This is a genomic window from Mycobacterium sp. 20KCMC460 (assembly GCF_022179425.1).
GTDB lineage: Bacteria > Actinomycetota > Actinomycetes > Mycobacteriales > Mycobacteriaceae > Mycobacterium > Mycobacterium kiyosense.
Map to the genome: position 1 here is coordinate 6,116,190 of NZ_AP025524.1, position 111,059 is coordinate 6,227,248.

The 111,059-nt window shown below is 67.9% G+C and carries 117 protein-coding genes, 2 tRNA genes and 4 pseudogenes (2 of these 123 cut by a window edge); 46 read left to right on the forward strand and 77 right to left on the reverse strand.

Annotated features, from left to right (window positions below; translation table 11 throughout):
* The 16 genes from MKCMC460_RS28235 to MKCMC460_RS28310 form a co-directional block, all read right to left on the reverse strand.
* Nucleotides 1–14, reverse strand: the start of a protein-coding gene (locus tag MKCMC460_RS28235; RefSeq protein WP_236978539.1) for a CbtB-domain containing protein. 202 nt of this gene lie to the left of the window's left edge; 14 of the gene's 216 nt are visible here — the first part of the coding sequence; it begins with the start codon at nt 12–14; its stop codon lies off the left edge, out of view.
* A gap of 200 nt (nt 15–214) precedes the next feature.
* Complete coding sequence (clpC1, locus tag MKCMC460_RS28240; protein ID WP_236978546.1) at nt 215–2,740, reverse strand: ATP-dependent protease ATP-binding subunit ClpC; 2,526 nt, start codon at nt 2,738–2,740, stop codon at nt 215–217.
* A gap of 281 nt (nt 2,741–3,021) precedes the next feature.
* Entirely contained in the window at nt 3,022–3,360 is a 339-nt protein-coding gene (gene lsr2, locus MKCMC460_RS28245) for a histone-like nucleoid-structuring protein Lsr2 (RefSeq protein ID WP_236978550.1), read from the reverse strand.
* 115 nt (nt 3,361–3,475) lie between these two features.
* The gene (gene lysS, locus MKCMC460_RS28250; RefSeq protein ID WP_236978554.1) at nt 3,476–4,987 is read right to left on the reverse strand and encodes a lysine--tRNA ligase; all 1,512 of its coding nucleotides are present in this window, start codon (nt 4,985–4,987) and stop codon (nt 3,476–3,478) included.
* Nucleotides 4,988–5,019: 32 nt separating this feature from the next.
* A complete protein-coding gene (locus MKCMC460_RS28255; RefSeq protein ID WP_238305121.1) occupies nt 5,020–5,838 on the reverse strand; it encodes a type III pantothenate kinase in 819 nt (272 codons plus the stop codon).
* Between the two features lie 2 nt (nt 5,839–5,840).
* Entirely contained in the window at nt 5,841–6,260 is a 420-nt protein-coding gene (gene panD, locus MKCMC460_RS28260) for an aspartate 1-decarboxylase (protein ID WP_238305122.1), read from the reverse strand.
* Nucleotides 6,260–7,183 (reverse strand): pantoate--beta-alanine ligase, encoded by a 924-nt coding sequence (panC, locus tag MKCMC460_RS28265; RefSeq protein ID WP_236978555.1) that lies wholly within the window; start codon nt 7,181–7,183, stop codon nt 6,260–6,262. Before panC ends, panD begins: the two co-directional genes overlap by 1 nt.
* Nucleotides 7,180–8,091, reverse strand: a complete 912-nt coding sequence (locus MKCMC460_RS28270) for a Rossmann-like and DUF2520 domain-containing protein (protein WP_236978556.1) — start codon at nt 8,089–8,091, stop codon at nt 7,180–7,182. Before MKCMC460_RS28270 ends, panC begins: the two co-directional genes overlap by 4 nt.
* Before the next feature lie 102 nt (nt 8,092–8,193).
* A complete protein-coding gene (locus MKCMC460_RS28275) occupies nt 8,194–9,630 on the reverse strand; it encodes a DUF6779 domain-containing protein (protein ID WP_238305123.1) in 1,437 nt (478 codons plus the stop codon).
* Between the two features lie 75 nt (nt 9,631–9,705).
* The gene (locus tag MKCMC460_RS28280) at nt 9,706–10,179 is read right to left on the reverse strand and encodes a DUF3180 domain-containing protein (RefSeq protein WP_236978559.1); all 474 of its coding nucleotides are present in this window, start codon (nt 10,177–10,179) and stop codon (nt 9,706–9,708) included.
* A complete protein-coding gene (gene folK, locus MKCMC460_RS28285) occupies nt 10,179–10,694 on the reverse strand; it encodes a 2-amino-4-hydroxy-6-hydroxymethyldihydropteridine diphosphokinase (protein WP_236978560.1) in 516 nt (171 codons plus the stop codon). The genes MKCMC460_RS28280 and folK overlap by 1 nt, the downstream gene beginning before the upstream one ends.
* The gene (folB, locus tag MKCMC460_RS28290; RefSeq protein WP_236978562.1) at nt 10,691–11,086 is read right to left on the reverse strand and encodes a dihydroneopterin aldolase; all 396 of its coding nucleotides are present in this window, start codon (nt 11,084–11,086) and stop codon (nt 10,691–10,693) included. Before folB ends, folK begins: the two co-directional genes overlap by 4 nt.
* On the reverse strand, nt 11,079–11,915 hold the full coding sequence (gene folP, locus MKCMC460_RS28295) for a dihydropteroate synthase (RefSeq protein ID WP_236978563.1): 837 nt from the start codon (nt 11,913–11,915) through the stop codon (nt 11,079–11,081). Before folP ends, folB begins: the two co-directional genes overlap by 8 nt.
* Complete coding sequence (folE, locus tag MKCMC460_RS28300; protein WP_236978564.1) at nt 11,912–12,514, reverse strand: GTP cyclohydrolase I FolE; 603 nt, start codon at nt 12,512–12,514, stop codon at nt 11,912–11,914. The genes folP and folE overlap by 4 nt, the downstream gene beginning before the upstream one ends.
* 15 nt (nt 12,515–12,529) lie before the next feature.
* Nucleotides 12,530–14,773, reverse strand: coding sequence for an ATP-dependent zinc metalloprotease FtsH (gene ftsH, locus MKCMC460_RS28305; protein ID WP_236978566.1), 2,244 nt, complete (start codon nt 14,771–14,773; stop codon nt 12,530–12,532).
* A gap of 170 nt (nt 14,774–14,943) precedes the next feature.
* Nucleotides 14,944–15,357, reverse strand: coding sequence for a VOC family protein (locus MKCMC460_RS28310; RefSeq protein WP_238305125.1), 414 nt, complete (start codon nt 15,355–15,357; stop codon nt 14,944–14,946).
* Between the two features lie 81 nt (nt 15,358–15,438).
* Between MKCMC460_RS28310 and MKCMC460_RS28315 the strand changes: the two genes are divergently transcribed.
* Genes MKCMC460_RS28315 through MKCMC460_RS28325 form a run of 3 tightly spaced genes read left to right on the forward strand, consistent with a single transcriptional unit; the run spans nt 15,439 to nt 18,601 of the window.
* Entirely contained in the window at nt 15,439–16,404 is a 966-nt protein-coding gene (locus MKCMC460_RS28315; protein WP_236978567.1) for an alpha/beta fold hydrolase, read from the forward strand.
* Nucleotides 16,401–17,588, forward strand: a complete 1,188-nt coding sequence (locus tag MKCMC460_RS28320) for an LLM class flavin-dependent oxidoreductase (protein WP_236978568.1) — start codon at nt 16,401–16,403, stop codon at nt 17,586–17,588. Before MKCMC460_RS28315 ends, MKCMC460_RS28320 begins: the two co-directional genes overlap by 4 nt.
* Complete coding sequence (locus tag MKCMC460_RS28325) at nt 17,588–18,601, forward strand: zinc-binding dehydrogenase (RefSeq protein ID WP_236978569.1); 1,014 nt, start codon at nt 17,588–17,590, stop codon at nt 18,599–18,601. Before MKCMC460_RS28320 ends, MKCMC460_RS28325 begins: the two co-directional genes overlap by 1 nt.
* A gap of 20 nt (nt 18,602–18,621) precedes the next feature.
* On the opposite strand, the gene MKCMC460_RS28330 is transcribed toward MKCMC460_RS28325, so the two are convergent.
* Nucleotides 18,622–18,870: a hypothetical protein gene (locus MKCMC460_RS28330; RefSeq protein WP_236978570.1), complete on the reverse strand. Its 249-nt coding sequence runs from the start codon at nt 18,868–18,870 to the stop codon at nt 18,622–18,624.
* A 113-nt stretch (nt 18,871–18,983) separates the two neighbouring features.
* On the opposite strand from MKCMC460_RS28330, the gene MKCMC460_RS28335 reads away from it, so the two are divergent.
* Entirely contained in the window at nt 18,984–19,196 is a 213-nt protein-coding gene (locus MKCMC460_RS28335; protein WP_236978571.1) for a three-helix bundle dimerization domain-containing protein, read from the forward strand.
* Between the two features lie 58 nt (nt 19,197–19,254).
* Here the strand turns inward: MKCMC460_RS28335 and MKCMC460_RS28340 are convergent.
* Nucleotides 19,255–20,503 (reverse strand): annotated as a pseudogene (locus MKCMC460_RS28340) (PPE family protein).
* Nucleotides 20,504–20,516: 13 nt separating this feature from the next.
* Nucleotides 20,517–20,816: a PE family protein gene (locus tag MKCMC460_RS28345; RefSeq protein ID WP_236978572.1), complete on the reverse strand. Its 300-nt coding sequence runs from the start codon at nt 20,814–20,816 to the stop codon at nt 20,517–20,519.
* 819 nt (nt 20,817–21,635) lie between these two features.
* Here MKCMC460_RS28345 and MKCMC460_RS28350 point away from each other — a divergent pair.
* Nucleotides 21,636–22,376: an SIMPL domain-containing protein gene (locus tag MKCMC460_RS28350; RefSeq protein ID WP_236978574.1), complete on the forward strand. Its 741-nt coding sequence runs from the start codon at nt 21,636–21,638 to the stop codon at nt 22,374–22,376.
* Nucleotide 22,377: 1 nt separating this feature from the next.
* On the opposite strand, the pseudogene hpt reads toward MKCMC460_RS28350, so the two are convergent.
* The 4 genes and pseudogenes from hpt to dacB all read right to left on the reverse strand — a co-directional run bounded on the left by hpt (nt 22,378) and on the right by dacB (nt 26,371).
* Nucleotides 22,378–22,996: pseudogene (gene hpt, locus MKCMC460_RS28355) on the reverse strand (hypoxanthine phosphoribosyltransferase).
* Nucleotides 22,993–23,958, reverse strand: a complete 966-nt coding sequence (gene tilS, locus MKCMC460_RS28360) for a tRNA lysidine(34) synthetase TilS (RefSeq protein ID WP_236978577.1) — start codon at nt 23,956–23,958, stop codon at nt 22,993–22,995. The pseudogene hpt and the gene tilS overlap by 4 nt, the downstream one beginning before the upstream one ends.
* Nucleotides 23,937–24,986: a zinc-dependent metalloprotease gene (locus MKCMC460_RS28365; RefSeq protein ID WP_236978579.1), complete on the reverse strand. Its 1,050-nt coding sequence runs from the start codon at nt 24,984–24,986 to the stop codon at nt 23,937–23,939. Before MKCMC460_RS28365 ends, tilS begins: the two co-directional genes overlap by 22 nt.
* A complete protein-coding gene (gene dacB, locus MKCMC460_RS28370) occupies nt 24,983–26,371 on the reverse strand; it encodes a D-alanyl-D-alanine carboxypeptidase/D-alanyl-D-alanine-endopeptidase (RefSeq protein WP_236978585.1) in 1,389 nt (462 codons plus the stop codon). Before dacB ends, MKCMC460_RS28365 begins: the two co-directional genes overlap by 4 nt.
* Nucleotides 26,372–26,458: 87 nt before the next feature.
* Between dacB and MKCMC460_RS28375 the strand changes: the two genes are divergently transcribed.
* Genes MKCMC460_RS28375 through MKCMC460_RS28390 form a run of 4 tightly spaced genes read left to right on the forward strand, consistent with a single transcriptional unit; the run spans nt 26,459 to nt 29,346 of the window.
* Complete coding sequence (locus MKCMC460_RS28375) at nt 26,459–26,947, forward strand: inorganic diphosphatase (protein ID WP_236978586.1); 489 nt, start codon at nt 26,459–26,461, stop codon at nt 26,945–26,947.
* A 10-nt stretch (nt 26,948–26,957) separates the two neighbouring features.
* On the forward strand, nt 26,958–28,220 hold the full coding sequence (locus MKCMC460_RS28380; protein ID WP_236978587.1) for a hypothetical protein: 1,263 nt from the start codon (nt 26,958–26,960) through the stop codon (nt 28,218–28,220).
* Nucleotides 28,221–28,273: 53 nt separating this feature from the next.
* A complete protein-coding gene (locus tag MKCMC460_RS28385; protein WP_370653205.1) occupies nt 28,274–28,975 on the forward strand; it encodes a glycosyltransferase family 2 protein in 702 nt (233 codons plus the stop codon).
* Complete coding sequence (locus tag MKCMC460_RS28390; RefSeq protein ID WP_238305126.1) at nt 28,972–29,346, forward strand: DUF2304 domain-containing protein; 375 nt, start codon at nt 28,972–28,974, stop codon at nt 29,344–29,346. The genes MKCMC460_RS28385 and MKCMC460_RS28390 overlap by 4 nt, the downstream gene beginning before the upstream one ends.
* A 70-nt stretch (nt 29,347–29,416) precedes the next feature.
* On the opposite strand, the gene MKCMC460_RS28395 is transcribed toward MKCMC460_RS28390, so the two are convergent.
* On the reverse strand, nt 29,417–30,361 hold the full coding sequence (locus MKCMC460_RS28395) for an NAD-dependent epimerase/dehydratase family protein (protein ID WP_236978591.1): 945 nt from the start codon (nt 30,359–30,361) through the stop codon (nt 29,417–29,419).
* Here MKCMC460_RS28395 and MKCMC460_RS28400 point away from each other — a divergent pair.
* The 5 genes from MKCMC460_RS28400 (at nt 30,327) to MKCMC460_RS28420 (ending at nt 33,676) form a co-directional block, all read left to right on the forward strand.
* The gene (locus MKCMC460_RS28400) at nt 30,327–32,138 is read left to right on the forward strand and encodes a hypothetical protein (protein WP_236978592.1); all 1,812 of its coding nucleotides are present in this window, start codon (nt 30,327–30,329) and stop codon (nt 32,136–32,138) included. The two genes, MKCMC460_RS28395 and MKCMC460_RS28400, sit on opposite strands and share 35 nt — an antisense overlap.
* Before the next feature lie 237 nt (nt 32,139–32,375).
* Nucleotides 32,376–32,588 (forward strand): hypothetical protein, encoded by a 213-nt coding sequence (locus tag MKCMC460_RS28405; protein WP_236978593.1) that lies wholly within the window; start codon nt 32,376–32,378, stop codon nt 32,586–32,588.
* Nucleotides 32,585–32,815, forward strand: a complete 231-nt coding sequence (locus MKCMC460_RS28410) for a hypothetical protein (RefSeq protein ID WP_236978594.1) — start codon at nt 32,585–32,587, stop codon at nt 32,813–32,815. Before MKCMC460_RS28405 ends, MKCMC460_RS28410 begins: the two co-directional genes overlap by 4 nt.
* A gap of 162 nt (nt 32,816–32,977) precedes the next feature.
* Nucleotides 32,978–33,295, forward strand: coding sequence for a hypothetical protein (locus tag MKCMC460_RS28415; RefSeq protein WP_236978595.1), 318 nt, complete (start codon nt 32,978–32,980; stop codon nt 33,293–33,295).
* Nucleotides 33,296–33,337: 42 nt separating this feature from the next.
* On the forward strand, nt 33,338–33,676 hold the full coding sequence (locus MKCMC460_RS28420) for a type II toxin-antitoxin system PemK/MazF family toxin (protein ID WP_236978596.1): 339 nt from the start codon (nt 33,338–33,340) through the stop codon (nt 33,674–33,676).
* Between the two features lie 348 nt (nt 33,677–34,024).
* Here MKCMC460_RS28420 and MKCMC460_RS28425 read toward each other — a convergent pair whose 3' ends face one another.
* The 4 genes from MKCMC460_RS28425 to MKCMC460_RS28440 all read right to left on the reverse strand — a co-directional run bounded on the left by MKCMC460_RS28425 (nt 34,025) and on the right by MKCMC460_RS28440 (nt 36,259).
* Nucleotides 34,025–34,861, reverse strand: a complete 837-nt coding sequence (locus tag MKCMC460_RS28425; RefSeq protein WP_236978597.1) for a phage major capsid protein — start codon at nt 34,859–34,861, stop codon at nt 34,025–34,027.
* Between the two features lie 170 nt (nt 34,862–35,031).
* Nucleotides 35,032–35,508, reverse strand: a complete 477-nt coding sequence (locus MKCMC460_RS28430) for a hypothetical protein (RefSeq protein ID WP_236978599.1) — start codon at nt 35,506–35,508, stop codon at nt 35,032–35,034.
* On the reverse strand, nt 35,505–35,918 hold the full coding sequence (locus MKCMC460_RS28435) for a hypothetical protein (protein ID WP_236978601.1): 414 nt from the start codon (nt 35,916–35,918) through the stop codon (nt 35,505–35,507). The genes MKCMC460_RS28430 and MKCMC460_RS28435 overlap by 4 nt, the downstream gene beginning before the upstream one ends.
* Nucleotides 35,915–36,259: a hypothetical protein gene (locus MKCMC460_RS28440; protein ID WP_238305127.1), complete on the reverse strand. Its 345-nt coding sequence runs from the start codon at nt 36,257–36,259 to the stop codon at nt 35,915–35,917. The genes MKCMC460_RS28435 and MKCMC460_RS28440 overlap by 4 nt, the downstream gene beginning before the upstream one ends.
* Before the next feature lie 299 nt (nt 36,260–36,558).
* Between MKCMC460_RS28440 and istA the strand changes: the two are divergent.
* Nucleotides 36,559–38,234: pseudogene (gene istA, locus MKCMC460_RS28445) on the forward strand (IS21 family transposase).
* A complete protein-coding gene (gene istB, locus MKCMC460_RS28450; RefSeq protein ID WP_082275278.1) occupies nt 38,231–39,121 on the forward strand; it encodes an IS21-like element helper ATPase IstB in 891 nt (296 codons plus the stop codon). The pseudogene istA and the gene istB overlap by 4 nt, the downstream one beginning before the upstream one ends.
* A 167-nt stretch (nt 39,122–39,288) precedes the next feature.
* On the opposite strand, the gene MKCMC460_RS28455 is transcribed toward istB, so the two are convergent.
* The 5 genes from MKCMC460_RS28455 to MKCMC460_RS28475 form a co-directional block, all read right to left on the reverse strand.
* Nucleotides 39,289–41,073, reverse strand: coding sequence for an AAA family ATPase (locus tag MKCMC460_RS28455; RefSeq protein WP_236978604.1), 1,785 nt, complete (start codon nt 41,071–41,073; stop codon nt 39,289–39,291).
* Nucleotides 41,070–41,417, reverse strand: a complete 348-nt coding sequence (locus tag MKCMC460_RS28460; protein WP_236978605.1) for a DUF2742 domain-containing protein — start codon at nt 41,415–41,417, stop codon at nt 41,070–41,072. The genes MKCMC460_RS28455 and MKCMC460_RS28460 overlap by 4 nt, the downstream gene beginning before the upstream one ends.
* Nucleotides 41,414–41,902: a hypothetical protein gene (locus MKCMC460_RS28465; RefSeq protein ID WP_236978606.1), complete on the reverse strand. Its 489-nt coding sequence runs from the start codon at nt 41,900–41,902 to the stop codon at nt 41,414–41,416. Before MKCMC460_RS28465 ends, MKCMC460_RS28460 begins: the two co-directional genes overlap by 4 nt.
* Entirely contained in the window at nt 41,899–42,396 is a 498-nt protein-coding gene (locus MKCMC460_RS28470; RefSeq protein WP_236978607.1) for a hypothetical protein, read from the reverse strand. The genes MKCMC460_RS28465 and MKCMC460_RS28470 overlap by 4 nt, the downstream gene beginning before the upstream one ends.
* Nucleotides 42,397–42,503: 107 nt before the next feature.
* A complete protein-coding gene (locus MKCMC460_RS28475; protein WP_236978608.1) occupies nt 42,504–42,692 on the reverse strand; it encodes a hypothetical protein in 189 nt (62 codons plus the stop codon).
* 98 nt (nt 42,693–42,790) lie between these two features.
* Between MKCMC460_RS28475 and MKCMC460_RS28480 the strand changes: the two genes are divergently transcribed.
* Nucleotides 42,791–43,369, forward strand: coding sequence for a hypothetical protein (locus tag MKCMC460_RS28480; RefSeq protein WP_236978611.1), 579 nt, complete (start codon nt 42,791–42,793; stop codon nt 43,367–43,369).
* Nucleotides 43,362–44,597 (forward strand): tyrosine-type recombinase/integrase, encoded by a 1,236-nt coding sequence (locus MKCMC460_RS28485; RefSeq protein ID WP_236978613.1) that lies wholly within the window; start codon nt 43,362–43,364, stop codon nt 44,595–44,597. Before MKCMC460_RS28480 ends, MKCMC460_RS28485 begins: the two co-directional genes overlap by 8 nt.
* A 19-nt stretch (nt 44,598–44,616) precedes the next feature.
* Here the strand turns inward: MKCMC460_RS28485 and MKCMC460_RS28490 are convergent.
* Together MKCMC460_RS28490 and MKCMC460_RS28495 are read right to left on the reverse strand one after the other, a co-directional pair.
* A tRNA-Thr gene (locus MKCMC460_RS28490) sits at nt 44,617–44,692 on the reverse strand.
* A 62-nt stretch (nt 44,693–44,754) separates the two neighbouring features.
* Nucleotides 44,755–45,972, reverse strand: coding sequence for a DNA polymerase III subunit delta' (locus MKCMC460_RS28495; protein ID WP_238305128.1), 1,218 nt, complete (start codon nt 45,970–45,972; stop codon nt 44,755–44,757).
* A 101-nt stretch (nt 45,973–46,073) separates the two neighbouring features.
* On the opposite strand from MKCMC460_RS28495, the pseudogene MKCMC460_RS28500 reads away from it, so the two are divergent.
* Nucleotides 46,074–47,754: pseudogene (locus MKCMC460_RS28500) on the forward strand (adenylate/guanylate cyclase domain-containing protein); the annotation flags it as partial.
* A 37-nt stretch (nt 47,755–47,791) separates the two neighbouring features.
* Here MKCMC460_RS28500 and topA read toward each other — a convergent pair.
* The 3 genes from topA to cspA all read right to left on the reverse strand — a co-directional run bounded on the left by topA (nt 47,792) and on the right by cspA (nt 51,688).
* Nucleotides 47,792–50,599 carry a type I DNA topoisomerase gene (gene topA / locus MKCMC460_RS28505; protein WP_236978614.1) on the reverse strand — a complete coding sequence of 936 codons (2,808 nt, stop codon included), beginning with the start codon at nt 50,597–50,599 and terminating at the stop codon, nt 47,792–47,794.
* 162 nt (nt 50,600–50,761) lie between these two features.
* Nucleotides 50,762–51,340 (reverse strand): hypothetical protein, encoded by a 579-nt coding sequence (locus tag MKCMC460_RS28510; RefSeq protein ID WP_236978616.1) that lies wholly within the window; start codon nt 51,338–51,340, stop codon nt 50,762–50,764.
* A gap of 144 nt (nt 51,341–51,484) precedes the next feature.
* Entirely contained in the window at nt 51,485–51,688 is a 204-nt protein-coding gene (cspA, locus tag MKCMC460_RS28515; RefSeq protein WP_003419650.1) for a cold shock protein CspA, read from the reverse strand.
* A 301-nt stretch (nt 51,689–51,989) separates the two neighbouring features.
* Between cspA and MKCMC460_RS28520 the strand changes: the two genes are divergently transcribed.
* The 4 genes from MKCMC460_RS28520 to MKCMC460_RS28535 all read left to right on the forward strand — a co-directional run bounded on the left by MKCMC460_RS28520 (nt 51,990) and on the right by MKCMC460_RS28535 (nt 59,593).
* Nucleotides 51,990–54,296, forward strand: a complete 2,307-nt coding sequence (locus MKCMC460_RS28520; RefSeq protein ID WP_236978617.1) for a DEAD/DEAH box helicase — start codon at nt 51,990–51,992, stop codon at nt 54,294–54,296.
* Between the two features lie 160 nt (nt 54,297–54,456).
* Entirely contained in the window at nt 54,457–56,733 is a 2,277-nt protein-coding gene (locus MKCMC460_RS28525; protein WP_238305129.1) for a PE family protein, read from the forward strand.
* A gap of 449 nt (nt 56,734–57,182) precedes the next feature.
* Nucleotides 57,183–57,923 (forward strand): PE family protein, encoded by a 741-nt coding sequence (locus tag MKCMC460_RS31950; RefSeq protein WP_370653043.1) that lies wholly within the window; start codon nt 57,183–57,185, stop codon nt 57,921–57,923.
* A 626-nt stretch (nt 57,924–58,549) separates the two neighbouring features.
* Nucleotides 58,550–59,593: a PAS domain-containing protein gene (locus MKCMC460_RS28535; RefSeq protein WP_236978618.1), complete on the forward strand. Its 1,044-nt coding sequence runs from the start codon at nt 58,550–58,552 to the stop codon at nt 59,591–59,593.
* A gap of 76 nt (nt 59,594–59,669) precedes the next feature.
* Here the strand turns inward: MKCMC460_RS28535 and MKCMC460_RS28540 are convergent, their stop codons facing one another.
* From MKCMC460_RS28540 to ssd, 7 genes are read right to left on the reverse strand one after another with little or no spacing between them, the layout of a single operon-like run.
* Nucleotides 59,670–60,002, reverse strand: a complete 333-nt coding sequence (locus tag MKCMC460_RS28540; RefSeq protein WP_236978619.1) for an Rv3654c family TadE-like protein — start codon at nt 60,000–60,002, stop codon at nt 59,670–59,672.
* Between the two features lie 16 nt (nt 60,003–60,018).
* Nucleotides 60,019–60,306, reverse strand: a complete 288-nt coding sequence (locus MKCMC460_RS28545; protein ID WP_370653044.1) for a TadE family type IV pilus minor pilin — start codon at nt 60,304–60,306, stop codon at nt 60,019–60,021.
* Between the two features lie 35 nt (nt 60,307–60,341).
* Nucleotides 60,342–60,542, reverse strand: coding sequence for a DUF4244 domain-containing protein (locus MKCMC460_RS28550; RefSeq protein ID WP_236978620.1), 201 nt, complete (start codon nt 60,540–60,542; stop codon nt 60,342–60,344).
* A 15-nt stretch (nt 60,543–60,557) separates the two neighbouring features.
* Entirely contained in the window at nt 60,558–61,148 is a 591-nt protein-coding gene (locus MKCMC460_RS28555) for a type II secretion system F family protein (RefSeq protein WP_236978623.1), read from the reverse strand.
* Nucleotides 61,149–61,170: 22 nt separating this feature from the next.
* Nucleotides 61,171–61,962 (reverse strand): type II secretion system F family protein, encoded by a 792-nt coding sequence (locus MKCMC460_RS28560; protein ID WP_238305130.1) that lies wholly within the window; start codon nt 61,960–61,962, stop codon nt 61,171–61,173.
* The gene (locus MKCMC460_RS28565; RefSeq protein ID WP_238305131.1) at nt 61,959–63,125 is read right to left on the reverse strand and encodes a TadA family conjugal transfer-associated ATPase; all 1,167 of its coding nucleotides are present in this window, start codon (nt 63,123–63,125) and stop codon (nt 61,959–61,961) included. The genes MKCMC460_RS28560 and MKCMC460_RS28565 overlap by 4 nt, the downstream gene beginning before the upstream one ends.
* Nucleotides 63,122–64,171, reverse strand: a complete 1,050-nt coding sequence (gene ssd / locus MKCMC460_RS28570) for a septum site-determining protein Ssd (protein ID WP_236984455.1) — start codon at nt 64,169–64,171, stop codon at nt 63,122–63,124. The genes MKCMC460_RS28565 and ssd overlap by 4 nt, the downstream gene beginning before the upstream one ends.
* 510 nt (nt 64,172–64,681) lie before the next feature.
* Between ssd and MKCMC460_RS28575 the strand changes: the two genes are divergently transcribed.
* A complete protein-coding gene (locus MKCMC460_RS28575) occupies nt 64,682–65,539 on the forward strand; it encodes an HAD-IB family hydrolase (RefSeq protein WP_236978629.1) in 858 nt (285 codons plus the stop codon).
* Nucleotides 65,540–65,989: 450 nt separating this feature from the next.
* On the opposite strand, the gene MKCMC460_RS28580 is transcribed toward MKCMC460_RS28575, so the two are convergent.
* Genes MKCMC460_RS28580 through MKCMC460_RS28600 form a run of 5 tightly spaced genes read right to left on the reverse strand, consistent with a single transcriptional unit; the run spans nt 65,990 to nt 71,727 of the window.
* Nucleotides 65,990–66,730 (reverse strand): oxidoreductase, encoded by a 741-nt coding sequence (locus tag MKCMC460_RS28580; RefSeq protein WP_236984457.1) that lies wholly within the window; start codon nt 66,728–66,730, stop codon nt 65,990–65,992.
* 34 nt (nt 66,731–66,764) lie between these two features.
* Nucleotides 66,765–68,372 carry an ABC transporter ATP-binding protein gene (locus MKCMC460_RS28585; protein ID WP_236984459.1) on the reverse strand — a complete coding sequence of 536 codons (1,608 nt, stop codon included), beginning with the start codon at nt 68,370–68,372 and terminating at the stop codon, nt 66,765–66,767.
* Nucleotides 68,369–69,190, reverse strand: a complete 822-nt coding sequence (locus MKCMC460_RS28590) for an ABC transporter permease (protein WP_236978630.1) — start codon at nt 69,188–69,190, stop codon at nt 68,369–68,371. Before MKCMC460_RS28590 ends, MKCMC460_RS28585 begins: the two co-directional genes overlap by 4 nt.
* Complete coding sequence (locus MKCMC460_RS28595) at nt 69,183–70,109, reverse strand: ABC transporter permease (RefSeq protein WP_236978631.1); 927 nt, start codon at nt 70,107–70,109, stop codon at nt 69,183–69,185. Before MKCMC460_RS28595 ends, MKCMC460_RS28590 begins: the two co-directional genes overlap by 8 nt.
* A 1-nt stretch (nt 70,110) precedes the next feature.
* A complete protein-coding gene (locus tag MKCMC460_RS28600) occupies nt 70,111–71,727 on the reverse strand; it encodes an ABC transporter substrate-binding protein (RefSeq protein WP_238305133.1) in 1,617 nt (538 codons plus the stop codon).
* Between the two features lie 78 nt (nt 71,728–71,805).
* Here MKCMC460_RS28600 and acs point away from each other — a divergent pair, with 78 nt between their 5' ends.
* The gene (acs, locus tag MKCMC460_RS28605; RefSeq protein ID WP_370653045.1) at nt 71,806–73,797 is read left to right on the forward strand and encodes an acetate--CoA ligase; all 1,992 of its coding nucleotides are present in this window, start codon (nt 71,806–71,808) and stop codon (nt 73,795–73,797) included.
* A gap of 5 nt (nt 73,798–73,802) precedes the next feature.
* Here the strand turns inward: acs and MKCMC460_RS28610 are convergent, their stop codons facing one another.
* Nucleotides 73,803–74,474: a S1 family peptidase gene (locus tag MKCMC460_RS28610; RefSeq protein WP_236984461.1), complete on the reverse strand. Its 672-nt coding sequence runs from the start codon at nt 74,472–74,474 to the stop codon at nt 73,803–73,805.
* A 280-nt stretch (nt 74,475–74,754) separates the two neighbouring features.
* Here MKCMC460_RS28610 and MKCMC460_RS28615 point away from each other — a divergent pair, with 280 nt between their 5' ends.
* Both MKCMC460_RS28615 and MKCMC460_RS28620 read left to right on the forward strand, forming a co-directional pair.
* Nucleotides 74,755–75,273, forward strand: coding sequence for a phage holin family protein (locus MKCMC460_RS28615; RefSeq protein ID WP_236978634.1), 519 nt, complete (start codon nt 74,755–74,757; stop codon nt 75,271–75,273).
* Complete coding sequence (locus MKCMC460_RS28620; RefSeq protein ID WP_236978636.1) at nt 75,274–76,230, forward strand: alpha/beta fold hydrolase; 957 nt, start codon at nt 75,274–75,276, stop codon at nt 76,228–76,230.
* Here the strand turns inward: MKCMC460_RS28620 and marP are convergent.
* The 4 genes from marP to nth are packed head-to-tail and all read right to left on the reverse strand — an operon-like array spanning nt 76,223 to nt 79,503.
* Nucleotides 76,223–77,416 carry an acid resistance serine protease MarP gene (gene marP / locus MKCMC460_RS28625; RefSeq protein WP_236984464.1) on the reverse strand — a complete coding sequence of 398 codons (1,194 nt, stop codon included), beginning with the start codon at nt 77,414–77,416 and terminating at the stop codon, nt 76,223–76,225. The two genes, MKCMC460_RS28620 and marP, sit on opposite strands and share 8 nt — an antisense overlap.
* A 5-nt stretch (nt 77,417–77,421) precedes the next feature.
* Nucleotides 77,422–78,204 carry a CoA pyrophosphatase gene (locus MKCMC460_RS28630; RefSeq protein WP_236978637.1) on the reverse strand — a complete coding sequence of 261 codons (783 nt, stop codon included), beginning with the start codon at nt 78,202–78,204 and terminating at the stop codon, nt 77,422–77,424.
* Nucleotides 78,191–78,775, reverse strand: coding sequence for a TlpA disulfide reductase family protein (locus tag MKCMC460_RS28635; protein WP_236984466.1), 585 nt, complete (start codon nt 78,773–78,775; stop codon nt 78,191–78,193). Before MKCMC460_RS28635 ends, MKCMC460_RS28630 begins: the two co-directional genes overlap by 14 nt.
* A gap of 47 nt (nt 78,776–78,822) precedes the next feature.
* On the reverse strand, nt 78,823–79,503 hold the full coding sequence (gene nth, locus MKCMC460_RS28640) for an endonuclease III (protein WP_236984468.1): 681 nt from the start codon (nt 79,501–79,503) through the stop codon (nt 78,823–78,825).
* A gap of 161 nt (nt 79,504–79,664) precedes the next feature.
* On the opposite strand from nth, the gene MKCMC460_RS28645 reads away from it, so the two are divergent.
* Together MKCMC460_RS28645 and crp are read left to right on the forward strand one after the other, a co-directional pair.
* Nucleotides 79,665–80,072: a hypothetical protein gene (locus MKCMC460_RS28645; protein WP_236978638.1), complete on the forward strand. Its 408-nt coding sequence runs from the start codon at nt 79,665–79,667 to the stop codon at nt 80,070–80,072.
* Between the two features lie 108 nt (nt 80,073–80,180).
* A complete protein-coding gene (crp, locus tag MKCMC460_RS28650; RefSeq protein WP_036362963.1) occupies nt 80,181–80,855 on the forward strand; it encodes a cAMP-activated global transcriptional regulator CRP in 675 nt (224 codons plus the stop codon).
* Between the two features lie 15 nt (nt 80,856–80,870).
* Here crp and MKCMC460_RS28655 read toward each other — a convergent pair whose 3' ends face one another.
* The 3 genes from MKCMC460_RS28655 to MKCMC460_RS28665 are packed head-to-tail and all read right to left on the reverse strand — an operon-like array spanning nt 80,871 to nt 82,279.
* Nucleotides 80,871–81,659 carry an MBL fold metallo-hydrolase gene (locus tag MKCMC460_RS28655; RefSeq protein ID WP_236978639.1) on the reverse strand — a complete coding sequence of 263 codons (789 nt, stop codon included), beginning with the start codon at nt 81,657–81,659 and terminating at the stop codon, nt 80,871–80,873.
* Between the two features lie 6 nt (nt 81,660–81,665).
* On the reverse strand, nt 81,666–82,121 hold the full coding sequence (locus MKCMC460_RS28660; protein ID WP_236978640.1) for a RidA family protein: 456 nt from the start codon (nt 82,119–82,121) through the stop codon (nt 81,666–81,668).
* Entirely contained in the window at nt 82,118–82,279 is a 162-nt protein-coding gene (locus tag MKCMC460_RS28665; RefSeq protein ID WP_099051178.1) for a DUF4177 domain-containing protein, read from the reverse strand. The genes MKCMC460_RS28660 and MKCMC460_RS28665 overlap by 4 nt, the downstream gene beginning before the upstream one ends.
* 40 nt (nt 82,280–82,319) lie before the next feature.
* Between MKCMC460_RS28665 and MKCMC460_RS28670 the strand changes: the two genes are divergently transcribed.
* Together MKCMC460_RS28670 and MKCMC460_RS28675 are read left to right on the forward strand one after the other, a co-directional pair.
* A complete protein-coding gene (locus MKCMC460_RS28670; protein WP_236978641.1) occupies nt 82,320–83,342 on the forward strand; it encodes an ArsA family ATPase in 1,023 nt (340 codons plus the stop codon).
* A 2-nt stretch (nt 83,343–83,344) separates the two neighbouring features.
* Complete coding sequence (locus MKCMC460_RS28675) at nt 83,345–84,478, forward strand: ArsA family ATPase (protein ID WP_370653046.1); 1,134 nt, start codon at nt 83,345–83,347, stop codon at nt 84,476–84,478.
* Between the two features lie 510 nt (nt 84,479–84,988).
* On the opposite strand, the gene MKCMC460_RS28680 is transcribed toward MKCMC460_RS28675, so the two are convergent.
* On the reverse strand, nt 84,989–85,339 hold the full coding sequence (locus MKCMC460_RS28680) for a WhiB family transcriptional regulator (protein WP_236978643.1): 351 nt from the start codon (nt 85,337–85,339) through the stop codon (nt 84,989–84,991).
* A 359-nt stretch (nt 85,340–85,698) separates the two neighbouring features.
* On the opposite strand from MKCMC460_RS28680, the gene ponA2 reads away from it, so the two are divergent.
* From ponA2 to MKCMC460_RS28700, 4 genes are all read left to right on the forward strand, one after another.
* Nucleotides 85,699–88,125, forward strand: a complete 2,427-nt coding sequence (ponA2, locus tag MKCMC460_RS28685; RefSeq protein WP_236978654.1) for a transglycosylase/D,D-transpeptidase PonA2 — start codon at nt 85,699–85,701, stop codon at nt 88,123–88,125.
* A 141-nt stretch (nt 88,126–88,266) separates the two neighbouring features.
* A complete protein-coding gene (locus MKCMC460_RS28690; RefSeq protein ID WP_370653206.1) occupies nt 88,267–89,142 on the forward strand; it encodes a metallophosphoesterase in 876 nt (291 codons plus the stop codon).
* Entirely contained in the window at nt 89,139–90,245 is a 1,107-nt protein-coding gene (locus tag MKCMC460_RS28695; protein WP_236978658.1) for a PLP-dependent cysteine synthase family protein, read from the forward strand. Before MKCMC460_RS28690 ends, MKCMC460_RS28695 begins: the two co-directional genes overlap by 4 nt.
* Nucleotides 90,246–90,323: 78 nt before the next feature.
* Nucleotides 90,324–90,397 (forward strand) — tRNA-Pro (locus tag MKCMC460_RS28700).
* A gap of 17 nt (nt 90,398–90,414) precedes the next feature.
* Here MKCMC460_RS28700 and MKCMC460_RS28705 read toward each other — a convergent pair.
* The 5 genes from MKCMC460_RS28705 to MKCMC460_RS28725 form a co-directional block, all read right to left on the reverse strand.
* Nucleotides 90,415–90,666 carry a hypothetical protein gene (locus MKCMC460_RS28705; RefSeq protein WP_236978660.1) on the reverse strand — a complete coding sequence of 84 codons (252 nt, stop codon included), beginning with the start codon at nt 90,664–90,666 and terminating at the stop codon, nt 90,415–90,417.
* Nucleotides 90,667–90,811: 145 nt separating this feature from the next.
* Nucleotides 90,812–90,967 carry a hypothetical protein gene (locus tag MKCMC460_RS28710; RefSeq protein ID WP_180915734.1) on the reverse strand — a complete coding sequence of 52 codons (156 nt, stop codon included), beginning with the start codon at nt 90,965–90,967 and terminating at the stop codon, nt 90,812–90,814.
* Nucleotides 90,968–91,085: 118 nt separating this feature from the next.
* Nucleotides 91,086–92,423 (reverse strand): cytochrome P450, encoded by a 1,338-nt coding sequence (locus tag MKCMC460_RS28715; protein WP_238305135.1) that lies wholly within the window; start codon nt 92,421–92,423, stop codon nt 91,086–91,088.
* 61 nt (nt 92,424–92,484) lie between these two features.
* Entirely contained in the window at nt 92,485–92,784 is a 300-nt protein-coding gene (locus MKCMC460_RS28720) for a DUF4193 domain-containing protein (RefSeq protein WP_236978662.1), read from the reverse strand.
* Nucleotides 92,785–92,895: 111 nt separating this feature from the next.
* Nucleotides 92,896–93,171: a hypothetical protein gene (locus MKCMC460_RS28725; protein ID WP_236978665.1), complete on the reverse strand. Its 276-nt coding sequence runs from the start codon at nt 93,169–93,171 to the stop codon at nt 92,896–92,898.
* A gap of 165 nt (nt 93,172–93,336) precedes the next feature.
* Here MKCMC460_RS28725 and MKCMC460_RS28730 point away from each other — a divergent pair, with 165 nt between their 5' ends.
* Both MKCMC460_RS28730 and MKCMC460_RS28735 read left to right on the forward strand, forming a co-directional pair.
* Nucleotides 93,337–93,897, forward strand: a complete 561-nt coding sequence (locus tag MKCMC460_RS28730) for an isochorismatase family cysteine hydrolase (protein ID WP_236978667.1) — start codon at nt 93,337–93,339, stop codon at nt 93,895–93,897.
* Nucleotides 93,894–94,058, forward strand: a complete 165-nt coding sequence (locus MKCMC460_RS28735; RefSeq protein WP_236978668.1) for a hypothetical protein — start codon at nt 93,894–93,896, stop codon at nt 94,056–94,058. The genes MKCMC460_RS28730 and MKCMC460_RS28735 overlap by 4 nt, the downstream gene beginning before the upstream one ends.
* A 15-nt stretch (nt 94,059–94,073) precedes the next feature.
* On the opposite strand, the gene MKCMC460_RS28740 is transcribed toward MKCMC460_RS28735, so the two are convergent.
* Genes MKCMC460_RS28740 through MKCMC460_RS28760 form a run of 5 tightly spaced genes read right to left on the reverse strand, consistent with a single transcriptional unit; the run spans nt 94,074 to nt 97,900 of the window.
* Complete coding sequence (locus MKCMC460_RS28740; protein WP_236978670.1) at nt 94,074–94,835, reverse strand: endonuclease/exonuclease/phosphatase family protein; 762 nt, start codon at nt 94,833–94,835, stop codon at nt 94,074–94,076.
* A gap of 2 nt (nt 94,836–94,837) precedes the next feature.
* Nucleotides 94,838–95,431, reverse strand: coding sequence for an SAM-dependent methyltransferase (locus MKCMC460_RS28745; protein WP_236984470.1), 594 nt, complete (start codon nt 95,429–95,431; stop codon nt 94,838–94,840).
* 41 nt (nt 95,432–95,472) lie between these two features.
* A complete protein-coding gene (locus MKCMC460_RS28750) occupies nt 95,473–96,219 on the reverse strand; it encodes a PIG-L deacetylase family protein (RefSeq protein ID WP_238305137.1) in 747 nt (248 codons plus the stop codon).
* A complete protein-coding gene (locus MKCMC460_RS28755; RefSeq protein WP_236978674.1) occupies nt 96,216–97,163 on the reverse strand; it encodes an acyl-CoA dehydrogenase family protein in 948 nt (315 codons plus the stop codon). Before MKCMC460_RS28755 ends, MKCMC460_RS28750 begins: the two co-directional genes overlap by 4 nt.
* A complete protein-coding gene (locus MKCMC460_RS28760) occupies nt 97,160–97,900 on the reverse strand; it encodes a glycosyltransferase family 2 protein (RefSeq protein WP_236978676.1) in 741 nt (246 codons plus the stop codon). Before MKCMC460_RS28760 ends, MKCMC460_RS28755 begins: the two co-directional genes overlap by 4 nt.
* 92 nt (nt 97,901–97,992) lie before the next feature.
* Between MKCMC460_RS28760 and MKCMC460_RS28765 the strand changes: the two genes are divergently transcribed.
* Nucleotides 97,993–98,550 (forward strand): nucleotidyltransferase family protein, encoded by a 558-nt coding sequence (locus MKCMC460_RS28765; RefSeq protein WP_236978684.1) that lies wholly within the window; start codon nt 97,993–97,995, stop codon nt 98,548–98,550.
* Nucleotides 98,551–98,570: 20 nt separating this feature from the next.
* Here MKCMC460_RS28765 and MKCMC460_RS28770 read toward each other — a convergent pair whose 3' ends face one another.
* Entirely contained in the window at nt 98,571–98,828 is a 258-nt protein-coding gene (locus MKCMC460_RS28770) for a Rho termination factor N-terminal domain-containing protein (RefSeq protein ID WP_236978686.1), read from the reverse strand.
* A 220-nt stretch (nt 98,829–99,048) separates the two neighbouring features.
* Here MKCMC460_RS28770 and MKCMC460_RS28775 point away from each other — a divergent pair, with 220 nt between their 5' ends.
* Nucleotides 99,049–100,152, forward strand: coding sequence for a glycosyltransferase (locus tag MKCMC460_RS28775; RefSeq protein ID WP_236978687.1), 1,104 nt, complete (start codon nt 99,049–99,051; stop codon nt 100,150–100,152).
* 12 nt (nt 100,153–100,164) lie between these two features.
* Nucleotides 100,165–101,130, forward strand: coding sequence for a helix-turn-helix transcriptional regulator (locus MKCMC460_RS28780; RefSeq protein ID WP_236978689.1), 966 nt, complete (start codon nt 100,165–100,167; stop codon nt 101,128–101,130).
* On the opposite strand, the gene MKCMC460_RS28785 is transcribed toward MKCMC460_RS28780, so the two are convergent.
* The 5 genes from MKCMC460_RS28785 to MKCMC460_RS28805 all read right to left on the reverse strand — a co-directional run bounded on the left by MKCMC460_RS28785 (nt 101,131) and on the right by MKCMC460_RS28805 (nt 104,608).
* A complete protein-coding gene (locus MKCMC460_RS28785) occupies nt 101,131–101,772 on the reverse strand; it encodes a PAS and ANTAR domain-containing protein (protein ID WP_309297873.1) in 642 nt (213 codons plus the stop codon).
* 77 nt (nt 101,773–101,849) lie between these two features.
* Nucleotides 101,850–102,905 carry a DNA topoisomerase IB gene (locus tag MKCMC460_RS28790; RefSeq protein ID WP_236978693.1) on the reverse strand — a complete coding sequence of 352 codons (1,056 nt, stop codon included), beginning with the start codon at nt 102,903–102,905 and terminating at the stop codon, nt 101,850–101,852.
* Nucleotides 102,906–102,969: 64 nt separating this feature from the next.
* Nucleotides 102,970–103,494, reverse strand: coding sequence for a DUF6328 family protein (locus MKCMC460_RS28795; RefSeq protein WP_236978695.1), 525 nt, complete (start codon nt 103,492–103,494; stop codon nt 102,970–102,972).
* Between the two features lie 66 nt (nt 103,495–103,560).
* Nucleotides 103,561–103,959 carry a heme-binding protein gene (locus MKCMC460_RS28800; RefSeq protein WP_236978701.1) on the reverse strand — a complete coding sequence of 133 codons (399 nt, stop codon included), beginning with the start codon at nt 103,957–103,959 and terminating at the stop codon, nt 103,561–103,563.
* Between the two features lie 280 nt (nt 103,960–104,239).
* On the reverse strand, nt 104,240–104,608 hold the full coding sequence (locus tag MKCMC460_RS28805) for an STAS domain-containing protein (RefSeq protein ID WP_236978702.1): 369 nt from the start codon (nt 104,606–104,608) through the stop codon (nt 104,240–104,242).
* 168 nt (nt 104,609–104,776) lie between these two features.
* On the opposite strand from MKCMC460_RS28805, the gene MKCMC460_RS28810 reads away from it, so the two are divergent.
* The 6 genes from MKCMC460_RS28810 to MKCMC460_RS28835 are packed head-to-tail and all read left to right on the forward strand — an operon-like array spanning nt 104,777 to nt 110,383.
* Nucleotides 104,777–105,661 carry an STAS domain-containing protein gene (locus MKCMC460_RS28810; RefSeq protein WP_238305139.1) on the forward strand — a complete coding sequence of 295 codons (885 nt, stop codon included), beginning with the start codon at nt 104,777–104,779 and terminating at the stop codon, nt 105,659–105,661.
* Between the two features lie 18 nt (nt 105,662–105,679).
* Complete coding sequence (locus MKCMC460_RS28815) at nt 105,680–106,069, forward strand: STAS domain-containing protein (RefSeq protein ID WP_180915757.1); 390 nt, start codon at nt 105,680–105,682, stop codon at nt 106,067–106,069.
* Nucleotides 106,059–106,469: an anti-sigma regulatory factor gene (locus tag MKCMC460_RS28820; protein ID WP_236978703.1), complete on the forward strand. Its 411-nt coding sequence runs from the start codon at nt 106,059–106,061 to the stop codon at nt 106,467–106,469. The genes MKCMC460_RS28815 and MKCMC460_RS28820 overlap by 11 nt, the downstream gene beginning before the upstream one ends.
* A gap of 31 nt (nt 106,470–106,500) precedes the next feature.
* Nucleotides 106,501–107,130 carry a SpoIIE family protein phosphatase gene (locus MKCMC460_RS28825; protein WP_370653207.1) on the forward strand — a complete coding sequence of 210 codons (630 nt, stop codon included), beginning with the start codon at nt 106,501–106,503 and terminating at the stop codon, nt 107,128–107,130.
* Nucleotides 107,127–109,361, forward strand: coding sequence for a SpoIIE family protein phosphatase (locus tag MKCMC460_RS28830; protein WP_236978712.1), 2,235 nt, complete (start codon nt 107,127–107,129; stop codon nt 109,359–109,361). Before MKCMC460_RS28825 ends, MKCMC460_RS28830 begins: the two co-directional genes overlap by 4 nt.
* Nucleotides 109,358–110,383 (forward strand): iron-containing redox enzyme family protein, encoded by a 1,026-nt coding sequence (locus tag MKCMC460_RS28835; RefSeq protein WP_236978713.1) that lies wholly within the window; start codon nt 109,358–109,360, stop codon nt 110,381–110,383. Before MKCMC460_RS28830 ends, MKCMC460_RS28835 begins: the two co-directional genes overlap by 4 nt.
* Here MKCMC460_RS28835 and MKCMC460_RS28840 read toward each other — a convergent pair.
* On the reverse strand, nt 110,376–110,582 hold the full coding sequence (locus MKCMC460_RS28840; protein WP_236978714.1) for a CDGSH iron-sulfur domain-containing protein: 207 nt from the start codon (nt 110,580–110,582) through the stop codon (nt 110,376–110,378). The genes MKCMC460_RS28835 and MKCMC460_RS28840 overlap by 8 nt on opposite strands.
* Nucleotides 110,579–111,059, reverse strand: the 3' portion of a protein-coding gene (locus MKCMC460_RS28845; RefSeq protein WP_236978715.1) for a HemK2/MTQ2 family protein methyltransferase. It continues 212 nt past the right edge of the window; only the last 481 of its 693 coding nucleotides appear in the window; its start codon lies beyond the right edge, outside the window; it ends in the stop codon at nt 110,579–110,581. Before MKCMC460_RS28845 ends, MKCMC460_RS28840 begins: the two co-directional genes overlap by 4 nt.

The following is a 111,059-nucleotide window of genomic DNA, read 5'->3' on the forward strand; positions in this document are numbered from 1 at the left end:
GTGGCCACAATCATCTCCTTCTGGGATCTCGCGTCCCACGGTCAATGCTCCCGCGTGCCGGGACCAGGTCTGACTATCGACAGTGGCGCGACCGTTCTGGAGTTTCACCAGATTCCGGTACCCGACAACAGTGGCCAGTGTAGACCCGCTGCCCAATGCAGCATCGGAGTAAGCCCCGGGTGGGGCTTACTCCGATGCGGTCAGGCTGTTGCGGCTACTGGGCTTCGTGCGCTCCGGCCTTGGCCAGATCCACGTCGACCGGCGGCTTGCGGGTGCCGACGAAGGTGAACTTCGCGTCCTCGCCGGCGCTTTCGCCGTCCCAATCCGCCACGTCGACGGTGACGACCTGCCCCGGACCGACCTCGTCGAACAGGATCTTCTCCGAGAGCTGGTCTTCGATCTCGCGCTGGATGGTGCGCCGCAGCGGACGGGCACCCAGCACGGGGTCGAAGCCGCGCTTGGCCAGCAACGCCTTGGCCTTGTCGGTCAGCTCGAGCGCCATGTCCTTGCTCTTGAGCTGGTTGGCGACGCGCCCGATCATCAGGTCGACCATCTGGATGATCTCGTCCTTGGTCAGCTGGTGGAAGACGATGATGTCGTCGATGCGGTTGAGGAACTCCGGGCGGAAGTGCTTCTTCAGCTCGTCGTTGACCTTCTGCTTCATCCGCTCGTAGTCGTTCGCACCGCCCCCCTGGGTGAAACCGAGGCCGACGGGCTTGGAGATGTCGGACGTGCCCAGGTTCGAGGTGAAGATCAGCACGGTGTTCTTGAAGTCGACCGTGCGGCCCTGACCGTCGGTGAGCCGGCCGTCCTCGAGCACCTGCAACAGGCTGTTGTAGATCTCCTGGTGGGCCTTCTCGATCTCGTCGAACAAAACGACGGAGAACGGCTTGCGTCTGACCTTCTCGGTGAGCTGACCGCCCTCCTCGTAGCCGACATAGCCCGGCGGTGCGCCGAACAGCCGCGAGGCGGTGAAGCGATCGTGGAACTCGCCCATGTCGATCTGGATCAGCGCGTCGTCATCGCCGAACAGGAAGTTCGCCAGCGCCTTGGACAGCTCGGTCTTACCGACACCGGACGGCCCGGCGAAGATGAACGATCCCGACGGCCGCTTCGGGTCCTTCAACCCGGCGCGGGTACGACGGATCGCCTTGGAGACCGCCTTGACGGCGTCCACCTGGCCGATGATCCGCTTGTGCAGCTCGTCCTCCATGCGCAGCAGACGAGTGGTCTCGGCCTCGGTGAGCTTGAACACCGGGATGCCCGTCCAGTTGCCCAGCACCTCGGCGATCTGCTCGTCGTCCACCTCGGCGACGACATCGAGGTCGCCGGAACGCCACTGCTTCTCCCGCTCGGCACGCTGCGCGACCAGCTGCTTCTCCCGGTCGCGCAGGCTGGCGGCCTTTTCGAAGTCCTGGGCGTCGATCGCCGACTCCTTCTCCCGGCGCGCCTCGGCGATCTTCTCGTCGAACTCGCGCAGGTCTGGCGGCGCGGTCATGCGGCGGATCCGCATCCGGGCGCCGGCCTCGTCGATCAGGTCGATCGCCTTGTCCGGCAGGAACCGGTCGTTGATGTAGCGGTCGGCCAGGGTGGCCGCGGCCACCAGGGCACCGTCGGTGATCGACACCCGGTGGTGCGCCTCATAGCGGTCGCGCAGACCCTTGAGGATCTCGATGGTGTGCTCCACCGTCGGCTCGCCCACCTGGACCGGCTGGAAACGACGCTCCAGCGCGGCGTCCTTCTCGATGTACTTGCGGTACTCGTCGAGCGTGGTGGCGCCGATGGTCTGCAGCTCGCCGCGGGCCAGCTTCGGCTTCAAGATGCTGGCGGCGTCGATCGCGCCCTCGGCGGCGCCCGCTCCGACCAGCGTGTGCAGCTCGTCGATGAACAGGATGATGTCGCCGCGGGTGTTGATCTCCTTGAGCACCTTCTTGAGGCGTTCCTCGAAGTCACCGCGATAGCGGCTGCCGGCGACCAGCGAACCCAGGTCCAGGGTGTAGAGCTGCTTGTCCTTGAGCGTCTCGGGCACCTCACCGTGCACGATCGCCTGGGCCAGACCCTCCACGACGGCGGTCTTGCCGACGCCGGGCTCGCCGATCAGCACCGGGTTGTTCTTGGTGCGCCGGCTGAGCACCTGCATCACCCGCTCGATTTCCTTCTCGCGGCCGATGACGGGGTCCAGCTTGCCTTCCATGGCGGCCGCGGTGAGGTTGCGACCGAACTGGTCGAGCACCAGCGACGTGGACGGGCTGCCGGACTCGCCGCCGCGACCACCGGTGCCGGCCTCGGCGGCCTCCTTGCCCTGGTAGCCGCTCAGCAGCTGGATCACCTGCTGACGCACCCGGGTCAGCTCGGCGCCCAGTTTGACCAGCACCTGGGCCGCCACGCCTTCACCCTCGCGGATCAGGCCCAGCAGAATATGTTCGGTGCCGATGTAGTTGTGGCCGAGTTGCAGCGCTTCGCGCAGGCTCAGCTCGAGGACCTTCTTGGCGCGCGGCGTGAACGGAATGTGGCCGGACGGCGCCTGCTGGCCCTGGCCGATGATCTCCTCGACCTGGCTGCGGACGCCCTCCAACGAGATCCCCAGCGACTCCAGCGACTTGGCCGCCACGCCTTCACCCTCGTGGATCAACCCCAACAGGATGTGCTCGGTGCCGATGTAGTTGTGGTTGAGCATCCGGGCCTCTTCCTGGGCCAGGACGACCACCCTGCGGGCACGATCGGTAAAACGTTCGAACATTGGTGGTTACCTGCTCTCCATCACCATGGGTACTCCGTGTCGCCAAGACTCTGTCGGCACAGGGGCCGACACCGCGTACCTGCCGTCCACTCTAATGGTCGGCCCGCGAGGGTTCATAACCTCACCGTGCGCAGCGGCGCCGAAGCACAAGAGACTAACGGCGCAAAGCCGCGGCGTGTTTCCCGGGCACGGCATTATTGCGTTCGCCGCAAGCGAAACAAATAAAAATCCGGCGCCCGGGCTGCGGTGAGCACGGGCGCCGGAAATTGCTTGTCTGGCTGCTACGTCGCGGCGTGGAAAGCGTCGATGACGTCGGCTGGGATGCGGCCGCGGGTCGACACGTTGTGCCCGTTGCGACGCGCCCATTCCCGGATCGCGGCACTCTGCTCGCGGTCGATGGCGCCCCGGCCCCGGCCCGAACCCGACCGCCCACGCCGCCTGCCGCCGACGCGCCGCCCAGCGGCCACCCAGCCTTTCAGGTCGTTGCGCAGTTTCGCCGCATTTTTACTGGAAAGGTCGATTTCATAGGTCACCCCGTCAAGCCCGAATTCGACCGTTTCGTCGGCTGCGCCGGCACCGTCGAAATCATCGACCAGGGTGACGGTCACTTTCTTCGCCATTGGCTTACCCTCACGTTTCTTCCCGAGCGGTTACAGAACCAGTTTAGATAGACTCCCCGGGAACCAATGTGCCATAAGAACGAAAAATGCACAATCCGACACAACTCCGAGCAGTTCAGTTCGAGTGCGGCCGAACAATCGGGAACAAAACTGTCTCCCTAATTGACAGGCCGGTCAAACACATCAACAGCCGGTCGATTCCCATTCCCGTTCCCGTGCACGGCGGCATACCGAACTCCAGCGCCGCGAGAAAATCCTCGTCGAGTTGCATCGCCTCGTCATCGCCGGCCGCCGCGGCCCGCGCCTGATCGGCAAATCTTTCACGCTGGACTACCGGGTCGTTCAATTCCGAGTATCCGGTGGCCAGTTCGACTCCGTGCAGGTAAAGGTCCCACTTCTCGGTCACTCCGACGATACTCCGGTGTTGTCGCGTCAACGGCGTGGTTTCAACTGGGAAATCCCTGACAAATGTCGGAGCGGTCAACCGCTTACCCACGACATGCTCCCAAAGTTCTTCGACGAGTTTGCCGTGACCGAAGCCGCGGTCGTCGCGAATCTCCACATCGAGTCGGGCCGCGATACGTCGCAGGCTTTCGACCGACGTCTGCGGGGTGATCTCTTCGCCGAGTCCATCGGACAGCGAGGAATACATCTCAAGAGTTGCCCATTCGCCGTCGATGTTGTAGACGGTGCCGTCCGGCATCGGGAGTTCTCGAGTGCCGATCGCCTCGTCGGCTACCTCTTGAATAAGCTCTCTGGTGACGATGGCGGAATCGTCATAGGTGCCGTAGGTCTGGTACGTCTCCAGCATGGAAAATTCCGGGGAATGGGTGGAATCGGTTCCCTCGTTTCGAAACACTCGATTAACTTCGAAGACCTTGTCGAAACCGCCGACGATGCAGCGCTTGAGGAACAGCTCGGGCGCGATCCGCAGGTAAAGGTCGATGTCGAGCGCATTGGAATGCGTGACGAAGGGCCGCGCAGCCGCGCCACCGGCCAGCGTCTGCAACATCGGCGTCTCGACTTCCAGGAACCCACGCCGCTCCAACGAATTCCTTATGGCGCGGATCACCGCGATGCGCTGCCGGGCCACCGAGCGAGCCTGCGGACGCACGATCAGGTCGACATAGCGCTGCCGCACCCGGGCTTCCTCGCTCATCTCCTTGTGGGCCACCGGTAACGGCCGCAGCGCCTTGGCGGCCATCCGCCAGGAATCGGCGAGGACGGACAATTCGCCGCGCCGCGAGCTGATCACCGTGCCGTGCACATAGACGATGTCGCCCAGGTCGACGTCGGCCTTCCACGCGTCCAGCGCCTGCCGGCCCACCTTGTCCAGGCTGATCATCGCCTGCAACTGGGTGCCGTCCCCGTCCTGCAATGTCGCGAAGCACAGTTTGCCGGTGTTACGCGCGAAGACGACCCGGCCGGCGATGCCGACCACGTCCTCGGTGGCGGTATCGGTCGGCAGATCGGGGTAAGCGGCGCGGACCTGCGCCAGCGTGTGGGTTCGTTCGATGGCCACCGGGTAGGGGTCACGACCCTCCGCCAGCAGCCGGGCACGCTTGTCCCGACGGATCCGGAACTGTTCGGGAAGGTCCTCGACGGGGTCTTGATCGGCGGCACTCACGACGTGCCAGCTTAATTGCAGTCGGGCGGTGCTCAGCGTGCGGTCTTGAGCCGGCCGCGCTGGGCGTCGCGGTTGCGCTCGAAGACCAGCCGAAGACCGTGCAGCGTCAGGTGCTGGTCGTAGTGCTCGACGCTGTGCAGTTCGGGCAGCAACAACGGCGCGGTGTGCCCGGTGGCGACCACCGCGACGTCGTCGGAGGCGGAGAAACCCTGGACGTCGTCGCGGATCCGGCCGACCAGCCCGTCGACCAGCCCGGCGAACCCGAACACGGCGCCGGCCTGCATGCATTCCACGGTGTTCTTGCCGACCACGGAGCGGGGCCGGGACAGCTCGACGCGGCGCAGCGCCGCCGAACGTGCGGCCGCGGCGTCCGAGGACACCTGCACCCCGGGGGCGATGGCGCCGCCGAGGAACTCCCCTTTGGCCGAGACCACGTCCACGCAGATCGACGATCCGAAATCGACGACGATCGCGGCCTTACCGAACCTGCTGAATGCCGCCAGACAGTTGACGATCCGGTCGGCACCGACCTCTTTGGGGTTGTCGACCAGCAGCGGGATGCCGGTACGCACTCCGGGTTCGATCAGCACCTGCGGCACCGACGGCCAGTACTGCTCGAGCATGATCCGCACCTCGTGCAACACCGACGGGACCGTGGACAGCGCCGCGGCGCCGGTGAGCTGTTCGGAATCCTCACCGATCAGGCCGTCGATGGTGAGCGCCAGCTCGTCGGCGGTGACTTCGGGTTCGGTGCGAATCCGCCACTGCTGCAGAACTTTTGCGTGGTCCTTGATTCCGGACAGCAGGCCGACGACGGTGTGGGTGTTGCGGACGTCGATCGCCAGTAGCACGGCTACCGCACACCGATCCGGGGGTCGAGCAACTCGTCCACGCCGTCCGGCACGAACGCCGGGTCGCTTCCCAGGTCGATCTGCTTGTTCGCTGCGTCCACGAAAACGATCCGAGGCTGGTAGGCGCGCGCCTCGGCGTCCTCCATGACGCCATAGGCGATCAGAATCACCAGGTCGCCGGGATGCACGAGATGCGCTGCGGCGCCATTGATCCCGATGATCCCACTGCCGCGCTCGCCGGTGATCGCGTAGGTGACCAGCCGAGCTCCGTTGTCGATGTCGACGATGGTGACCTGCTCACCCTCGAGCAGGTCGGCGGCATCCATCAGGTCGGCGTCGATGGTCACCGATCCCACGTAGTGCAGATCGGCCTGCGTGACGGTGGCACGGTGGATCTTCGACTTGAGCATCGTCCGTAACATCAGTTCCTCCATTGTGATTCGACGTCCGGCCCAGTGGTGCCGGCGAGATTCCCGATTTGGATTGCGACATTGTCCAGCAACCTGGTGGTGCCCAGCCGGGCCGCGACCACCAGCCGGCCCGAACCGCCGGTGGGTTCGGGGCCCAGGTCGGTGTCACGCAGCTGCAGGTAGTCGACCACCACGCCAGGGGTGGCGTCGAGCACCGCACGGGCTGCGTCCAGCGCGGCCTGCACCCCGTGCGACGCGGCATGCGCGCCGGCGGTGAGGGCCGCCGAAAGTGCCACTGCCGCTTCACGTTGCACCGGGTCGAGGTACCGGTTGCGCGACGAGCGGGCCAGACCGTCGGCTTCGCGTACCGTCGGCACCCCGACGATCTGGGTGTCGATGTTCAGATCGGCCACCATCTGCCTGATCAGCACCAGCTGCTGGTAGTCCTTCTCGCCGAAGAACGCCCGGTCCGGGCGCACGATCTGCAGCAGTTTGAGCACGACCGTCAGCACTCCGGCGAAATGCGTTGGGCGAACGGCTCCTTCGAGCTCGGCAGCCAGCGGGCCGGGCTGCACGGTGGTGCGCAGGCCGTCGGGATACATCGCCGCCGCGGTCGGGGCGAACACGATCTCGACACCTTCGGCCCGCAGCAACTCGAGATCTTCCTGCAGAGTACGGGGGTAGGCGTCGAGATCCTCGTTGGCGCCGAACTGCAGCGGGTTGACGAAAATCGACACCACCACCACCGAGCCGGGCACCCGCTTGGCGGCACGCACCAGCGTCAGGTGACCCTCGTGCAGCGCTCCCATGGTGGGCACCAACATGATCCGGCGACCGGTTTGTCGCAGGGCGCGGGCGACATCGGAGACCTCCCGGGGCGTGGTGTAGACGTTGAGTTGATCCCGCTCGAACGTCGGGGTCTTGGCCGGTCTCATCGGGCCAGCACCTCGACGACCTCCTCGGGGGCGTGCGCACGCGCCGCGGTGCGCAGCGCGTTGACCCGATACGCCTGAGCCAGTTGCGGATCCGCCTCGTGCAGCGCTCGCAGATGCCCGGCGACGGCGGCCGCGTCACCGCGGGCCACGGGTCCGGTCAGCGCGGCCTGGCCACGTTGCAGGGTGTTCTCCAGCGCGGCGCGGGCCAGCGGTCCGACGATGCGTTCGGCGATCCCGCCCGGCTGGTTGTCCACCCGCTGCTGCCCCAGCAATTCGTCGCCGCGCACCGCCACCCGCAACGCCTCCAGCGCATCCGCAAGCACCGTCACCAGGTGATTGGAGGCGTGCGCCAGCGCGGCGTGATAGAGCACGCGCGCCTCCTCGCGCACACAGAACGGTTCGCCGCCCATTTCCAGCACCAGCGACGCGGCGATGGCATAGCCCACCTCGTCGGCGGCGGTGACACCGAAGCAGGTGTCGGGCAACCGGGCGATGTCCTCGTCGGAGCCGGTGAACGTCATCGCCGGGTGAATCGCCAGCGGAATGCAGCCCAACTCGGTCAGCGGCGCCAGGACGGCGATACCGTTGGCGCCGGAAGTGTGCGCCACGATCGTGCCCGGCCGTACCGCCGAGGTGGCGGCCAATCCGGACACCAGGCCGGCGAGTTCGCTGTCGGGGACCGCCAGCAACAGCAGCTCAGCTCCGGCTGCGACGTCGGGGGGACCCAGCACCGGGGTGTCGGGCAGTCGGCGCGCGGCCCGCTGCCGGGACGCGTGCGAAACGGCGCTGCAGGCGACCACGACATGGTCGGCGCGCTCCAGCGCGACGCCCAGCGCGGTGCCCACCCGGCCCGCGGAGATGATTCCGACCTTGAGCCTGGCCGGCCGCAAACCGTCGAACTGCTCCATCGCAGACGACCTCACAGTGATCTTCGTTCGTTCCAGTCCCGCTGCTGGGGTACCGGACGGTCACTAAGACTGTAGTCGATGCGCCGAAGGCAGCACAGCGTGTCAACCGTCACGCCGGCGCCGGCGGCCACCGCCGCCGGGCTGCACCTGCAGCCGCGCCATCAGGTCCGCGACCGTCTGGCCACCGGATTCCTGGTCGGCCTGGTCCGGCGTGTTCTCGATCTCCTCGGCGCTGCGATGCCGGGGAGCCGGCGGCGGGGCCAGTCGGGGCGGCACCGGCTCGGGTGCCGGAGACTCCGGCGGCGGCGGCGGCTCGTCGGCGCGGGGCCCCGACTCGGCCTCGGGCGGGCGGCCGAAATTGCCGACCCCGTACTGGCGGTATTCCGCCGAGTGGCGGGATCGCGAACGGCGACCGCCGTATTCGGGTCCGGTGTCGGCCGGCGGGCCGATGCCTGCGCCGGGCGGGACGTCGGCGGCGGGAGCAACGGGAGGGATATAGCCGCCCGGCGGCACATTGACGCCACCGAACGGCGTCGCGCCGTCCTGGGGTTCCGAGTGCCGGGCGCGCCGGCGCCGTCCGGACGGCTCCGGGGCCCCGGGGGCTTCGCCGGATGCCCAGTGGCTGCCCGGCGCACCGGGCGGCAACCACTGGCCCTCGGCGGCGACCGGCTGCCACGGCGAGGGCTGCGGCGGTGGGGGCGCTGGTGGCGGGACCGGCGGCGGCCGATGACGCGGCGCGAACCCCGGTTCCGGCTGCGGGAAGGACGGCTGAGGCTGCGAGAAAGCCGGCTCGGGCTGCTGGAACGGCGGTTCGGGCTGCTGGAAAGGCGGTTCGGGCTGCTGGAACGGGGGCTGGGGTGCCGGCGGCGGCGTGTACTCCCGTGGGGGTGCCGGCGGCCGGGGCGGCACCAGTGGCTCCTCGGGCACGTCGATGATGGCGGAGTCGTCGGCGCGGGTGGGCCGGTCGTCGCGGCGAACCGCGGTGACCCGGTCGCTGGTGACCCAGTCAGCCGGTGGGATCTCACCGTTCTGGGCGCCGCGGCTGGCTCGATCGGTCAACGCCCGGGCGGATTCCCGGTCCAGGGTCTCCAGCGCCGGACGCTGCTCGAGATCGGTGTCGAACAGGATCTCCAGACTGGTCCGAAGCGAAGATAACTCGGCGCGCAGTGCCGCGATCTCGTCGGCGGCCTGCGCGTGTATCTCGGCGGCCAGCTCACGACGCAACTGGGACTCCACAGTCAGCTCGTACTCGCGACGCGCCGAGATCTCCCGATCCAGCTGCAGGTCGTACACCAGTTTCATGTCCCGGGCCCGCGCTTGGTCGGCTTCGGCCTGCCGCCGGTACAGCACCGACACGAAAGCACCGGCGACGGCGGCCCACAGCGCCAGGATCACAGCCAGCTTGAGAAGTTCCACGCGATCGGTGAAAACCAGCGCGGAACTCGCCCCGATCGCGAGGACCAGCAACGTCGTCAAGAGCACCCACCCCGGCCTGCGGCCGCCGCGCCGGACCCGGGCGCCGCGGGACAGAACGGTCATGGGCTGACTGTACCCGGGCGAGGTCATTCCGCGTGTCGCGCCAGTCCGGCGATTCTCAGGCTGGACGGCCCGCGCTCAACTCTCTGCGCCTTCCCCGTGTTCGGGTGGATCCGGCGGTGACTTGCAGCAATGCTGCAGCCACAGGGCGGCGACCACCAGGGCCAAAGCGCTGGCCGCGGCGACCACGGCTCCGGAGGTGTCCTGCGCGACCACCCGCAATGACCTGCGTGGCAGGAAATACACCAGTACCCCCAGCCACCAGCCCAGCACCAGCGCGCCCACCCACGCGGACGCCTTGGCCACCACCAGGCTGCGCGCCACCGCGAGCGGGTGCAGCCGGCCGGCCCCGTCGCCGATCTCGCCGTCGTCGATCTTGGTGCGCACGAAGCGACCCCACCGCCACTCGGCCGCCGCGACGACCAGCAGCGAGATACCGGTCCACAGCGTGATCGGCGGGAACCAGCGGTACAGCACGGTGATGAGCAGGTAACCGACCACTGCGGCGCCGACCGCCACCGCGGTCAGATCGCGTTTGCGGGTCGGTCCCATCAGCGACCCAGATGCACTGCGGCGGGCCGCACGCCGGCCCGGTCGTCGGGGTGCAACCGGGCCAGCAACCCGGCGACCGGATGCGGGCCGTCCGCGAGCGTCAGCACCGCGCCCGGATCGACGTCCAGCCACGGGATCAACACGAACGCCCGCAGGTGGGCCCGCGGGTGCGGCAAAGTCAGGTCCGGGTCGTCGCTGACGATCTCTTCGTGCCCGTCGTAGCAGGCGATCAGGTCTACGTCGAGGGTGCGCGGCCCCCAGCGCAACCCGCGCTCCCGTTGCGCCGCCCGTTCGAAGTCGCCGGCTCGGTGCAGCCAGCCCCGGGCATCGCAGGCCGGGTCGTCGGCGATCAGGACCGCGTTGAGGAACGGGTCCTGCTCCACTCCCCCCCACGGATCGGTCTCGTAGACGGGCGAGACCGCTACAACCGCGCCGGCCAGTCCGGTGATCACCGACTGCAGCCGGGCCCGCCGGTCCCCCAGGTTCGACCCGATGGACAGCACCACCCGAGTCATGTGGCGGCCGGAATCACCGAGCCGCGCCCGCCCCGGCGGGAACGCCGGGTCACGACGGCGACGTCGTCGAACCCCTGGGAGATGGGCGCTTGCGGCTTGTGCACCGTCACCTCGACGGCGTGCACCCGCTCGTCCTTGATCACCTCGTCGGCGATCTCGGCGCCGACCGTCTCGATCAGGTTCCTCGGCGGGCCACCGACGACGTCGGCGGCCAACTGGGCCAGCATGCTGTAGTCGTAGGTGTCGGCCAGGTCGTCGCTGGCCGCCGCGCGGGCCAGGTCGATCCACACGGTCATGTCGACGACGAAGTCCTGGCCGTTTCGCCGTTCGTGTTCGAAGACGCCGTGCCGTCCGCGAACTATCAAGCCGCGCAACTCGATTCGATCAGCCATCGATTGTCGCTCCTCTTTCCCAGGCTCCGACGACCGCGAGCGCGTCGGCCGAGGCGCGCACGTCGTGCACACGGACCCCCCAGGCACCGTGCTGGGCCGCCAGCGCCGAGATCACCGCGGTCGCGGTGTCGCGGCCGTCGGGCGGGCGCGGTGTGCCGTCGGCACCGGCCAGCAACGCGCCGAGAAATCGCTTGCGGGAGGCGCCGACGAGTACCGGCACCCCGGTTCCGATCAACTCGGGCAAGCCGTGCAGCAAGGCCCAATTGTGTTGTGCGGTCTTGGCGAAACCCAGCCCGGGGTCGATCACCAGCATGGCCGGATCGACGCCGGCGGCCACCGCGTCGTCGACGCTGGCGAGCAATTCGGCACGCACCTCGGCCACCACGTCTCGATAGGCCGGCACCTGGTGCGGGCTTCGCGCCGACACCGGCCGCCAGTGCATCAGCACCCACGGCACTTTCGTCTCCGCCAGCAACGGGGCCATCGCCGGGTCGGCCCGGCCGCCGGACACGTCGTTGACCAGCTGCGCGCCGCGGTTCAGCGCGGCGTCGGCCACCCGCGCGTGCATCGTGTCGATGCTGACGGTGATTCCTTGTGCGGCAAGCTGTTCGACGACGGGAAGCACCCGGCGGGCTTCAATGTCCGGATCCACCGGGGTGGCGCCGGGCCGGGTGGAGGCTCCCCCGACGTCGACGATGTCCGCCCCCTGGGCCGCCAGCGCCAGACCATGCTCGACGGCACCGTCGGGATCGAGGTATCGCCCGCCGTCGGAGAACGAGTCGTCGGTGACGTTGAGCACTCCCATCACCTGCACGGACGCCGAATTCACTTGCGCAGTATGAGATCGAGCGCTTCGGCTCGAGAAGCGGCGTCGGTCTTGAACTGACCGCGCACCGCCGACGTCGTGGTGGTGGAACCGGGCTTGCGCACCCCCCGCATCGCCATGCACAGGTGCTCGGCCTCGACCACCACGATCACGCCACGCGGATTGAGCTTCTGCACCAGGGCGTCGGCGATCTGACTGGTGAGACGTTCCTGCACCTGCGGCCGCTTGGCGTAAAGATCGACCAGCCGAGCGATCTTCGACAAACCGGTGACCCGACCGTCCGCACCCGGGATGTAACCGACATGGGCCACACCGTGAAACGACACCAGATGGTGTTCGCAGGTGGAGTACATCGGGATCTCTTTGACGATCACCAATTCGTCGTGGTCTTCGTCGAACATGGTGTTGAGCACCGACGCCGGGTCGGTGTAGAGGCCGGCGAATATCTCCCGATAGGCCCGCACGACGCGAGCGGGCGTGTCCCGCAGCCCATTTCGATCGGGATCCTCACCGATCGCGATCAGCAGTTCGCGAACGGCGGCCTCGGCGCGCGCCTGGTCGAACTCGCGCACCCGGCTATCCCTGGAATCCAGCTGCGTCATCGAAGTCTCCGTCGTTCAGCCGTGGGCCGGCGGGTTGGACCGAGTCACGTCCTTCTCGAGCCGAGGGGGGCGGGACTCGTCGGTGTCCGAGTCGGTATCCGGGCTGGGATAACTGGGGGCTGGTTGGGGACGATTCGGCGACGAGGTGGGCGGCCACCCGGGGGCGCTCCAGCCGGCCGGGGCGCCGTAGTCGGGCTGGGTGGCGCCGTGCGAACCGTTGGGGCCTTGCGAGCTGTTGTCGCCGTTGCCGGTGGATTTGCCCGAGGCTTCTTCGGCGGCCCGGCTGGCCTGCGCGATCGCGGCCTTGAAGGCCGGCTCCGGCACCGGCTGGGGCCACGGCTCACCGCGCTCGATCGCCAGTTCTCCGGGCGTCTTGATGGGCGGTTTGTCCGACGGGATGCGGCCGCCGAAGTCGTCGAACATGGTCAACCTGGGCCGCTTTTCGACGTCGCCGAAGATCGCCTCGAGCTCCGGCCGGTGCAGGGTTTCCTTTTCCAGCAGTTCGCCGGCCAGGGTGTCCAGCACGTCCCGGTATTCGGTGAGGATTTCCCAGGCCTCGGTGTGCGCGGCCTCGATCAGCTTGCGGACCTCTTCGTCGATCTCGCGGGCGACCTCGTGGGAGTAGTCGGACTGCGTTCCCATCGAGCGGCCCAGGAACGGGTCGCCGTGTTCGGTGCCGTATTTGACCGCGCCCAGGCGCGCGCTCATGCCGTATTCGGTCACCATGGCGCGGGCCACCTTGGTGGCCTGCTCGATGTCGGAGACCGCGCCCGTGGTCGGCTCGCGGAACACCAGCTCCTCGGCCGCACGTCCGCCCATCGCGAACACCAGCTGGGCGATCATCTCCGAGCGGGTCCGCAGCCCCTTGTCGTCCTCGGGCACCGCGACCGCGTGCCCGCCGGTGCGGCCGCGGGCCAGGATCGTCACCTTGTACACCGGGTCGATGTCCGGCATCGCCCAGGCGGCCAGGGTGTGGCCGCCCTCGTGGTAGGCGGTGATCTTCTTCTCCAGCTCGCTGATCAGCCTGCCCTTGCGGCGCGGGCCGCCGATGACCCGGTCGACCGCCTCTTCCAGCGCGGCACCGGTGATGACGGTGCCGTTCTCGCGGGCGGTCAGCAGCGCGGCCTCGTTCACGACGTTGGCCAGGTCGGCGCCGGTCATGCCGACGGTGCGTTTGGCCAGGCCGTCCAGGTCGGCGTCCTCGGCGATGGGCTTGCCTTTGGAATGCACCCGCAGCACCGCCCGGCGACCGGCCAGGTCGGGGTTGGACACCGGGATCTGCCGGTCGAAACGACCGGGCCGCAGCAATGCCGGGTCCAGGATGTCGGGACGGTTGGTGGCCGCGATCAGGATGACCCCGGCGCGATCACCGAAGCCGTCCATCTCGACCAGCAACTGGTTGAGCGTCTGCTCGCGCTCGTCGTGTCCGCCGCCCAGGCCGGCGCCGCGTTGGCGGCCCACGGCGTCGATCTCGTCGACGAAGATGATGCACGGGCTGTTCTGCTTGGCCTGCTCGAACAGGTCCCGCACGCGGGACGCGCCGACGCCGACGAACATCTCGACGAAGTCCGAACCGGAGATGGTGAAGAACGGCACCCCCGCTTCGCCGGCCACGGCCCGGGCGAGCAGCGTCTTGCCGGTCCCCGGTGGGCCGTAGAGCAGCACACCCTTGGGGATCTTGGCGCCCAGCGCCTGGTAGCGGCTGGGGTTCTGCAGGAAGTCTTTGATCTCGTAGAGCTCCTCGACCGCCTCGTCGACCCCGGCGACGTCGGCGAAGGTGGTCTTGGGCATGTCCTTGGACAGCTGTTTGGCGCGCGACTTGCCGAAGCCGAAGCCCATCCGTGCGCCGCCCTGCATGCGGGAGAACATCACGAACAGGCCCACCAGCAGCAACAGCGGCAGCGCGTAGACCAGCAGTTCGCCGATCAGGCTGCCTTCGTTGACGACGGTGCCGACCTTGGCGTTCTTGGCGTTGAGCGCGTTGAAGAGTTCGACGCCGTAGCCCGTCGGGTACTTGGTGATGACCTTGTCGGAGTTCTCCGTGTCGCCGTTGCCCTTCTTCAGGGTCAGCCGCACCTGCTGTTCACGGTCGTCGATCTGCGCGCTCTTGACGTTGTCCGCGCTGATCTGAGCCATCGCCACCGAGGTGTCCACGGGTTTGTAACCGCGGGTGTCGTCGCTGAAATAGAAGAACGACCAGCCGAGCAGCACCAGGACGGCGACCGCCGTCAAGGTGCGGATCACGTTTCTACGATTCATCAAGCATCGGCCGCGCCGGCCACGTCCTTCCCGATACACACAGCTGGAAATGTCCAGGTTACCGCTATCGCCTCCAACCAATGGTGGCAGAGCGGAGCTAGGTCCCTGGTGGTAACTCGTGAGAGCCAACCGGGGTTCCCGGCGCCGGCCCCCTGTCCGCTGCCCCGGGGCTATTCGTAGTAGCGGGCTTCCACCACGTTGCCGTCCGGATCGGCGAAGTAATAGCCCTGCGGCGCCCACCCGCGCGCACCGAAGGTGTTGTCGAGTCGCGCGCTGGTGTCCACCCCCTCGGCCTGCAGCCGTCCATCCAGCGCGTCGTATTCGTCCTTCGACATCGCCAGGCAGACGTGGTTCACCCGATGACCCGCACTGCCCGCGACCTTCGTCATCGACTCGGTGAAGACGGCACCCTCGGTCGCCATCAGGTCGATGATGGCGTCGTCGCACACCCGCACACTCGGGAACGGCGCCTGGCCGGCCAGGTATTCGTCGAAACGCACCGGTTGCAGGCCCACCACGCGGGTGTAGAAATCCATCGACGCGCGCGGATCCTGTGTCCAGAGCACGACGTGGTCCAGCCTCATCAATCCCACCTCATGAATCCCAATGGTGCGCGCCGCGACCCGAGCCTTCTCAGCCGGGTGCCGTTGTGATTTGGTGTGACGGTGGGCTCGTCAACTGAGCGGTTAGTCGATACCAACGGTGTGCGGCTGCGGGTGACCGAGGCCGGCGATCCCGGGGCGCCGGTGGTGGTGTTGTGCCACGGATTTCCCGAGCTGGCCTACTCCTGGCGGCACCAGATTCCGGCCCTGGCCGACGCCGGTTACCGGGTGCTGGCCCCTGACCAGCGCGGCTACGGCGGTTCGTCGCGCCCGGAGCCGATCGAGGCCTACGACATCCACCAGTTGACCGGCGACATCGTCGGGTTGCTCGACGACGTCGGCGCGGACCGGGCCGTCTGGGTCGGCCACGACTGGGGTGCCGCCGTGGTGTGGAACGCCCCGCTGCTGCATCCCGACCGGGTGGCCGCCGTCGCCGCGCTCAGTGTGCCGGTCACCCCGCGCCCGAAGGTCGCTCCCACGACGGCGTGGCGGCGCATGTTCGGGGACAACTTCTTCTACATCCTCTACTTTCAGCAGCCCGGTGTCGCCGATGCCGAACTCAACGGCGACCCGGCCCGGACCATGCGCCGGATGATGGGCGGCCTGCGGCTCTCGGAGGACCAGACTGCGGCCTTGCGGATGGTGGCTGCAGGCCCCGAAGGGTTCATCGACCGGCTGCCCGAGCCCGACGGGCTGCCCGACTGGATCACCGAGGCCGAACTCGGCCACTACATAAGCGAATTCACCCGCACCGGATTCACCGGTGGACTGAACTGGTACCGCAACTTCGACCGGAACTGGGAGACCACCCCCGAGCTGGCCGGCGCCACCATCCCGGTGCCCTGCCTGTTCATCGGCGGCACGGCCGACCCGGTGCTGAGCTTCACCCGCACCGACCGGGCCGCAGCAGCGATCACCGGCCCCTACCGCGAGGTGATGATCGACGGCGCCGGCCACTGGATTCAGCAGGAGCGGCCCGAGGAGGTCAACACGACGCTTCTCGAATTCCTCAAAGGAGTGCAATGGTGAGTGCCCCAATGCGTTTCGGTGTTTTCATCACGCCCTTTCACCCCACCGGGCAATCCCCGACGGTGGCACTGGAATACGACATGGACCGGGTCGTTGCGCTGGACCGGCTGGGCTACGACGAAGCGTGGTTCGGCGAACACCATTCCGGCGGTTACGAATTGATCGCCTGCCCGGAGGTGTTCATCGCCGCCGCGGCCGAGCGGACCAAACACATCAGGCTGGGCACCGGCGTGGTGTCGCTGCCCTACCACCATCCGCTGATGGTCGCCGACCGGTGGGTGCTGCTCGATCACCTGACCCGCGGCCGGGTCATGTTCGGCGCCGGCCCCGGGGCGCTGCCGTCCGACGCCTACATGATGGGCATCGACCCGGTCGATCAACGCCGAATGATGCAGGAGTCCCTGGAGGCGATTCTGGCGTTGTTCCGCGCCGCGCCCGAGGAGCGCATCGACCGTCACGCCGAATGGTTCACCCTGCGCGATGCGCAACTGCACATCCGCCCGTATACCTGGCCGTACCCCGAGATCTCCACGGCGGCAATGATTTCCCCGTCGGGTCCGCGGCTGGCCGGAGCGCTGGGCACCTCACTGCTGTCGCTGTCGATGTCGGTGCCCGGCGGTTACGCGGCGCTGGAGAACACCTGGGAGGTGGTGTGCGAGCAGGCCGCCAAGGCGGGCCGGGAGCAACCCGACCGCCGCGACTGGCGGGTGCTGAGCATCATGCACATCGCGGACTCCCGGGACCAGGCGATCGAGGACTGCACGTACGGGTTGCTGGATTTCGCCAAGTACTTCGGCGCCGCCGGGTTCGTCCCACTCGCGAACACGGTCGAGGGCGCGCCGTCTCCCCGCGAGTTCGTCGAAGACTATGCGGCCAAAGGGAATTGCTGCATCGGCACACCCGACGACGCGATCGCCCACATCGAGGATCTACTGGAACGTTCCGGCGGCTTCGGCACCCTGTTGCTGCTCGGCCACGACTGGGCGTCGCCGCAGGCCACCTTTCATTCCTATGATCTGTTCGCCCGCAAGGTGATTCCCTATTTCAAGGGACAACTCGAAGCGCCGCGGGCCTCGCACGAATGGGCCAAGGACAAACGCGAGGAACTCATCGGGCGGGCCGGCCAGGCCGTCGTGCAGGCCATCACCCAGCACGTTGCCGAACACGACGGGGCCGGCAGCTGATGCGGGCTTCGGTGCTGCGGGACGGACGCATGGTCTACCGCGACGACGTACCCGACCCGGTACCCGGACCGGGCCAGGTGCTGGTGGCGGTGCGGGCTTGCGGAATCTGCGGTTCCGACCTGCATTTCGCGGCGCACGGCCAGAAGGTGCTGGAGATGAGCAGCCAGGTGGCCGGTGACGGCGGTGGCATGGCGGTCGACCTGGGCCGCGACATCTTCATGGGCCACGAGTTCAGCGCCGAAGTGCTCGAGGCCGGACCCGACACCGCGACGCATCCGCCGGGCACGTTGGTCACCTCGCTACCGGTGTTGTTGTCCGGCAAGGGCGCCGAGCCGATCGTCTACAGCAACACCACGCTCGGCGGCTATGCCGAGCGGATGTTGCTGTCGGCGCCGCTGCTGCTGCCCGTTCCGAACGGTCTGGACCTCAAACACGCGGCGATGACCGAGCCGATGGCGGTGGGCCTGCACGCCGTGAACAAGTCCGGGATCAAGTCCGACGAGCCGACGCTGGTGCTGGGTTGTGGCCCGATCGGACTGGCGATCATCGCGGCCCTGAAACTGCGCGGTGTGCAGAACATCGCGGCAGCTGATTTCTCACCCAAACGTCGCGAGCTGGCCACCGCCATGGGTGCGCACCAGACGTTCGATCCCGCTCAGGGCTCGCCGTTCGACGCCGTCAAGGCGGCCGTGGTGTTCGAGGCGGTCGGCGTGCCCGGAATCATCGACGACGTGTTGCGCCGGGCCCGGCGCGGGACCCGGCTGGTGGTTGCCGGGGTGTGCATGGAATCCGACATCATCCACCCGTTCTTCGCCACCGCCAACGAGATCAGCATCCAGTTCTCGCTGGCTTACGACATGGCGGAATTCACCGAGTCGCTGCGCGCGATCGCCGAAGGCGACATCGACGTCGGGCCGATGATCACCGGTGAGGTCGGATTGGACGGCGTCGGAGCGGCTTTCGACGATCTGGCCGACCCCGAGCGGCACTGCAAGATCCTGGTCACGCCCTGACGCTGCGGGGCATCGACCTGCTAGGGCAGTGGCGCCGGCGAATGCGGGCGGGTCCGGGGAAACCGGTGCCGCAGGTTGTCCAGCATCTGGTGGGCTTCGTGCAGCTCGCGGCGCAGATCGGCGTCGCGCCGGACGCGGTGGTGTCGATTACGCGAAGCCGACGGGCGGCGACGGTGCGGCGGAGTGTCGAGTTGACCTGAAATCTCGGTGATCGTATCCCGCAACATCCGGGCCAGGATCGCCGCCTGCATTGCGTCAGCATCGTTCACCCCGGTTATTCTGCCGGAGAATCAGTACGGGACGTATCCGGAGAGTGACGATCGAGCGACCGGAATCTGAACACGAGTTGACGGGGAGTCCGTTCTGTCGCAGTCTGTTTCCCGTGATCGAGACCGCTGAGGAGCGACTGATCATCCAGGTGGAGCGGCGACTGACCGCCAGCTACCGACATCTTCGGCGGGAACAGATCGCGGTCGCGGTTCGCAGCGCCCATGCGGCGTTCGACCGGAGTCCGATCCGCGACTTCATTCCGCTACTCGTCGAGCGGCGGGCCCGCGCTGAACTCGCGCAGACCGCGTCTTTGAACCGAACGTAGAAAGCCGCCGGAGCGCTTGGGCCCCGACGGCGTTCCACCCTGATCTTCCGGCCCGCGGTTACCCTCCGGCCGGGGGTTGTGCGATGACCGTCGGCTTGAACCCGTAGCGGGGCGCGGCGAAATTGGCCACGCTGCGACCGGTGCCCGCGCCGGGCACCATCGGCAGCCCACCGAAGGCGGCCGTCGCCGGCTCCGCGGCAGCCGCGCCGGCGGCACCGTTGAGCGCCACCGAGATCGGCGTTGCCGCCGGGGCGGCCGTCCAGCTCGCCGGGACCGACACCGCGCCGACCTTGGACGCGTTACCGACCGCTCCGGTGATCCCGCCCAGCGCGTTGCCAAAGCCACTGCCGAAGGTGGGTGCGGCCGCCGCGGCCGCTCCCTCGGCGGCCTTCGCGGCGCCCTCGGCGGCCTTGCCCAAGGTGGGAAACGCGCTGTGCAACAACCCGTCGATGTCCTTCATCGCCGTGGTGCTGAGCCGGAACGGCGACACCAGCCGGATGTAGGAGTCGAAGCCGGTGCTGGCGTCCAGCGTTGCCGACCCGGTGAGCCCCTCTAGGACGTCACCCACCAAGCCGTTCACCACAATCCCGTCGCCGGTGGCGTTCCAGGTATGTCCGGTCAGGCCGAGCGCTGCCTGCGGATTGGCGAGCCAGGGCGGAGTGTTGGTCAACCCGGCCATCTGGCTGAGCGCCTTGACCACGTCGTGGTACCCGGCGGACGCCAGAGACGAGTTGACCGCGTTGATCTGGGCGTTGAATTGCGCATAGAGACCGCTGAGGTTGGCGGCTACCGACTGCGGTGTCAGCGTCGGCAACTCCGCTGCCGCCGCCGACGCACCCGAGTAGCCGTACATGGCAGCGGCATCCTGCGCCCAGAACTCGAGGTACTGCGCCTCGGTGGCGGCGATGGCCGCGGTGTTCTGGCCCAGGAAATTCGTGGCCAGCAGGCCGGCCAGCAGCGCCCGGTTGGCCTCGATCACCGGGGGCGGCACCGTCGCGAGGAAGGCCGCCTCGTACGCGCTCGCCGCGGCGACGGCCTGCGCGCCGGTCTGCGCGGCCTGCTCGGCGGTGCTGGTCAGCCACGCGATCTGCGGCGTGGCCGCGGCCGCCATGGACGCCGCAGACGGACCCTGGCCACGGCCCGTCGGTCAGGCCCTGAACCACGGCTCCGTAGGAGGCCGCCACGGCTTGCAGGTCACCGGCCAGGCCCTCCCAGGCAGCGGCGGCGGCCAGCATCGGACCCGAGCCGGGTCCGGCATACATCAGCGCGGAGTTGACCTCCGGCGGTAAAGCAGCGAAATCCACCATCGGACTACCCGCCCTAACCGACCGCAGCGGCGTTGGCCGACTCGGTGGTGGCGTACGAATTGCCGCTGATGCCCAGCGTGGCCGCCAACTGCTCCTGCACAGCGGCGGCCTGCGCACTGATCGCCTGGTACAGATTGGCGTGGTTGACGAAATGGTTGGCCATCAGCAGTGACACCAGGTCGGCAGCGGCCGGCACGACCGCCGTAGTGGGGCCCGCGGCGGCTGAGTTGCCGGCGCGCATTGCCGCGTTGATTGACATGAGCTCGCCCGAAGCACCACCCAGCACTTCCGGTTCGGCGAAAACGATCGACATTTGAGTCCTCCCTCAATTTCCCGTGCACAACAGCAATAAGCGACCAATGACGTCACTCGTCACTCGTCGCTGAGCTGGTTCCGCGATCACGCTATGGCAGGCAGGACCGATCAAACAGGCCGCAAGCGCCTTGTTCACTATCGAGTTAGGAATTATTCATTTGCTAATGCAAATTCCCAGGTAAGGTACAAATCATATATGACTCTTATATGACTCCACATATCTTTGAGAATTGTATGAGTTATCCGGATTCGCTTTGATTCGGCGCTATTATGCGCACCGCGCGAGCGGACTCAGGATCCCGGCGCATGTTGTGTGGCGAGCCGAATGCAGCTGCGCAGCCCATGTTTCGGCGCGGTCTTTCAGCCCGGCCAGCAGGTCGTAAATGACGGAATGCGTTGGTGAAATTGAATTTTGGTCGCAGCCCTCGAAGTTTGACGGCTGGTGGCCCTACGACGCGCCGTTAGCGACACCCGTTAGGCAAGCCGCCCCACGGGGTAGCCGCGCACCCCGGCCGAGCCGCCGGAGCCGGCGGCAATTCAAGTGTTCGACAGTCACACATGCGGGCTGCTGCGCAGACGTAGAATTAATGAGGCCGACCTGCAATTTCTAGCTGAAACCGAGAAGCTATCTGGGCATAATCAGGTTTGCTGGAAGTTATCCAGGTCACAATCCCGAGATGTTCTTACGCCAGTTTTGTCCGCCGCTCAGGGGGCGCCTAGCCGCCGTTAGTTTAACAAATGGTGACGGGAAGTCGTCGCTTTGGCGAATGTGCGTACATCCCCGGAGTCGGCGTCTTAACCGCTAGGGTCCCTAGACATGGCGCCCCGAACAAACTCCCCCCTCGCGCGCAGGTTGACGGCAGTGGCCGCCGCCCTGGTGGCGGTCCTCGCCCTGCCGTCCTGCGACTCCCACCCCGCGACGCCCACCCCGGGGATCGCTCCACGCCAGGTGACCGTGTACGGATCGGGGCAGGTCCAGGGCGTCCCGGACACCCTCACCGCCAACCTGGCGATCGAGTTCACCGCCCCCGACGTCTCGACCGCGATGAAACAGACCAACGACCGGCAGCAGGCGGTGATCAACGCACTCGTCGGTGCGGGCCTGGACCGCAAAGACATCCGCACCACCCAGGTGAGCCTGCAGCCGCAGTACAGCACGCCCGAACCCGCCGGCCCGGCCGCCGTCAGCGGCTACCGCGCCACCAACGCCATCGAGATCAAGATCCACCCCACCGACACCGCCTCGACGCTGCTGGCTCTCGTCGTGAGCACTGGCGGTGACGCCACCCGGATCAACTCGGTCAGCTACTCGATCGCCGACGACTCCCAGCTGGTCAAGGACGCCCGGGCGCGCGCCTTCGACGACGCGAAGAACCGCGCCCAGCAGTACGCCCAGCTGGCCGGCCTGAACCTGGGCAAGGTGCTGTCGATCTCGGAGGCAACCGGCTCCACACCGCCGCCGACCGGGGTCCCGGCGCCGCGCGCCGCGATGGCCCCGCTGGAACCCGGTCAGCAGACGGTGAGCTTCTCGGTGACGGCGGTCTGGGAGCTGACCTGAGCTATTGATAGATCCGCGGATCCAGAGTCCCGATGTAGGACAGGTCGCGGTAGCGCTCGTCGTAGTCCAGCCCGTAGCCGACGACGAACTCGTTGGGGATGTCGAAGCCCACGTAGGCGATGTCGACGTTGGCGCCCACCGCCTCCGGCTTGCGCAACAGCGTGCACACCCGCAGCGAGCGTGGATGCCGGCTGGTCAGGTTGCGCAACAGCCACGACAGCGTCAGCCCGGAATCCACCACGTCCTCGACGATCAGCACGTCGCGGTCGTGGATGTCGCGGTCGAGGTCCTTGAGAATCCGCACCACCCCCGACGACGACGTCGAGGAACCGTAGGAGCTGACCGCCATGAACTCGAACTGGGTCGGTAGCGGGATGGCGCGCGCCAGGTCGGTGACGAACAGCACCGCGCCCTTGAGCACCGTGATCAGCAGCAGATCCTGGCCGGTGTCGGCGGCAAGAGTGCGGTAATCCTCGCCGATCTGCCGGCCGAGTTCGGTGATCCGGAGCTGAATCTGCTCCTGGGTGAGCAGCACCGATTTGATGTCCCCCGGATACAGCTCCGCCGTCACGATGCACAGCGTGCCACGCCGAGCCATGAACGACCAACGCAGACCTCAGATTGCCTCCGGCGACAAGGTGAGCCGTCCCGCGCGGCGGCCGGCGACCAGGCGCCGACCGCGCAACTCGGACCCCACCGCCACCCCACCCTGACCGCGCCACGCAGTGACCAGCCGGTCCACCCCGCGGATCTGCTTGTCGGTGAGCCCCACCGCACCGCCGGACTGCAGCCAGGCGCGAATCACCCGTCGCCGCACCGGGTCGGGCAGGGCGGACAACGCCCGAGCGTCGAGGCCCTCACCGGAGGAAACGTCGACCAGCGCGGCGGCGGCCATCGCGTCGAGGAACTCGGTGTCCTCGCGCAGCGCCGTCGCGGTGCGCGCCAACGCCTCGGCGACCCCGCCACCGAGCACGTCTTCCAGCAGCGGCAGCACTTCGCGGCGCAGCCGGACCCGGGTGAAGCGGCGGTCGGCGTTGTGCGGGTCCGCCCACGTCTTAAGGCCCAGCTCCGCACAAGCGGCGTGGGTGACGGCCCGGCGCACCCCCAGCAACGGCCGGCACCACGGTGAGTCGAACGGGCGCATGCCGGCGATGGAGCGGGGACCCGAGCCGCGACCCAGCCCCAGCAGCACTGTCTCGGCCTGGTCGTCGAGGGTATGCGCAAGCAGCACCGGGCCGTCGCGATGGGCCCGCAGGGCTGCGTAGCGGGCGGTGCGCGCCGCCGCCTCCGGCCCTCCGGCGCCCGCCAGGTCGCACTGGACACGCAGCACCCGGGCGTCCACGCATCCTAACGAAAGAGCTTGCGCGCGTGCGGCTTCGGCGACATCGGCCGAATCCGTCTGCAAGCCGTGGTCGACGATCAACGCCACCGTGGGCCGCAACCCCGCGGCAACGGCGGTCAGCGCCAACGAGTCCGGCCCGCCGGACAGACCGACACACCACCTGCCCTGGTCAGCTACATAGATGCGCGCGAATTCGCTTGCCGCCCTGCGTAGCTGGGCTACAGCACCCGGTCGATCCATCGCTGCGGATGTTCGATCTCGTCCGGGAGCGGTAACGTCTCCGGACCCGTCCAGATGGTGTTGAAGCGCGTCATCCCGACCCGGTCCACCACCGCGTCGACGAACACCTTGCCGCGGGTGTACTGGCTCAGCTTGGCGTCCAGACCCAGCAGTGCGCGCAAGATCCGTTGCAGCGGAGGCTGCTTGCGTTGCCGACGTTCGTCGAACCGATTGCGGATGGTGGCCACCGACGGAACCACCATCGGCCCGACCGCGTCCATCACGTGCTCGGCGTGGCCTTCCAGCAACGTTCCCAGCACCAGCAGCTGGTCCAGCGCCTTGCGTTGCGGCTCGGACTGCACGGCCCGCACCAACCCCAGGATGCCCTCGGAACCGAAGTCGTCAGAACCCTTCCCGCGGCTTCGGATGAACCCGGCCAGCCGGCTCGCCACCTCGCCGAGGTCTTCGGCCGGCTCCTGGGTGAGCAGGCCCAGCGAACTCGACATGTAGCCGGCGATCCACGGGTTGGCGGTGAACTGCACGCGATGGGTGACCTCGTGCAGGCACACCCACAGGCGGAAGTCGGACGGCTCGACGTTCAGCTGGCGCTCCACCGCGATCACGTTGGGGTAGACCAGCAACAGGCTGCCGACCTGGGCGTCGTCGAAGGCTCCGAACGGGTCGTACTGGCCCAGGATGCCGGAGGACACGTACGCCAGCACCGCGCCCGTCTGCGCGCCGGTGAGCCGGCCGGTGATCAAACCGCGCGGCTTGTCACCGCCGTTGGTCATCGCGCGCATCGACTCGGTGGCCGCGCGGACCCACTGCGGCCGGTCCACCACGCGGGCCGGCGGCACCGCGCCGTCGGTGATCAGCCCGGTGACGTCGCGGACCGGCGGCTCGGCCTGCTCGGCGGCACTGACCAGCTCGTCGATCACCTGGCGGCGGGTGTAATCGGAGGTGACCGGACCCCCGCGGGTCAGCTTCTCCCCCACGGTGGCGGCGAAGCCCCAGTCGACGGCATTGCCCATCGTCACCGCGTCGCTCATCCGGCACATCCGCAGAACCACAGCCGGGTGGCCAGGGCATCGATCGCGTTGCGGCCGTTGGGGCCGGCGTCGTTGGAGATGAACGCGAAGGTGAGCACCCGTCCGCTCGCGTCGGTAAGCACCCCCACCAGCGAGTTGACCGCGGTCAGCGAGCCGGTCTTGGCGCGCAGCCAGCCGGCCGGACCCTGATCGGTGGACCGGTCCAGGAAGCGTTCACCCAGCGTGCCGGAGCCGCCGGCGATCGGGAGCAGATCCAGCAATGCCCGCAATGACGGCTGATCCGGACCCGCCGCGGCCTGCATCACGCCGTCCAGCGTGCGTGCGGTCAGCCGGTTGTCCGCCGACAGCCCACTGGAATCGACCAGGGCGGCGCCGGCGGTGTCCACATGCGCGGTGTTCAGCCGGTTGGTCACCGCGTCGACCGCGCCGGTGAAACTCCGCGGCCGGTTGATGGCGGCGGCCACCTCACGCGCGATGCACTCGGCCATCACGTTGTCCGAGGCGTTCATCATCTGGGACAGCCGCTGGATCAGCGGCGCGGACTGGACGACGGCCAGCTGGCGGGCGCCCGACGGCGCCGACGCGATGGTTACCGCAGCCGGGTCCAGCCCCAGGGCCTTGGCCAGCTCCCGTCCGGCGTCCAGCGCCGGGGTCCGGGAGCGGCGGGAGTTGACGGTGGTGGGCTGGATGCGGCCGGCATCGATCATCGCCGCCTCCATCGGCGCGACGTCCCCGTTGTCCACGTCGGCCAGATCCCAGCCCGCGGCGATGGTGGGACCGCTGAACGCCGAGATGTCGACCTGCACCGACGTCGGCGTCATACCGCTGCGGTGCACCTGCTCGACCAGGTCGCTGATCCGCGCCGCGCCGCGATACCAGGTGTCGACGCCCGGCGGAGCGGCGGACAGCGTCGGGTCCCCGGCGCCCACCAGCACCACCGGCCCCTGCGAGCTCTGCGCGGCGGCCACCACCCTGGTGCTGATCCGGGCCTGCCGGTCCAGGGTGAGCAGCGCCGCGGCCGCGGTCAGCACCTTGTTGACCGACGCCGGCACCAACGGCACGTCGTCGAGCTGGCGCCACAGCTCCTTGCCGGTCATGGCGTCGGTGATCCGGCCGCCCAATCTGCCCAGATTGGAGTCGGCGGCAGCGGCCGCCAGCGCCGCGGCCACACCGCCGGCCGACGGCGTCTCCGCGCTGTCCGACACCGGACTCACCCCCGCCTTGACGGTGGGCGGTCGCGGCGGGGGCACCGGGGAACGCGTCCCACTGGCGCCGTGTCCACCGGTGGTGAACAGCACGGCCGCCGCAACCACGGCGGCGACGAACGCAACCACCGCCAACCCCACCAACACGTGGGTGGTTCTGCGCCAGCGTTTGGGACCCATCGATCTGCGAACTCCTGTCTTCTGCGCCCCATTCTGCCGAACCGGCCACGGAGCAGCGCCGCGGCACTGCTCGACTACTGTGTATCCGTGCAATTCGACGTGACCATCGAAATCCCGAAGGGCCAGCGCAACAAGTACGAGGTCGACCACGAGACCGGCCGCGTGCGGTTGGACCGCTACCTCTACACCCCGATGGCGTATCCGGCCGACTACGGCTTCATCGAGGAAACCCTCGGCGAGGACGGCGACCCGCTGGACGCGCTGGTGTTGCTGCCGCAGCCGTTGTTCCCCGGGGTGCTGGTGGAGGTACGGCCGGTGGGCATGTTCCGGATGGTCGACGAGGCCGGCGGCGACGACAAGGTGCTGTGCGTGCCGGCCGGCGACAAGCGGTGGGACCACATCCAGGACGTCGGCGACGTGCCGGAGTGGGAACTCGAGGCCATCAAGCACTTCTTCGTGCACTACAAGGACCTGGAGCCGGGCAAGTTCGTCAAGGCCGCCGACTGGGTCGGCCGCGCCGAGGCCGAGGCCGAGGTCCAGCGTTCGGTCGAGCGATTCAAGACCAGCGGCCACTGACGCCTAACCCGTGACGGACGGCGCGAGCACCCACGGCGCGTCGGCGGGACCGATCGCGCGCGCCAGCGTCGCGCGGGTAGGCACCGCGACTGCGGTGACCGCGCTGTGCGGCTACGCCGTGATCTATCTGGCCGCCCGCAACCTCGCGCCGGGCGGCTTCTCCGTATTCGGGGTGTTCTGGGGCGCATTCGGCCTGGTCACCGGCGCCGCCAGCGGCCTGCTGCAGGAGGCGACCCGGGAGATCCGGGCCATGCAGTACCTGGATGCGTTGCCGCCACGCCGGACACATCCGATTCGGGTCGCCGCGCTGGTCGGCCTGGCCTCGGCCGCCGCGATCGCGGGGACCTCGCCGCTGTGGAGCGGGCGGGTGTTCGTCGAGCAGCGCTGGTTGTCGGTAGTGCTGCTCAGCGTCGGGCTGGCCGGGTTCTGCCTGCACTCCACCCTGCAGGGAATGCTGGCCGGCACCAACCGGTGGGGCCAGTACGGGGCGCTGATGGTGACCGACGCCGTCATCCGGGTGACGGTGGCAGCGGCGACCTTCGTACTCGGCTGGGGGCTGGCCGGTTTCCTGTGGGCGACCGTCACCGGCTCGGTGGCCTGGCTGATCATGCTGGCCGGCTCGCCCGCCGCACGGGCGGCGGCGCGCCTGCTGACCCCCGGCAGCACCGCGACGTTCCTGCGCGGCGCCGCGCACTCGATCACCGCGGCCGGCGCCAGCGCAATCCTGGTGATGGGCTTTCCGGTGCTGCTCAAGCTCACCTCGAGTGAGCTGGGCGCCCAGGGCGGCGTAGTCATCCTGGCGGTCACGCTCACCCGGGCGCCGCTGTTGGTGCCGCTGACGGCCATGCAGGGCAACCTGATCGCCCATTTCGTCGACGAGCGCGGCCACCGGCTGCGTGCCCTGCTTGCACCGGCGCTGCTGATCAGCGGTATCGGCGGGGCGGGGGTGCTACTGGCGGGCCTGGTGGGCCCCTGGCTGCTGCGGTTCGCGTTCGGGCCGGACTATCAGGCCAGCAGCGCGCTGCTGGCCTGGCTGACGGCTGCTGCGGTGTCGATCGCGCTGTTGACCCTGACCGGCGCGGCCGCGGTCGCGGCCGCCCTCCATCGGGCGTACGCGCTGGGCTGGGTTTCAGCCACGGTGGCGTCGGGCCTGTTGCTGCTGCTGCCGCTAGCGCTGGAGACCCGCACCGTGGTTGGTTTGCTGTGCGGTCCGCTGGTGGGAATCGGCGTCCATCTGCTCGCCTTGTGGCGTGCCGGACGCGCGCACGGCTGATGACGGCCTGTTCCGGCGTGTAACTTGTGGGCTTGTATATGGGCACTGAAGAAATGGGCACCCAACCGCGTTACCCCGACGCCTGGATCGTCGTTCCCGCCTACAACGAAGCCACTGTGATCGGCGAGGTCGTCGCCGAATTGCGTTCGGTATTCGATCACGTCGTCGTCGTGGACGACGGCAGCAGCGACGGTAGCGGTGAGGTCGCCCGGCAGGCGGGTGCGCACCTGGTGCGTCATCCGATCAACCTCGGCCAGGGTGCGGCCATCCAGACCGGCATCGAGTATGCGCGCAGGCAACCCGGGGCTCAGGTGTTCGCCACCTTCGACGCCGACGGCCAGCACCGGGTCAAAGACGTCGCCAAGATGATCGACCGGCTCAAGCGCGGTGACGTCGACGTCGTGATCGGGACCCGGTTCGGGCAGTCCGTCGCCAGCCGGCCCCCGCTGCTGAAGCGGATCGTGCTGCAGACCGCGGCGCGGTTGAGCCGACGTGGCCGCCGGCTCGGCCTGACCGACACCAACAACGGTCTGCGGGTGTTCAACAAGACGGTGGCCGACGGCCTGAACATCACCATGAGCGGCATGAGCCACGCCACCGAGATCGTCATGATGATCGCCGAAAACCATTGGCGGGTAGCCGAAGAGCCCGTCGAGGTGCTCTACACCGACTACTCCAAGTCCAAGGGGCAGCCGCTGCTCAACGGCGTCAACATCATCTTCGACGGGTTCTTGCGAGGGAGGATACGTCGATGAACTGGATCAAGGTGCTGCTGATCGGCTCGATCATCGCGCTGCTGGTCTTCCTGCTGCGGTCGCGCCGCAGCGCACGCGCCCGAGCCTGGGTCAAGGTGGGCTACGTCCTGTTCGTGGTGCTCGGCATCTACGCCGTGCTGCGCCCCGACGACACCACCGTGGTGGCGCACTGGTTCGGGGTCAACCGCGGCACCGACCTGATGCTGTACGCGCTGATCATGGCGTTCAGCTTCACCACATTGAGCACCTACATGCGATTCAAGGACCTGGAGTTGCGCTACGCGCGGCTGGCGCGGGCGATCGCCTTGGAGGGCGCGCAGGAACCCGATCCGACCCCGGATTTCGCCCCGCCCCTTACCCCGCGAGAGTGAACCCTGCGACGCTCCCCCCGGCGTGTCCGCCGCGAAACTCACAGTGGGCCATGAGTAATGGGCCGGCAGGTCAGCCGGTGTGCTTGTGCCGGAAGTACTCCACCGTGCGCCGCACCCCCTCGTCCAGTTCCACCTGCGGACGCCAGCCCAAAACCTTTGCCGCCAAACCGATGTCGAGGCAGGAGCGCTTCAGGTCACCGAGGCGCGGCGGGTGGAACTCCGGGTCGTCGGGACCACCGACCGCCGCGGCCACCGCCGAATGCAGTTGCCGGTCTGAGGTTTCCACGCCGGTGCCGACGTTGAAGCGCTGCCCGCCGCCCGCCTCCCCGGCGGCCTTGACGAAGGCGTCGACGACGTCGTCGACGAACACGTAGTCGCGGGTGTTGGAGCCGTCGCCGAACACCTTGGTGGGCTTGCCCTCCAGCAGCGCCTGGGCGAAGATCGCCACCACCCCGGCCTCCCCGTGCGGGTCCTGGCGCGGACCGTACACGTTGGCCGGGGCGATGTGCGAGCAGTCCAGTCCATACAGATGCCGGAAGGTGTTCAGGTAGATCTCGCCGGCCACCTTGCCCGCAGCATACGGCGACGCCGGATCGGTGGGCACCGTCTCTGGCGTCGGATACTGCGGCGGCACACCGTAAATGGAGCCTCCTGAGGAGGTGTGCACCACCTTTCGCACCTCGGCCCGGCGGGCCGCCTCGGCCAGCCGGATGGTGCCGATCACGTTGACCGAGGCGTCGAACTGCGGGTTGGCCACCGAATGCCGCACGTCGATCTGGGCGGCCAGGTGGAACACCACCTCGGGCCGGTGCTGGTCGAGGATGCCGTCCAGGTCCGCGGTCACGATGTCGGCCTCGACGAACGCGTACGCCGGGTGGTCGGCAAGGTGCTCGATGTTGGTCGCCCGGCCGGTGGCGAAATTGTCCAGACCCACCACCGTGTGGCCGTCGGCCAGAAGACGGTCGACTAGCGTCGACCCGATGAAACCGGCTGCCCCGGTGACCAGTGCGCGCACCGGCCCACCATACCGAGTGGCCTCGGCGGCGCTGGCGCTGATCGTGTTGCAGCTGGTGATCCGCGGTGTGCTGGCGTTTCGCGGCTATTTCTACTGGGACGACCTGATCCTGGTCGGCCGCGCCGGCACCCAGGGACTGCTGTCGCCGTCGTATCTGTTCGACGACCACGACGGGCACGTGATGCCGGGCGCCTTTCTGGTGGCGGGCGCGATCATCCGGCTGGCGCCGCTGAACTGGACCGGGCCGGCGATCAGCCTGGTGCTCATGCAGCTGCTGGCCTCGGGGGCGTTGCTGCGGGCGTTGCACGCGATCCTCGGTTGGCGACCGGTGCTGCTGATCCCGTTGACGTTCGCATTGTTCACCCCGCTGGGGGTGCCGGGGTTCGCGTGGTGGGCGGCGGCGCTGAACTCGCTGCCGATGCTGGCGGCGCTGGCCTGGGTGTGTGGCGACGCGGTGCTGCTGGCGCGCACCGGGCGGCAGCGGTACGCAGTCACCGGGCTGCTGGCGTATTTCGGTGGCTTGCTGTTCTTCGAGAAGGCCGCGGTGATCCCGTTCGTCGCGTTCGCGGTAGTCGCGCTGCTGAGCTATGTGGCGGGTGACCGGGCGGCGGTGCGGACGGCGTGGCGGGGCAGCATCCGATTGTGGGTGCCGTCGCTGGCGCTGACGGCCGGCTGGGTGGCGCTGTACCTGGCGGTGGTGAATCAGCGGCGGTGGAGCTCGGACCTGTCGATGACGTGGGCGTTGCTGCGGCGCTCGGTCACCCATGGCATCGTGCCGGGTTTGGCCGGGGGGCCGTGGCAGTGGGCGCGGTGGGCACCGGCCTCGCCGTGGGCAACTCCCGGCCCGGTGGTGATGACGCTCGGATGGCTGGTTCTGGCTGCGGTGCTTGCGGTTTCGGTGCTGCGCAAACAGCGCATCGCGCCGGTCTGGTTGACTGCGGCCGGCTATGCCGTGGCGTGCCAGGTGCCGATCTATCTGATGCGCTCGTCCCGGTTCACCGCACTCGAACTGGCCCAGACGCTGCGCTACTTCCCGGATTTGGTGGTGGTGCTGGCGTTGCTGGCCGCGGTCGGATTCACCGCGCCCAATCGTCCATCGGCGGGTTGGCTGGATGCCTCCCGCTCACGGGCTGTGGCGACAAGCATTGCGGTGCTGCTGTTTTCGATCAGCAGCCTGTACTCGACGTCGACCTTCCTGACGTCCTGGCGCGACAACCCGGCCGAGCCCTACCTGAACAATGCCCGCGCCGGTCTGGCGATTACGAATCCGACTGTGCCGCTGCTGGATCAGGAAGTCGACCCGCTGGTGCTGCAGCGGGTGGCCTGGCCGGAGAACCTCGCCAGCCACCTTTTCGCGTTGGTGCGGGATCGGCCCGAATTCGCCTCGGCGACAACCGAACTGCAGATGTTCAACAGCAAGGGACAGCTCGTCCCGGCGCGGGTCACCTGGGTGCGGACCATCAAGCCGGGCCCGGTCGGGAACTGCGGATACTTCACCCAGCCGGATCATCCCGCACGAATGGCGCTGGACGGTCCGCTATTGCCGGCCGACTGGACCGTCGAACTGCACTACCTGGGTAACAGCGACGGCTCGATGACGCTGGCGCTGTCCGAGGGGCCCGAGGTCAAGGTGCCGGTGCATCCGGGGCTCAATACCGTCTACGTCCGACTGCCCGGGGCGGGAGACGCGATCATGGTGCGCGCCAATACGGCCGCGCTCTCGCTGTGCCTGTCCTCCGGGCCGGTCGGTTTCCTGGTCCCGTCGCGGCCTAGTTGACAGCTGACGGGTCCCCTGATGGATGGAGCCGCCTAGGAGAATCGAACTCCTGACCTATTCACATATTGACGTAGAACGATAGCGTTCAAGAGAGTCCGCTAAGATATTGCAGCGCAACGTGATACACGATTCACCGTCCGCTAGCGTGCCCGCGCATCCGGGGTGATTTAGGGGCGTTTGTATCAGGAAAGTGGAGACCCGTCTATTTTGTCGGTGCCTCCTATTACAGTCACCCGCATGAGCACCAACATCAGCGTTCAGACCACTACATTCGGCGGTTCCGGCCAGCCGCCGCACTACCTTCCTGGCCCGCGTCCTGACGACTTGCCGATTTCGGCCGCCGTCTGGGACGTGGCGAAGAACTACGGCAAGCAATCTGAGTCAGTGGTAATCGCGCTATACGAAGCGGTGAAGAAGCTCGAGGCCGCTCAAAAGGGCGTACAGCTGTGAGTGGCCTCGACGAGCACGTGACCAAATGGTGGGGCCGACTCAACGACGATCAGCGATCACGGGTCAAGAAGGCCGCCGAAAACCACCGGCTCGACGCGGACGGCACCAGGGCGTTGATCGACACTCGCTGCCCCATCGGGCCGGTAGGCACCAGGTGGGATGCAGACCCGGAGTACGCGTGGACGTGGCCCGAGTCGCTCCGGCAGTTCGTGCTCGACCAGGAATAGCTTCAAGCGAGTAGAGCGGCCGGGTATCAGTTCAGGAAGTGGAGATTTCAGTGCTTCAGGACTGATATCCCACATCTCACCAGCAGGTCGGGCATACTGGGGTGTGCCCTGTACGTTTCGGTTCTGCGAAGATATGACGACCAACTTGAGCGGAAAGCCGGAATGACCACTCTTCATGACCCGCAGGTAGTGCGGGTGAACAAGAAGTCGCAGCTGGTGGTCCAGGGCGGGCACCCCATGGAAGAGTTTGTTGTGCTCCAAGATGAACATGGCGGAGTGCACCTGCTACCCAGGCACTTCTACGAAGAGATCCAGCAAGCGACGGGCGAGCTCAAGAGCGCCGTCGAAGACCGTCGTGAGTACCTTCGCAAACTGAAAGCAGAGATGCCCGAGCAGAAGAACGAGGGCGACCTGTCCGGTCTGGTGGATGAGGTGCGCAGCTTCGGTTGGCTTCGGCAGCTGGTCAATCGGCTCATCTGAGGCATGGCGAAACCACCGATTGTCAGAGGTGGCGTCTACTTCGTGCCGGACGACATCCTGATCCTGTTACCCAGCCAGCTCCGCAGGGTTATTCACACTGGAAGACGGTATTTCGTAGTCCTCAGTGGTGACGAGACCAATTCAGACGGTGATTGGCCCATTGTCTCGGGGTGCCCGATCTCGAGCCAGACAAAGTGGAAGACGAAGTTCGACGTCGCGCTCGGCTCCGGCGAAGCGGGTGTTCAGAAGAAATGTTGGGTGCGGGTCCCGGCATTGCAATCCATCGAGAAGCAGCACCTTGAGGACTTCACAGGGCACCTCGACCCTGCCCGACTAGATCAAATCGACGTCTCCCTGTTCTCCTACCTCGGACAGGTTTAGCATCAGGGCCGCGGCGGGCCCCGAAATCGTTGCAACAGAAACCCGAAAACCCGTATGGAACCCGAGACGCTATGCCTAGTCGGCGCGGGCGATTCGGGTTTGGGATTGCCCCCCCAGGGGCCCCCCTGCTTCCCCGCCGCCTGATCTGCGTTTGTGCTGATGCCCAGTCTGGTTGCCTGCACTCCATAGTGACAAAGCGCAGGTCAGACGTGGTCTGATCGGCGGAGCGAGGGTGTGGCAGCGGTGGCGCAGGTGCACGCTCGTGGTTAGGAGCCGGGTCGTGGCGTGCCCTTGCCGGTGGCTAACGAATGCGAAAGGGCCGGGTTGACGCCCGCCGCTGCCATGTCTTTACGGGGTGGTGTTGACCTTGATGACTGCGGCTGGGTAGGTGAAGCCGAACCCGATGCGCAGTGTGGACCGCACGGCTACCCGGTCGGAGGTGAAGTAGACGCTGGTGTCGGTGACCACGGTGGCGTCTTGGCGTATGACCATGATGCTGTGGCTCTGCGGGATTCCCCAGACGATGCCGTCGGCGACGGCTGGGGAGGTGTAGAGCGGTAGGCCGGCGATGACGCGACTGGTGGGCTGTGTCGGGTCGGAGGCGAGCAGCGACTTGTTCGAACCGGTCGTCAGTTCTTTCAGTGATGCCAGTGCGAGCGCGGTGGCGGGGCTGGCGACGAACGCCGTGAGTGTGGTGTGCACGGTCTCGGCGGCGGACTTCGCGGCCTCGGCCCAGTCGAGGTTGGTCCAGGTGTCGCCGGCGTCGATGACGGTGGACGACAGGGACAGCAGCCCGGCCGGCCCGTTGGTGGTGGTGTTGCCGAAGTAGGCGGCGTCGAGCTTGCGTTTGAGGTCGCGCACCAGGCCGTCGCCGACAACCTGCAGCGCGGCCGGTGAGGAGTCGGCGGCCAGCTCGTTGCTGATGACGGTCAACCCGGCCAACTTCTTGGGCGTGACCAGGACCTCGGTGATGGTCGGGTCCGAGGCAGTGATTTCAGCGCCTTCAGCGGTCCAGGCCGCAGTGGGGTCCGCGCTGACGATGGGGACGCGGAAGTCATGCGAGTTGGTGGGGACGACGGTCGAAACCTGGGCTGCGACCGAGGTTTCCATCAGTGGTCTGATGACGAGGGCGCCGACTTCCTCGGGGGTGAGGATGGATGCGCCGCTGCTGGTGGTGAGTGCCATTAGTTGAATCTTCCTTGGGTATCAAGCGAACACGGTGAATGAACGTGAGTGGTTGTCACGTAATGATTCGCGGCCTGTCCAGCAGGTTCGCGGTGTTCGCCTCCAAGGGCGGTGTTGGTCGTGGCGGGGCGCTCACCCTTCGGGGTCAACGCCCTACAACCACAGTCAGTTTAGCGTAGCGGGCCGACGCGAGAGCTGATTGCCTCAGACCATGTCGGTTGTGGCTCCGGCGTGTAATCCGAGGGCGTGGCGCCGGGCCGCAGTCCTTCGATGGGCCGGTCACTCGGCGGTGCTGGCGTCGGCTTGTAATTCGTGCCGAGGTGCGGCTTCTCGGTCAGCAGTGTGGTGGCGGCGGTGGCGATCTTCTCGGGGTCCGGCATCCCGTACTCGTCGTAGAAGTCCTTGCCGGTGGTCCAGATGTCGGCCGGGTCGATGAGGTGTTCGGCGGCGACGCGCTGGACCTCGTTCATCTGCATCGCGTCATACCGGGTGACGGCGGCTTCGTAGTCGGACTCGAGGGTACGGAGCCGTTCGCGCAGGTTGCGGTTCTCGCTGCGCAGCCGTTTCGCCGCTTCGAGGTTCTGCGGGAGATCAAGGCTGTCGTCGCCGTGGTCGACGCCTGGGCTGGTGTCGGGTGTGTCGGTCATGCTGATTCCTCCTGGGATTCGAGTTGTGGCCAGCGGCGGTTCCGCGTGCCGGTACTGGGATAGGTGATGGCGGTGAAGAGTTCGGCTGGCAGCTCGTGACCGAGGTGCTCGAGCAGTGTGCGTTCGGCGTCGGTGGCTGGCCGCACGTTGACGCGCCAGCTGCTCATGCCGGCGGCGGTGAGGATGCGGCGGGCGCGGGCCTGGATGGCGGCCAGTCCGGCGGGGTCCGATGTCCCCCACACGGCGGGCAGGTTGAACGCCGAGAACTGTTGCCGTTGGTGGTCTGCGGCCTGGGTGGCGTCCTCGGCGCGCTGCAAATCGTCAGGCAGATGCTCGAAGACAAGCCAGCCGCGGGGGTCGGTGCCGGCGGCGGCGCGATCGTGCTGGGGACCGATCGTGTCTGCGGTCATTGCGCACCGTGCTCTTGCAGGATGTCGTCGCGGGCCGCGGCGAGGTCGCCAGCCAGACGAGCGATGGTCAACTCTTCACCTTGGGCGCCGATGGCGGTGACGGCGAAGTGTTCGAGCAACGCCACGAGCATCTGCGGGCCGCTGTCCTCAGATTTGATGTCGCGGTGGAACAACACAAAGGCGTGGTTGAAATCGTGGCTGCGAGACACGTACAGGCGCAGCAGCTCGATCGCGCGGGCTCGCTGCGCGGCTGTCGGCCGCCAAGGATCCAACCAGTCGCCGAAGCGCGGGTCGTCGGGGTGCGGCGGCTCGGTGCTCCAGTCACCCGGGTAGTCGGTCATTGCATCGTTCCCTTCAGTTGTTCGGTGTTAGCAGTTGGTCTGCCGACGGGTTTGGGTTTGCGGATCTGCCCGGCGATCACGCCGTCTGGGCGCTTCCTGGCTGGTAGCGATTGGAGCCAGTCACCGCAGTGGGCCAGCGCCGGGCAATGTTGGCTGGCTATGACAGTTTGATTCAGGACCGGTGTGACGGCCTGATTCAGGACCACCTTCTTTCAGACCGGTGTGTTGTGACGGTTTGATTCAGGACCACCCTCGACGGTTGGCGTGTCGATTATTGGCTCGCTGTCGGAGGGTTCCGGATGGGAAGTCGTGTGGAGCTGTTCGCCCAGATACGTAGGGACGCCCGGGTCGAGGGTTTGGGTATTCGGGCGCTTGCTCGTAAGTACAAGGTTGGCCGGGATACGGTCCGGCACGCGTTGGCGAATCCGGAGCCGCCGAGGCGGAAGACACCGGTGCGGGAGTCGCCGAAACTGGGCCCGCTCAAACCTGCGATTGATGCGATGCTGCGGACCGATCTGGATGCGCCCCGCAAGCAACGCCACACTGCGACAAGGATTTGCAATCGTCTGGCCGATGAACACGGCGTTGAGGATGTGTCGTATTCGTCGGTGCGTGACTATGTCCGGGTCCGTCGTGCGGAGATCATCGCCGAGTCCGGTAAGCAGGCGCAGGAAGCGTTCGTGCCGCAGGAACACCCGCCCGGCGCTGAAGCTGAGGTTGATTTCGGCGAGGTTCACGTCATCCTCGCTGGTGTCAGAACCCGCTGCTACATGTTCGTTTTCCGAATGTCGATGTCCGGCAAGGCAGTCCATCGGGTGTATGCGACTCAGTCGCAGGAGGCGTTCCTCGAAGGCCACATCGAAGCATTCGACGTGATCGGCGGCATCCCGGTGCGCCATATCCGCTACGACAACTTGAAGTCTGCGGTCACCTCGGTGGTGTTCGGCCGCGGTCGGGGCAGGGTCGAGAACGACCGGTGGGTGCTGTTCAGATCGTTCTACGGGTTCGACCCGTTCTACTGCCAGCCGGGAGTGAAAGGCGCCCACGAGAAAGGCGGAGTCGAGGGCGAGATCGGACGTTTCCGCCGCACCTGGCTCACGCCCATGCCGGAAGTGGACTCGCTGTCAGAGCTCAACGACTACATCCGCCGCTGCGAAGCACGTGAGGATCATCGGCGGGTCACCGGCCGGCTGCACACCGTGGGCCAGGACTTCCAGACCGAACGAGAACATCTCGCCGCTCTGCCTGCCGAGCGGTTCGACCCGGGGCTGGTGCTGCATCCACGGGTGGACCGGTCGGCGCTGATCACGGCGCGGTCGGCGAAGTACTCGGTTCCCGCCCGGTTGATCGGACGCAAAGTCAGGGTGTCGCTGCGGGCCTCGGAGTTGGTCGTCTTCGACGGCCGCACTATCGCCGCACGCCATGAACGCGTCACGACCCGCAACGGGCAATCGATCAACCTCGACCACTATCTGGAGGTGTTGCACTGCAAACCCGGCGCGTTGCCCGGCTCCACCGCGCTTGCTCAGGCCCGCGCCGCCGGCACTTTCACCGCAGCGCACGAGGCGTTCTGGCAGCAGGCCCGCCGCGTCGACGGCGATGCTGGCGGGACTCGCTCGCTAATCGACGTGCTGCTGCTGCACCGCAGCATGCGCGCTACCGATGTGATCGCCGGGATCCACGCCGCCCTGTCGGTCGGTGCCGTTTCAGCGGATGTGGTCGCGGTCGAAGCACGCCTGCATGCCGCCGGTGGTGGTCTCGAATCAGACCGTCACGCCGGTAACCATGCCAATACCGTCGATTACCGGGTCGTCAGTCTGACCCAGCGCCGCCTGGCTGATCCAGCGACCGTGATCGCCGGCCTGCCACCGACACCCGGCCGCTGCCTGACGTCGCGGCCTACGACGAGCTGCTCCAACGCAGACCCCCAACACCGCCACCCGGTGACGGAATGGAAGGAACGACTGGATCATGAGCACGGCCACGAAAGTCACCAACACCCTGCGCCGCCAACGCGGGATGACCCCACAAGCGGCCCAAGCCGCCGTCGATTCCGCATGCCGACGCCTGCGGTTGCCGACCGTGCGTGCGGTGATCGACGAAGCAGTGAAAGTCGCCGAGCGTGAACAGCTCACCTACCACGGCTTCCTCGCCGAACTGCTCCTGGCCGAATGCGATGACCGGGACCGCCGATCCACCTTGCGGCGAGTCGCAGCGGCCGGGTTTCCACGTCAGAAATGGTTGGGCGACTTCGATTTCGACGCCAACCCAAACATCAACGCCGCCACCGTACATACCGTCGCCCAAGGCGATTGGATACGCCGAGGCGACCCGCTCTGCCTGATCGGCGACTCGGGCACCGGCAAGTCCCACCTGCTCATTGGTGTGGGCACCGCCGCCGCCGAGCAAGGCTTCCGCGTCCGCTACACACTGGCGACCAAACTGGTCAACGAACTCGTCGAGGCCGCCGATGAAAAGCAACTCGCCCGCACGATCGCCCGCTACGGCCGCGTCGATCTTTTATGTATCGACGAACTCGGCTACATGGAACTCGACCGCCGGGGCGCGGAGTTGCTGTTCCAAGTACTCACTGAACGCGAGGAAAAGGCGTCAGTAGCCATCGCATCCAACGAGAGTTTCTCCGGCTGGACCAAAACCTTCACCGACCCCCGACTCTGCGCCGCGATCGTCGACCGACTCACCTTCCACGGCACCATCATCGAAACCGGCACCACCTCATACCGGCTCAGCCATACCCGCGGTAGCAGCTCGCGATCACAGCCTACGAAGACGCCTGAGCCACCACCTCCTCGCCGAGGTGGTCCCGAATCAAGCCGTCACAGTGGTCCTGAGTCAGGTTGACATAGAGAGTTGGCAGAGGCCGACAGCCTGGGTGTGGCGCTGGGTGACGACGTCGGGATGCTCACCACGTGCCGCCGCGTCGAAGAGGTGGTGGCGGCCTCGGCAGCGAGCGCCGGGAAGGCTTGGTGCCCCAGCGATTACGTCGAGCAAGTCGGCCAACTGCACGTTCATCCGGCGTTCTCCTCTTCGGCGGGATCCACGATGTGCCAGACCCGCGCATTTTTCGCGTTGCCAACCACGGGGCGGCTGTCGACTCGGTCGCACTTGACCGCGGCGTGCCGAACGGCGTCCCAGCTGTAACCCGCGCCCTGTGCAGCCTGTTGCAGCGCGCCGGGATCGAGAACTTCCGTTCCAGCGGGTAGGGCGTCGATGTAGGCGAGAACCCAGTCCCCGGCGGTCACGTAGCCGTCGCTGTCGCCCGTCAACGACCAGGTGGTGACGCCGGCCTTGACTTCGATAACTCGGACGTCTGGATGGGCGCTCGCCGCTGTGGCGATGCTGCCTTTCTTGAACCCTGCCCGTTCGCCGGCTTCGCGGACAGCAAACGATTCGATGGTGGTGTGACCGGCAGCGCGCAGCTCGGCAATGTAGTTGTCGAACCAGATCCGGCACGACACCTTCGGCTTGGCAGGTTCGTGCGACCTGCGAGAGTCAAGGTCTGTGACCGTGGCCTCGGTAATCCGGCCGCGGGTTTGCTGCTGCTGCCGTCGGCACCCTTCGCAATAGCCACGCTCGACGGAATCGGGAGCGATCAGGCGTTGCCCGCACGCGGCGCAATTGACAGTTGGATCAGCAGTCGGCTCACTCTCCCCGGCGTGAGCTGACTGGGAAATCGGCCCAGTCGGCTCATTGTGTTTGTGCTGGTCGGACCCAGTTGGCTCAGTTGGCTCACGTTTTTGAGAGACGGGGGGTGCGCTGAGCTGACTGGGCAGGTACCACGTCGAGGTCCGTGGGAACCCTGACGAGCGGTCTTCGATGCCGAGTTTCTTCTTTGCTCGTTTGAGGGTGGCCTCGCTGAACCGTTCCTTGGCGGCATCGTTCTTCACCCGCTTCGATGCCGTAGGGCCGTTCGCGGTCAGGTAGTCCTGCAGCCAGTTCTCGGCAGCGGTCCGTTCGTCGCTGTCCTCTTCGGATTCGGGCGTAGCGAGCAAACCCCGTGCGTCGTGGTGAGTGGTGCCGAGCCACTCGACATGGGCTACGCCATGCTCTGGGCTATCGACCAAGCGGTACGCCAGAGATTGCGGCATGACGCCGAGGTTGGACTTCACGCATGCCAGCACCCGCTGCATCGGGTTGTTGGGGTCCGCGGCCACCAGCAGGCCGGCTCGGGCAGCACCGACGATTCCGATTGACCCACCACCGCGATACATCGGGTCACCGCCCTTGGCTTTATTCAGATGCCGCAGCAAGAGCACAGTGCAGCGGTTGCGGTCGGCGGCCGCGCCCAGCGCCGATAGAACCCTGCGAACGTCTTGGTCCTTGTGCGCATCAGTTCCGGCTGGAAGGAACGCCATGAGAACGTCGACGATCAACAACCGGGCGTCGGTGGCGGCCATTGCGGCGTCAAGATCCACAACATCGGCCAACGACAACGGACGCAAGTAGCGTTCGCCGCTCTCGGGATCGATGAGCGTCTTGCCTTCAATTGCATGAACACGACCGACGTCAGCACCGGCGGCATCCAGTCGTGGACGTGTCGTATCCGCCAGGCCGTCCTCGGCTGACAGCAGAAGAACATCACCGGGGTGCTGACAGATATCCCCAGTCGGCCATTGCCCGCCGGTCGTGACCGTGGCGGTCATGTCGAGCGCCAGTGTGGACTTACCCAAGCCGGGGTCTCCGTCAAGGGTGACGGGCTTGCCCAGCGGAAGCCGGTCCTGCCACAACCATTCGACCCGTTCCGCCTGGACGTCGGAGAGGCGCGTGAGCTTGAGACTGTGTTCGATCGTCAAGCCGACCTCCGTATGTAAGCCCCAGCGCGGCTGCGGATCTCGCGGGCGACCGCCGGCCAGTCCGCAGCTGCAGCAACGGCTTTCGATGCATCGGCCGCTGCCTCCTGGGCGGTCTCGACGCGCAGCACGTGGTGCTCGCCGTCGATGGCCACAGCCAGCAGCTTGCGGGGGTCGCCGTCGGCCAGGGCGCACCACGGCGGTGTACCGGCGGCCGGGATGGGGCCGTAGTTCGCCTGCTGTACAACGGCTTCGAGGAATTCGTGGACCGGCCACCAGGCGCGCTGCTGGGATGGTGGAGGACCGGCCCCGAAGGGCCGGCCTCTTACCTCTTGCGAGTCGGTCACTGGGGAGGCCACTTCACGGCGGGGCCAATGATGACGTGGTCGCCGTCGATCCGCTCCGCGAGGAACTCCTGCTCTCCGACGCACTCAGGGCACGGTGCGGTGTAATTCCACCTGCCCGTGGTGAGTCGGACCTCCTTGCTGTCGTTGCAGAACAGACAGATACCGCCAGTGGCGAGGAACCGGCATTCTTCCAACAGCGTGGCCACATTCGCTGACACGGCAGCGAGGTCAGAGAACACATCGGGATGGGTGGCCACGACATCAGCGACGCCGCAGGTGTCCGGCAACCCGTCGATGTAGGCCTCGAACCCGACTTCCATTGGCTTGTTGTCCTTTTCGTCCCAGTACGCGAAGCGGCGCACGACCGCCGTGATTTCCTCAGCGCTCACCTCGGCGTAGGTGTCCCACAGAAAGATCGGGTTATCCCCGGATGTCGGTGTGGGCAGCGTCGGTAGTTCGAACCGCTTGACCTCGAGGCCGGTCATCGCACACCGCCGTCGATCTCATCAGCGACTGCGATCAGGTGAGCGGCGAGCTGGCGCGCCTCGTCCGCGGTCACCTGCAAGTTAATGTCCAGGTCGAGGTATTTGTTCTCACTGGGACGGTAAAGATGCAGATAGACGCAGCTGCGCCAGCCGGGCGTACGGCGGTAGGGATTGACACCGATTCTCGGAGGGTCGAAGTGGCCCTCCAAGCCCGGCAGCGCACCGTGCGGGTAGCCGTCCTCCATGGTCAGATTCACGTAGTAGTCGGCGCCCCAGCACGCTGGGTCACCGGGGTGGTCACCAGGGTCGGTGCACCATGTTTCGCAACACGCGTTGACCTTCTCAATGGCGTCGGCCGCGGCGCGCAGCTGGTCTGACAGCGGGGCTTCTGGGCAGCGGGACGTTTCATGCCAGCCGTATCGGCCGCAGTGGTCACAGCGGACGAGCTCAGGAGCGCCCGCGAACGGGTCGTCGTCGGCAATTGGTTGTGTCATGATGATGGGGCCTTTCTGTTCTCTGGTGGATGGAGGGTTGCAGCGGCTCCCGCCAGGTGTTGGCGCATCTGGGATTACGGGGGCCGCTTCGCTATTGAAGGGGTTCATTAGGCGGCGTCACCGCCGCTAGCCTGTTCAAGGCGAGCCAGATACTCCTCGAGCTGGCGGTCGGTAGAGAAGCGTCGGCGGCCTATCGTCACCGACTCGAGCTCCCCTGATGCCCACAGATTGAAGACCGCGCTGCGGCCCACGCCGAGTCGTTGTCCGACTTGCCTATGGTCGTTGTTCTTGTTCATCGCCTTCCCTTATGTCGTGATCGCGACAAAAACTGTCGTGTCCGCAACACTACACGGACTGACGCGGACGCGACAAGACGACGTGGCAGAATGTCGCCATGTCGACAAATTGGGCCGAGCAGATCGGGCAAGAAATCAAGAGGCAGCGGATACGCGCCCGACTCAAGTTCAACTCCCTGTCGGATCGAACGAGGGAGATCAAGCGGCCGGTCCACCGTGTTGCAATACCGAAGCTCGAATCCGGCGAACGCGATATCACGGTTGGCGAGCTAGTTGGCCTTGCCGGGGCGCTCGGCCTGCCGCCGCTAGCACTGCTGTTCCCGGATATTCGCGAAGACGTCGAGTTGTTCCCCGGCAACGTCGTGGCCGGGGTAGACGCCTTAGGCTGGTTCACGGGAACCGGCGATCACCTCGGGCAAGACGCTTCGGCGATTGAACTTGCACTTGCACTAGTGACGAACGAGGTGGCTCTGAAAGCGCAGCGCCACAACTTGTTTCAAAGTGAGCGTGGACTCGAGCTGGAAGAGGCTGGAAGTCTTTCGATGGTTGCCGGCATGCGGGAGCAAGAGGAGAAGAACGTCAAGCAGACCCGAGAGCGAATCAAGTTTCTCGAGTCTCGACGGGAAGAACTGCTACATACCTACGGCCGACTGGTGAACGGTGAGTTCGATGCCTAGGCAGCGGATGGAACCTGGTGAGCACGGCCGGATCACTGAGAGAGTCAGCGGTGGAAAGTATTTCGCCTCTACCTATGTGCGTGACCCGGATGGTGTACGGCGGCGCGTGGAGCGGTCTAGCGAAAAATCGGTCGAGGATGCTCGGCGGAACCTCCAGCGACACTTGACTAAACGGCGGTCTCCACTGTCGGGGCAGCTCGTTACCGACAGGACGACGCTCGGAGAGTTGTTCGAGGTGTGGATTGAGGGCAAGACATTCGAGGATGGCATTAAGCCGCAGACGGCCGGTCAGTACCGCCAGATCTGGGGGAAGTATGGCGTCGGCCAGTTGGGCGCGCTGCGGGTGACTGAGCTTCCGACGTCGCGGGCCAACGCGCATATTCAGGCCGTTGCCGCGACCACTTCATCTCAGGCCGGCTATCTGCGGATCATTCTGCGCGGCATGTTCTCGTTGGCCGTGCGCTTTGACATCCTGGCGGTGAATCCCATCTTGGAGACCAAGACGGCGAAGTTGCACAGGAAACCAGCCCGCGCGATGACACCCGCCGAGTTCGAGCGAGTGCGGGCCGCTGTCGGCGCGTACGTGAGCCGTGACGGGCATGCCGGCCCGAAGCCCGGTCGACTGCTGCCGGCATTCATCGAAGTGTTGGCCGCGACCGGCGCCCGTCCCAGTGAGGTGCTGGCATTGCGGTGGTCAGATGTCGATCTGCTCGCGGACCCGCCGACTGTGACAATTTCGGGCACCCTGGTCGACCACCAGCGGATCCCTGGCAAGGGGCTGCACCGTCAGGAAGCCCGCAAGGGTGATGCGCCGGAGCACACCGTGGTACTCCCCCGATTCGGCGTCGAGGCGTTCACGGCGCTGCTTGGCGAGACTGGCCCGACGGGGCCGGTGTTCGCCAACCGTGACGGCGGATGGATGTCGCTGTGCAATCTACGACGGGCGCTACGGACCGCATTGCCGGACGATCTTCGATGGGTCACGCCGCACTCGTTTCGCCGCACGGTGGCGACGGTGGTCCGTGATGACTTGGGGCCGGCGTTGGCGCAGCAGCAGCTGAGCCACTCGAAGCTGGCCACTACCGAAGCGCACTATTTGCAGCGTCACACCCGCGGCCCGGATGTACGGAACACGCTAGACAAATTCGCCTCCGGGAAGGTGGCGGCTGAAAGTATCAGGAAAGTATCAAGTGGACCGGATTCCGACGGGTCCAGCACCCCAGTGTGAGTGCATTTGCGCTGGTAGATGGAGCCGCCTAGGAGAATCGAACTCCTGACCTATTCATTACGAGTGAATCGCTCTACCGACTGAGCTAAGGCGGCCTGCCTGCCCTCTTCTCGGGCGGCCCGAGTCTACGGCAGCCCCACCGCCACACCCAAGTCCACTACCGCAGTTCCTGCCCGATGGTGGCCACCATCGCGTCCACGGCGAACTTGGGTTTGACATTGATCGCCAGTGCCTCGCGGCATTCCAGCACCGCCTCCACACAACGCAGCAACCGTTCCGGGCTGGCGTGCGCGGCCAGCGAACCCACCCGCTCGGCCATGTCCGGGTGGTTGGGCCGCACCCCCGCGGCGCCGGAAGACACCAGCACCGCGTCACGGAAATACGAGGCCAGGTCGATCAGCGCGCGGTCCAGGGCATCGCGCGAGGCGCGGGTCTGCCGGGATTTCTGCCGGCGCTCCAGGTCCTTGATGGCACCGGCCGAGCCTCGCACCGCCCCAGCGGCCCCCTTTCCCGTACCACCCGCCCCCAGAGCGGTACGCAGCTCCTCGGTCTCGGCTTCGGCGCGCCCAGCCGTCAGCGCCACGGCTTCGGCCTCAGCTGCGGCGACCAGCTCCTCGGCCGCCAGAAACGCCCGCGACGGCCGCGCGGCATCGCGAACCAGCTCCAGCGCCTGCTGCCGCCGTTGCCGGGCTTCGGCGTCGGTGGCCAGCCGGCGCGCCCGCCCGACATGACCACCGCTGACCGACGCCGCCCAGTGCGCCGTCTCGGCGTCCAGCCCGTCGCCGTCGATCAGCACCTGCGCGATCGCCTCGTTGGACGGCGTCACCAGCGCGACGTGCCGGCACCGGGACCGCAGCGTGATCGCGATGTCCTCGGGGTCCACCGACGGCGCGCAGAGCAGGAAGACCGTCGACGGTGGCGGCTCCTCGACCACCTTCAGCAATGCGTTCGCGGCGCCCTCGGTCAACCGGTCGGCGTCCTCGACGACCACGATCTGGTGCTGGCCGGTGGTCGGGCGCCGCGACGCGATCTGCACGATGCCGCGCATCTCGTCCACACCGATCGACAGGCCTTCGGGAATCACCCGGCGCACGTCGGCGTGGGTGCCGGCCATCGTCGTCGTACAGGCCCGGCAGGTCCCGCAGCCGGGGTCGTCGTCGGAGGTGCACTGCAGGGCCGCCGCAAAGCACAACGCCGCCACCGACCGACCCGACCCCGGCGGCCCGGTGATCAGCCAGGCGTGTGTCATATTCCCGAAGCCCGGGGTGGCGTGAGGCGAATCACTCCCCCCGGCAGCACGGGCCGCCCGGGCTGCAGCAAGCAGCTCGGCCTCCACCACGTGCTGGCCTACCAGCCGCGTAAACACCCCTGTCATCAACGGCAACAGTAGTGAGCACCCCCGACGGAGACCGATCAGCGTCCGATTCGCGACAATTTTGTGATCTTTCCTGCTCATTCGCCCCCGGTGGGCGACTTGCCGAGGCACATTTAAGTTTCCGACGAGTCCCCGCCGACCGATACGGTGGTTTCGATGACCACGGCAGCACCTCTCCCCCGGCGAATCAGCGCATTCGTCCGATGGGTCGTGCGCACTCCCTGGCCCGTCTTCTCGCTGAGCATGCTGCAGGCCGACATCATCGGCGGCCTGTTCGTCCTCGGGTTCCTGCGTTACGGCCTGCCGCCCAACGACCGGATCCTGCTGCAGGACTTGCCGACGGTCAACGTGGTGATCTTCGTCTGCGCGGTGATCCTGCTGTTCCTCGCCGGATTCGCCTGGAACCTCAAACTGCTGGTGCCGGTCTTCCGCTGGCAGCGCCGGGACAACCTGCTGGTCGAAGCCGATCCGTCCACCACCGAGTTGGCCCGCACCCGCGCGCTGCGGATGCCGTTCTACCGGACCGTCACCACGGTCGCGTCCTGGGCGCTCGGCGGCATCGTGTTCCTCATCGCCAGCTGGTCGGTGGCCCGCCACGCCGCTCCGGTGGTGATGGTCGCCAGCGCACTGGGCGCCACCGCTACCGCGATCATCGGCTACCTGCAGTCCGAACGCGTGTTGCGGCCGGTGGCAGTGGCGGCGCTGCGCAGCGGTGTGCCGGAGAACGTGCGCGCCCCCGGCGTCATCCTGCGGCTGATGCTGACCTGGGTGTTGTCCACCGCGGTGCCACTGCTGGCGATCGTGCTGGCCGTGATCTCCGACAAGATCTCCCTGCTGCACACCACGCCGAACGTGCTGTTCAACCCGATCCTGTTGCTGGCATTGGCAGCGCTGGGCATCGGCGCGACCAGCACGTTATTGGTATCGATGTCGATCGCCGACCCGCTGCGCCAGCTGCGCTGGGCGCTCTCGGAGGTGCAGCGCGGCAACTACAACGCCCACATGCAGATCTACGACGCCAGCGAGCTGGGCCTGCTGCAGGCCGGCTTCAACGACATGGTCCGCGAACTGTCCGAGCGGCAGCGCCTGCGCGATCTGTTCGGCCGTTACGTGGGTGAGGACGTGGCCCGCCGCGCGTTGGAGCGAGGCACCGAGCTGGGGGGCCAGGAACGCGACGTCGCGGTGCTGTTCGTGGACCTGGTGGGTTCCACCCAGTTGGCCGCGACCCGACCTCCGGCCGAGGTGGTCCACCTGCTCAACGAGTTCTTCCGGGTCGTGGTGGAGACCGTCGGCCGCTTCGGCGGGTTCGTCAACAAGTTCCAGGGCGACGCCGCGCTGGCCATTTTCGGCGCACCCATCGAACACCCCGACGGCGCGGGCGCGGCGCTGGCAGCGGCACGTGAACTGCACGACGAGCTCATCCCGGTGCTGGGCAACGCCGAATTCGGGATCGGAGTGTCCGCCGGCCGGGCGATCGCCGGCCACATCGGCGCCCAGGCGCGATTCGAGTACACCGTGATCGGCGACCCCGTCAACGAGGCGGCCCGGCTGACCGAGCTGGCCAAGCTGGAAGAGGGCCACGTGCTGGCCTCGGCGATCGCGGTCAGTGGCGCGCTGGACGCCGAAGCGCTGTGCTGGGACGTGGGCGAAGTGGTCGAGCTACGCGGTCGCACCGCACCCACCCAGTTGGCGCGTCCGCTGAATCTGGCCGCTCCCGACGAGAAGCCGTCGAACCAGGAACCCGAGCGCGAGCGTAACGCCCCGGCGAAGAATCTCGCCTGAAATCGCAGCCGCGTCACCCACGCGCGCTCCGCAGAGATCAGCTGCGCTTGGCAGCCTTCTTGGCCGGGGCCTTCTTCGCCGGGGCCTTGCGGGTGGTCTTCTTCGCGGTCCGCTTCACCGGACCACGTGCCCGCCGATCGGCCAGCAGCTCAGAAGCGCGCGCGTCGGTGATCGACAGCACGTCGTCACCCTTGCGCAGGCTGGCGTTGGTCTCACCGTCGGTGACGTAGGGGCCGAACCGGCCGTCCTTGATCACCATCGGCTTACCCGACGCCGGGTCGGTGCCCAGCTCGCGCAGTGGCGGCGCCGAAGCGGCTTGCCGCCCAGAGCGTTTGGGCTCGGAGTAGATCTTCAGCGCCTCATCGAGGGTGATGGTGAACATCTGATCCTCGGTGGCCAGCGACCGAGAGTCGGTGCCGCGCTTGAGGTATGGGCCGTAACGACCGTTCTGCGCGGTGATCTCCTCGCCGCTGGCGGGATCCACCCCGACCACCCGGGGCAGCGACAGCAGCTTCAGCGCGTCCTCCAGCGTGACCGTCTGCAGATCCATGCTGCGCAGCAGCGAGCCGGTGCGCGGCTTGGGACCGGTCGGCTTCTTGCCCTTCTTGGCCGCCGACCCGTCGCCGCCGTCGTCTTCGGGTTTGGGCAGGATCTCGGTCACGTAGGGTCCGTACCGGCCGTCCTTGGCGACGATCTCGTGACCCGTCTCGGGATCCACACCCAACACCCGGCCCTCCTGCGGTGTGGCGAAAAGCTCTTCCGCCACAGCCAAAGTCAGCTCGTCGGGGGTCAGCGAGTCGTTCAGGTTGGCGCGCTGCGGGGTGGGCTCGCCGTCCTCGCCGATCACGGTGCGTTCCAGGTACGGCCCGTTCTTGCCGACCCGCACATAGACCGGGCGGCCCTCGGCGTCGTCGAAAACCTTGATGGAGTTGACTTCTCGGGCGTCGATACCTTCCAGGTTGACGCCGACCAGCTTCTTCAGCCCGCCGGAGCGGGCCACCGAGTCGGGTACCCCGTGGTCGCCGCCGAAGTAGAAGTTGTTGAGCCAGTTGGTACGTCGCTCGTTGCCCGAGGCGATGGCATCGAGCTCGTCCTCCATCGCGGCGGTGAAGTCGTAATCCACCAAACGGCCGAAATGCTGTTCCAGCAAGCCGATTACAGCGAACGCCACCCAGGACGGCACCAGGGCGCTGCCCTTCTTGTACACGTAGCCGCGGTCCTGGATCGTCTTGATGATCGACGAGTACGTCGACGGGCGCCCGATGCCCAACTCCTCCAGCGCCTTGACCAGCGAGGCCTCGGTGTAGCGCGCGGGCGGGTTGGTGGCGTGACCGTCCGGGGTCAGCTCGATGGCATCGAGCCGCTGCCCCTCGGTCAGCTGCGGCAGCCGGCTCTCGGCGTCGTCGGCCTCGCCGCCGGCCAGCTCGTCCACGGTTTCCACATACGCCTTGAGGAACCCGGCAAAAGTGATGGTCCGACCGCTAGCCGAGAACACCACCTGCCGACCGTTCGATTCGCCGGCGATCCGCAGGCTCAGCGTGGTGCCCCGCGCGTCGGCCATCTGCGAGGCCACCGTGCGCTGCCAGATCAGCTCGTAGAGCCGGAACTCGTCACCGTCGAGCTCGCGGCGCACCGCGTCCGGGGTGGCGAACGTCTCGCCCGCGGGCCGGATGGCCTCGTGCGCCTCCTGAGCGTTCTTCACCTTGCGGGTGTACTGGCGCGGCGAGGGTGAGACGTACTCGTCGCCGTAGAGCTGGCGCGCCTGGTTGCGTGCGGCGTTGATGGCCGACTCCGACAGCGTCGTGGAGTCGGTACGCATATAAGTGATGTAGCCGTTCTCGTAGAGCCGCTGGGCGATGCTCATGGTGCGCTCGGAGGAGAACCGCAGTTTGCGTCCCGCCTCCTGCTGCAGCGTCGAGGTCATGAACGGCGGGTACGGCCGCCGGGTGTAGGGCTTCTCCTCCACCGACGCCACGGTCAGCTGCGCGCCCTGCAGGCCGTTGGCCAGCTCGGTGGCGCCGGCCTCGTCCAGGACGGTCACCTCCTCGGCCTTGCGGAGCACGCCGAGCGAGTCGAAGTCCCGGCCGGTGGCCACCCGCAACCCGTCGACGTTGGTCAGCCGGGCATTGAAGGTAGGCGGCGTGGCCTTGGGGTCGGAGACGCTGGCGTCCAGCCTGGCCAGGATGTCCCAGTAGGAGGCACTGCGGAACGCCATCCGGTCGCGTTCGCGCTGCACGATGATGCGGGTCGCGACCGACTGCACCCGGCCGGCCGACAGCTTGGGCGCGACCTTCTTCCACAGCACCGGGCTGACCTCGTAGCCGTACAGCCGGTCCAGGATGCGCCGGGTCTCCTGCGCGTCGACCAGGTCGATGTCCAGGTCGCGGGGGTTCTCGGCGGCTTCCAGGATGGCCGGCTCGGTGATCTCGTGGAACACCATCCGCTTGACCGGCACCCGAGGTTTTAGGGTCTCCATCAGATGCCAGGCGATCGCCTCGCCCTCACGGTCACCATCCGTGGCCAGATAGAGCTCGTCGACGTCCTTGAGCAGGCCTTTGAGCTCGGTGACGGTGCTCTTCTTCTCCGGGCTGATGATGTACAGCGGCTCGAAGTCGTGATCGACGTTGACGCCGAGGCGTGCCCACGGCTCTGATTTGTACTTGGCCGGCACGTCGGCGGCGGCTCGGGGGAGGTCGCGGATGTGGCCGCGGGACGACTCGACGATGTAGTTGGACCCCAGGTAACCGGCGAGTTTGCGCGCCTTGGTGGGCGACTCCACGATCACGAGTCGCCGGGTGCTCCCGTTCCTGCCGCTGCTCGCCCTCTCGGGGCCCCCGTCAGCCACCTGCGCTTACGCTCCATCTCCTACTTCGGCCCCCTGGCGGAGCCGCCCCACAGGGAAAAGACGGTACGCCGCCGTACCTCTCCTCGCGGGCAACTGACAATTTCGCACCAATAGGCGGGCCTGCGCAAACCGGCTGACCCCGGGACGCACGGCGGCGGCCCCTCAGACCCGGGGCCACTGGTCGGCGGCCTCGGGGTCGTCGGGAGCGTCCCCAACGTTCTCTACCAGGCGCGATAGCCTGCGCCGGCCACTGATCCGAAGCGCTGGGCGGGCGCCCCGAGTGCCGATCAGGGTGGGTGCGATTCCGACCCGCATCAGAGCCGACGCCAGCGGCGAATGAGTGTCGGGCGCGTGCGGGTCCAGACCGAGCAGATACCGGTCCGCCTCGACGCTGCCCGCCGCCAGCGTCCACGCCCGCAACTCCCGCGGCCCGGGCAGCCAGCGCGGCGGAACCGTCTTGACCGCGCCGCGCGTCCACTCCTTGGCGATACCACGCAACCGCGGATCCACCGCCGTCCGCACCAACGGGTGATCTTCGTCGGTCCGGGTGATCTCGGGTACCAGACCGGCTTCGGTGATCATCTCGGCCAATGCGGCGGCGCGCCATGACTGCTCCACCACCACCGACAGCCTCGCGCCGGCGCCGACGGTCACGATCTGGCCCGGCGCGGCCAGCAGCCCGCACAGATCCTCGACCGCGGGCGGCACCGATTCCGCGGCGAAGAAGGAAAGCTGGCTCACGCCACAGACAGTAGGCCAGCAAGCCGGTCGGCCGCTGCTCCTTATCCGGCGCGGCGGTGAAAGGCGCCGGAGCGACGAAAACCCCCCGGGCGGTTCCCGCAGAAGCGGAGCGGCGCCGGGGGGTTGCGTCAGAATCTGCCCGGTTTAAAGGGAGCGGACTCCGGTGGCCTGGGGGCCCTTGGGGCTATGGCCGATCTCAAACTCGACCTTCTGGTTCTCTTCGAGGGTGCGGAAGCCCGTTCCCTGGATCTCCGTGTAGTGGACAAACACATCTGCGGAACCGTCCTCGGGGGCGATGAAGCCGAACCCCTTCTCCGCGTTGAACCACTTCACAGTTCCCTGTGGCATTTCTCGATCTTTCCTTTACTTTCTGGGTGCGGGGCGCCGCCTTTCGGTGCCCCGGGCCCGTTGCGACCGCCATACCTAGCGGAGTCGCCGGAACTTCACCCGACAGATAACCTCGCAGGAACCGCGATCGCAACGTCGATCCTGCGAAAGTTTGACACGAACACAGAAGCTACGACCGCAATTAGTCAACCACGTTCGTCGCGTCCGCGACAGCCTTGTTGGCTGCGTAGATCGCCGAACGGAGGCGCAATTTACGTCGGTGTCACCTAGCGGCCCCACCAGCACACCAGGAAGGCAGGCGATGGCCAGTTTCGGCAGCGAGCTACTCGCCGCCGCGCTCGCCGGTACCGCGCCCGGGGAACGGCCGCTGCGCCACGTCGCCGAGCTGCCGCCCAGGTCGGGCCGGCCGGGTGATTGGCCGCACTGGGTTCCGCCCGGGGTCGTTCGCGCGTTCACCGATCGCGGCATCCGAGCCCCCTGGTCCCATCAGCTGCAGGCGGCCGAACTCGGGCACGCCGGCCGCCACGTGGTGATCAGCACCGGCACCGCGTCGGGCAAGTCCCTGGCCTACCAACTGCCGGTGCTGTCCGCGCTGGCAGGCGACCCGCGCGCCCGGGTGCTGTACCTGTCGCCGACCAAGGCGTTGGGCCACGACCAGCTGCGCACGGCACATGCCCTGGTCGCCGGTGCTGAACTCGCCGACGTGGCGCCCACCGCCTATGACGGCGACAGCCCCGCCGAAGTGCGCCGCTTCGCCCGGGAACGGTCGCGGTGGCTGTTTTCCAATCCCGACATGATCCACCTGTCCATCCTGCGCAACCATGCCCGCTGGGCGGTGTTGCTACGCGGGTTGCGCTTCGTAATCGTCGACGAATGCCATTACTACCGCGGTGTTTTCGGCTCCAACGTGGCGATGGTGCTGCGGCGGCTGCTGCGGCTGTGTGCCCGCTACTCCTGCTATCCGACGGTGATCTTCGCCAGCGCCACCACGGACTCCCCCGGCGCGACGGCAACCGAGTTGATCGGGCAGCAGGTCGCCGAAGTGCTCGACGACGGCTCGCCGCAGGGCGGGCGGACCGTCGCGTTGTGGGAGCCGGCGCTGCGCACCGATCTTCTCGGCGAGCACGGCGCCCCGGTGCGGCGATCGGCCGGCGCCGAGGCGGCGCGAATCATGGCCGACCTGATCGTCGAAGGTGCCCAGACGTTGACCTTCGTGCGGTCGCGGCGGGGCGCGGAGCTGACGGCGCTGGCAGCGCGGGCGCGGCTGGACGAGGTGGCGCCGCAGTTGTCGGGGTTGGTGGCGTCGTATCGGGCGGGCTACCTCAGCGAGGACCGCAATGCGCTCGAGCACGCGCTGGCCGAAGGCCGGCTGCGCGGCCTGGCCACCACCAACGCCCTGGAGCTGGGCGTCGACATCGCCGGGTTGGATGCCGTCGTACTGGCCGGGTTCCCGGGCACGGTCGCCTCGTTCTGGCAGCAGGCCGGCCGGGCGGGCCGGCGCGGTCAGGGCGCGCTGGTGGTGCTGGTCGCCCGCGACGATCCGCTGGACACCTACCTGGTCCATCACCCCGCGGCATTGCTGGGCAAGCCCGTGGAACGGGTGGTGATCGACCCGCGCAACCCGTACCTCCTGGGTCCGCAATTGCTTTGCGCAGCAACAGAACTACCGCTGGACGAGGCCGAGGTCCGAGCGCTGGACGCGGTGGACGTCGCGGACGGCTTGGTCGATGACGGTCTGCTGAAACGCCGCGGCGGCAAATACTTTCCCGCCCCCGGTGTGGATCCTCATGGCGCAGTGGATATCCGGGGATCCATCGGAGGCCAGATCGTCATCGTCGAAGCCGACACCGGACGACTGCTGGGCAGTACCGGGGCCGGGCAGGCCCCGGCCTCGATTCATCCTGGAGCGGTATATCTGCATCAGGGCGAAAGCTATGTCGTCGACTCCCTGGACCTCGAGGAGGGCATCGCCTTCGTCCACGCCGAGGATCCCGGATACGCCACGTTCGCGCGGGAGATCACCGACATCGCCGTGTCCGGCGCGGGGGAACGTTCGTCGTTCGGGCCCGTCACGCTGGGTCTGGTCCCGGTGACCGTCACTCACCAGGTGGTGGGCTACCTGCGTCGCCGCACCGACGGTGAAGTGATCGACTTCGTCGAGCTCAGCATGCCGCAGAGTTCCCTGCCCACCGTCGCGGTGATGTACACGATCGATCCGGAAGCACTGGACCGCAACGGAATCGAACCGACCGCCGTTGCGGGTTCGTTGCATGCCGCCGAACATGCGGCTATCGGGTTATTGCCGTTGGTCGCCAGCTGCGACCGCGGCGACATCGGCGGGTTGTCCACCGCGCTCGGGCCCGACGGCCTGCCCACCGTCTTCGTCTACGACGGCCATCCGGGCGGGGCCGGGTTCGCCGAACGCGGATTCCACCAGGCGCGCGTCTGGCTGGGCGCCACGGCCGCGGCCATCGAGGCCTGCGAATGCCCGAGCGGATGCCCGTCCTGTGTGCAGTCTCCCAAGTGCGGCAACGGAAACGATCCGCTGGACAAGGCCGGTGCGGTGCGCGTGCTGCGCCTGGTGCTCGCGGCGCTGGGCCCGCACTGAGGCGAAAGCCATCGTTTCCGCTCCCCCAGCCGGGGGAGGAGATTTCATCCTCCGAATCGCGCGTTCGGGCGAAGGTCCCGCGGACCCATATGGACCACGGTGAAAAAGGGGCGAACCGCCTCGATCACCGAATCCCGCTGACGCGAAGAGGATGCAACCCATGTCGTACTTGATGACCACTCCGGAGGCACTGGTAGCGGCGGCATCGGATGTCGTGGGTATCGGTTCGACGCTGCAGTCGGCCAATGCGGCGGCCGCGCTCCCGACCACGTCCGTGTTGGCCGCGGGTGCCGATCAAGTGTCGGCAGCGATGGCAGCGCTGTTCTCCGCGCACGGGCAGGCTTATCAGCAGCTGAGCGCCCAGGCGCTGGCGTTTCACGACCAGTTCGCCCGGATCCTGGGCTCTGGGGCGGGCGCCTACGCCGCCGCCGAAGCCGCCAACGTCTCGCCGCTGCAGACAGCGCTGGACGCGGTCAACGCGCCCATCCAGGCGGCGACCGGACGGCCGCTGATCGGCAACGGCGCCAACGCCGCCCCTGGTAGCGGCGCTAACGGCGGCGACGGCGGCTGGTTGTTGGGCAACGGCGGGGCGGGCGGCTCCGGGGCCGCGGGCACCGGCCAGCGGGGCGGCAACGGCGGAGCCGCCGGACTGATCGGCTCGGGGGGCGCCGGCGGGGCCGGCGGCACCGCCACCGGTAACGCAGGCGGAGCCGGCGGGACCGGCGGAGCCGGCGGCTGGCTGTGGGGTAGTGGCGGAGCCGGCGGCCTCGGTGCGGCGGGCACCGTCGGTGGCGCCGGCGGGTCCGGTGGATCGGGCGGGCTGTTGGGTTCCGGGGGTATCGGTGGCACCGGCGGCGACGGCACCGACGGCAACATCGGCGTCGGCGGGACAGGCGGTGCGGGTGGCACCGGCGGGCTGCTGTCCGGCCTGGTCGGCGGGGGTGGCGGCAACGGCGGCGGCGGCGGATCCGGCCAGATCAGCGGAGGCACCGGGGGTGCCGGGGGCGGCGGTGGACACTTCGTCGGCGCCGGCGGCGCAGGCGGTGCCGGCGGATACGGCGCCAGCGGTGGTGTCGGCGGAAACGGTGGCAGCGGGGGATCGCTGTACGGCAACGGCGGCGCGGGCGGCACCGGCGGCGCCGCCTTCTACGGCACCGGAGGCGAAGGCGGGGTGGGCGGAAAGGCGGGGCTGCTGTTCTCCAACGGCGGTGGCGGCGGAGCGGGCGGGTTCAGCTACTACGACGATGCCGGCGCCGGCGGAGCGGGCGGCGACGCCGGACTGTTGGGCTTCGGCGGAACCGGCGGCGCCGGTGGATACTGCTCCGGCCCCCATGTCGGTGGTCCCGGCACGGGTGGTGACGGCGGCTCCGGCGGCCGCGGCGGGCTGTTGTTCGGCAACGGCGGCGCCGGTGGCGCCGGCGGCGAGGGTGGACCCAGCTCCGGTGGTGCCGGCGGCAGCGCAGTGCTGGTCGGCAACGGTGGCAACGGCGGGCTGGGTTCGACGATCGGCTCCGGCGGTATCTCGGGGACATTGCTGGGCTTGGACGGGTATAACGCGCCGACCAGCGGAACCAACCCGTTGCACGTTGCCCAGCAACAGTTGCTCAACGCGATCAATGCACCCGTCGAGTCGCTGACCGGACGGCCACTGATCGGCAATGGCGATCCCGGCGCCTTCGGCACGGGCGCAGACGGCAAGGCGGGTGGCTGGCTGCTCGGCGACGGTGGCGCCGGGGCTGCTGCCGAAGGCGGCAGCGGTGGCCACGGCGGCAACGGCGGCGCCGCCGGCCTCTTCGGCACCGGAGGCGGTGGCGGCGCCGGAACGATGCAGGGAACGGGGACCGGCGGTGGCGGCGGCACCGGCGGAAGGGGCGGCTTGCTGGCCGGCGACGGCGGTGGCGGCGGAATGGGCGGCGGCGCTTTGAACGGGGGTGGCGGCGCGGGCGGTGCCGGCGGCAGCGGCGGCTTGTTCGGCGCCGGGGGTGCCGGCGGGGTCGGCGGAACCTCCATCGGTGGGCCGGTCGCGGGGGCCGGCGGTGCGGGCGGATCGGCGGGCCTGTTCGGCATCAGCGGTGGCGCCGGCGGCGACGGCGGGTTCGGCATGGACGGCCGTGGCGGGGCCGGAGGGGTCGGCGGCAACGCCGGACCGCTAGGTGGCTCGGGCGGCGCGGGCGGGTTCGGAGGTGCCGGTGCCAATAACGCCGCCGGCGCCGGTGGCGATGGCGGCAACGCCGGGCTGCTGTTCGGCAGCGGCGGATCCGGTGGTGCCGGCGGATCGACGATCGGTGCGCTCGGCGTGTCCGGGCCCGGTGGCGGCGCCGGCGGCGACGGTGGCAATGGCGCGCGACTGTTCGGCGGCGCCGGCGCCGGGGGCTTCGGCGGAAACGCGTTCACCGCCGCCGGCAGGGCCGGCGGCTCGGCGGAGACGCCGGGCTGATCGGCAGCGGCGGCGCCGGCGCAGCCGGCGGATTCAGCTACCTCGGGGCGGCGGGCGGCGCCGGCGGATCCGGCGGCAACGGCGGCACGCTGGCCTGGCCGGCGGCGCCGGCGGCGCCGGCGGCGCGGCAACCCGAACTACGTCAACGGGCACGGTGGCGACGGAGGGGCCGGCGGCGGCGCGGTCTGGTTCGGCGACGGCGGCAACGGCGGCAACGGCGGGATAGGCGTCACCACCGGGGCCCCCGGCGCGGGCGGCGACGGCGGAAAGCTAGCCGGCCAGGACGGGCACGACGGCCTCTCCTGACCGCAGTCGCACCCGGAGAATTTTGCGGAAAACGGATATTCCCTTCCGGCGGAATTCCGTTTACGGTGCAACGTAGCCGTCCGCGCCGCGCACGGCCATCAGACACTGGCCGAGTCTGTCGAGCATCGATTCGGAGGTGTCGTTTGTCGCTTGTCAGCGCAGTCCCCGGCGCCATCAGTACCGCCGCCGCGAATGTCACCGGCATCGGTGCGACGATCAGCGCTGCCAACGCCCTGGCTGCGGCACCCACCACCGCCGTACTCGCCGCGGCCGGGGACCAGGTGTCCGCCGCCGTAGCAGCCCTGTTCTCCGTTCACGCGCAGACCTATCAGACCCTCAGTGAGCAGGCCGCGAACTTCCACGCCCAATTCGCACGGGCGATCGAGTCGAGCGCGAACGCGTATGCCTCCGCCGAGTCGGCCAACGCCTCGTCGATCGGCAACGTCGACATCGCAAAAACCGGGTCCGCCGCCGGCCCCGCCTGCGAGTACGTCGGGACCTTTCGCTCCGTCGCGGCTGAGCGCAGTGCGCCCGGCCAGACCGCCGCACCTACGGGCACCGATCGGGCCGCATCGGGCGCAGCGTCCGCCGAAACCGGTCCAGTCGTCGCCGGCGGCGGCAGCGGCGGACTGCTGCTCGGCCCCAGCCGAGCCGTGGTGGCGGGTAGCGCAGGCATGGGCAGCGCCGCAGCGGGCGGTTCCGGCGGAATCCTGAGCCGGCTACTCCAAGGCGGCGAACGTCGTGCCCGGGCCGGCGGGAGCGGCCGGGTCAGCGCGGGGACGGGCGTCGGGGTGTTGCTCACTTCACCGCAGACGCAGGACACGCTCCGTATTGCCACTGCGTGTTCGGCACCGGAACGCAGGCGCCTCGATTCACCGGCATGAGATCTCCCCGGACGACTGAATGTGCTGCAGCACAACACATTCAGAGCCGGAAAGATCGCATCCGTAGCGAACCGGGTCACGAGATCCGTGCTGTGATCCGTTGGATGGGCGACCGACCCCTCGAACGGTCGACCTCCACGGACACGCTTGGCGACGGTCGGACGACACACAATCCGTCGCATTCTGCGAATCATCGCGAGTGCAGCAGAAACCTACCCGGCAGTAAGCGCCAATTGCAACACATTGCGCCGCGATTCACGAAAGTCGCCGTGCGCGAATCCGTCTGACGGTATGACAAGCGCCCTCTGAGAAGACTCCGATTGTTGCGCTACCGTTGAAAGCCTACCGCTTCACTTAACTAGCCGACGTCGGCAGACCTTTCCTGCAACGGGGACAACGGATTTGACTCACGGGTCGATCCCGCCGCCGCACATCGCCGCGCACTGCGCTTCCCCGATCGCACCGGCGCCCGGTTAGCCGCCGAATCTGTTTGGTGCACAAGGCGATTCGGCTGTCACCGGCCCCGGCGGGGTTTGTGGCAGCCGGACCACATCAATGCGAAGGGTTGGACCGACCGACGGACCCGCCCCGTCAAGCTACCGACTCGCGATCAGTAAACTGCCGCTATGGGCCACGACTGGTTGCTCGTGGAGACGCTGGGCGACGAACCCGCCGTCGTCGCGCAGGGACGTCAGCTCAAGAATCTCGTACCGATCACCACGTTTTTGCGCCGAAGCCCGTATCTGGCCGCCGTCAAAACGGCGATCGCCGAGTCGGTGCAGACCGGGCAGGCGCTGACCAGCATCACCCCGAAGAGCGACCGCGTAATCCGCACCGAGCCGGTGATCATGTCCGACGGACGCATCCACGGCGTCCACGTGTGGAGTGGCCCGCCGGACGAAGACCCACCCGAACGTCCCGTCCCGGGTCCGCTGAAGTGGGACCTGACCCGCGGGGTGGCCACCGACACTCCCGAGTCGTTGTCCAACAGCGGCAAGAACCCCGCGGTCGAGGTCACCTACGGCCGGGCCTTCGCCGAGGATTTGCCGTCGCGGGAACTCAACCCGAACGAAACCAAGGTGCTGGCCATGGCGGTCCGAGCCGAGCCGGGTCTGACGCTTTGCAGCACTTGGGATATCACCGACTGGCAGGGCAATCCGATCCGCATCGGGTTCACCGCACGAAGCGCGGTGGAGCCCGGGCCCGACGGCCGTGACCATCTGGTCGCCCGAGCGATGAACTGGCGCACGGAGCGCAAGGGGCCGGCGGTGGTCGCCGACGACCTCGCGCAGCGGATCCTCAATGGCCTCGCCCAAGCTGGTGTCCATCGCGCCCTCGTCGACCTGAAGAACTGGACGCTGCTGAAGTGGCTCGATGAGCCGGCCCCGTTCTACGATTGGCGCGGCACCGATTCCGACAGGCAGCGGGTTCACCCCGATGACGAGCAGTTAATGGCTTCCATGACAGCCGAATTCGCCGATGGGGCCACCAGTCGGGTGCTGCGATTGCCCGGAAACGACACCGAGTGGGTTCCGGTGCATGTGACCGCCAACCGGATCGAACTCGAGCCCGACACCTACGCCGGTCTTCTCGCGCTGCGACTGCCCACCGACGAGGAAGTCTCCCGGGCGCGGTCACAGGACGTACCGACCGACTCCGGCCCGAGCTGATGGCATCGGCGCGTAGCTGATCGGCGACGGAAGGAAATGGCGCCGACCGGCACCGGGGATCCCGGTTCGGCCTGGCTCACCGGCGCGGTGCAGTACCCGGCCCCGTCCTGACCGGGCCCGCCCGCGCGGATGCGCGAGCAACACCGGCGAGTACGGCGGGCACTTCGACGGTGACGACGATGTCGAGATCGTCCGCCGCGCACCGGACATCGCCGACCCGCATCTGACGAGCTAGCGATGTCGCGCTTGCGCATGCCGCGGCGTAGCCCTGCGGAAGGCGCTCGGCACCGGCCAGTGCGGCCAGGTCGGCGGCGGCCTGGGCGCGGTGCCGGGCCACCACAGCGGACCCCAGGCACACGCCCGCGGCGGTGAGACACAACAGCCCGGCGACCAGAAAAGCGGCGAACACCGTCGCCGAGCCACGTTCATCGCGGCTCGGCGACCGATACCGCCCTGGCCGCAATATCCAAGGCAGGCAGCAACTTCGAGTGCGCCACCACGGTGGCGATCCACAGATCGCCGTCACGGCGAACGACGACTTGCGCCCCGGCCGGAGCGATACGGCGGGCAACCTGCTCGGCAGCGTCGCCGTCGCCGCGGGCCGACAACCGCGCCGCCTCACGAGCCGCGTCCACGCAGCGCACCTGCATCGACACCGCCGTAATACCGGCCAGGCACAGCACCAGCACCGCCACCAGCGCAGCGATGGCCAACGCGGCCTCGACGGTGCTCGAACCAGCACTGGCGACTAGACCTTGGTGCTGAGCGCGCGCCCGATGATGTGGTTCAACGCCGAAACGACGGAGTCGCCGGTCACCACGGTGTAGAGGATGGCACCGAATGCCGCCGCGGCAATAGTCCCGATGGCGTACTCGACCGTGGACATCCCCGACTCGTCGGTCGCCAGCACTGCCACGCGTGCCGCGAATCCTCGAAACATGTTGAACATCAACCACTTCCCTTCTCACAACAGACCTGACTGCAGGACATGGCCGGCCAATCCGGCCACCACCGGGACGATCCCCAGGCCTACGAAGGCGGGCAGGAAGCAGAGGCCGAGCGGACCGGCGATCAGGACGCCCGCGCGCTCGGCGGCTGCGCCCGCCGCGTGCGCGGACTCCTGCCTGGACTGGACCGCCAGTTCGGCGACGCCGTCGGCAAGCGCGGCCCCCGACGAAGCCGAGCGCCGCGCCAACCTCAGCAGGGCGTCGATCTGCGCATCAGCAGTCCCACCGGCCAGATCGGCCGGCCTGGACCAGGCGACGTCGGCGGGGGCACCCAGCGCCAGCAGATCGGCGGCGCGGCGCAGGACCTGCGCCATGTCCGTCGGCGCCGAACCGGCCGCCGCCGCTGCCGCAGTCGACACCGCCATACCCGCGCCGAGACAGACGGCAAGCACATCCAGGCTCGCTGCCACCGCCAGCCGATCCGGCGGGGCCGATCGGTGCGGCCGCTGTCGGCTCACGCGCGGGTGTGCTCCGGCGCGTGCGCGCACTACCGCCGGACCGGCACCGAACAACAGTGCCGCCGCCAGCAACAATGCCGCGGTGCTCATGTGTGGGCTCCCGCTCGCCGGGTCATCCCGACACCACCCGATCACCGATCCGGTCCGACCACAACAGCCCGCAGCACAGCAGCACCACGCCCGCCACCAGAAACCAACCGCCTACTCCCCCGCCGCACAGGAACCGTAGCGGCTGGGCCCCGATCAGCTGTCCGAGCAACATGCCCAGTACCGGCAGGCCGGCCAGGATGGCGGCGGTGGCGCGGGCGCCGGCCAGCCCCGAGACGACTTTCGCCGAAAACCGCTGCCGCTCGGCGACATCGCGTTGCGCGGCCCGCATCAGCGTGCTGATCGCCAGGCCGTGTTCGCCGGCAAGCTGCCAGAACACGGCGATGCGCTCCCACTGCGCGGGCAGCGCCGACGTCTGCCCGGCGGCGCGTAAACCGGCCGGGACATCGGCCCCCAGCCGGGCGCGCGCGGCGACTGCCCGCATGGCGCGCGAAACCGGGCCGCCGCTCTCGTCGGCGGCGACGTCGAACGCATGGACCGGGTGGGCGCCCACCCGGAGCTCACCGACCAACACCTCGAGCGAGGCTTCCAGCGCCCTGCCCTCCGCTGCGGCACTGCGGCTGCGCCGACGCCGCAGCGCCCGCACAGCCACGGTCGCGGCGGCCATCGCCCCCGCCACCGCGGTCGTTAAGGGCAACACCGCCAGGGCGACCGCGACAACGCCGACACAACCCCAACCGACGGCCCCGGCATCCGCGGCGAGACGCCGTCGCCCGGACCCACCCGCAGCGAGCCGGCCCCGCGGCGAACCGGGTGCCACCAGCAGAGCCACAGCCAGCAACACCAGCCCGGTCATGCCGACCTCCCGGTCGGTAGCAGGGCAAGCAGCTCGCCGGCCTGATCGGTCTTTCCGCCCTCGGCGTGCCACGCCGTGACCGCGTGGACGTGACCGTCCCGGCCGCGGCGCAGCACGGCGATCTGGTCGAGCCGGCGGCGCCCGGCTCCGTCGCGGCAGACATGCAACAGCACCCGTACCGCCGCGGCGAGCTGGCTGTGCAGGGCGGGGCGGTCCAAGCCGCCCAGCGCGCCCAATGCCTCCAGCCGGGCCGGCACCTCGCTCGGGCTGTTGGCGTGCACGGTGCCCGCGCCGCCCTCGTGGCCGGTGTTCAGCGCGGCCAGCAGATCGACTACTTCGGCGCCCCGGACCTCACCCACCACGATCCGATCCGGCCGCATCCGCAGCGCCTGGCGGACGAGTTGGCGCACCGTCACCTCGCCGACGCCCTCGACGTTGGCGCAGCGTGCGACCAGTTTGACTAGATGCGGATGCCGCGGCGCCAGCTCGGCGGCGTCCTCGACACAAACGATCCGCTCGGTCGGCGGGACCGCGCCCAGCATCGCGGCCAGCAGCGTGGTCTTGCCCGCCCCGGTGCCGCCGGTGATCAGGAATGCGAGCCGCGCGGCGATGACGCCGGCCAGCAGTTCACCGGCCTCGGGTGTGATCGCCCCCGCCGCCCTCAGCGCCGCCAGACCTTGAGTCGCCGGGCGCAATACGCGCAACGACAGGCAGGTACCCGCGCTCGCCACGGGCGGGAGCACGGCGTGCAGGCGCACCGTGCTCCCGTTAGCCCCGATTCCGCTCAGCTGCCCGTCCACCCAGGGCTGGGCGTCGTCGAGCCTACGGCCGGCGGCCAATGCCAGCCGTTGCGCCAGCCGTCGCACGGCCGCCTCATCGGTGAATCGAATGTTGCTGCGCCGCAGCCCTTCTCCGTCGTCCACCCACACGGCATCGGGCGCCGTCACTAACACGTCGGTGGTGCCGTCGGCACCCAACAGCGGGTCCAGGATGCCGGCACCGGTCAGTTCGGTCTGCAATAACCGGAGATTGGCCAACACTTCGGTGTCGCCGAGGATGCCACCGGATTCGGCGCGAATCGCCTCGGCCACCAGGCTGGGCTTCAGTGGACCGGCCTCGGTGGCCAGCCGCTCACGGACACGTTCGATCAGCGAGCCGGTCATGCCGCACGACCACCCGAACTCGTTCGGCCACTTGACAATACGCCGAGGACACGACGGGACGCCGAAGCCAGTGCCGAGCGGCGGCCCATCCGCAACCCACCGCGCTCGAGCCGTTCGGCCAATTGCGGTTCGGCCCGCATCGACGCCAACAGCGGCACGGCGGCGATCTCGGCGACCTCCGCGGCACGCAATCCTCCCGGCGACGGCCCGCGCACCACCAGCCCGACATTGGGGTTGATCGCGGCCAGCACGGGAACGATGGTCGCGGTGGCAGCACAGGCCCGGACGTCGCATCGGGTGACCAGCACCACGAGGTCGACGCCGTCCAGCGCGACGTGCGTCGCCTCGGTCAGGCGGCGCGGGAGATCGCAGACCACGGTGACGCCACCGCGGCGACCGGCCTCGACGATCGCATCGACCGGCCCAGCCTCGAGTTCGTAACCACCCCGCCGGGTGCCGGACAGGATGCTCACCCCGCCGTGCCGCGGCAGCACCTCGCGCACGGACGGCCAGCTCAGCCTGCCGCCCTGCAGTGCCAGATCTGGCCAGCGCAGCCCGGGCGCGGTCTCGCCGCCCGTCAGCAGATCGATGCCACCGCCCCACGGATCGAGATCGAGCAGCAGCGCCTCGCCTGCCGTCTGCGCCAGGGCGACCGCGAACAGCGATGCCCCGCCGGCCCCGCAGCCACCGATGACGGCGACAGCCTGACCGCGCAGGCTGTGCTCGCGAGCCGACTCGGCGGCTTCGGCCAATGCGCGGACCAGCGCCTGTTCTTGGGCAGGCACTTGCAGGACGAGTTCCGCGCCGACTGCGACCGCCGCGGCCCAGGTGGCCGTCGCCGGTGCGCCGTCGCTCAATACGCTGACGTGGGTGCGCCGCGGCAGCCCGGCCCGACCGCACAACTCGGCGGCGGGGGCGTCCAGGACCACGGCTGTTGCCGCTGACCAGGTCTTCCTGCTGACCTGCCCGCCGACATGGACCACCCGCACGCCGACGGCCGCGGCGACGCGGTCCAGTTCCGCACGCAGCTCCGGCTCCGCCAGCATTGCCAGCACACCGGCGCCGGCCCGCGCGGGACGAGAAGAGTTGGTCACATCTCTACCGTGCGGGCACTCGGGGAAGCACACCAGTGCCGCGACCGGATTTGTGGAGAAAGAACGGTCTGTGCACAAATCGTTCGCTGGGCGGCCGGGCTGTCCCCGACGATTACGATTCCCGCAACGAACCCCAGGCGGACGCAGGCAAAAGTGACCGGTGGTCAGTCAGAAATTTTTACCCTGGAAAAGGGACGACCCCCGCCAGGGGGGGAGGAGGCGAGGGTCGTCGTGTATCAGCCCCGGGGGGTCGGGCTGATACACCCTCGGCTCAAGGCCGAGTAATGCTTACTATACACATGCCAGCCGGGCTCAACGCAAGTACTCAGCCGAAACGAAAGTGCCGTTTGAGCCGTGAAAACGCCCACGGCAGAAAGACAAGCCGGGAATTAGAAGCCCGTTCTGACACCGATCCGCGCCAAAGATCCCGGCTGCGTCGAATCGCCGACCTATGCTGGATCGGTGACCGTCCCCGACTCGGCCGCGCACGGACAGAGCTCTCCGCAAACACCGGGACCGGCTGTTCCCGGTGTCCGCACCGCGGCGTTCTTCGATTTGGACAAGACCATCATCGCCAAGTCCAGCACGCTGGCTTTCAGCAAACCCTTTTTTGCGCAGGGACTACTTAACCGGCGGGCTGTGCTGAAGTCCAGCTACGCGCAGTTCATCTTCCTGCTCTCCGGGGCCGACCATGACCAGATGGACCGGATGCGCGCTCACCTGGCCAACATGTGCGTCGGGTGGGACGTCGAGCAGGTCAAGTCGATCGTCGCCGAGACGCTGCACGACATCGTGACTCCGCTGGTGTTCGCCGAGGCCGCTGACCTGATCGCGGCCCACAAGCTGTTCGGGCGCGACGTCGTGGTGGTGTCCGCATCGGGCGAAGAGATCGTCGCGCCGATCGCCCGGGCGCTGGGCGCCACGCACGCGATGGCCACCCGGATGGTGGTCGAGGACGGCAAGTACACCGGCGAGATCGCGTTCTACTGCTACGGCGACGGCAAGGTGCAGGCGATCCGCGAGCTGGCCGCCCGCGAGGGTTACCCCTTGGAGCACTGCTACGCCTACTCCGACTCGATCACCGACCTGCCGATGCTGGAAACGGTGGGGCACCCGTCGGTGGTCAACCCCGACCGTGGTCTGCGGCGAGAAGCCCTCGAACGCGGCTGGCCGGTGTTGTCGTTCTCCCGGCCCGTGTCGCTGCGCGACCGAATACCGGCGCCCTCGGGGGCGGCCATCGCGACGACGGCCGCCGTCGGTGTGACCGCGGTGGCGGCCGGCGCCGTCACCTACGCGCTGTTGCGGCGTTACGCGTTCTGACGGCGCCTGCCAGCACTGCCGTCGCAATTTTCCCAACCGTCCCGTCAGCAAACGCACGGACGGGAAATTCGCTGCAATTGCCGAACTTTCACCCGCGACAGGGGTTGCTGTGCCTGTGGTCTAGTAGTACAAAGGAACCACGGCAGCCCGGTGAGGCCAAGGTCGATCCGGAAGAGAAGGTTCGTTCTCCCGACCCGGGCACCCAGCACGGTTCTCGGCACCCACGCGGAGTCATAGCCGCGATAATGGCAGAAGTGTTGCGGGCCTGCGTAATTGCGAATGACGGAATGCCCCGACGGCCCTTTGGGTGGGGTCGCAGCAGGAAGTTTCGCAAACGCGCCGAGGCCACCCACGCAGCCCACATATGCACGCTTGGTACCCGGGAACCGTGTTGGCGGGCGGCGATTCGAATTCATTCGTATCGCCGCCCGCTTCGCATTTTCCGGTGCGCTATCTTTTCGGGCCCCCAGCTACCGAATCGGCAATCGCCACAGCTTCCTGCGCGCCGGCCCGCAACGCCCGGCAACACAGCACCAGCCAGGCCGCCACGCCGTCGGGGGAACCGGACGCGAACTTCAGCGCGGCGTCCCGGTAGGCCGCGGGCTGACGCATCCACATCACCTCCGGCACACCCAGCCCATGCGGATCCAGGCCGCCGGCAATGGTCACCAACCGAGACACCGCACGGGCGACGACACCGTCGGCGCTGCCGAACGGCTCGAGTGTCAGCAACTCCCCGTGCGCCACGGCGGCAACCACCGGCGCCGAAGCCGCAGTGGGTCGGGTGACGACGTCGGCGAGCAACTCCAGCCGCGGGCCGATCTCGGGTGCGGCACGCGGGCGGCCCAGCCGTGCCTCGTCGACCTGGTCGGCGGCCGCCAGCATGTGCAGCCGCGCCAGCGCCTGCAGTGGCGCTTTCCGCCACACGGCGACGAGTGACCCCTCGCCGCCTTCCAGGGCCTGGGCCACCCGCAACGCTCCGCCGAACACCGGGTCGCTGACGCCTGCGGCATCCGCGACGTCGTCGAGCTGCACCGGACCGCCGTCGAGCACCGAGGAGGCCCGGGCCGCTCGCAACGACGCCTCCGCGGCCGTCACCGGCCAGCCGCGCAGGTTGGCCCGGTGCCGATGGGCCCGCCCCAGCGCCTCGCGCGCCCGGTCGCTGGCTTCAGCGACACCCGGCAGGTCCATCAGCGGCGCCAGCGGATCCGTCACAGCTTGAAACCTACTGGCAAGGCGCCGAAGAGGCGCCGGGGATGGCTTCCAGCAGTTGCCGGGTGTATTCGTGCTGAGGTGCGCTGAACACCCGCTCGGTAGGGGCCTGCTCGACCACCTGGCCGGCGCGCATCACCAGCACCCGGTCGGAGATCTGCCGGATCACGGCCAAGTCGTGGCTGATGAACAGATAGGTCAGCCCCAGCTCGGCCTGCAGTTCGGCCAGCAGGTCCAGGATCTGCTGCTGCACCAACACGTCCAATGCCGACACCGCCTCGTCGCACACCAGCACGTCGGGCCGCAGCGCGAGCGCGCGGGCGATCGCGACGCGCTGGCGCTGCCCGCCCGACAGCTCACGCGGCAGCCGGTTCAACACCGAGGACGGCAGCGACACCTGGTCGGCCAGCTCCCGCGCCGCGCGTCGGCGCTGCCCGCGGTCACCGAGCCGGTGGATGCGCAGCGGCTCCTCGATGGCACGTGCCACCGAATACATCGGATCCAGGCTGCTGTACGGGTTCTGGAACACCGGCTGCACCCGACGACGAAAAGCGAGTTCGGCAGCCCGGTCCATGGTGGTGACATCGGCGCCGTCGAACAGCACGGACCCTGACGTCGGCTTGAGCAAGCCGAGCACCATGCGCGCCAAAGTGGATTTGCCCGAACCTGATTCGCCGACCACGGCGAGGGTACTGGCCCGCGGCAGCCGGAACGACACCGCATCGACGGCGCGGAACTCGCTGCGCCGCCACGGTGCGCCGCGGGTTTCCCGATAGGTCTTGGTCAGCTCCGATACCACCAGGATGTCGGCGCCGCCTTGCTCGCCGACCCGGGCGGGGCGTTTGTCCCGGACCCTCAGCGACGGCGCGGCAGCAACCAGCCGGCGCGTGTACTCGTGCTGCGGTTCGCTGAGGATCGACTGCGCCGCACCGGATTCCACTACGACGCCGCGATGAACGACCACCACCGACTCGGCCCGCTCGGCGGCCAGCGCCAGGTCGTGGGTGATCAGCAGCAGCGCCGTTCCCAACTCGTCGGTGAGCTTGCGCAGATGATCGAGCACCTGCCGTTGTACGGTGACGTCCAGCGCCGAGGTCGGCTCGTCGGCGATGAGTAGTCGGGGCCGCCCGGCCAGCCCGATGGCGATCAGCGCACGCTGACACATACCGCCGGACAGCTGGTGCGGGTAGCGGCCCGCCTGCTTGGCCGGATCCCGCATCCCGGCCTCGGCGAGCAGCTCCACCGCCCGTTGCCGCGCCGCGCGACGATCGGTGTTGGCGCGCAACGCTTCCCGAATCTGGAACCCGACCTTCCAGACCGGGTTGAGGTTCGTCATGGGATCCTGTGGCACGTAGCCGATTTGGCGGCCGCGGATGGAGCGCATCGCCCGCTCACCCGCCGAGGTGATGTCGCGCCCGTCGAAAACGATGTGTCCGGCGGTGATTCGGCCTCCCGGGGAGAGTAGGCCGAGAATCGCCGCCGCCGCAGTGGACTTACCCGAGCCCGACTCCCCCACCACCGCGACCGTCTGACCCGGCAGCACCGAGAACGACATGCCGCACACCGCGGGTTGGTCGCCGAAGCTGACTTCCAGGCCCTCGACCGACAACAGCGGGTTCATGCGCGCCACGCCCTCGACGCCGGGTCCAGGCCGTCGCGTAGCGCATCGCCCATCATCATGAACGCCAGCACCGTGATCGCCAGCGCGCCGGCGGGATAGAACAGAATGGGTGATCCCGCCCGCAACCGCATCTGCGCCACGTTGATGTCCCCGCCCCACGAGACCACCGATGTCGGCAGTCCGACACCCAGGTAGGACAGGGTGGCTTCGGTGACGATGAAGGCGCCCAGCACGATCGTGGCGACCGCGATCACCGGCCCGATGGCGTTGGGTATCGCATGCCGCAGCAGAGTCTGAAATCTACCCAGCCCAAGGGCTTTGGCCGCCAGCACATAGTCACTGGAGCGCACCTGCAGCACCGAACTGCGCGCGATCCGGGCCACCTGCGGCCAGCCGAACAGAGCCAGGATGGCGATCACCGTCCACACCGTGCGGTGATGCAGCACCTGCATCAAGACGATCGCGGCCAACAGCAATGGCAGCGCGAAGAACACGTCGGCGACGCGCGACACCAGCGCATCCACCCAACCGCCGTAGAAGCCGGCCAGTGCCCCGAGCGCACCCCCGACCACAAACACCAGCAGCGTCGCGCCCAGTCCGACCGTGACCGATGCCCGCGCCCCGTAGACGGTGCGCGCGTAGATGTCGTGGCCTTGCAGGTCGGTGCCGAACCAGTGCGCCGCCGACGGCGGGAGCAGGCTCTGGCTCGGATCGGCGTAGCCGGGGTCCGCGCCGGTGAACAGCGCCGGGAACGCCGCAACCGCCAGGATCAGCACGATCAGCGCCGCGGAGATGACGAACTTCGGCCGCCTATACATAGCGGATCCGCGGGTCCAGCGCCGCGTACAGCAGGTCTACCAGCAGATTGCTGAGCAGGTAGATCAACACCAGAACCGTCACGATCGACACCACGGTGGGCGCCTCCTGCCGGGTGACGGCCTGGTACAGCACACCCCCGACGCCGTGGATGTTGAAGATCCCTTCTGTCACGATGGCGCCCCCCATCAGCGCTCCCAGGTCCGCGCCGAGGAAGGTCACCACCGGGATCAGCGAGTTGCGCAGGATATGGACCGTCACCACCCGTGGTCGCGACAGCCCCTTGGCGGTGGCGGTGCGGACGTAGTCGGCGTGGGCGTTGGCCGCGACCGCGGAGCGGGTCAAGCGCACCACGTACGCGAATGACACCGAGCCCAGCACGATTCCAGGCAGCAGCAGCCGGTCGAAGCTGGCCTGCCCGCCGACGGTGACCGGGGCCCACCCCAGCCGTACCCCGAACACGAACTGCGCCAGGAAGCCCAGCACGAAGATCGGGATCGCGATGATGATCAGCCCGGTGAGAAGAACGGTGGCGTCGAAGGAGCCGCCCTGGCGCAGCCCGGCGATCACCCCGAAGCCGATGCCCAGCACCGCCTCGATCACCAGCGCGATCAGCGCCAGCCGGATCGTCACCGGAAAAGCGTGTGCCAGAACGGCTCTCACCGGCAGACCGGAATACGCGCGGCCCAGGTCGCCGCGCAGCAGCCCGCCCAGATAGCGCAGGTACTGCACCAGGAACGGGTCGTCGAGATGGTACTGCGCACGCAGTTGCGCGGCCACCGCCGGACTCAGCGGCCGGTCGCCGGCGATAGCCGCGATCGGGTCGCCGGGTAGCAGGAACACCATCCCGTAGATCAGCAGCGTGGCACCTAGGAAGACCGGCACCATGGTGGCCAGGCGGCGCAGCACATACCAGCCCATCTCAACCCTTCACCAGGTTCTCGTAGTCGGGCATCCCGTTCCAGGTGGGCCTGACGTTGCTGACCTGGTTCGACCATCCGATGACACTGATGTAGTACCACAGCGGCACGCTCGGCATGTCGCGCAACAGGATTCGCTGTGCGACATTGGTCAGCACGTCTGCGTCGCGCAGATTGGGCGCCGCCTGGGCCGCCGCCAGCGCGGCGTCGAATTCCCGGCTGGAGTAGCCGACGTCGTTGGATCCCGCTCCGGTGGCGTACAGCGGGGCGAGGAATTCGATCATCGACGGGTAGTCGCCGATCCAGCCGGCCCGGAACGCGGTGTCGATGGTGCGGTTGCCGACCTGGGTGCGAAAGCCGGCGAAGGTGGGGTAGGGCGCACCGGCCGCGTCGATGCCCAGCACGTTTTTGATGCTGTTGGCCACCGCGTCGACCCACTCCTGGTGGCCGCTGTCGGCGTTGTAGGCGATGGCGTAGCGTCCGCTCCACGGCGAGATGGCGTTGGCTTGCGCCCAAAGTTTGCGGGCCCGTTCAGGATTGAAGTCCAACGCGTCGTTGCCCGGGATGTTCGGATCGAACCCGGGTAGCGAGCTGGCGGTGAAATCCCTTGCCGGGCTGCGTGTTCCGTTGAAGATCTGCTGACAGATCTGCGGGCGGTTGATCGCCGCCGACAAGGCCAGCCTGCGCAACCGGCCCTCCTCACCGCCGAAATGCGGCAGCCGCAACGGGGTATCCAGCGATTGACTGACAGCCACCGGGCTCTTGAGCCAGTTGCCGCCCAGATCGCGTGGATAGATGGTCAGCGCGCTGGACGGAATCGTGTCCAGCACATCGAGATTGCCGGACAACAGATCGGAATAGGCGGTCTCGAGGTTACCGTAGAACTCGAACCGCAGACCTTTGTTGCGGGGTTGGCGGTTGCCGTGATAGTCGGGATTGGGTCGTAGGTCCAACCGGACGTTGTGCTCCCAGGCCGGGCCGTCGGAGCCCTCGGCGAGCCGGTACGGGCCGTTGCCGATCGGGTGTTGCCCGAACGCGGTCAGGTCGCGAAATGCCGAGGGCGGCAGTGGGTAGAACGCGCTGTGGCCCAGACTCAGCACGAAGTCCACCGTCGGCGCCCGCAACTGCACCGTGAACTCGAGATCGCTGAGCACCTGCAGCCCCGACATGGTGGTCGGTCGTCCGGGGCCCGGCGGGCCGGCCACCTCGTCGAACCCGGCTATCGGACTGAAGAATTGTTGCTGCAGTTGGGCATTGGCACTCGCTGCCCCGTAGTTCCACGCGTCGACGAACGAGTGCGCCGTTACCGGAGACCCGTCGGTGAATTTCCAGCCCGGTTTGAGCACCACCCGGTAGTTGACGTTATCGGTGGTCGCCACGGACTCGGCGACCTCCGGGGCCGGCCGGCCGGCGGCGTCATAGGACATCAGCCCGGCGAAGAGCCGGTCGATGATGCGACCGCCGTTGCTGTCGTTGGTGCCGGTCGGGATCAGCGGGTTGGGCGGCTCGCCGCCGTTGACGACCACCAGATCGGGCGTCAGCACACCGCCGCCGCAACCGCACAGGCAACCGGCCAGCAGGGTGGCCACCAGCAGCACGGCCCCCATCCTCCGATGCATAACAGCGACCTTAAGGGGTGCGCCGCCCGAGCCCCGGTCGCGGCGGAAGATGTACGCCAGGTGACCGGGAATTGAAGGATGACCGCCGGTGCCGGGTGCGGTATTACGCTCACACCCGTGACCACCACCGATGCCGAACACCCCACGGCCTATCCGCCCCCGACGCAGTTCGCCGAGCAGGCCAACGCCCGGGCCGCGCTCTACGACCAGGCCGAGCAGGACCGCCTGGCGTTCTGGGCCGAACAAGCCGAGCGGCTGACCTGGGACACTCCCCACACCGAGGTGCTGGACTGGTCGGACGCGCCGTTCGCCAAGTGGTTCGTCGGGGGAAAGCTCAACGTCGCTTACAACTGCGTGGACCGCCACGTCGAGGCCGGCAACGGGGATCGGGTCGCCATCCACTGGGTCGGCGAGCCGGAGGGCCACGAGCGCACGCTGACCTACGCGGACCTGCAGCGGGAGGTCGCTAAGGCGGCCAACGCGCTGGCCGGCCTGGGCCTGGTCGCCGGGGACCGGGTGGCCATCTACCTACCGCTCATCCCGGAAGCCGTGATCGCGATGCTGGCCTGCGCCCGGCTGGGCATCATGCACACGGTGGTGTTCGGCGGCTTCACCGCGCACGCGCTGCGGGCCCGCATCGCCGACGCCCAGGCCAAGCTGCTGATCACCGCCGACGGTCAGTTCCGCCGCGGCCACCCGGCTCCGCTCAAGGAGGCCGCCGACGAGGCCGTCTCGGTCGAGGACAGTCCCGTCGAGAACGTGATCGTGGTGCGGCGCACCGGAATAGACGTGGAATGGAACGACGACCGCGACCTGTGGTGGCACGAGGTGGTCGACGAAGCGTCGCCCGAACACACCCCGGAGGCGTTCGACGCCGAGCAACCGCTGTTCCTGCTGTACACCTCCGGCACCACCGGAACGCCCAAGGGCATCGTGCACACCAGCGGCGGCTACCTGACCCAGTGCGCGTACACCATGCACGCCGTCTTCGACGTCAAACCGGAGCGTGACGTGTTCTGGTGCACGGCCGACATCGGCTGGGTCACCGGGCACACCTACGGCGTCTACGGTCCGCTGTCCAACGGCGTCACCGAGGTGCTCTACGAGGGCACCCCCAACACACCCAGCGAGCACCGGCATTTCGAGATCATCGAAAAGTACGGCGTCACAATCTATTACACAGCGCCGACGCTGATCCGTACGTTCATGAAGTGGGGCCGGGAGATCCCCGACGCGCATGACCTGTCCAGCATCCGGCTGCTGGGTTCGGTCGGCGAGATCATCAACCCCGAAGCGTGGCGCTGGTACCGCGACGTCATCGGCGGCGGACGCGTGCCCGTCGTCGACACCTGGTGGCAGACCGAGACGGGTGCGGCGATGATCTCCCCGCTGCCCGGTGTCAGCAAGGCCAAGCCCGGCTCGGCGATGACCCCGCTGCCGGGCATCTCGGCCAAAATCGTCGACGATCACGGCGAGCCGCTACCGCCGGACGAGGACGGCGAGACACACGTCACCGGCTATCTCGTCCTGGATCAGCCGTGGCCGTCGATGCTGCGCGGCATCTGGGGCGACCCGGAGCGGTACCGCAGGACGTACTGGTCGAAGTACCCCGAGCACGGCTATTACTTCGCCGGTGACGGCGCCCGGTTCGACCCCGACGGCGACATCTGGGTGCTGGGCCGCATCGACGACGTGATGAATATTTCCGGGCACCGCATCTCCACCGCCGAGGTGGAGTCCGCGCTGGTCGGGCACCCGGGGGTGGCCGAGGCGGCGGTGGTCGGGGTCACCGACGACACCACCGGCCAGGCAATCTGCGCGTTCGTGGTGTTGCGCGGCAACTACGAGGCCACCGACGGCACCGTCGAGGAACTGCGTGCCGAGGTCGCCCACGAGATCTCGCCGATCGCCAAGCCGCGCGAAGTCCATGTGGTGCCGGAGTTGCCGAAGACCCGCAGCGGCAAGATCATGCGCCGGTTGCTGCGCGACATCGCCGAGAACCGCGAGCTGGGCGACACCTCGACGCTGCTGGATCCCAATGTGTTCGACGCGATCCGCGAGGCCAAGTAAGCGCGTCAGGAAATCGGCACGAAACCGGAGCCGGGCCGGTTCTTGGCGACGATGTCGGCCAGGTCGGCGTTGATCGACATCACCACCGCCGGCGTGTGCAGCGGAATGTATTTGGTGATGCAGCTGGGCAGGCTGTCGCTGAAGGCGCCGTGGATCATGCCGACCAGCTGGCTGTCCACCGTGACCGGCGCCCCGGAGTCGCCGGGCCCACCGCACACCTGCATCAGGATGGTGCCCGGGTCCTGGCCGGGTCCCCAGGTCACGCCGCACGAGTTACCGGTGGTGCGGCCCTGCTTGCAGGCGACCTGTCCGAACGTCGGGTCGGGTCCGATGCCGTTGATGGCGAAGCCGTTCAGGTTGGCCACCGGCGTCACCTTGGCCGGGTCGAACTTGATGACCGCGTAGTCGAGGCTGTCGTTGCCGGCGACCATGGTGCCCACCGGACCCCGGTTCTCGGCGTCCTCGGCAGCGACGGGAGCGCCCGGGCCGCCGCAGTGCGCCGAGGTGAAACCGATCAGGTCACCACGATTGTCGTGGCCGATCGCGGTCAGCGTGCACAGCGTGCCGGTGTTGACGACGATGCCCGCGCCACCACCCAGCGGCACCTTCTCGTCGGCGTTGGCGGTGCCGGCCGGCGCCAGCAGCAGGCCCAGGAACACGGCCAGGACGGCCGCGATGGCGGGTACGGGGCCGCTAGGCGCCTTCGGCAAAGTATTACTCCCGTCGGGATTTTGAACCTGGAGAAAGTTCGGAGACCAGTGCGTCAGTGTAGAGGATCGTCCCATGGCGGCCGGGGCCGTTCCGAGCAGCCGACAACCTCAGTTCGCGGGCCGATCCGGCGTCGTTCACGGACGGTTCGGCTGGCCTCGTCCGGCAACGGTTCACATGGCAACATAAGCGGCGACGCGGCGCGCCGGTGGGGCGCTGGACGAAGGCGTGAAACGGAGAGGACCGTCTGTGAGCAAACCCGATAAGAACGGTGTGCCCAACACGCTGACCACGATCCCGCTGGCCGACCCGCACGCCCGGGCCGGTGAGCCGACGGTGGGCGACCTGATCAAGGATGCGACCACGCAGATGTCGACGCTGGTGCGCGCCGAGGTCGAGTTGGCCCGCGCCGAGATCACCCGGGACGTGAAGAAAGGCCTGACCGGCAGCGTCTTCTTCATCTCCGCGCTGGTCGTCCTGTTCTACTCCACCTTCTTTCTGTTCTTCTTCCTGGCCGAACTGCTCGACACCTGGCTGTGGCGCTGGGTGGCGTTCCTGATCGTCTTCGCGATCATGGTCGTGGTCACCGCGGTGCTGGCACTGCTGGGCTTCCTGAAGGTGCGCCGGATCCGGGGGCCGAGCAAGACCATCGAATCGGTGAAGGAATTGCCCAGCGCGTTCACGCCGGGTCACGACAAGACGCCGTCGACCTCGAACGTCCCGGCGATCACCTCGGACAAGACACCCACCGATCCCTCGGGTTGGTAGATGCCGGCTCCAGATCCGTCGATGGTCCGCATCGGCGGGCCTTGGCGCCATCTGGACGTGCACGCCAACGGTATCCGGTTCCATGTCGTCGAGGCTGTTGCCGACGATGTGGAGGCTGGTGTGCCGGCCACCGCGCGGCCGCTGGTCATCCTGCTGCACGGGTTCGGCTCGTTCTGGTATTCCTGGCGCCACCAGTTGCGGGAGTTGCGCGGGGCCCGGGTGGTCGCGGTCGACCTGCGCGGCTACGGCGGCAGCGACAAACCGCCGCGCGGCTATGACGGCTGGACGCTGGCCGGCGACACCGCCGGGTTGATCCGCGCGCTCGGGCATTCCTCGGCGACGCTGATCGGCCACGCCGACGGCGGGCTGGCCTGCTGGGCCACCGCGCTGCTGCATTCGCGGCTGGTCCGCGCCATCGCCCTGGTCAGTTCGCCGCACCCGGCCGCATTGCGGCGAGCCACGCTGACCCGCCGCGACCAGGGTCGCGCGCTGCTGCCCACACTGCTGCGTTACCAGACGCCGCTGTTTCCCGAGCGGCTACTGACCAGGAACAACGGCGCCGAGATCGAACGGCTGGTGCGTAGCCGCAGCAGTGCCAAATGGGTTGCCTCCGAGGATTTTTCGCAATCCGTCGACTACCTGCGCCAGGCCATCCGGATCCCGGGGGCCGCGCATTGTGCGCTGGAGTATCAGCGGTGGGCGGTGCGCAGCCAGCTGCGCACCGAAGGCCACCGTTTCATCAAGTCGACCGTGGCACCCCTCGGCGTGCCGCTGCTGCACATTCGCGGCGACGCCGACCCCTACGTGCTGGCCGCGCCCGTCGAGGGGACCCAGCGCTACGCGCCGCACGGACGCTATATATCTGTGGCCGGCGCCGGGCATTTCAGCCACGAAGAGGCTCCGCAGGAGATCAACCGGCACCTGATGAGGTTCCTCGATCAGCAGCGGGTCAGGTGACGCAGGCGCCGGTGTTGACCTGCTGGGTGGCGCCGATCTTGGTCAGCTGACTGTTCACTTCCTCGGCGGTCAACACGAAGCCGGTGTCGGCGTCGTCGACCGCGGCGCCGAACACCACGCCGAGCACGCGACCGTTCAGGTCGATCAGCGGCCCGCCCGAATCTCCTTGTTCCACATTGGCTCTGATCGTGTAGACGTCGCGGGTCACCTGCTGCGGGCTGTGGTAGATGTCGGGTCCGCTGAGCTTGATGATCTCCCGGATCCGGGCCGGGGTGGCAGTGAAGTTGCCGCCGCCCGGGTAACCGAGGACAACCACGTCGGTGCCGGTCTTGGCCGGGGCGGTGGCGAACTCGAGTGGCGCCGACGGCAGTCCCGGCACGGCGAGTATGGCGATGTCCACCTGAGGGTCGTAGGACACCACGGTGGCGTTGTAATCCTTGCCCGCCACCTGCAGCGAGACATTGTTGGATCCGGCCACCACGTGCGCGTTAGTCATCACCCGCTCCGGAGCGATCACGAAGCCGGTGCCCTCCAAGATCTTCTGGCAGCTCGGCGCCATGCTGCGGATCTTGACGACGCTGGGCGCGACGGTGGCGACCACCGGGTTGTTGGCCAGCGCCGGATCCGGCGAAGCGACCGGAATGATCGGGGTTCGGCTGAACGGCGGCAGCACCGCCGGCAGACCGGAGATGTTGAGCAGCGCCGAAAGCCGCTTGGGCACCGTCTTCAGCCAGGTCGGGGCCACCTCGTTGACTTCGGCGAGCACCCGCGAGCCACGGACCGCGGCGGCCAGCTCCGGCTGATCTTTGGACTGGGTCAGCGGTGTCGCCAGCAGCCAGGCCGCCGTGAGCACCACCACGAGCTGCAGCCCCACCCCGATCACCGAGTCGACCAGGCGGACCGGCCGGTTGCGGATCGCACTGCGCACGGCCCGGCCCAGCACCACGCCGGCGACCTCGCCGACCACCACCAGGGCCAGGATCACGAACAGCGCGGCGAACAGTTTGGCGCGCGGCGCCGAGATGTGGCCGACCAGGTGCGGCACCAGCAACACCCCGGCCATACCGCCGAGCACCACCCCCGCGAACGACAGCATGGAACCCAGTGCGCCGGACCGCCATCCGGAGATCGCGGCGATGAAGGCCACCGCCAGCACCGCGATGTCGAGCCACTGCGACGGGGTCATCGAGTTCATCGGTCGTCACCGACCAGCACCATCGCGTCATCCAGCTCGCGCAGGTCGTCGGTATCCCACGGCTGGGACCAGCCCGCGACGTCGAGCATCGCGGAGATCACCTGCCCGGTGAAGCCCCACACCAGCATCTGGTTCAGCAGAAACGCCGGCCCGGCCCAGCGCTTGCCCAACGTGCCGCGGTAGACCATCAGCCGATTCTCCGGGTTGATGAACGCGCGCACCGGGACCCGCGCCACGATCGCGGTCTCGGCGTCGTTGACAACGGTGACCGGCCCGGGATCCGGCGAGTACGCCAGCACCGGGACGACGTGGAAGTTCGACGGCGCGATGAACGTCCGTTCCATGGTGGCCAGCGCATGCAGTCGGGTGACGTCGATCCCGGTCTCCTCACGCGCTTCCCGCAGCGCGGTCGCGACGGGACCGTCGTCACCGGGATCCGATGCGCCGCCGGGGAAGGCCGCCTGCCCGGCGTGGTGGCGCAGCGTGGAGGCCCGCACGGTGAGCAGCAGGTCGGCGTCGTCGGGTACGCCGGTCTCGGCAGGGGTGTGGTGCGGTCCGGAGAAGAGCACCAGCACGGCGGCGTCCCGGCCGGTGCGGCGCAGCGACGACACCGATCTGGCCGCGGTCACCATGGCGAGAACGTCGGCCGGCAGGCGGCGGCGGTACGCGTCGGGGATCTGGTCGACGTTGTCGACGAGGGGCCGAAGCCACGGCGGGCCCACGTCCGGAGTCAGGGGAATCGCTGCGGTCACCGGCGCCTCCCTCCTAACCCGCGCCATCTCCTACCGCGGCCGCGATCTCGTCTGCACTGTCGAAAGCCCGCGGCAGGGTTTTCGCAACGCTACCGTCTGGCCGCAGCACCACCGTCGCGGGCATCACGTTAACCATCCGCAGCGCGGACGCCACCCGGCGGCGGCCGTCCTGCAGCGTCGGCAACCGAACGCCGAGCTCGGCCAACCGGAGCAGCGCGGCCGTCTCGTTCTCGTCCTGGTGCACCGTCAGCACCAGCACGTCGTCCCCGGCCCGCCGTTGATATTCGGCCATGGCGGGCAGTTCGGCAGTGCACGGCCCACACCAATACGCCCACAAATTGACCACCACGCGGCGCCCGGCCAGCGCTTTCGCCACGTCGACGGGAGCGCCGTCGGCCGCACACTCCACTACCACGCCGCGCAGTGCCGGCGGCCCGTCCCCGCTGCCGGGGGCGGGACAGGGCGGCAGCCCGGCGCGCTGGCGCGGGCCGGCCAGCGCCGCGGGGGTGTCGTCGTCGCGGTGTTCACGCAGGGCAGGCGCCGGGGTCCCGGACGGCGTGGTGTCGTCCCGCAGTTGGGCCACCAGGGCCGCCACCATCGCGGCGGCCACCGCCAGTATCGCGACGGTCCAGCGGACTCTGGGTGTCAAAGCCCGGCCAGGGCCAGCAGATGGTCGGTTTCCGGGCCGTTGACCAGGGGCGCGGCCAGCAGCGGTTCGGTGGGTCCCAGCCCGAAGGACGGGCAGTCCTTGGCCAGCACGCACACCCCGCACGCGGGTTTGCGGGCGTGGCAGACGCGGCGACCGTGGAAGATCACGCGGTGGCTGAGCAGCGTCCATTCTTTGCGCTCGATGAGTTCACCGACAGCGTGCTCCACCTTGACCGGGTCCTCTGCTGCGGTCCACCGCCACCGCCGCACCAGTCTGCCGAAGTGGGTGTCGACGGTGATGCCGGGAATGCCGAACGCGTTGCCCAGGATCACGTTGGCGGTCTTGCGGCCGACGCCCGGCAGTGTCACCAGTTCTTCCATGGTCTTGGGGACTTCGCCGTCGAACCGCTCGACGAGCGCTTGGCCCAGCCCGATCAGCGACGACGCCTTGTTGCGGTAGAAGCCGGTGGGACGGATCAGCGCCTCGAGTTCCTCGCGGTCGGCCTGCGCGTAATCCAGGGCCGTGCGGTAGCGGGCGAACAGCGCCGGCGTCGTCAGATTGACCCTTTTGTCGGTGCTCTGCGCGGACAGGATGGTGGCCACGGCCAGTTCCAGCGGCGAGGTGAAGTCCAGTTCGCAGTAGACGTGTGGAAAGGCTTGCGCCAGTGCGCGATTCATCCGCCGTGCCCGGCGCACCAAACCGGCGTGGGTCTCGGTCGCGAAGCGCTTGGCGAGCACCGGACCGGGCGGGACGGGCTTGGTTTTGGAACGCCCGGATGATTTCGCCGCTGTCACCTACGACAGAGTACTGATTTCGTAATCTCGCTGAGACCTTCGCAGTGTTTACTCTCCTTGTGTTGTGGTTGCTGGTGGCCTGCATTCCGGGGTTGCTGATGCTCGCGACGCTCGGGCTCGGGCGCTTGGAGAAGATGCTCGCCGAGGGCAGCGTGACGGCCACCGACGTCGCCGATTTTCTGGACCAGGCAGACGCAGTCGACATGCGCACGCTGGCACGGGAGGGCATGCCCGAGGCGCTGGAGTACCTGCACCGCCGCCAGGCGCTGGGTTTGGCGGCGGCCCCGCGGCCCAAGCAGCTGACCGGTCGCCATCACGCCGAGACATTGTTTGCCGTCGAATACGTCGGACGTATCGAATCGGGCGCGTCCGCCCGGCACGCGGCCGGCTTCGAGTCGATTTACCGGGCCAACGCACAGGTTACGGTGACTCGACACGTCAATCGTGTGTAGCGTTGGCAGGTCGCGCCGTTTGGCCTACCTTTAGACTCGTGTCGACCGTCACAGGTTGGCCTGCCCATATCAACTTCGTTAGAACCTGAACAGGCAAGAAGAGGCAACGTGGACGAGATCCTGGCAAGGGCAGGAATCTTCCAAGGGGTTGAACCCAGCGCAGTCGCTGCGTTGACCAAGCAGCTGCAGCCCGTTGATTTCCCCCGCGGACACACGGTTTTCGCTGAAGGCGAGCCGGGCGACCGGCTGTACATCATCGTCGCCGGCAAGGTGAAGATCGGTCGCCGCTCACCGGACGGCCGAGAGAACCTGCTCACCATCATGGGCCCGTCGGACATGTTCGGCGAGCTGTCCATCTTCGACCCGGGTCCCCGGACGTCCAGCGCGACGACGATCACCGAGGTACGCGCGGTTTCGATGGACCGTGATGCGCTGCGGGCCTGGATCGCCGACCGCCCGGAGATCGCCGAGCAGCTGTTACGCGTGCTGGCCCGCCGGCTGCGCCGTACCAACAACAACCTGGCTGACCTGATCTTCACCGACGTGCCGGGCCGGGTGGCCAAGCAGCTGTTGCAGCTCGCTCAGCGGTTCGGCACCCAGGAGGGTGGCGCGATGCGGGTGACCCACGACCTGACCCAGGAGGAGATCGCCCAGCTGGTGGGCGCGTCGCGGGAGACGGTGAACAAGGCGCTGGCCGACTTCGCGCACCGCGGCTGGATTCGCCTGGAGGGCAAGAGCGTGCTCATCTCGGACTCGGAGCGACTGGCCCGCCGGGCTCGCTGACCCGTCGAGCCCTGCTCAGCCGCGCAGGTGGTCCAGCTGCACCTGCACCGACCATTCGGCGGCGTCCCACAGTTTCTCGTCGACGTCGGTGTAGACGTGCTCGACCACCTGCCGCGCACCGGCGTCCTCGCCGAGTTCGCGCAGGGCGGCGCGCACCTGCTCCAGCCGCTCCTGCCGATGCGCCAGGTATCCCTGCGCGACGGCTTCCAGATCGGGCAGCTCCGGCCCGTGCCCGGGTAATACCGCTCGGGCGCCCAGCCCGCGCAACCGGTGCAGCGATTCCAGATACGCGGTCAGGTTGCCGTCTTCTTTGTCCATCACGGTGGTGCCGCGACCCAGCACAGTGTCGGCGGTCAGGACCGCATCCTCGAGCACGAACGACAACGAGTCGGCGGTGTGCCCGGGGGTGGACATCACCTTGATCTTCACTCCGGCGGCGTCGATCACTTCACCGTCGATCAGGTGGCCGCCGAGTCCGCGCAGGAAACCGCTGCCTGCCGAGCGCACCGTTGCCCCGGTCAAGTCGACCAGCTTGTCGATGCCGTCGGTGTGGTCGACGTGACGATGGCTGATCAGCACCAGGGTGATGCGGCCCAGCGCGGCAACCCGGGCAATGTGCTCGTCGTCGTCGGGGCCGGGATCCACGATCACCAGCTCGTCGCTGCGCGGGCCGCGCAACACCCAGGTGTTGGTGCCCTCCAGCGTCATCAGCCCGGGGTTGTCGCACAGCAGCACCGAGACGGTGTCGGTGACGGGGCGCAGCTGACCGTAGGCGGGATGGGTGAGCGCTGTCGTGTCGGGCATCGGCCGCTAACCGACCTCCACGATGAGCTCCACCTCCACCGGCGCGTCCAGCGGCAGTTCGGCCACACCGACGGCCGAGCGCGCGTGCTTGCCGGCGTCGCCGAACACTTCGGCCAGCAACTCGGAGGCCCCGTTGACGACGCCCGGCTGGCCGTGGAAGCCCGGCGCGGAGGCGACGAATCCGACCACCTTGACCACTTGGGTCACCGCGTCGAGACCGACCAGCGCATCGACGGCGGCCAACGCGTTGAGCGCGCAGGTGCGTGCCAGCGACTTGCCGACATCGGGGGCCACGCCGGCGCCGACCTTGCCGGTGCCGGTCAGCTTGCCGTCCACGAACGGCAACTGGCCCGCGGTGTAGACGAGGTTGCCGGTGCGCACGGCGGGAACATAGGCCGCCAGCGGTGCGACCACCTGCGGCAGTTCCAGGCCGAGTTCGTGCAGCCGGGCTTTGGCGCTCACTTAGGGCGCTTCAGATAGGCGACGTGCTGTTCGCCGGTGGGTCCGGGCAGCACCGACACCAGTTCCCAGCCGTCGGCGCCCCACTGATCGAGGATCTGTTTGGTGGCGTGGGTGAGCAGCGGAACCGTGGCGTACTCCCATGTGGTGGGTTGGGTCATGCCGCGAGCTTATCGGCCAAACCGGTAGGGCTAGCATGCGATGGTGGCAAACACATCGAGCGGCGGTAGCTCCGTCGGGTGGCCGTCGCGGTTGTCCAAGGCCCGCCTCCATTTCGTCACCGGCAAGGGCGGCACCGGGAAGTCGACGATCGCGGCAGCGCTGGCACTGACCCTGGCCGCGGGCGGCCGCAAGGTGTTGTTGGTGGAAGTCGAAGGGCGCCAAGGCATTGCGCAACTCTTCGACGTGCCGCCGCTGCCCTACCAGGAAGTCAAGATCGCCACGGCCGAACGCGGCGGCCAGGTCAACGCGCTGGCGATCGAGCTCGAGGCGGCATTCCTGGAGTACCTGGACATGTTCTACAACCTGGGCCTGGCGGGTCGCGCGATGCGCCGGATCGGCGCCATCGAGTTCGCGACGACGATCGCACCCGGCCTGCGTGACGTGCTGCTCACCGGCAAGATCAAGGAGACGGTGATCCGGCTCGACAAGAACAAACGGCCGCTGTACGACGCGATCGTCGTCGATGCGCCGCCCACCGGTCGCATCGCCAGGTTCCTGGATGTCACCAAAGCGGTTTCGGACCTGGCCAAAGGGGGCCCGGTGCACTCGCAGGCCGAGGGTGTGGTGAAGCTGCTGCACTCCGACCAGACCGCCATCCACCTGGTGACGCTGCTGGAAGCGCTGCCGGTGCAGGAAACGCTGGAAGCCATCGAGGAACTCGCCGAGATGCAGCTGCCGATCGGGAGCGTGATCGTGAACCGCAACATTCCCGCGTTTCTCGACGCCGGGGACTTGGCCAAGGCCGCCGAGGGGGTCGTGGACGCGGACTCGGTGCGCGCCGGGCTGGCCACCGCCGGCATCGAACTCGACGACGACGATTTCGCCGGTCTGCTGACCGAGACCATCGAGCACGCCACCCGGATAGCTGCCCGCGCCGAGACCGCGCAACAGCTCGACGCGCTGCAGGTGCCACGGCTGGAGTTGCCGACCATCGCCGACGGCGTCGACCTGGGCAGCCTGTATGAACTTTCCGAAGTGCTTGCACAGCAAGGGGTTCGATGAACATGACGCACCCGCATAAACCCGAAACCCTTGACATGGCAGCACTTCTGGCCGACACGTCCAATCGTGTGGTGGTGTGCTGCGGCGCGGGCGGCGTCGGTAAGACCACGACCGCGGCGGCGATCGCGCTGCGGGCGGCCGAATACGGCCGCACCGTGGTCGTTTTGACCATCGACCCGGCCAAGCGACTCGCACAAGCGTTGGGCGTCAACGACCTTGGCAATACGCCACAACGGGTGCCGTTGGCTCCGGAGGTGCCCGGCGAGCTGCACGCGATGATGCTCGACATGCGCCGCACGTTCGACGAGATGGTGGTGCAGTACTCGGGATCCGATCGGGCGCAATCGATTCTGGACAATCAGTTCTATCAGACCGTCGCCACGTCACTGGCCGGCACGCAAGAGTACATGGCCATGGAGAAACTGGGGCAGTTGCTGGCTCAGGACCGCTGGGACCTGGTGGTGGTGGACACCCCGCCGTCGCGCAACGCGCTGGACTTCCTGGACGCTCCCAAACGGCTGGGCAGCTTCATGGACAGCCGGCTGTGGCGACTGCTGCTGGCGCCCGGCCGGGGCATCGGCCGCCTGGTGACCGGGGCGATGGGGTTGGCGATGAAGGCGATGTCGACAATTCTGGGCTCGCAGATGCTCGGCGACGCCGCGGCGTTCGTGCAGTCCCTGGACGCCACCTTCGGCGGCTTCCGCGAGAAGGCCGAACGCACCTACTCATTGCTCAAGCGCCGCGGCACCCAATTCGTGGTGGTGTCGGCCGCGGAGCCCGACGCGCTTCGCGAAGCGTCGTTCTTTGTCGACCGGCTGTCTCAGGAAGGTATGCCGCTGGCGGGACTGGTGCTGAACCGTACCCACCCGACGCTGTGCTCGTTGCCGGTCGAGCGGGCCATTGACGCCGTCGAGAAGCTGGAGGCCGACGATTCGGAGACGGCATCCTTGGCCGCCGCAGTGCTGCAGATCCATGCCGACCGCGCGCAGACAGCAAAGCGGGAGGTCCGGCTGTTGTCCCGGTTCACCGGCGCCAACCCGCACGTTCCCGTCATCGGCGTGCCGTCACTGCCGTTCGACGTGTCGGATCTGGATGCGTTGCGCGCCCTGGCCGACCAGATCACGTCGGTCGGCTAACTCCCGAAATCGGTTTCACCTGCGGTGATGGGTCTGACTACCCGCGTTATTTGACGCCGATGCAATGGTAACGGCCGTCGCCGTGCCCGTTCACCCCGGTAAATAGCGCCCTGACCTGCGTAAACAGCGGATCCCGGTTAGTTTGCTGGGCTATCGTGTAATAGAAATGTAATGATGAATACGCCAGGCCGAACGTCGTCCGACTCCGCTAGCTGAGCGCCCCGCCTAGGGTCGGCATCCTGCCGGGGACGGGCCTGACCGGCCGAGCCGCGTTTCGTCGCCGCGGTCACGGGGAGCCGCTCCGCATACCCGGCGAGCTGCGACGATATGGCCTCACCGCAGCGTTATTCGACGCTGGTTCAACGGCGCCCAATAACGGCGCATCGGTCAGCAAGCCAAAAAATGCCTACTGAGCTGCGAAAACAGCGTCATAGCACGCCGACTCCGAGGCATGCTGTAACGGAAATGAAATGATGAACGGGGTTGCCCGCCGGGGGTTCAGACCGGTTGTCAGATGATGCTGCGCCGCTTGCGCTTGTCGAAGTAGTCCGACCACGAGACAACCTCGGGGTGCTGCTTGAGCAGAGCCCGGCGCTGACGCTCGGTCATCCCGCCCCAGACGCCGAATTCGACCTTGTTGTCCAGGGCGTCAGCACCGCATTCCTGCATGACCGGGCAGTGCCGGCAGATGACCGCGGCCTTGCGCTGCGCGGCGCCTCGTACGAAGAGTTCGTCGGGATCGGTCGTCCGGCACAACGCCTGCGATACCCAGGCAATGCGGTCGTCCGCCTCGACGCTGCGCAGCAGGTTGCCGGTGGACGTTAAGTTCGTCTTGCGTGCGCCCGGGCTTGTTCCTGACACGAGCTGATCCCTTCCTTTCGGTCGCTAGCGGCGACCGCCCTCCTCGGGTACCAGCCAAGGTGCGATTTGAGACACTCCGCGCGCATCGCTGTTACCTGAATCTCACTGCGTATATAAGTTAGGTGGTCGAGCGCCAATTGCGCAACAGTACGATAACGCTTTTTCTGGCACAACCGTCCCGTCTTCGGTCGGCCAGCCGGGCAAAACGATCCAACTCGTCCCTTTTTGTGGCCCTGACCTGTGCCATCGGCGCGACCGCGACGACCACCTCGGCGGCAAACCTGTTCAACACCTGCTGAAGAATTTTTTTCCACCCGCGCGGCGTGGGCACGTGACGAAGGGCCGCTACTGTAGTACGCATGTCCGAGCGCCCCCCGGTCGCACTCACGCTGGCGAAGCTGGCAGGGTGCTGTCTGCTGGCCAGCGTCGTCGCCACCGCGCTGATGTTTCCATTTGCCGGCGGGGTGGGCTTGATGTCCAACCGGGCCTCCGAGGTCGTCGCCAACGGCTCGGCGCAGCTCCTCGAGGGCCAGGTCCCTGCCGTGTCGACGATGGTCGACGCCAAGGGCAACGTCATCGCCTGGCTGTACTCCCAGCGCCGCTTCGAAGTGCCGTCGGACAAGATCGCCAACACCATGAAGCTGGCGATCGTGTCCATCGAGGACAAGCGGTTCGCCGATCACAACGGCGTGGACTGGAAAGGCACGCTGACCGGGCTGGCCGGCTATGCGTCCGGCGACACCGGCACCCGCGGCGGCTCCACGATCGAGCAGCAGTACATCAAGAACTACCAACTGCTCGTCACCGCGCAGACCGACGCGGAGAAACGCGCGGCCGTGGAGACCACGCCCGCGCGTAAACTGCGCGAGATCCGGATGGCGCTCACGCTGGACAAAACCTTCACCAAACCGGAGATCCTGACCCGCTACCTCAACCTGGTGTCCTTCGGCAACAACTCCTTCGGAATTCAGGACGCGGCGCAGACCTACTTCGGCGTCAACGCCATCGACCTGAACTGGCAGCAGGCCGCACTGCTGGCCGGCATGGTGCAGTCGACCAGCACCTTGAACCCGTACACCAACCCCGAAGGCGCGCTGGCCCGGCGCAACCTGGTGCTGGACACCATGATCGAGAACATCCCCGACCAGGCCGACGCGCTGCGGGCGGCCAAGGCCCAGCCGCTGGGGGTGCTGCCGCAGCCCAACGAGTTGCCCCGGGGCTGCATCGCGGCCGGCGATCGCGCGTTCTTCTGCGACTACGTCCAGGAGTACCTGTCGCGCGCCGGGATCAGTAAGGAGCAGGTGGCCAGGGGCGGCTACCTGATCCGCACCACGCTGGATCCCGACGTCCAGATTCCGGTGAAAGCGGCCATCGACAAGTTCGCCCCACCCACCCTGAGCGGCATCTCGAGCGTGATGAGCGTGATCCTGCCGGGCAAGACCTCGCACAAGGTGGTGGCGATGGCCAGCAACCGTAAATACGGTCTGGACACCGAGGCCGGCGAAACCATGCGCCCCCAGCCCTTCTCGCTGGTCGGCGACGGCGCCGGGTCCATCTTCAAGTTGTTCACCACGGCCGCGGCCATGGATATGGGGATGGGCATCAACACCAACCTCGAAGTGCCCGGGCGGTTCCAGGCCAAGGGGCTGGGTAGCGGTGGCGCCAAAGGATGCCCGAAGGACACCTGGTGCGTGGTCAACGCCGGCAACTATCGCGGCTCGATGAACGTGACCGAGGCGCTGGCCACGTCGCCCAACACCGCGTTCGCCAAGCTGATCTCGCAGATCGGCGTATCGCCCGCGGTCGACATGGCCATCAAGCTGGGCCTGCGGTCCTACGCCAACCCCGGCACCGCACGCGACTACAACCCGGACAGCAACGAGAGCCTGGCCGACTTCGTCAAGCGCCAGAACATCGGCTCATTCACCCTGGGCCCCATCGAGGTCAACGCGCTGGAACTGTCCAACGTGGCAGCGACGCTGGCCTCCGGTGGCATGTGGTGCCCGCCCAACCCGATCGACAAGCTGATCGACCGCAACGGCAACGAGGTGTCCGTCACCACCGAGACCTGCGAGCAGGTGGTGCCCGAGGGGCTGGCGAACACGCTGGCCAACGCGATGAGCAAGGACGCGGTGGGTGGTGGCACGGCGGCGGGCTCGGCCGGTGCGGCCGGCTGGAATCTGCCGATGTCCGGGAAGACGGGCACCACCGAGGCGCACCGCTCGTCGGGCTTCGTCGGATTCACCAACCGCTACGCGGCCGCCAACTACATCTACGACGACTCGCCGTCGCCGACCGATCTGTGCTCCGCCCCGCTGCGGCACTGCGGCAGCGGCGACCTGTACGGCGGTAACGAGCCGGCGCGCACCTGGTTCACCGCGCTGCAGCCGATCGCGAACAACTTCGGTGAAGTCCACCTGCCGCCCACCGATCCGCGGTACGTGGAGGGTTCGCCGGCCGGCCGGGTGCCCAGCGTGGCCGGCCTCGACCTCGAGCAGGCCCGCCAGCGGCTGCGGGACGCCGGCTTCCGGGTCGCCGACCAGCCGAACTCGGTCAACAGCAGCGCCAAGTACGGCGAAGTCGTCGGGACCTCGCCCAGCGGCCAGACGATCCCCGGTTCGATCATCACCATCCAGATCAGCAACGGCATCCCGCCGCCACCGCCGCCACCGCCGGAGGGTCTGCCGCCGGAGGTGGTCGGATCGCAGGTCGTGGAGATACCCGGCCTGCCGCCCATCACCATTCCGCTGCTGGCCCCGCCGCCACCGGCGCCGCCGCCTCCGTAATCCCTGTTCGACGCGGGAAACGCGCCTCGACGCGGTGACCGGCAGTATCCTGCCTGCATGGCTGATGTACTGCCCGTCTTGTTACGCACCGGCGCCGCACTGGCCGGATCGGCGGTTGCCGGAATCGGTTACGCCTCGATAGTGGAGCGCAACGCGTTCGTGCTGCGCGAGGTGACGATCCCGGTCCTGAGCCCGGGTTCCACGCCACTGCGGGTGCTGCATGTCAGCGACCTGCACATGACGCCCAACCAGCGCCGGAAACAGGCCTGGTTGCGTGAGCTGGCCGGCTGGGAGCCCGATCTGGTGGTCAACACCGGCGACAACCTGGCCCACCCCAAGGCGGTTCCCGCGGTGGTGCAGGCGCTGGGTGATCTGCTGTCCCGGCCCGGTGTGTTCGTCTTCGGCAGCAACGACTACTTCGGCCCACGGCTGAAGAACCCGGCGAACTACCTGACCAACCCCGACCACCGGGTCAAGGGTGAGCCACTGCCCTGGCAGGACCTGCGGGCGGCATTCACCGAGCGCGGCTGGCTGGACATGACGCATACCCGGCGCGAGTTCGAGGTGGCCGGCCTGCACATCGCCGCGGCGGGCGTCGACGACCCACACATCGACCGGGACCGCTACGACACCATCGCCGGCCCGGCCAGCCCCGCCGCCAACCTGAAGCTCGGGTTGGTGCACTCGCCCGAACCGCGGGTGCTGGACCGCTTCGCCGCCGACGGCTACCAGTTGGTGATGGCGGGGCACACCCACGGCGGGCAGCTGTGCCTGCCGTTCTACGGGGCGCTGGTGACCAATTGCGGCCTGGACCGTTCCCGGGCCAAGGGTCCGTCGCAGTGGGGTGCGAACATGCGGCTGCACGTCTCCGCCGGCCTCGGCACGTCACCGTTCGCCCCGGTGCGGTTCTGCTGCCGCCCCGAGGCCACCCTGCTGACGTTGATCGCCACCCCGATGGGTGGCCGGGACGCGACCAGCAACCTGGGGCGCTCGCAGCCCACCATGTCGGTGCGTTGACCGATCGGGCTCGGGTCGCGGTTCGCACTCGGTCCCGCGATTGGGCCGACAACGCGATTCGGCTGATCGAGGCGGACGCTCGGCGTAGCGCCGACACCCATCTGCTGCGCTACCCGCTGCCCTCGGCGTGGGGTCACGACTGCGGAGTGGCGTTGTATCTCAAAGACGAGACGACGCATATCACCGGCAGTCTCAAGCACCGGCTGGCCCGGTCGCTGTTTCTGTACGCGCTGTGCAACGGGTGGATCGACGAGGGCACCACGGTGGTCGAGGCGTCTTCGGGTTCCACGGCGGTGTCCGAGGCTTATTTCGCGGCGCTGCTGGGTCTGCCGTTCGTCGCGGTGATGCCGTCGGCAACCAGCGCCGCCAAGGTCGGACTGATCGAATCCCAGGGCGGCCGTTGCCATTTCGTGGAGCACTCGGGCGAGGTCTACGCCGAGGCGGCGCGGGTCGCCGCGGAGACCGGCGGGCATTATCTGGACCAGTTCACCAACGCCGAGCGCGCCACCGATTGGCGGGGCAACAACAACATCGCCGAGTCGATCTATCTGCAGATGCGCGACGAGACACATCCGATTCCGGCTTGGATCGTGGTGGGGGCGGGTACCGGCGGCACCAGCGCCACGATCGGCCGCTATATCCGCTACCGGCGGCACGCGACCCGGCTGTGCGTCGTCGACCCGGAGAATTCGGCGTTCTTTCCGGCGTTCGCCGAGGGGCGCTACGACATCGTCACCGGCGCGTCTTCGCGGATCGAGGGGATCGGCCGGCCGCGGGTCGAGCCGTCGTTCCTGCCGTCGGTGGTCGACAGGATGGTCTCGGTGCCCGACGCGGCCTCGATCGCGGCTTCCCGTCATGTCAGCGCGGTGCTGGGGCGCCGGGTGGGGCCGTCCACCGGCACCAACCTGTGCGGCGCGTTCCAACTGCTCGCCGAGATGGTCGCCGACGGCCGTAGCGGATCGGTGGTGACGCTGCTGGCCGACAGCGGCGACCGCTACGCCGACACTTACTTCGACGACGACTGGGTGGCCGCCCAAGGCATCGATCCGAGCGGTCCGGCGCAGACACTGGCCGAGTTCGAGCGTTCCGGCCGCTGGGCATAGCCCGTGCCCCCTCTCGCCCCCGGGACCACGCGTTTGGCGGCGCGCGGGGGCGGTGCGATACGCTGTCGAGGCTTCAAGCGGGGTGTGGCGCAGCTTGGTAGCGCGCTTCGTTCGGGACGAAGAGGCCGTGGGTTCGAATCCCGCCACCCCGACTCAGTTTCTCAGCAGGTCACAGCGCATGCCGCCAGACCAGCACCGACAGCGCGGCCACCCAGGCCGCCGAGATCAGCAGGCCCGCGACGGCTTGGCCGCGCCCCTCGCCGGGATTCTTGATCTGGACCAGCGCGGTGATCGCACAGATCACGCTGAGGCCGACCGCGCCGATCATGGAGAACACGAATGCCGTCGAGGCATAGATATTGGTCGCGGGTTCCGGCGTCGCTCCCGGGGCGGTCGGCGATCCGCTGATGGCTCTGGTCATTTCGGCAATTTCCTTCCGTCAACAATTGACGGTCCCAACCGCCGCTTGGAAATCGCTCAAAGCTTTCTAAACGTACTCGCGATCGAAAAAGCCGATGCGGGCCGGGGGAGAAAACCCCCGGCCCGCATCGGCCCTGCTAACAGCGCTAGTACCAGACCCTGCGACCGCCAACGGGGCGCCCGACCGCGCCCAGGATCCACAACACCACGCCGACGAGCAGCAGGATGCCACCAATCGTGTACAGAATGCTGATGCCGGTGAAATAGCCCACCACCAGCAGAACAATGCCCAGGATAATCACGTCGCGCCCCTTCTGTTGAACGCTGTCGAATTGATCGAACGAGGTGTGAATACCCCACTGTTCGAAGCTCCAATCGCGAATTTTCGCGGCAGATTCTGCGAGGATCCGAGGCCGAGTTCTAGCTCGCCGCGCGCGGCCGGAACCGCACTCTGGTGCCGCGGCGCGGCGCCAGCATGATGGATCGCCGCACGATCCGCTCCGGCGCGGCGTCCACGGCGCTGAACTCGCCCTCGCGCAGCAGCACCTGCAGCACGGTGATCAGCTCACGCATCGAAAACGCCGCGCCCAGGCAGCGTTTGACGCCGCCGCCGAACGGTACCCAGGCGTAGCTCTGGGGTGCGGATCCGAGAAAGCGCTCCGGCCGGAACTCGAGCGGGCTCTGGTAGACGGCCGGGTTGCGGTTGATGGCGATGATGTGCACGACGATGCGCGTTCCGGCCGCGACCGTATATCCGCCGATCGGAAAGGGTTTCGCGGCAACCCGCGCTGTCAGCGGCGCCGGCGGACGCACCCGTAGCGTCTCGTCGATCACCGCGGTGGTGAACGCCTCGTCGCCGCTCAATGCCTCCTCGCGCACCCGCCGCAGCGCGTCGGGGTGATGCAGCAGCAGATCGAAGATCCAGGCCAGCGTGGTCGCGGTGGTCTCGTGACCGGCCAGCATCAGGGTGACCAGATCGTCGCGAATCTGGCTGTCCGACAACCCTTCTCCGTCTTCGCCGCGAGCGTTGACCAGCAGCGAGAGGATGTCGCGTCGCGATACCGGATCGGGGTCGCGGCGCCGCGCGGCGATGAGCGGCAGCACGACGGCGTCGATTTCGCGGTTGGCCCGGGCGCGCGACGGCCACACCCGCAGGGTGCCGAGTCCGCGCAGCGCATAGCGAACCGTCAATTGCTCTGACACACCGAGGTTCAGCAGTCTTTCGAAGGGCTGCCCCAGCCGTCGTACTTCGTCGGGATCTTCGGCACCGAAGGTCACCCGCACGATCACGTCGAGCATCAATGCCCTTGCCGCATGCAGCATTTCGAACGGGCGGTCGACGGGCCAGTCCCGCATCGCAGCCCGCGTGCACGCCTCGATGATCGGCACGTAGCCGTTGAGCGCGGTGCCGTGCAGCGGCGGCGTCAACAGTCGGCGACGCCGCAGGTGTTCGGGCTCCTCTTGCACGAACATCGAGCCGGACCCGTAGATAGCGGCGGCCGGCCCCACCCCCTCGCCCCCGAGTAACACGTCGGTGGATGCGGTGAACACTTCCTTGGCCAGCGCCGGGTCCGAGACGATGGCGACGTCCCCCAAACTGAGGATCGGCATCGTCATGATCGGCCCGTACCGGCGGATCAGCCGCAACATTCGTCGCTCGCCACCCACCAGGTAGGCGAGCGCGTAGGCGGCCGCGAAGAGGCTGCGCAGCCGGCGGGGAGCGGGTAACCCGGGTGGAGAAGCCGGCGGAGCTGCCACCCTCCCGACCCAACACGGCCGGGCGGGTCAGGTCAACAACCGGCGGGCGTGCGGCGACCGATCAGGCGCAGTCTGCGCAGATCTGGCGCCCGCCGCCGGAGACGCGCAGCCGGTTACGGTGCTGCACCAGGAAGCAGCACGAGCAGGTGAACTCGTCGGATCGCTGCGGAATCACCACCACCGACAGTTCCTCTCCGGACAGATCGGCGCCGGGCAGTTCGAAGAACGGAGATTCGTTGGGGTCATCGTCGATGACGGCGGTGGCCAGCTTCGGCAGCGGGCCCAGCTCGCGGAGGGCGCTTTTGTCTGCGGCGTCGGCCTCGGTCACCCGGCGGGCGTCGTAATCACTGACGGTCGGCATGGGGGTTCCTTCCTGCTGAGTGACCGGGTTACGCACCTCGCGGTGGCCCGTTGGCGCAGGAAGTACCCCGTTCGAAACCGAATCACACCCGGCAGATCGAACAATTCGCGATTACCGCGCAGGAGCGTGCACGGCGGACCAGCCATTCGATTCGCGGCTGCGGCCGCGCGACACCCAAGCCATGCCGAACCATGGCGCCATGATGGCCAGCACCAGCGCGACGCCGGCCACCAGCAGGTGCCCGGTGAGCAACGCGACTACGCCGACTATCAAGCCGACGGCCCAGACCCCGGCCGCGGCGAGGCCGGGCAGCGTCACCGTCGGTACCTCGGATTCGCTGCTCGGGACCGGCCCGTGGACGGCCGTGTCGGTTGCGATGTGTCCCATTGTCACTCCCCCAGCGAACCCGTCATCAGCACCTGGCTACTGTAGCCTATGGATACTGTTGACTCACGCGGCAATTTGCTCGCGACCCGCTAGGGCTACCCGATTCATCGGACCGGTTAAACCCAGCCGCGATGAGACGGCGGATAGCGGGTATAGCTTCGTGCTGTGAGCGACACTGCGCTGCTAGTTATCGACATGTTCAACGATTACCGCCATGAGGACGCCGACGAGCTGGCCCACAGTGCGGCCCGCGTCATCGACCCGCTGCTCGGGCTGATCGAGAACGCCAAGGACAATGCTGCCGTCGACCTCATCTACGTCAACGACAACCTCGGCGATTTCACCGCCGACCGTGGGGCCATCATCGACAACGCCCTGCAGGGGAAGCACCCCGAGCTGATCGAACCACTGGTGCCCACGCCCGACTGCCCGCTCATCACCAAGGTCCGGCACAGCGTGTTCTACTCCACCGCGTTGGACTACCTGCTGCATCGTCTCGACACCAAGCGCATCGTGCTGGCCGGTCAGGTCACCGAGCAGTGCATCCTCTACAGCGCACTGGACGGTTATCTGCGTCACTACGAGGTCGTGGTCCCGCCCGACGCGGTCGCCCATATCGACGAGGAGCTGGGGTCGGCCGCACTGAAGATGATGGAACGCAACATGAGTGCGGAGTTGCTGCCCGCCGCCCGCTGCTTTGCGAAACAAGAAAGGCAACCCCGATGACCGAACGCAAGAAAGCCGAATCCGACGTGGAGGCCGACGAGCACACCGCCAACTCGCGCGCGGGCCGTGGCGACGACGGCGAATACGTGGGACGCACCGCGGCCGACGACGACTTCGACGCCGGCGAGACCGGCGCGGAGGCGCGCAGCAAGGATCGGTGACCACCGCCCCGACGACTACCGGCGCACCTCGGTGACCAGGGCCCGGTGATCGGAGATCGGCATCAACTCCGCGGTCGCGGCAACGCCGTGCAGATCCGGGTCGTCGGTCAGGATGTGATCGAGTTGCCGCTGGGGTGCGGCGGCCGGAAAGGTCGGCGCCGTGGCCAGCGCGCGCATCCCCGACCAGCGGTGCACCGCCGCGGGAGTGAGGTTGAGATCGCCGATCAGCAGTCGCGGCCCGGGCAGCCCGCGCAGGTCGCGGGTCAGGCGCCGCAGCTGGCGCAAATTCCAGCCGGGCACAAAGGACAGATGGGTGTTGGCCACGGTCAGCGGCCCCAACGGAGTCTGCAGCCGGGCGATCACCGCCGCCCGCGGCTCCTCGTCCACGATCAGCACCCTGTTCGGGCCGGGCAGATACATCGGAAACCGAATCGGGATCCGGGGGAACCGGACCACCTGCCAACTGGTCGCGGGGAACCGGGACAGCAACGCGATCCCGTAGGCGGCGGTCCCGGGTTGTTCGCGACCCGTCGCCGCCATCCAGGTGGCCCCCGGCGTGCCCGAGATCGCGGCCACGAACCGGTGCTCGACGGCGCCCATCGCTTCGGCTGCCGCCGCGGTCAAGTCCGCGTGCCCGGAGCGGGGCTGGTCGAGGTCGACCTCCTGCAGTGCCAGCACGTCGGGATCGAGTCGCCGCACGCAGTCGCGCAGCCGCTGCGGGTCGACTCCGTCGCCGACGGTGCGTCCGTGCAGGATGTTGAAGGTCGCCACTCGCATGGCTAGGCCCGCGCTCCCGGCACCTCTTCCCGCGCCGCCACCGACCTGGCGTCGCCGGTGTCGAACACCTCGATGACGACGTCGTCGTCGCGGTAACAGCCCAGCGGCTCGAGCCCCGGTGTCGCCGCGATGACGGCGTGGGCGGCGTCACCGGTCAATGGATAGTCGGCGACGGGATGGCGCCAGTGCGCGGCGATCACGGTGGCGCCCGGCGCCAACCGAGGGCACTCCCGGCGCAACACCGTCGCCAGGGTGTCGGCATTCAGGTAGTACGCGACCTCGCTGAGCACCACCAGGTCGAACGGGCCGGCCGGCCACCGCTCGTCCAGCGATCCGCGGGACAGGCTCACCCGGTCGCGGCAGCCGTGCTCGCGTAGCCGGGCGTCGGCACCGGTTACGGCCGCCTCGGCCACGTCCACGGCGGTGATCCGCTCGCAGCGGGCGGCCAGCAGCGTGGTCAGCGCACCGATCGAGCAGCCCGGCTCGAAAGCGTGCCGGTACCGGCTGCGCGGTAGCAGGGCCACGGTGATCGCGTACTTGCGTTGCTCGTACCAACGCGAGGACAACTGCCACGGATCCTGGGCGTCGGCGTACATCCTGTCGAAGTACGCATCTGGCAAACGCGGGGTGTGCGCAGTCACAGAAACACCATCTCCCCCACCGCCATAAGCCGCTCCAGCACGAAGGGCGGCAGCACCGCGTCCGGTCCGTGCGGCTCGAACTGACTTCGAAAGCATTGTGCGGCTTGTCTTTTACGTTGCACGGCCCAGTCGTCGAGCGGCACCGTCCGGGCCCGATGCCACGGCACGTCCGGGTCCCCCGGAATTGCCCAGTGCCACATCCACACTGGGTATTCGATGAGTTCGACGCCGGTGCGTGCGCAGGCCGCGGCCGCGGCCCGCCCGACGGCTTCGTGATCGGGGTGGCCGTCGCCCCGCCAGGTCGCCGCACACCACGTTCCGGGCGGCCGACCGTCCAGGCACCGCGTCAGCAGCGCCGCCAGCCGATCCTCATGGTCGGTCAGCCGGCCGTCCGGCAGTCCGAGGCGCAGCGGGCTACCGACCTTTAAAATCTCTGCAGCACAGCGCAATTCGTCGCGCCGTCGCGCCTCCAAAGTAAGCCGTTCGGCCGCCGACGCAGCCGGGTCCGCGCCACCCCCGTCGCTGACCGCCACCAGTTGCACCGGCACGCCCGACGCGGCGAGCTGCGCGGCCGTCGCCCCGATGCCCAGAGTCTCGTCGTCGGGGTGCGGAGCGACCACCACCAGACCGGCGCACTCGTCCAGCTTCAGTGCCGGTGGCCGATCGGCCGCCAGCCAATCCTGCACGGCGGTACCGCCTCCGGCCAGCGGCCTGGCCGCAAACCGCGGCCCGTTGGTCTTCAACGCCCGCGCCGCCCGGCCAACCGCCCCAGTTCGGCCAGGTCGCGTTCGGCGTGACTCTGGCGTATGTAGATGCTCAGGTCGGCGACCCGCTGGGCGTGCCGACCGTCCTGGCACAGCGGTCCGGGCCCCAGCGCCCGTCCGGTGCGCGAGATCGCCTCGTCGACGGCATGTTCCACCACCGCGCGGACCCGGCGCGCCAGTAGTTGCGCCGTGCCGGCTTTGTCGAAGGGATCCGCGTCGACCTGCCCGGCGGCCAGGGCCAACACCGCGTCGCCGGCGGTCAGCGCGGCGTCTACCGCCCCCAGATGCGCCAACGCGTATGCGTCGGCGGATTCGCTGCCCGCACTGCGATACAACGGCTCGGCCACCCGCCGCGCCCCACCCAGCCAGCAGGCGGCGACACCGATCGCGCCGTGCCAGAATCCGGCGCGGCTCAGGTACCCACCGGGCGCCCCGACCAGGACTGCGTGCACGTTGTTGAACTGCACCGACCGGGTGTCGCTGCCGGCCATCCCGGGATTCCACCAGGTACTGGGCAGCGGTTTGACCCCGGCATCGGTGAGTGTGACCGCGAACAACCCGCGGTCACCGCCCTCCATCCGAGCGGTGACCAGTGCATTCGTGCAGAACCCGGCACCCGAGCACCACACCTTGGTGCCGTTGAGGACGAACCCGTCACCGGCGACCTGGGTGGCGGTCAGGACCGCCTCCGACGCCTCGGCCGCCCAAACACCCCACAGCTGACCGGGTTCCGGTGGTTTGCCGCCCAGCTCGTGCAGGATCGCGACGGCGTCGACGTGCGCCTCGGCGATCCGGGCGGCGGCGATGTCTTCCTCGGCCAGTCGGCCCAGGCGCTGCCAGCGTTCCGCGGTGCAGCCCGAGCCCGGCAGCGGCAATTCCAGCCGCCCGGTTTCCAGCCAGTGCCGGACCAGCCCCGCCGTCATGCGGGCTCCCCCGCCTTGGGGTGCACCGCAGTCCCCCGCCCCGCGCTGGTCAGGGAACGCAGATGACGGGCGAATCCGCGGGGTGCCCGCCCTTTGGTGCGCGCCGAGGTGACGACCGATTGCGCGGTGTCCCGGTGAATGCGGTAACCGGCCGTCTCGAACCGCGCCACCAGGTCCACGTCCTCGTCGGAGGAAAGTGAACGGAATCCCCCGACGGCCCAATAGGCGCGGGAGCTGAAACCCATGTTCGCGCCGTGCACGTGGTCGTGGCCGCCGTCCACCCGCTTGTTGTAGGCCTCCAGATACCGGCGCACCACGTCCAACCCGTGCGGCCGCCAATCGGCGACCCGCACCAGGCCAAGGAACATCTCTGCGCCACAACCCAATTGGCGGCTCAGCCAATCCGGTTCCACGGTGCTGTCCGCGTCGGTGGTGGCATACCAGGCGGCGAGGTCGGTCCCGCACAGGGTGCGGGCGTAATCGAAGCCGGCCGCGCGGGCGGCACCGACGTTGCGCGCGTCGATGCGGACGAAATGCACATCCGGCCCGTACCGGCCGGCGAGGTCGGAACTGTCGTCGTCGCTGGCGTCGAGCACCACCACGATGGTCACCGGAGCGTGTACGCACAGGGCCGCGGTGACCATGGCGCGCAGACAACCCGGCAAACTCGCGCGTTCGTTGTGGGCGGGTATCACCACGGCCACCTGCTCGTAGGTAGGCGGCATAGCGGTGGGCATGGTTCGCTAATTTCCCGTTTCGATACCGGTTAAACCGTTGCCGGACAGCATCACAGGTTGCCGGACGCGTCGGCGGGGTATCCGTCACCATCATGTCCGACACCCCGCCAGAGGCCGTTGCGCTACGCGACGCACTTCGGTGCGCGGCGTCGGCGCTCAAGGAGCACGGGCCGCCCTTCACCCTGGCCGGGGGCTACGCGTTATGGGCTTACGGTGCACCCGAACCGACGCACGACGTCGACCTGATGGTCTGCGAGGACGACGTTCCCGCTGCGGCGACCACGCTCGGCAAGGCCGGTTTCCGGATCGAACGACCACCCGAGGATTGGCTGTTCAAAGCGCATCTCGGCGATGCGATGGTCGACGTGCTGCACTGCGTCAACGGCAGGACGGTGACGCCGCAAGTATTGGGCGCAGCGGAACAGCGTGTGGTGCTGGCCATTTCGATGCCGGTGTTACCTCCCACCGAGGTGTTCATCCAGAAACTGCGCGCCCTGACCGAACACCACTGCGATTTCGCATCGTTGCTGCCGGCGGCGCGGGCGGTTCGGGAAAAGCTGGACTGGCCCCGGATCGAGGCCGAGACAGCCGACAATGCCTTCGCTGCCGCTTTTCTGATGCTGGTCGAACGTCTCGGCCTGCGCGACTGAGCGGCGCACGGCACCAAGGCTCAGTGGTTGCGTAGTTTCGCGACCAGCTTGTCCTTGGTCAGACTTGAGTAGCCGGTTACGCCAAGCTCTTTGGCCCGCTTCTTCAGCTCCGGCACGGTCCAGTCGTCGTAAGAGCCGGCCTTGCCGCCTTTGCGGGCAACTTTCGACTTCCCCTGTCCGGCGGCCGCGTTGGAGATCCTCGCGGCCTTCTCCTTCGAGTCGCCCTTCTTGCGTAAGTCTTCGTAGAGCTTTTCGTTCTTGATCGACGAGTTCGGCATGAGAAGTAACCTCCTGCGCACTTTTTTTGATACCGCAGGCAGGATGCCCCGTCCGGGGCCGGTCAAACCGCGGCAAACCGCCTTGCGCCGACAGGACACCACGCGACGGACTAGCCAATTAACGAACCGTTTGGCCAGCGCCGATTATCGGCGATATCAGGCCGGGTACCCGCAGAACTTGAAAACTTTGCCTCAACATTCCGCACGTAATGGTGACCAGATGCAGATCGCGATCGTCTGCGGCGATGACGAAACCGCCGTTGGTGGCGGGTTCGGCGGCTCTGAGCTGGCCGAATTCGGCGCCGCGCTCGCGGCGCAGCACCACACGATCAACGCATACCGGCCGCACGCCGAAGTTCCAGCCGAGCCGTCGGCGCCGACTCTGGTGCTTCCCCACCTCGGCGCGTGGGCCGACCAACTCGACCGCGCGTGGGCGGCGAATCCGCCCGACGTCGTACACGCCTTCGGATGGCTGGGTGGCTTGGCGGCTCAACTGGCCGCTCGCCGACACGAACTGCCCCTGGTGCAGAGCTTCCACGGTCTGGCCGAGTCGAGCATCCCGGGTGAACGGGTGCGCCTGGAGCCGCTGCTCGTCCGCAACGCGAACTGGGTGACCGGTGGCAGCAGCGCCGAGGTCGACGCGCTGGCGCGACTGCGCCGCAGCCGCGCCCAGCTCTCGGTGCTGTCCAGCGGAGTCGATGTGGATCGGTTCGCTCCCGCCGATCCGTCGGCCGCCGACGGGCCGGTCCGCATTCTGCAGGTGGAGCCGAATGCTCTGCCGCAGCACGGCTTCGACAAAGTGATTCGGATTCTGCCGATCCTGCCCGGCGTGGAACTCGTCCTGGCCGAGACCGACGCCGGCGACCCTCGCCATGACCGGGAACGCACCGCGCTCAACCGTCTGGCCACCGGGTTGGGAGTGCAGGATCGCGTTCGGTTCGCGGGTTCGGTTGCCGCCGAGGAACTTCCGGCGCTGGTGCGCTCTGCCGATGTGGTGGTGTGCGCAGCACGGCACGCTCCGCAGGCGACAACCGCGCTGCGGGCGATGGCCAGTGGCGTGGTGGTGGTGGCGACCGCTGTCGGCGCACTCACCGACACCGTCATCAATGGTGTCACCGGCCTGCTGGTCTCCCCGGCCAAGCCGTACGAACTGACCGCGGCCCTGAAATCGCTGCACGGTCAGCGATTTCAGCGTCAAAGCATGGGCGCGGCCGGCCGGGCTCGGGCGATATCACGCTTCACCTGGGATCGAATCGCCCTCGACGCGCTCGGCGTCTACCAGCGGGCGACCGCCGACCGCACGAAGTCCAGCGCGATAGCTTAGGCCGCGTCGCCCGTGTCGATTACGACCGCCGGCGATGCGATCCGCTACGAGGAGTTCCGCACCGCTGACACCGCCGCGATGCGACGATTCTTCGCGGACGCCTACCCGCCTAGCTGGCGGGTCGGCGCCGTGTCCGACGGTGCGCAGCTGACCCACCGGCGCTTCGCGACGGATTCGGTGACGCTGAACGAAGTGCTGATCGACGGCCGGCTGAGCTGCGAAATCGAGGCTTTCGACACGGTGCTGGCAATCCATCCGCTGTCAGGTTCCATGGCGGTGACGGCTGAACCGAAGCGTGGGCTGGAGACTGTGGTCATCGCCGCCGACGCTCTGCCGTGCGCGATCGATGTCGAGGACGCGCGGTTTCGGGTCGTGGGCCTGGGTATGAGAGAGCTGAGCAGGGTCGCGTCGGAGGGGAAAAGCATTCCGCCCCAACATGTTCGGTTCCTGGACTATAAACCGCGATCGGCCGCCGCCGCGAACAGCTGGACCAGGGCGCTGGACTACGTCGTCACCAGCTTCGGCGACGTGGATAGCGCGCGTCAGCCGTTGCTGGTCGGGGCGGCCGCGCACCTGCTGAGCGCCGCCCTACTGGACTGCTTCCCCAACAACGCCGGCACCGGGCAGGATTTGCTGAGCGAGCCGGACCTGCCGCCGGCGTTGAAAGGGGCGATCTCGTTCATTCACCGCCACTGCGCGGACGGCATCGGCGTCAACGACGTCGCCGACTCGCTGCGAATGACGCCGCGCGCGGTGCAGTACCTGTTCCGGCGCCACCTGGCCACCACGCCTACGGAGTATCTGCGCCGCGTGCGCCTGCACCACGCCCATCAGGAGCTGCGGGCCGGTGATCGATCGACGGCGACGGTGGGTGAGATAGCCCAACGCTGGGGTTTCAGCCACACCGGCCGATTCGCCGCGCTGTATCGCCGCAGCTACGGCCAGAGTCCGCAGGCCACCCTGCATCAGCAGGGCTAGTCAGCGCACCTCGCGCGGGGTGCGCACCAACCGATCTAATCGGAACGCCGCGTCTTCGTCGTGGTCGCCGTTCCCGGCGATCTCGGCGACCACGAGTTCGGCGATGTTGCGCAACTTGACGTTTGATTCCTGCGACATCTTCACCAACCGTTCGAATGCCGCATCGGAGTCGATGCCGTACCTCAGCATCAGGATGCCCATCGCCTGGTTGATCACCGCGCGTCGGGAATCCACGGCCAGCAGCGCCTCGCTGAGGTGCTTTTGCAGGTCAGCGTCGTACTGCTCGGTGATGTCGATGTAGTAACCGCCGATTCCGAGCAGCCGTCCATCCGGCCCCGGGAACCGGTCCCCGACCACCACCACGACGTGCGTTTCGCCGCGGGTGTCGACGATGCGGTGCCGGCTGCTGAATGCGGTGCCGTGCCGGCGTACCTGCTCGATCAGTTCGGCGACGCTCGGTTTGTCATCCGGGTGCTTATGTTTGAGCAGTAGTTGGGTGGTGGGCGTCACGCTGCGCGGTTCGTAACCGTGCATGCGGGCAACTTCTTCGGACCATTCCCACCGGTCTTCACGCGTCAGGTACCGGAAGCGCCCCACCGGCGGCCACCGCCGGCCCCTCTTTCGCCGCGAATCTGCGCACACCAGCTCAATAGTATTCGGACCTGCTGGTGCTGCGGTGTGAATGCAGAGAACCGAGTCCCCCGACCAGCCGGTGGAAGTCAGGCCGTCTTTGCCAGAGCGGACGGGCGGGATACCTTGTCATCCTTCGCGATTCGCTGAATCATCGCGCGGGTGGCTTTCTCCAGCACCTGTTGCGCCGCCGCCGGACGACGGGCCCGGCGGGCGCGCTGCGCCGCCGCAGCGATCGTGACGCCCTGCCGGTACGCACTGACCACTCGGGGATCCACATACGAGCTTCGCGCCACCGCGGGTGTGTTGCCGAGCTCCGCGGATACCTCGCGCATGACGGCGGCCTCGACTCGCTTGGCCACCCGCTGCGAGACGGCCGGGTCCGCATCGACGAAGGCGGCCGCGGCCAACACGGTGCCGTGCCAGGTGCGCAGGTCCTTGACGCTGTAGCCGTCGCCGAGGAGTTCCTTGAACCGCGTGTTGAGGTCGTCGGCCCGGACTTCCACCCAGTCGGAACCGTTGCGCCACACCAACAATCGGTCGGTGCCGCCAGTTCTGCGTAGCAGTGCCCGCACCGCGCGGACCACCTCGGCATCCTTGATCTCATAGGTGCGCTGGACTCCGCTCTTGGCGGGGTAGTCGAAGGCGACCGCGTCGCGGCGCACGCTCACGTGCTCACGCAGCAGGGTGGCCAGGCCGTACGACTCGTTCTCCTCGACGTATCGTTCGCCGCCGGCCCGGAAGTAGCCGAGATCCAGCAGATGCAGGCCGAGCGCCAGGACGCGTTCCCGGGACATGCCGCGGCCCTTGAGGTCACGCGCGATCCGCTCGCGCCACGCCGGCAACTCCGTGGACAGCTCGAGCACCCGGTCGAACTTCTCCTCGGCCCGTTCCTGCTGCCAGCTCTGGTGGTAGAGGTACTGGCGCCGACCGGCCGCGTCGGTGCCGACGGCCTGGATGTGCCCATTGGGAAACGGCGATATCCACACTTTGCGCCAGGCGGGCGGAATGACGAGGTCTTTGATGCGTTGTACCGCGTCCGGATCGGTGAGCAGGTCACCGTCGGGGCCGTAGTAGGCGAAGCCCTTGCCGCGGCGCTTGCGCGTAATCCCCGGCTTGTCCAGCACGCTGCGGCGTAGCCGCATCTTGGTCCTCCGCGCGTTCCCGACTCGAGTCGGCTGCAAGCTGAGTTACCCGCGCGGCCGACGGCTACACCTGCCGGCGTCCGGACTCTGGCAGGTCGCGGGTGCGCAACAACAGCGGCACCACCAGCCAGGAGAACCCGAACAGTGCCAGCGCACACGCCCCGGCGACCAGACCCGCGGCGGTGCCGGCTACCGAATCGAAGATGATGACGGTCACCCCGGTCAGCGCCAAGCCCAGCAGCACCAGCCCGCCGTAGGCGCACCGGTGCGCCGCCGACACCAGCACCGAGATCCGATGTCGCCGAAACAGCAACCGGTGCAAGCCCACTGGTGCGATCAGGAACACCGTCGCGGCCACCGAACAACCGACGGTGACCAGGTAAACCGCTCGCATGTCGTCGCCCAGCACGTCGAACCGGGCCTGGAACGGCAGAGTCAGCAGGAACCCGGTGAGCAACTGCACGCCGGTCTGCACCACCCGCAACTCTTGCAGCAGGCTGTTCCAATTTCGGTCCAGCCGTTCGACTTCGGTCTCGCCGCGCTCCCGGTGGTCCCAGCCCTGGTCTTCCTCGGGATGATCGACATCCATGGCCTGATAATGCCGAACGACCCGCCACTGCGCTGTGGCGGGTCGTTCGCGGGTTGTTGCGGGAGATCAGCCGGCCATGAACTCGTGGTAAGCCGATTCCAGGTGCGGCGGCAGCGCCGACACGTTGCATTGCTGTTCGGTGTCGCCGATCGGCGCCAGAATCCCACGCAGATCGTGGTATTCGTTCGGGTGCGCGGTGAAGTAGGCCCGAATGTTGGCGGCCGCGTCGCCGCGGGGCTGGCCGTAGGCGGCCATGACCACCTGGTTGGCGCCCGGGTGACCGGCCAGGTACTGCTGCGCCGCGCCCTGCACCGACGACACCGTCGCGTTGACACCTTCGGGGCTGCAGTCGGGTGCCGCCGCAGCCGACGGCGCACCGGCGATCCCGACCGCGATTCCCCCGAGCAGGCAGCCGGCGCTGATGCCGGCAATTCGCCGACGCGCGACAATACTGCTGATTTTCATGATGATTTGTTCCTCCGAATGAGTGAACCGATTTCGTGGAGCGCCCGAGTCCCCTGAATCCAAAGTAACCACGCGGGAACCGATGCGGCCGCTCTGTTCGCCGACGACGAACGTGCGTTTGAAACTGCCGCTGACGCTTATGTGACGCAACGCAACCTAAGTGGCGGAAAACGCTAAGCAAACTGGCAAATTTACGCCGGAGAATTGAGAATCCTTAAAGACCGCGAAGAATTCTTAACGGTCTGTGACCTTTATTCGTGACCCAACCGTGACGTCGGCCTCACCGGTTGAGCTTGCCTTCACGCACGCCGGTCAACCCGTCCTCCAGCGTCGGATACAGCGGAAAGGTCTTGTCCAGGCCGGTTAGGTGAATCGGACGTCGGGTCGCCGGGCCGCGTGCCACCACGCCGAACTCGGCGCCGTCCCCGAGTTTCTCGTAGGTGGACGCCAGAATTTTCAGCCCTACCGAGCCCAGGAAGTCAACCCCGGACAGGTCGATGATCAGCGCACCCGGATTGTCGGCAATCACGCCGCCGATTGCCTCTTCCAGGGCCGGCGCGGTGACCAGGTCGATTTCGCCGCCGATGCTGAGCACCACTACCCCGTCATGGTCGGAGACCGTGGCGGTGATCGAATCAGGAGCTGACAATGGCGATCCTTTGTCCGGGTCTTCGGTGTGCTGCCAGCCTAACGTGCGGCGCTTACCGCGAGAAGAAGAAGACCTCAACACGCCCGAGGTCACACCCCAAGCTAGTCTCGCCATAGCGCGACCACTGGGTAGAGCTTTTCGCACGCGCCAGAGGGCTTGGAGGGACGGATGTCCGATTCGCCGACAGATCTCAGCACCGCCAGTACCACGGCCGGCGTCTCCAGCGAGGGTTTGCTGCCCCAGCTGGTCCAGCATCTGCGTCGAAACCGGACCGCCCTGCGCGAGGAGTGGGCCCGCCGGATCACCGAGGCCGAACTGCTCACCGCGATGACCCCGGAGGAGATCTTCTCCGAGGCCACCGCCGTCTACGACAACTATGTCGAGGTGCTCGAGACTGGCAGCGTCGAAGCCCTGCAGGACTATGCGCGCGATCTCTCTGAGCGCATCATTCCCCGCGGCGTGGAAACCGACGAGGTGCTGGGCATCGTGCTGTTGCTGCGCGACGTGCTGGCGCGCTCGTTGTTCGAGAAATACCAGGCCGAGTTCGACATGCTCAACCGCGTCCTGGACGCCTACGAGCCGGCTGCCAACCGGATCGCCAACACCGTGGGCGTCAGCTTCGTCCAGGAACGCGAGCGCATCATCCGCCAGCAGCAGGAAGCGATCCGCGAGCTGTCCACGCCCGTGCTTCAGGTCCGCGAACAGCTGCTCATCCTGCCGATCATCGGTGTGCTGGACAGCCAGCGCGCCCGGCAGGTCACCGAGCAGCTGCTGCGCGCCATCCGCGCCAACCGCGCCAAGGTGGTGGTCATCGACATCACCGGTGTGCCCACCATCGACTCGACGGTGGCCAACCACCTGGTACAGACGGTCGACGCGTCCGGGCTGATGGGTGCCAGTGTCATCATCACCGGACTGTCCTCGGAAATCGCCCTGACCTTGGTGACGATCGGTCTCGACCTGTCCAAGATGAACGCCGTCGGCGACTTGCAGGGCGGTATCGAGGAAGCCGAACGCCTGCTGGGTTACGAAGTCACCCGCACCGGCGAGTAACGGCCCCGAAAACAGCCCATGCCAGTACCGATCTTGAAACAGGGCGCGATCCTGATCGCCACGGTGCAGGCCGCGCTGACCGACTCCGACACCGAGCGGCTGCGCGAAGACCTGATGGAACGGGTCAGCCGGTTCCGCGCGCAGGGCATTGTCGTCGACGTCACCGCGATCGACGTGATGGATTCCTTTGCGGCGCGGTCGCTGCGCACCATCGCGCACATGACCCGGCTGCGCGGGGCCACCACCGTGATCGTCGGTCTGCAGCCGGAGGTGGCCTTTGCCATGGTGCAGCTCGGGCTGGCCTTCGACGACATGAGCACCGCGCTCGACCTCGAAGAAGGCATCGCGCTGCTGCACAAACGTCTGGGACTGAACAGATCGACGATCGGGCGCGACGGTGGCGGGTGAGACAGTGGTCGCCATCAACACCTCCGACGACATCGTCGCCGCCCGCAAAGCCGGGCACCAACTGGCGCTCGATCTGGGTTTCTCGCTTACCGACGTCACCATGATCGCGACCGCGATCTCCGAAATAGCCCGCAACATCACCAGCTATGCCGGTCGCGGCCAGGTTCGGGTGGCGGTGGCCGAGCGGGAGGGCCGCAAGGCGCTGGTGGTGCGGGCCGAAGACGACGGCCCCGGCATCGCCGACATCGACCGCGCCATGGAAGACGGCTACACCACCGGCCGTGGTCTGGGCATGGGCCTGCCCGGGGCCCGCCGGCTGATGGACCGGTTGATCGTGGAGTCCGCGCTGGGCCGCGGCACGGTCGTCGAAATGTGGAAATGGGTTCCGGCCCGTGGGTGACCCAGTCCGATCCGCGGGCCGCTTCGGGCCCATCGAGTGGGCGATCGCGAGTCGCTCGCGTCCCGGGGAGCAGTACTGCGGCGATCAGGCGATCGCGGCGGCCATCGACGGCGACACCGACAGCCCCCCGAACCCGAGCCCGGTCGCGGCTCTGTTCGGCGTCATGGACGGCCTCGGCCACGGCCCGGACGCCGCCCGCGCCGCCGAAACCGCCGCCGAGGCTCTGGCCGGAGCCCGCGGCGAGCGACTCGAGGTGCTGATCGAGCTGTGCCACCGCGTGTTGGGCGGCACCCGCGGGGTCGCCATGACGCTGGCACGGATCGACTTTCAGACCGGCCAGATGAGCTGGACCGGCGTCGGCAACGTCAGCGCCCATCTGGTCGCCAAAACCGTCAGCGGTGTCCAGAGCCGCGCCAGCGCGCGCCTGGTCGGCGGCATCGTCGGCTATCGGATACCGGAAACCCGCCCCGCACAAGTGGTTTCGATTCGGACCGGGGACCTGCTGGTGATCACCAGCGACGGTATCGCCGACGATCACCTGGAGCACCTGGATTTCGCCGCGTCGGCCAAAGACATCGTCGAACAGATACTCACCAAGCACGCCAAGGAAACCGACGACGCCATGGTGCTGGCCGCCCGCCACCGGGGGATCACGACATGAGCGCGGCGGCGGATTTCCACACCCAGTACCGGGACACTCTGCGCAGCTACCTCGACACCCGCGACGAGAATTTGCTGGCCGCCGGGCACGAACTGGGGCGCCGGGCGCTGCAGGAACAGATCAGCATGCTCGGCATCGTGGAGAGCACATTCCGGCTGCTCAACGAGCTGTCCAAGACCGGCCCCGCCGACCGGGCCGCCGCCGTCGAGTTCCTGCTGCAGACGTTGGCCCCGCTCGATGTCGCGACCCGCGGATTCTTGGATGGCGCAAAGCGTTTCGCGCAGGAGCGCGCTCGTGCCGAAGACCTGGCCGACCGCGACAAGTTCCGCACCGCACTGGTCAACTCGCTGCAGGAGGGCTTCTTCGTCGCCGACCGCAACGGCGCGGTGATCGAGATCAACAACGCCTTCGCCGAGATCCTCGGGTACGGCGCAGCGGGTCTGCCCTATCCGTGGCCGCAAGCCTGGCTGGTCGACACGGAGCGCACCTATCAGGAGCAACAGCGGCTGCGTACCGAGGGCAGCGCCGAGTACGAGATCCCGGTCCGGCACCGCGACGGGCGCCTGGCCTGGGCGGCGGTCAGCATCAACGCCGTCCGCGGCCCCGGCGACGAGGGCGATGTCTACGTGGGCACCGTCCGCGATGTCACCGCCGAACGCGCGTTCGCTGCACGGGAGAGCGCGGTGCTGCGCCTGGCCACCTCGGTAGCGGTGGCCAAGAGTGTGGCCGAGGTGCTCGCGATCACCCTCGACGAGTGCCGGGCCGCGGTGGACGTGCAGCGGGTGGTCGCGGTGATGTGGCCGGCCGGCGAAGGCGAGCCAACCGTCCAGGTCGCCGGTGATCCGCCCGAATCAGGTTGGCGCACCATGGATCCCACGCTGCGGCAGACGTTCATGGACGCCCGCCACCAGTTGCCGCTGACCGCGAAGACCGTCGAGTGGCCGGACATGCCCGGCAAGACCCGCGGCATGGTCGCCATGCTCTCGGGCACCGGGGACGTGGCGCTGTGGCTGGAGCTGGGCACGCCGCGCTGGGTCAGTGCCGAGGATCGGCTGCTGGTCACGGTCCTGATCGGTCACCTCAGTCTCGCCATCGGGCATGTCCGCCAGTTCGAGATCGCCCGCGAAACGTCACTGACGTTGCAGCGGGCGATGCAACCGCCGATGAAGCCGCCGCCGGGCTTCGCCGTTCGCTACGAACCCGCGGTGCTGCCATTGGAGATCAGCGGCGACTGGTACGACGTGCAGCCCATCGATGAGCGTCGTATCGGCATCGTCGTCGGGGACTGCGTAGGGCGCGGTTTGCCGGCCGCCGCGATCATGGGGCAGCTGCGCAGCTCGTCGCGGGCGCTGCTGCTCACCGGCGCCCGACCGGCCGTCCTGCTCGAGCAACTCGACGCGGCGGCATCCACCATCCCGGACGCCTACTGCACGACGGTGTTCCTGGCGATTCTGGACGTCGAATCCGGGGTGCTGGAATACAGCAACGCCGGCCACATGCCGGCAGTACTGGTCCGAACACAACCGGGGCCCCAAACGGTGACCACCATGCTGACCGACGCCCGTTCGGTTCCACTTGCGGTGCGCCGCAACGAAACTCGACCGCAGGCCGCCGAAGTTCTGGGGCCCGGTTCGACGCTGATGCTGTTCACCGACGGTTTGGTCGAGCGGCGACACGAGTCGATCGACGAGGGTCTGGCCCGGGTCGCGGACGTCCTGACGGATTCGGCGCACCTGCCGATCGACGCCGTCGCCGACGCCGTGCTCGAACAGCTGGCGCCGGAAGCCGGCTACGACGACGACGTCGCGATGGTGGTGTATCGCCACCAGCTGCCGCCGCTGCGCATCGAAACCGAGGCGACGGCTGACCGATTGGCCGCGATACGGCGTCAGCTGACGCCCTGGCTGGAAACGACGAACGTCTCCGAGGAGCAGGCCTCCGACATCGTGCTGGTGGTCTGCGAGGCGGCCACCAACTGTGTCGAGCACGCCTACGCCGGCCAGGACGCCGGGAAGATGCTGCTCGAGATGGAGGCCACCGACGGTGCGATCCACGCCCGTATCACCGACTTCGGCTCCTGGAAGACGCCGGCCGCCGACCCGGGCAACAGCGGCCGGGGCCTGGTGCTGATGCGGGCCATGAGCGAGTCGATGGATGTAGTGCAGGGACCGGACGGCACCACCGTGGACATCGTCTTCCGTTTGCCCGGCCCGCAGACGGGTAAAGCATGAGTGTGAATCCCACGTCGATCGCCGTCGAACCCGCCCTGCCGGCGGCGCACGGTCCGTTGTCGACGACGGTGCGCCGCACTCTGACCGCACCGGCCGCCCGCGAGCAGTCCGGCCGGATCAGCGCCGCGGTGCGCGACGCCGACCCCTACGGCCTGGACCTGCAGCTGGCCTTATATATGTGCTACGAGCTGCACTACCGGGGCTTCGCCTCGGTTGATCCGGACTGGGAGTGGAACCCCACCTTGCTGGCATTTCGTGCCGAGCTGGAGCGGGCATTCCTGGCCGGCGTGCGCCGCGACGTGGGTCCGATCGAACCCGGGCACACCGCGGCGGCCGAGATGGACGCGATCGCCGTGGAACCGAAAGACGGCAGCGGACCCTCCTACTTCCTCCGTGACCACGGCACCTGGGAGCAGATGCGCGAGTACTTCGTGCACCGCTCGCTGTATCACCTGAAAGAGGCGGATCCGCACGCATTTGCCATCCCCCGGCTGACCGGTACCGCCAAGGCGGCTTTCGTGGCCGTCGAGTTCGACGAGTACGGGGCCGGGCAGGGCAGGCGGATGCACCAGCAGCTGTTCGCGGACCTGATGGATGCCGCCGACCTGGATTCGACGTATCTGCGCTACCTGGACGTGGTGCCCGCCGAAACGCTGGCGGCGGTGAACTTGATGTCACTGTTCGGCCTGCACAGAAAGCTGCGCGGCGCGGCCGTTGGGCATTTCGCTTCCACCGAGATCACCTCACCGCCGGGCTCACGGCGGATGGTGCAGGCGCTGCAGCGGATGCAGGCCCCCGAGGCGTGCGTCGAGTTCTACCGCGAGCACGTGGAGGCCGACGCGGTACACGAACACGTGGTACGCCGAGACGTGGTGGGCGATCTGGTGACGCGCGAACCGCAGTTGGACGGCGACATCGTGTTCGGCATTCGGGCGCACGCCCTGGTGGAGGATCGGTTGGCCGACGTGCTGATGGCCGCGTGGGCGCGCGGCGAAAGTTCGCTGCGGCGTCCGCTCAGCTGAGCATTTCTTTGACCTTGGCGCTGCGGCATCTGCGGTGGCTGGTGTCGCACAACGGGTAGTCCTGGCTGCGCCGGCAGGTGCAGATCGCCACCATGAACCGGTCGGATTCGACGACACCGCCGTCGGGCATCTCGATACGCACCGGGCCGGAAACCAGCACCGGCCCGTTCGGCACCACCTGTACCCGGGTGGTACTCACGGCTTGTCGGCCCTGATCACCACGAGTTCTTCGGTGCGGCAACCGGATTCGATCTGACCGGTCTCCTCCAGCCAGGCGGCCCGCGCCGTCAGGACCGGACCGAACGGAATCAGCCGCCGGGCCACCACATCGGCTTGCATACCGGCGGCGCGCAGCGCATCCAGCGTCCGCTGCACTCCGGCCAGCGCGGAGTGCACCAGGAGTGCGGATCCGCCCCGCCGCAACAGTTTCGGCGCGGCCGCACACAGCGGGTCCAAGATGCTTCGGCCGTCGGGCCCGGCGTTCCACGCCCATGAGGGTCCCGCCGACGCCGGAATCAGGTCCGAGTCGTCCACCGGCGGAGTGGGCACATAAGGCGGATTGGAGACCACCACGTCGAACGGACCCTGCTCGATGGCGAGTGCCCAAGAGCCGTGCCGCACATCGACTTCCACTCCGGCCTGTGCGGCGTTGCCGCGCGAGTGACGCACGGCGTGC

Bases quoted from the DNA above. Each gene is read 5' to 3' on its own strand.
- MKCMC460_RS28670 (WP_236978641.1), top strand. From the start codon at position 82,320: ATGGTGGCAAACACATCGAGCGGCGGTAGCTCCGTCGGGTGGCCGTCG.
- MKCMC460_RS28495 (WP_238305128.1), bottom strand. From the start codon at position 45,972: ATGACAGGGGTGTTTACGCGGCTGGTAGGCCAGCACGTGGTGGAGGCC.
- MKCMC460_RS28535 (WP_236978618.1), top strand. From the start codon at position 58,550: ATGGGCCACGACTGGTTGCTCGTGGAGACGCTGGGCGACGAACCCGCC.
- MKCMC460_RS28430 (WP_236978599.1), bottom strand. From the start codon at position 35,508: ATGACCGACACACCCGACACCAGCCCAGGCGTCGACCACGGCGACGAC.
- MKCMC460_RS28795 (WP_236978695.1), bottom strand. From the start codon at position 103,494: ATGGATGTCGATCATCCCGAGGAAGACCAGGGCTGGGACCACCGGGAG.
- MKCMC460_RS28620 (WP_236978636.1), top strand. From the start codon at position 75,274: ATGCCGGCTCCAGATCCGTCGATGGTCCGCATCGGCGGGCCTTGGCGC.
- MKCMC460_RS28635 (WP_236984466.1), bottom strand. From the start codon at position 78,775: ATGGTGGCGGCCCTGGTGGCCCAACTGCGGGACGACACCACGCCGTCC.
- dacB (WP_236978585.1), bottom strand. From the start codon at position 26,371: ATGGGTCCCAAACGCTGGCGCAGAACCACCCACGTGTTGGTGGGGTTG.
- MKCMC460_RS28800 (WP_236978701.1), bottom strand. From the start codon at position 103,959: ATGAAAATCAGCAGTATTGTCGCGCGTCGGCGAATTGCCGGCATCAGC.
- MKCMC460_RS28735 (WP_236978668.1), top strand. From the start codon at position 93,894: ATGACCGAACGCAAGAAAGCCGAATCCGACGTGGAGGCCGACGAGCAC.
- MKCMC460_RS28630 (WP_236978637.1), bottom strand. From the start codon at position 78,204: ATGGCGCGGGTTAGGAGGGAGGCGCCGGTGACCGCAGCGATTCCCCTG.
- MKCMC460_RS28390 (WP_238305126.1), top strand. From the start codon at position 28,972: ATGAACTGGATCAAGGTGCTGCTGATCGGCTCGATCATCGCGCTGCTG.
- cspA (WP_003419650.1), bottom strand. From the start codon at position 51,688: ATGCCACAGGGAACTGTGAAGTGGTTCAACGCGGAGAAGGGGTTCGGC.
- MKCMC460_RS28655 (WP_236978639.1), bottom strand. From the start codon at position 81,659: ATGCCCGACACGACAGCGCTCACCCATCCCGCCTACGGTCAGCTGCGC.
- folE (WP_236978564.1), bottom strand. From the start codon at position 12,514: ATGACGCAGCTGGATTCCAGGGATAGCCGGGTGCGCGAGTTCGACCAG.
- MKCMC460_RS28470 (WP_236978607.1), bottom strand. From the start codon at position 42,396: ATGACACAACCAATTGCCGACGACGACCCGTTCGCGGGCGCTCCTGAG.
- MKCMC460_RS28440 (WP_238305127.1), bottom strand. From the start codon at position 36,259: ATGACCGACTACCCGGGTGACTGGAGCACCGAGCCGCCGCACCCCGAC.
- MKCMC460_RS28755 (WP_236978674.1), bottom strand. From the start codon at position 97,163: ATGACGGCGGGGCTGGTCCGGCACTGGCTGGAAACCGGGCGGCTGGAA.
- acs (WP_370653045.1), top strand. From the start codon at position 71,806: ATGACCGCCGGTGCCGGGTGCGGTATTACGCTCACACCCGTGACCACC.
- MKCMC460_RS28415 (WP_236978595.1), top strand. From the start codon at position 32,978: ATGACCACTCTTCATGACCCGCAGGTAGTGCGGGTGAACAAGAAGTCG.
- MKCMC460_RS28480 (WP_236978611.1), top strand. From the start codon at position 42,791: ATGTCGACAAATTGGGCCGAGCAGATCGGGCAAGAAATCAAGAGGCAG.
- MKCMC460_RS28675 (WP_370653046.1), top strand. From the start codon at position 83,345: ATGACGCACCCGCATAAACCCGAAACCCTTGACATGGCAGCACTTCTG.
- MKCMC460_RS28555 (WP_236978623.1), bottom strand. From the start codon at position 61,148: ATGAGCACCGCGGCATTGTTGCTGGCGGCGGCACTGTTGTTCGGTGCC.
- MKCMC460_RS28760 (WP_236978676.1), bottom strand. From the start codon at position 97,900: ATGCCCACCGCTATGCCGCCTACCTACGAGCAGGTGGCCGTGGTGATA.
- MKCMC460_RS28475 (WP_236978608.1), bottom strand. From the start codon at position 42,692: ATGAACAAGAACAACGACCATAGGCAAGTCGGACAACGACTCGGCGTG.
- folB (WP_236978562.1), bottom strand. From the start codon at position 11,086: ATGGCTGATCGAATCGAGTTGCGCGGCTTGATAGTTCGCGGACGGCAC.
- MKCMC460_RS28565 (WP_238305131.1), bottom strand. From the start codon at position 63,125: ATGACCGGCTCGCTGATCGAACGTGTCCGTGAGCGGCTGGCCACCGAG.
- istB (WP_082275278.1), top strand. From the start codon at position 38,231: ATGAGCACGGCCACGAAAGTCACCAACACCCTGCGCCGCCAACGCGGG.
- MKCMC460_RS28665 (WP_099051178.1), bottom strand. From the start codon at position 82,279: ATGACCCAACCCACCACATGGGAGTACGCCACGGTTCCGCTGCTCACC.
- MKCMC460_RS28830 (WP_236978712.1), top strand. From the start codon at position 107,127: ATGAGCGCGGCGGCGGATTTCCACACCCAGTACCGGGACACTCTGCGC.
- MKCMC460_RS28435 (WP_236978601.1), bottom strand. From the start codon at position 35,918: ATGACCGCAGACACGATCGGTCCCCAGCACGATCGCGCCGCCGCCGGC.
- MKCMC460_RS28595 (WP_236978631.1), bottom strand. From the start codon at position 70,109: ATGGGCTGGTATGTGCTGCGCCGCCTGGCCACCATGGTGCCGGTCTTC.
- tilS (WP_236978577.1), bottom strand. From the start codon at position 23,958: ATGGATCGACCGGGTGCTGTAGCCCAGCTACGCAGGGCGGCAAGCGAA.
- MKCMC460_RS28325 (WP_236978569.1), top strand. From the start codon at position 17,588: ATGCGGGCTTCGGTGCTGCGGGACGGACGCATGGTCTACCGCGACGAC.
- MKCMC460_RS28585 (WP_236984459.1), bottom strand. From the start codon at position 68,372: ATGAACCCGCTGTTGTCGGTCGAGGGCCTGGAAGTCAGCTTCGGCGAC.
- folK (WP_236978560.1), bottom strand. From the start codon at position 10,694: ATGACTCGGGTGGTGCTGTCCATCGGGTCGAACCTGGGGGACCGGCGG.
- MKCMC460_RS28270 (WP_236978556.1), bottom strand. From the start codon at position 8,091: ATGGAGCAGTTCGACGGTTTGCGGCCGGCCAGGCTCAAGGTCGGAATC.
- MKCMC460_RS28365 (WP_236978579.1), bottom strand. From the start codon at position 24,986: ATGAGCGACGCGGTGACGATGGGCAATGCCGTCGACTGGGGCTTCGCC.
- MKCMC460_RS28835 (WP_236978713.1), top strand. From the start codon at position 109,358: ATGAGTGTGAATCCCACGTCGATCGCCGTCGAACCCGCCCTGCCGGCG.
- MKCMC460_RS28770 (WP_236978686.1), bottom strand. From the start codon at position 98,828: ATGCCGAACTCGTCGATCAAGAACGAAAAGCTCTACGAAGACTTACGC.
- MKCMC460_RS28720 (WP_236978662.1), bottom strand. From the start codon at position 92,784: ATGCCGACCGTCAGTGATTACGACGCCCGCCGGGTGACCGAGGCCGAC.
- MKCMC460_RS28775 (WP_236978687.1), top strand. From the start codon at position 99,049: ATGCAGATCGCGATCGTCTGCGGCGATGACGAAACCGCCGTTGGTGGC.
- clpC1 (WP_236978546.1), bottom strand. From the start codon at position 2,740: ATGTTCGAACGTTTTACCGATCGTGCCCGCAGGGTGGTCGTCCTGGCC.
- MKCMC460_RS28745 (WP_236984470.1), bottom strand. From the start codon at position 95,431: ATGTACGCCGACGCCCAGGATCCGTGGCAGTTGTCCTCGCGTTGGTAC.
- MKCMC460_RS28385 (WP_370653205.1), top strand. From the start codon at position 28,274: ATGGGCACCCAACCGCGTTACCCCGACGCCTGGATCGTCGTTCCCGCC.
- MKCMC460_RS28815 (WP_180915757.1), top strand. From the start codon at position 105,680: ATGCCAGTACCGATCTTGAAACAGGGCGCGATCCTGATCGCCACGGTG.
- MKCMC460_RS28350 (WP_236978574.1), top strand. From the start codon at position 21,636: ATGGCGCCCCGAACAAACTCCCCCCTCGCGCGCAGGTTGACGGCAGTG.
- MKCMC460_RS28275 (WP_238305123.1), bottom strand. From the start codon at position 9,630: ATGACCGTTCTGTCCCGCGGCGCCCGGGTCCGGCGCGGCGGCCGCAGG.
- nth (WP_236984468.1), bottom strand. From the start codon at position 79,503: ATGAATCGCGCACTGGCGCAAGCCTTTCCACACGTCTACTGCGAACTG.
- MKCMC460_RS28485 (WP_236978613.1), top strand. From the start codon at position 43,362: ATGCCTAGGCAGCGGATGGAACCTGGTGAGCACGGCCGGATCACTGAG.
- MKCMC460_RS28740 (WP_236978670.1), bottom strand. From the start codon at position 94,835: ATGCGAGTGGCGACCTTCAACATCCTGCACGGACGCACCGTCGGCGAC.
- panD (WP_238305122.1), bottom strand. From the start codon at position 6,260: ATGTTACGGACGATGCTCAAGTCGAAGATCCACCGTGCCACCGTCACG.
- MKCMC460_RS28525 (WP_238305129.1), top strand. From the start codon at position 54,457: ATGTCGTACTTGATGACCACTCCGGAGGCACTGGTAGCGGCGGCATCG.
- ponA2 (WP_236978654.1), top strand. From the start codon at position 85,699: ATGTCCGAGCGCCCCCCGGTCGCACTCACGCTGGCGAAGCTGGCAGGG.
- MKCMC460_RS28400 (WP_236978592.1), top strand. From the start codon at position 30,327: ATGAAACCGGCTGCCCCGGTGACCAGTGCGCGCACCGGCCCACCATAC.
- MKCMC460_RS28425 (WP_236978597.1), bottom strand. From the start codon at position 34,861: ATGGCACTCACCACCAGCAGCGGCGCATCCATCCTCACCCCCGAGGAA.
- MKCMC460_RS28705 (WP_236978660.1), bottom strand. From the start codon at position 90,666: ATGACCAGAGCCATCAGCGGATCGCCGACCGCCCCGGGAGCGACGCCG.
- MKCMC460_RS28725 (WP_236978665.1), bottom strand. From the start codon at position 93,171: ATGGGACACATCGCAACCGACACGGCCGTCCACGGGCCGGTCCCGAGC.
- ftsH (WP_236978566.1), bottom strand. From the start codon at position 14,773: ATGAATCGTAGAAACGTGATCCGCACCTTGACGGCGGTCGCCGTCCTG.
- MKCMC460_RS28405 (WP_236978593.1), top strand. From the start codon at position 32,376: ATGAGCACCAACATCAGCGTTCAGACCACTACATTCGGCGGTTCCGGC.
- lsr2 (WP_236978550.1), bottom strand. From the start codon at position 3,360: ATGGCGAAGAAAGTGACCGTCACCCTGGTCGATGATTTCGACGGTGCC.
- MKCMC460_RS28465 (WP_236978606.1), bottom strand. From the start codon at position 41,902: ATGACCGGCCTCGAGGTCAAGCGGTTCGAACTACCGACGCTGCCCACA.
- MKCMC460_RS28765 (WP_236978684.1), top strand. From the start codon at position 97,993: ATGTCCGACACCCCGCCAGAGGCCGTTGCGCTACGCGACGCACTTCGG.
- MKCMC460_RS28520 (WP_236978617.1), top strand. From the start codon at position 51,990: ATGGCCAGTTTCGGCAGCGAGCTACTCGCCGCCGCGCTCGCCGGTACC.
- MKCMC460_RS28310 (WP_238305125.1), bottom strand. From the start codon at position 15,357: ATGAGGCTGGACCACGTCGTGCTCTGGACACAGGATCCGCGCGCGTCG.
- panC (WP_236978555.1), bottom strand. From the start codon at position 7,183: ATGAGACCGGCCAAGACCCCGACGTTCGAGCGGGATCAACTCAACGTC.
- marP (WP_236984464.1), bottom strand. From the start codon at position 77,416: ATGACCCCGTCGCAGTGGCTCGACATCGCGGTGCTGGCGGTGGCCTTC.
- MKCMC460_RS28345 (WP_236978572.1), bottom strand. From the start codon at position 20,816: ATGTCGATCGTTTTCGCCGAACCGGAAGTGCTGGGTGGTGCTTCGGGC.
- MKCMC460_RS28280 (WP_236978559.1), bottom strand. From the start codon at position 10,179: ATGGGACCGACCCGCAAACGCGATCTGACCGCGGTGGCGGTCGGCGCC.
- MKCMC460_RS28600 (WP_238305133.1), bottom strand. From the start codon at position 71,727: ATGCATCGGAGGATGGGGGCCGTGCTGCTGGTGGCCACCCTGCTGGCC.
- ssd (WP_236984455.1), bottom strand. From the start codon at position 64,171: ATGCTGGCGGAGCCGGAGCTGCGTGCGGAACTGGACCGCGTCGCCGCG.
- MKCMC460_RS28790 (WP_236978693.1), bottom strand. From the start codon at position 102,905: ATGCGGCTACGCCGCAGCGTGCTGGACAAGCCGGGGATTACGCGCAAG.
- MKCMC460_RS28580 (WP_236984457.1), bottom strand. From the start codon at position 66,730: ATGGACCTGCCGGGTGTCGCTGAAGCCAGCGACCGGGCGCGCGAGGCG.
- MKCMC460_RS28810 (WP_238305139.1), top strand. From the start codon at position 104,777: ATGTCCGATTCGCCGACAGATCTCAGCACCGCCAGTACCACGGCCGGC.
- MKCMC460_RS28560 (WP_238305130.1), bottom strand. From the start codon at position 61,962: ATGACCGGGCTGGTGTTGCTGGCTGTGGCTCTGCTGGTGGCACCCGGT.
- MKCMC460_RS28590 (WP_236978630.1), bottom strand. From the start codon at position 69,190: ATGTATAGGCGGCCGAAGTTCGTCATCTCCGCGGCGCTGATCGTGCTG.
- MKCMC460_RS28550 (WP_236978620.1), bottom strand. From the start codon at position 60,542: ATGTTCAACATGTTTCGAGGATTCGCGGCACGCGTGGCAGTGCTGGCG.